This is a genomic window from Enterococcus sp. 2STP (assembly GCF_032465635.1).
Classification (GTDB): Bacteria; Bacillota; Bacilli; order Lactobacillales; family Enterococcaceae; genus Enterococcus_B; species Enterococcus_B lactis.
In genome coordinates, this window is the sequence record NZ_JAWDJH010000004.1 from 1 (window position 1) to 115,343 (window position 115,343).

The window sequence follows — 115,343 nt, forward strand, 5'->3', positions numbered from 1 at the left end:
AATTTAAACAAAGAGAATGATATCTTATATATTTAAGTCTTTTCTGTTTATTTTTGGGTTATCTTCAAAATTATTTAATCATTAGAACGAGTTCTATCAATCTTGTCCTTTCTTTATCCCTGTTGCCATCTCAAAAACAAACACTTTTATGTCCGATTTTTCAGACATTTTTTGTTGTTTTTATTAGAAAAAGTTTGTTTTTTCATTATGATAGTTAGAAAAAAATACCCTTCTCTTGCATAAATGAAATGAAGCAAAGAGAATGGTCAATTAAGAAAAAAATGATTAACTATTCTATTATTAGGCTATTTGTATTATTCTTCTGTCACTTTTCTATCAAAAAAGCCAGAAATAACTAGATATAGGTATTTCTGGCTTATAATATAATATTTACGCCACAGCCTCCCAATGATTCTTTTTGGAATCATAATCTAGGATGATTTGCAGTAACATAAATAAATATGACAATCGCTGGTAGTTTATCCAAGAGTACTCAAGAAAATACAAAATGTATTGTTCAAGCGCCTATCGTAATGATAAAATGAAACAAATAAACGATACATGGAGGAAGAGACCTTGAGTAATGGCAAAAAAATTTTTTTCATTGTAAAAATCATTCAGTTGCTGATCTATGGGATTTCGGTAGCGTGGGCATTTTTTTATAGAGGAATCACACCAAACTGGCCACTTTATCTCTTGTTAGTGGGAATATTAGTAGGAAATTTTGTCCCACTTCACTATCGTACCAACTTTTTTTCAACTGATTCTGGCCTTTTTCTTAAAAAAAAGACGCGAAAATTAGAAAACATTATTGAAATGACAATTACCTGCATAGTCATTTTCTTAGTAATATTCCTAAACGTCTTCTAATAAGAATCTCTTAAAATTAGCTTGTTACAGTTAGTTACCTAGTTTGTATTTTTCCTAATTTAAATAACACAGTAATCTTATCTTCCTCATCAACATCTTTTGCCAACTCTTTGTCTTAAATTTGAAACAAACAACAGAGCTACGAACACTAAGACTGTTTTGGCTCTGTTTTTTGCATCAAATTTACTCTCATATAGCTGATAATCTCGGCTCTTTAAAAGAAATTATTTTCGCTTCATTTTATTATGAAAAGAGCGTGGGACAAAAGTAAAGAACACTTTTGTCTCACGCTCTAAACACGTATAAACGGCGGAAGCAGAAGCAACTCCTTCGGAAATAAGCCGAATTTTCATAAAAATTTGAGAAACAATTTTCGTAAATTCCTTCTTATTTCTTGAAGCTGCCCACTTCTGTCACAACCTCTATATTTAAGTATTACCCAACAGACCCTTCCATCTCATAACTGATCAATCGGTTGAGTTCGACTGCATATTCCATTGGAAGTTCTTTGGTGAATGGTTCAACAAATCCCATGACGATCATTTCAGTTGCTTCAGATTCGGTCAGGCCTCGGCTCATCAGATAGTAGAGTTGTTCTTCTGAGATTTTTGAGACTTTGGCTTCGTGTTCTAAAGAGACTTGGCTGTTGTGGATCTCATTGAATGGGATCGTATCGGATTTCGACCATTCGTCCATGATGATTGTGTCACATTCGATATGAGAGATCGAACCCGCACTGTTTTTGGCAAAGGTTACTTGTCCTCGATAGTTTACTTCACCGCCGTCTTTTGAGATTGATTTAGAGACGATGGAACTAGAAGTGTTTGGTGCGTTGTGGATCATTTTCGCACCCGTATCTTGGATTTGGTTTGCTCCTGCAAAGGCGATGGAGAGCATGGTGCCTCGTGCGCCTTTTCCATCTAAGTAAACACTTGGGTATTTCATCGTTGTTTTTGCACCTAAGTTTCCGTCAATCCATTCAACGGTTGCGCCTTCGTATGCTTTTGCTCGTTTGGTTACTAAGTTGTACACATTGTCTGACCAGTTTTGGATCGTGGTGTAACGGCAATACGCATCTTTTCTTGTAAAGATTTCTACGATGGCGGCATGCAAACTATTACTTGAATAAGTAGGTGCCGTACAGCCTTCGACATAGTGGATGCTTGCTCCTTCGTCAACGATGATCAGCGTACGTTCGAATTGCCCCGTGTTTTCCGCATTGATCCGGAAGTACGTTTGTAATGGGACATCGACTTTGACGCCTTTTGGCACGTAAATAAAGGTCCCGCCTGACCATACGGCTGAATTCAGCGCCGCTAATTTGTTGTCGGTTGGCGGTACAAGTTTTGAAAAGTACTCTTTGAATAATTCAGGGTATTCTTTCAAAGCAGAGTCAGTGTCAGTAAAGACGATCCCTAATTTTTCGAATTCATCTTTCATATTATGGTACACGACTTCTGATTCATATTGTGCGGAAGCACCGGCTAGATAAGCTCGTTCTGCTTCTGGGATACCGATCTTCTCAAATGTATCTTTGATTTTTTCTGGTACGTCTTCCCAGTCACGAGCGGGTTTGTCACTTGGTTTTTGGTAATATTTGATGGCATCGAAATCGATGTCTGAAAGGTCGGGTCCCCATGTTTGCATTGGCATTTTATTGAATGTTTCTAGAGATTTCAGACGGAATTCAAGCATCCATTCTGGTTCGCCTTTGATTCTTGACATCTCACGGATCACTTCTTCTGTCAAGCCTTCTCCTGTACTGAAAACCGGTTCGACATCATCGTGAAACCCGAATTTATATTCTTCTAATTCTGGTACGCCCATGTTCTCACTCCTCTTCCTTGTGGTAATGATGGAAAGCTGCGGTACCATCGTTTTCCATTGCTTTTCCTAGTGCTTTCCAGGCAAGTGTCGCACATTTGATCCGAGCGGGAAATTTAGCTACACCACCAAGCATAGCAGCATCGCCTAATTGGTCGGGATCTTGGACTTCTTTTCCTTGGACAAGCTGTAGAAAGTCTACAGTTAAATGTTCTGCTTCTTCTATTGATTTTCCAATGACGGCATCTGTCATCATCGAAGCACTTGCCGTACTGATGGAGCAGCCGCTGCCGTCAAAGGCGATATTTTTGATGATTCCGTCTTTTACATCGACTTGCAATTCGATCACATCTCCACATGTGGGGTTGTTCAATTCGATCTTGCTTGTCGAGTTGGTCAAGCTTCCACGATGATGCGGATGGGAAGAATGATCCAAGATCACTTGACGGTATAAATTGTCTAATTTAGATAGTCCCATGTTGGAAAAACTCCTTTGTTGCCATGATTGCTTCAACTAAACGGTCGGCATCGTGCGTCGTGTTGTAGAAATAAAAGCTGGCGCGAGCAGTCGCTGATACTTCAAGGTACTTCAATAGCGGTTGCGCACAATGATGACCTGCTCTAACGGCTACCCCTTCCATGTCTAAAGCTGTCGCGACATCATGTGGATGTAACCCATCCAAATTGAACGCAACGACTCCTGTCCGAAAATTCGGGTCTTGCGGACCATAAACAGTCAATCCATCGATTGCTTGTAATTTTGGCAACACATAAGCGGCTAGTTCTTCTTCATATCGATGGATATTGTCCATGCCGAGTTCTTGCAAATAATCGATTGCATGGCCGAATGCGATAGCGCCAGCGATATTTGGTGTCCCTGCTTCGAATTTCCAAGGTAGTTCTTTCCATGTACTGTCGTATAATTCGACAAAATCGATCATTTCGCCACCAAATTCAACAGGTTCCATTTCTTCTAACCATTTTCGTTTACCATATAAAACACCGATACCTGTTGGTCCGCACATTTTGTGTCCGCTGAAAGCAAAGAAATCACAGTCTAGTGCTTGAACATCAATGGTCATGTGCGGGGCAGACTGTGCACCATCTACTACGATGACCCCGCCGTTTTCATGGACAAGTTCAGCTAATTCTTGAACAGGATTGATGACACCTAAGACATTGGATACATGAGCAATGGAGACGATTTTGGTTTTGTTCGTGATCTTTTTCGCTGCATCCTCCATATCCAGGAAGCCTTCTTCTGTTAGATCGATATATTTCAGGACGGCACCTGTTCGTTTTGCCAACTGCTGCCATGGGATAATATTAGAATGATGTTCCATGTAAGAGATCACTATCTCGTCTCCTGCTTTGATATAGCGGTCGCCGAAGCTTCTGGCTACCCAATTCAAGCTTGTCGTCGTACCACGAGTAAACAGCACTTCTGCTGTTTCTTCTGCATGGATGAACGCTCGTACTTTTTCTCTTGCTTGTTCATACTCATGGGTCGCGCGTTCTGCTAACGTATGGACACCGCGATGAACATTGGCGTTATCGTGTTCGTAATAGTGCGCTAATGACTGGAGCACTTGTTTTGGCTTTTGGGTCGTCGCTGCATTATCCAGATAAACGAAAGGTTCATCATTGACGTCTTGAAATAAAATAGGAAAATCATTGCGTAGCTTTTTAGCATCGATCATCCATTCAACTTCCCTTCGATTACTTCGACTAATTCTTTCCGAACTTGTTCTACAGGGATTGCTGTTAAGACAGAACCGAGGAATCCTCGAATCACTAAGCGCTCTGCTTCTTCTTTATGCAATCCTCGACTCATCAGATAGTACATTTCTTCTGGATCAACTCGTCCTACACTGGCAGCATGTCCAGCAGTTACTTCGTTTTCATCGATCAAAAGAATAGGATTCGCGTCACCGCGTGCTTTGTCAGAAAGCATCAAGACACGGCTTTCTTGTTGGGCATCTGCACCTTTTGCCCCTTTCAGGATGTGGCCGATACCGTTAAAGGTCAATGTTCCTTTTTCTCGGATCACTCCGTGTTGCAAAATATGCCCGATCGTATGAGGGGCTTTATTGGTTACTCGTGTATCGATTCCTTGGATTTGTCTGCCCGAGCTGATTGCCACGATTTTGACTTCTGCGTGTGCACCTTCTCCTGCTAAATCTGAATCAAAGTCAGCGATCACATGACCGTCATTCATGACACCAATTGCCCAGTCGACAGAAGCATCTCGTAAAATGTGCCCACGGCGATTCATATAAGAAGTAATATTCTCTCCTAATTGATCTACGGCTGAATATTTGATTTTTGAGCCAGCTTTAGCGATGACTTCCACGATGATATTACCTGATGATTTTGCTATTTGTTCTTTGGTTGTCTGGAAACGTTCCAGATAAGAAAATTCACTATGTTCATCTGCCACGATCAACACATGCTTGAAGAAGTGCTCATCAGATGCGCCATCTTGAATGAATAAGGACTCGAGTGGTTCATCGATCACGACATTTTTAGGCACATACAGGAAAATACCGCTGTTCATAAAAGCTACATGGAGTGCAGTCAATTGGTCTTCGTCCATGTTTACTGCTTTTTTCATATAATATTCTTGGACTAGTTCTGGGTATTCGATCATTGCAGTGAACAAGTCGGTAAAAATGACTCCCTTTTCTGCTAATTCCACAGGCAGTTGTTCAAAAATCGTCCATGAACCTTGTTGGACAAGTACAGGATTATCTTTCATTGCATCAAATGCCGGAATCGTGCCTGTTTCACTGATAGTTTGTGTTTCTTTCACATCGAATAACGACCAGCGATGGAATTTCACCCGATCGATATGCGGCAATGGCAGTTCATCTGCTTTCGCTAGTGCGTCTTGACGGAAGGTTCTCATCCAATCAGGTTCGCCTTTACTTAAAGAAAAATCATTTACCGCGTTAAGATAATCGAGCCAGTTTTTTTCTTTCATTCTTGCTCCCCCTTACGCTTCTTCTTCTTTATAGTCGATTCCTAATTCTTTACTGATTCCAGCGTAGCCTTCTGCTTCCAGGCGTTTAGCTAAGTCAGCATTTCCTGTCATGACTACTCGACCTTCCATCATGATGTGGACGACGTCAGGCGTGATATAGTTCAATAATCGTTGATAGTGGGTGATGATCAATGCACCGAAATTGTCTCCGCGCATTTCATTTACTCCTTTAGCAACGACTTTCAAAGCATCGATATCCAGACCCGAGTCGATTTCGTCTAAAATCGCAAATGTTGGTTCTAACATCAACAATTGTAGGATCTCATTCCGTTTCTTTTCCCCGCCAGAAAAACCTTCGTTCAGATAACGTTCAGCCATTTCTTCTGGCATATTCAATAAAGCCATTTTTTCATCTAACTTTTTCAAAAATGCCATAACAGAGATCTTGTCGTTTTCATCACGTTTCGCATTGATTGCTGCACGCATGAATTCCGCATTCGTGATACCTGGTATCTCACTTGGATATTGCATAGCTAAAAACAAGCCAAGTCGTGCACGTTCGTCTACTTCCAAGTCTAAAACATTTTTTCCGTCAAACAAGATTTCGCCTTCTGTTACTTCATAGTTTGGATTGCCCATGATAGCGGCAGATAAGGTTGATTTTCCTGTGCCGTTAGGTCCCATGATGGCGTGAATTTCTCCGGTTTTCATTGTTAGGTTTACGCCTTTAAGGATTTCTTTTTCCTCGATCGACACATGTAGATTTTTTATTTCTAAGACAGACATGCATTATACCCCCAAATTCTCTTTCGTTCTCACTCATTTTAGACTAATTGAGAATGAAGCGCAATGATCTTCCTTACTAAAATCAAATATCTTTTATTGATTATTAAACAATTTTGATTTCTAAATTAGAATAGGTATAAAAAAGATGAGGAATAAGCCGTTACAGACTTATTTCTCATCTTTTTTGTTTCATTCCTTATTTTGCATCAGCCTTTACTGGTTTAACAGAGCCGCCCCATTTGTCTGTGATCCATTCTTGGACTTCTTTACGGTGAAGCACTTCAATCAGTTTTTTGATTTTGTCACTGTCTTCATCCCCTTTGCGAGTCGCAATGATATTCACGTAAGGAGAGTTGTCTTTTTCAAGTAATACGGCATCTTCTAATGGATTCAATCCTGCGCCATAAGCGAAGTTTGCATTGATTGCGACTAGGTCACCTTCATCATTTTGGTACGTAGAAGCTAAAAGTGATGGGTCGATCGTATGGTTGAACTTCAAGTTCTTAGGGTTTTCTGCAATATCATCGAATGTTGCTGTTTCCAGATCTACTCCATCTTTGACTTTGACTAGCCCAGCATCTTGTAAAATCGTGATGATGCGTCCCCAGTCTGATTCAGAATTCGAAGTGATGATCGTTGCACCATCTTTTAGTTCAGAAACATCTTTGACTTTTTTAGAGTACAAGCCCATTGGTTCGATGTGGACAGCACCGGCATTGACAAAGTCATACCCTTTTTCTTTGATTTCTTTGTTCAAATAAGGAATATGCTGGAAGTAATTGGCATCGATATCGCCTTCTTCCAAAGATTGGTTCGGTAAAACGTAGTCATCGAATTTGACGATTTCAAGATCGATTCCTTCATCTTTCAATAATGGTTTCACATGTTCCAAAATCTCTGCGTGCGGTGTCGGTGAAGCGCCGACTTTCAATGTCGTGTCGTCTGCTTTATTTGCTGAATCTTTGCTGTCGCTGTTGTTACCGCATGCTGCTAATCCTACAGTCAGCAAAAGCGCTGCTGCAAATCCCAAAATCTTCTTTTTCATATCCTATATCCCCCTATGTCCTATTATCTTTTGTCTGTTTTCTTAGTTAAGAAATCACCGATTCCTTGAACGATAAATACGATTAGTAAAATAATTAAAGTCGCAACAAATGTCACTGTCAGATTACCACGTTGGTAGCCTTCCTGCCAAGCAAGACCTCCAAGTCCACCTGCGCCGATTGCGCCGGCCATGGCGGTAAATCCAATCATCGAGATCGTTGTAACTGTTAATCCAGAAATCAACGCGGGAATACTTTCAGGTATCAAGACCTTCCAGATGATTTCCCAGTAACTTGCCCCCATTGCATCTGCTGCTTCCAGTACGCCAGGGCTGACTTCACGAAAAGCAATCTCTACTAGACGGGCATAAAATGGTGCCGCGGATAAAACAAGAGCTGGAATGGCTGCTTGCGCACCTAGCATAGTGCCTACGATTGCTTTAGTAAATGGAATGATCAAAACCATCAGGATCATAAATGGTGTTGACCGGAAAATATTACTGATGATCGATACGATCCCGTAAATGATTCGAGCATACGGTTTGTTTTTGCGTCCAATAGAGTAAAGGATCAATCCCAAAACTAATCCGATGATCGTCACTAAGACCATTGAGATCAATGTCATATATAGTGTATCAAGGATAGCCTGATTCATCGTTTCCGGATTGATTTGTTTAAAATCTAGATATGTTTCTGAAAAGCTTTTATCCACGATGGATCACCTCAATTCCTACTCCTTGTTCTTTAATGAACACTTCTGCTTGATCTAATTCTTTGGTTTCACCTGTCATCAAGACAGTCAATGAACCAAAGGAACCTTCTTTTACTTGTTTGATTTTCCCGTATACGACGTTGACATCAATGTTATAGCGTCGAATCGCTTGGGAAATAACTGGTTCGTTGGCATTTCTTTCGCTAAAGGTCAAAGTTGCCAAACGGCCGCTTGGATTTTCTTTGATGAGTTCAGCTAATAGTTCTGTCGAATCAGCTTCTGGTTCGATGTCTTGTTGTACAAAACGTTTGGTTACTTCTTTTTTCGGTTGTCTGAAGACAGTCAACACGTCTCCTTCTTCTACGACTTTCCCCAACTCCATCACAGCGACTTTGTTGCAGATTTTGCGGATCACATTCATTTCATGTGTGATCAAGACGATGGTCAAATTCAATTTCTTATTGATTGCTAACAATAAGTCTAATACTTCTTCTGTTGTTTGCGGGTCCAATGCACTCGTAGCCTCATCACAAAGCAGGATCTCAGGATCATTTGCCAATGCTCGTGCGATACCGACACGTTGTTTCTGTCCGCCGGAAAGTTGTGAAGGATACGCTTGTCCGCGTCCTTCTAACCCGACTAAACGCAACAATTCTTCTGCTCGTTCTTTGCGTTTGCTCTTTGGTACACCAGCTAATTCCAACGGCAGCTGGATATTTTCAAGTACAGTTCTTGACCATAACAGGTTGAAATGCTGGAAGATCATACCGATTTTCTTTCGGAATGTACGTAATTCTTTGTTTTTTAATTTTGTGATATCTTGATCGTTTACGATCACTTCGCCGCTCGTGGGAAGCTCGAGTCCATTCAGGAGACGGACTAATGTACTTTTTCCTGCGCCAGAATAACCGACGATTCCATAAATATCCCCTTTTTCAACGTTTAGTGAAACGTCATTGACGGCTTGGATGTTTCCGTTTTTCCCATTGAATGTCTTTTTGACATTCGTTAGTTGGATTAATGACATGCGATTCACATCTTTCTCTTATGATTTTTCAAACAAAAAAGCCTTCGCCCTCTTGCCTTAAGCAAAAGGACGAAAGCTTGAACTTCCGTGTTACCACCTTGATTTACTGTTACTTCGCAATAACAGCCTCTTCCAGTACTTGGACTTAGCTTCTTTCCGTATACTGTCGCGCTGTAACGGGCACTCCCGTAGTAAGTTTGCTTACGCTCGCTTACTCTGCTCTAAGACCATCTTCCATCTCATTTTCGTTACCCATTTTCAGCAAACAGGGCTCTCTTCAAACGTCCGTGACATGTACTCTTCTTTTCAAAGCTTTCTCATTTCATATAGGATTGCTTATGATTATAGCAACTGGAAGAATCAGTGTCAACTTTTTTCAAGTGATTTTCCGATTTTATAATTCGTCAAATTCTTTTGGATCAACATCTTTGAAACTTAAGATCCACGCATTCATTTCATCTGAATCATTCAAGATATTGATATCTTCACCGATTTTATCATTCACAGAAGAAACTGTACCCGTTAGCGGGCTAGCAAATTCATTGACCGCTTTTTCCGCTTCGACTTCGATCAGAGGTTCATCTTTTTTTAGCGATTGTCCTGCTTTTGGCAGATTGGCAAACGTGATGTCTCCCAGTTCTTCTTGCGCTTCATTTGTCAAACCAACACAGTATTCTTTTCCATTAAATAAGATCCAAAGGTTGTCCTTTTTCTTCAAATGTTTGCCTGCCATTTTATATCAGTTCTCCTTCATAAATTTTTTCATTGAATCCAATTGCAACAAGCTGGTCCTCTTGCACGATCAGCGGACGCTTGATCAGCATGCCATCTGTCGATAAGACTTGGCTTGCTTTTGAAGCCGTAAACTCGCCTACTTGATCTTTCAGTCCAAGTTCCCGATATTTCATCCCGCTTGTGTTGAACAGGCGACGGATCGGTACTTGACTCGTTTCTAGCCAAGTCTCAATCGTTGAGGCCTTCGGCACTTCTTTGATCATATCAACAGTTTGATAACTAACGCCATGCTGGTCTAACCACGCTTTGGCTTTTTTGCATGTTGAACATTTCGGGTACCAGTAAAAGGTGTACAATTTTCTTACCTCCTTGAAGATCTTGCAGGTGCTTCATTTTGGTATCTCATCGATAATATCAACCCGATACCGATCATGTTCCCTAAAATCGAAGATCCTCCTTGGCTAATGAAAGGCAATGGGATCCCTGTTAAAGGAAGTAATCCGATGTTTGCTCCAATGTTCTCAAAGACATGGAACAGCAGCATCATGATCAAACCGCTTGCGATATAGGCGTAAAATTCATTATTCGTATCGAAACATACCCGAATCATACGATAAATCAAAATAAAATACAAGAAAATGACGAATGCACCACCGATAAAGCCGAAGTTTTCACCGATAACGGTAAAAATCATATCGGACTCACGAACAGGCACATAAATATTGCTTACATTGAATCCTTTACCAAACAAGCCACCGGTGCCGATTGCCAAAAGTCCTTGTGCCGGCTGATAACTCATCCCAGACGTATCATGGAAAGGATCCAGCCATGAATCAATACGTGCAAATTGATAAGATTTGAAACCAACTTTGTAAAGCAAGTCTCTTCCGCCTTCAGTCGTCACTAAGAAAATCGTTCCTGCACCAACGACTACTGCCAAGATCACTACAGGGGCGATGATACGCCAAGAGATCCCAGACATCAAGAATATCCCGCCGAAGATGGCAAGGAAGACGAGCATCGTTCCAAAGTCATCTTGAGCCATGATCAATGCTAATACCGGTATCGTCACGATCAAGAGCTTCCCAATCAGCCAAAAGTCCGATTTCATCGTCCGTTCTTTTACTTGCGTATTATGTTTGGTCACGATCAGCGCCATCATCAAGATATACGCGATCTTCATTAGCTCTGCTGGCTGGAAAGTGAACGCACCGAATCGGAACCAGTTTTTAGAACCTGTAGAATCGGCTAAATTCTTGTCATAGAATTCAAGTAAGAGTCCCATTACTACTAACCCCAAGCCATAAAGGTAAGGAGTCAGTTTCCAAATCCATTTGGAATTCAAATGCATGATGACGACGATTGCTGCCGCCCCAACTAAATACCAGACAACTTGCATCCCTACGCCTTTCAAGACTGCTGGATTGTTCGGATCATGGCTAAGTGCTACATATAATGAGAGCAGACCAATCAAACATAACAGAAAGACTGGTAAAATCACGCCATAATCAATACGATTATCGTTCGAAGCTTTTAATTTTTTTTCCATGTTTCATCCCTTTTCTTAAAAACCATACTGCTGATTATTATAGCGGTCCAGTTAGATAATGGAAAGTCTTTCCACAGACATTTGGGAAAAATTAACTTTCCGTTTGTGCAGCTGCTTGAGCAAACGAAGGGCAAAAGCCTACTGCTTATCTTTAGTGTATCATAGAACTTTTTTTGATACATGCAATTATCTATCAGCTGAGATTCTCCTCGCTGTGAGAAGTTTCTGTGCTTTCATTGTATCGAAGGATCTCTTCAGCAATCTCTAACAGCTGATCAGAAACCAGATTGGTTCGTTGGATGAAATAAAAATACCGATGGAAATTCAACGGAATCATTGGCACGTCTTTTGGCACAGATCGCTTAGATAAAATCGAGCGTCCGATGCCTTCCTTCAGCAACGCAACGATCACATCATTGCTTTTCACGATCATTTTCTTATCTTGGATGTTCATTTCTTCAAAATAACGTTGCGTGTAATGAAAAACGCCAGAATTTGCTTCTCTTACAAGCCACAATTTACTTTTTGGGTCCCCAGCAATGACTAGCTGGTCTTCCATCAAAGAGTACCTTTGTACGCCGGAAGTCTCTAATGGCTTTTCGATAAAACCAAAATCGGATTCATGTTTCGCTACTTGTTCTAATGATTCATGTGAATTCGCGATCTCGATTTCAAAATGCACTTTAGGAAACCTTTTGATCAGATGTTTCATCAACTGAGGTAAAAGATAGACAGCAAATGTGTGGGAAGCAACGATCCGACATACTTCTTCTTCATTTTGTTCATTGAGCAATTTTTGCTGGGTCTCTTCCCATTCTTCTAATAAAACCAGCGTCCGCTCGTATAATAAATCGGCTTGCTTGGTTGGAAGCATCTCTTTTCTGCCATTACGCTGAAAAAGATCAATATTCAACTCCCGCTCTAATTGTTTGATTTGATTCGAGACGGCTGGCTGAGATAAAAACAGTACTTCTGCTGCTCTAGAAAAATTTCTTGTTTCATATACTGCTCGAAAAGTCGTTAATAACTTAAACATGGTACCACTTCCATAACTTTTTATGATAATTACTATAAAAACTATTTGATTTAAATATACAAAAAACCATCTATAATAGAAATGTACAACAAAACAGTTGCTGATCCAACTAGTAACTCAGACAAAGGCAAACAGCTGTCTGCTTTGCTCGTAATCATACAGACCTATTCATTTTACAATGTATTCGTTCATCTTGGTACTAAAATCTATTAAATAAAAAGGAGAATATATATATGAAGAACTTTTTGAAAATTATTCCGATCCCGATCTGCGGGTTGATCCTTGGGTTAGCTTCCCTTGGAAATCTGTTTAAAGACTATCACCATGTTGCTTTAGGCAATCTAACTGGCGGTATCTCAATGATTCTTATGATATTCATTTTTGTTAAATTGTTTATCTTATTTGAGCATACGAAACAAACGTTGCATGATCCGATCATCGCCTCCGTTTCACCAACTTTTACGATGTCACTCATGGTTATTTGTACTTATTTTGTTTCATATGAAAGTATTGCACCGATTGTCAAATTCATTTGGTTGTGCGCAGTTATTTTCCAAGTGATACTGGTCTTTTATTTCAATTATCACCATGTCATCAAAGCTGATCTTTCTATTGAAGCAATTTATCCAAGCTGGTTTATCATTTATGTTGGGTTTGGGGTCATCACTGTAACTGCTGGGAACTTCTTCCCACTTATTGGAAAAATCTTCTTTTGGATTTCATTGGTCTGCTATGCGTTCTTATTGCCAATCATCATCAAACGCGTCTTTTTCGTAAGAAATATGGCTCATCCGACACGTCCGCTGATTACGATCGTTGCAGCACCTGGTTCTCTTTGCCTGACAGGTTACCTGAAAAACTTTGCAGAACCTAACTTTTATCTTGTCGTAGCGTTGTTCGTTTTATCTCAAGTATTGTATTTCGTTGTGCTGTCTATGCTGCCACGCTTGTTCAAGCTTCGTTTTTATCCAAGCTACGCAGCCTTTACGTTCCCACTTGTTATCTCTGCAACAGCTCTATTTACTACTGTTCATTACTTCAACAGTTTAGGTATTTATAGTAGCGTATTAGATTTCTTAAAAATTGCGGAATGTCTGTTTGCAAGTGTAGTTGTCTTCTACGTGCTTGCTCATTACGTACGTTTCTTAACTAAAGAACATAGCAAGCATGGAAAATTTGTTTCTAAAAAAATCGCTTCATAATTGATTCGATTGGTTGTGAAAAAGCTGTTCTGCATCAAGTCATAAGAACAGCCAAACAAAAACTGCTTCTCATGTTTTTGAATTGGTTGGGCTTAATACCGAGAAACTGGCTTTTGAACACCGTTTATTCGAAACAAGAGGTTGTGACAAGACTTTTGTCACGGCCTCTTATTCTTTTGTCAAAATACTGGTTTAGTGCTACTATGTTCGAGTATGCTTTTAGTATTTATTGACGAAAGGAACCAATCAAATGAAATCATTGTCACATCCAATAAAATCTGTAAAGGATTCAGCGGTCCGCGAGATTTTGCCCGGGTTACTGCTTTCTTTTGCCATTGCTGCCGTCAGCCGGCTTCTTGCTATTTATCTACCACAGTTAGGTGGAGCGACTATTGCTATTTTATTGGGTATTTTATTAGGAAATACTTTTTTTAAACAGCCTGTTCTAGCAATCGGCACAAAATTCGCTGAAAGCAAACTATTGGAATTCTCTGTTTTTTTACTAGGTGCAACTGTCACCGCTCAAACGATTGCTCAAATTGGTGTAAAAGGAATTGTTTTTGTGTTACTACAGATGTCAATCACTATCATCGGTGCTTACTTGATTGGTAAGAAACTGCAATTCAGCGATACTTCTTCTTTGATGATGGCTGGAGGAAACGCTGTTTGTGGTTCTTCTGCTATTGCTTCGATCGCCCCTTCCATCCATGCAAAAGAGGAAGAAAAAGGACAGATCATCACACTGGTCAATCTACTAGGTACTGTGATGATGTTGACCCTCCCTTTTCTTGGATTACAGCTATTCGGCGGAAATCTCATTGAAAAAAGCGCACTTTTGGGTGGTACACTCCAATCTGTGGGTCAAGTAGTCGCTGGTGCAAGTTTGCTTGACAGTTCTGTTGTCGAATTTGCCATGTTGTTTAAGATTCTACGTATCATGATGCTTGTTGTTGTTGTCTATTTGTTTGAAAAATTCATGCACAAGAAACAACCAGCTCTGTTTGAAACACCGACTGATACGCAGAAAAAACGAAAATTACCTCTTCCTTGGTATGTATTAGGGTTTGTGATCTTTTGTTTGGTCAACAGTTTGTTTTCTTTACCTGTAGTTATTGACCAATCGGCACATTTTATCAGTAGCTGGTTTGAGATCACTGCTTTAGCGGCAATTGGGCTACGTTTAGACTTTGCAAAATTCATGAAAGAAGGTACACGTTTCTTATCTTACGGATTGGCTGTCGGGCTTCTCCAAACAGTGATGGCTTTACTATTTATTTGGCTAATCAAACTTTAGAATGAACACGAAAAACAGTTGTGATTCTCGCATGGAACAATGTTAAAATCACAACTGTTTTTTTAATTTTGCAGATACCCTTCTAATAGCAACAATTGGCGTTTGATTTCGACTCCATCTGTTGCGTTTCCCATATATCCTGTCAGTTTTCCATTTTGCCCGATCACTCGATGACAAGGAATAACGATTGGCAATGGATTGGTTCGATTTGCCTGTCCAATCGCTCGCACAGCTTTCGGACTATCGACAGCAACGGCTACTTCTTTATACGTTCGGATTTCTCCATAAGGAATGGTCGACAAAGCTTTCCAGACATTTTGCTGAAAAGGCGTACCTCTCTTTATAGATAAAGGAACTTCAAATTCTTTTCTTTTTCCCGCAAAATATTCTTCAAACTGTTCCTGTGTGCGCGTTAAAATTTGCTGATTCGCTGATTCGCTTTCTGAAATTGGCTGAAAAGATACGGCAGTCAACCCGGATTCATCTGCATCTAACCATAAAAAGCCGATAGGTGTGTGTATTTTCATTTTGTTTGCTCCTGGTCAACAGACTGGAGCTTCCTCCTTTTTCTCTGTCCGAAACTACTTGCCAACTACTGAAAATTGTTCTTAAAAGTTTGATAAACCGAGGAAACATGGTAAACTAAATACGGTAGTTTACCAAAAGAATACCTGTTCTTTTACGTAAAATCAAATTTAAAAGGTGTTATTTAAGGTTTATTAAATTTTGAATGTAAACCATATATAAACATACGATTGAAAGGATAGAAACGATGAAAGTATCAATTGTTGTCCCATGTTTCAATGAAGAAAAAACGGTTCCTCTTTTTTTTGATGAGGTTGAAAAATTCAAAGGTGCCCATGAGTTCGAATATTTATTTATTGACGATGGATCAAAAGACGGTACGTTAGCAGCAATCAAGAAGCTAGCTGCAGCTTATCCTTATGTCCGCTTTGTCTCATTTTCCAGAAATTTCGGGAAAGAAGCGGCTCTATACGCAGGATTACAAGCTTCTACAGGAGATTTAGTGACTGTTATGGATGTTGATTTGCAAGATCCGCCTGAACTGCTTCCTGAGATGATTGAACGAATCACTACTTCTGATATCGATTGTGTCGGCACCCGGCGTTCGACTCGTGAAGGTGAGCCTGCAATCCGCAGTTTCTTTGCGAAAAAATTCTACCAGTTGATCAATAAAATCAGCGATACAGAAATGGTCGATGGCGCTCGTGATTTCCGTTTGATGACCCGACAAATGGTGGATGCTGTCCTAGAACTAACAGAATACAACCGGTTTTCAAAAGGATTATTCAGTTGGGTCGGATTCAAAACAGAATATATTTCTTATGAAAACCGCGAACGTGTAGCTGGTGAAACATCTTGGTCCTTCTGGAAATTGTTCAACTACTCGATTGATGGTATCGTGAACTTCTCCGATGCGCCATTGACGATTGCTTCATTTATCGGCGCTTTGTCTTGTGTCGGTTCTGGTATTGCGATCTTGTTCATTATTTTGCGGGCATTGCTGTTTGGTGATCCTACATCAGGATGGCCTTCCATGGTCTCGATCTTCCTATTCATCGGCGGAATCCAACTGTTATGTCTTGGAATCATCGGGAAATATATCGGAAAAATCTTCTTAGAAACGAAACAACGTCCTGTTTATATTATTAGAGAAACAGAAAAAGTGAAGCCAAATGAATTGAAGCCTCACCAATAATATACGTCAAATGAAGTAAACATTTTTTTAATGAAGAGGGACTGTGACAAAAATCTTGTCACAGTCCCTCTTTCCGAACAAACGGTGTTCAAAAGCTTGCATCTGCGGTAATAAATCCAGCCAATTCAAAAACATGATAAGCTGTTTTTGCTTGGCTATTCTTATTACTTGATGCAGGATGATGCAGAACAGCTTTTTCACAACCTCTGATATACGGTGTTCCAGAAGTAGCTTCTTCGAAAAATAAGCCGAAATGTTACAAAAATTTGAAAAGCAATTTTCGTAAATTCCTTCTTATTTCTTGAAGCTGACCACTTCTGTCACAACCGCCATCTTCTTACTTCTTCATTGCCGCTTTTAGTGCTGCTGCTAATGGGCTTTCTTCTGGTTCTTCTGCCTGTGCATATTTTTTCAGCAAGCGACGTTCTTCATGTTTGGTCATTTTCTTCTTCTGCTCTTTTTTATCAAGCATTTTTTCTGTCGTTCCGTCGTATTTACAACGGAAATAAGCACCATTTTTGCCTTCGATGATTTCCATTTTCCGGTGACATTGTGGGCAGCGATGGTTGGAGACTTTCGGATCTTTTCTTCTGCGGTAGCTGCAATCTGAATTGGTGCAGACATAAATTTTGCCGTCTCGTGTGTTTTTCTCACGCAGATTGGCCCCACATTCTGGACATTTCTTTTGGGTGATCGAGAAATCTTGATATTCTTGTTTGCTTGATTTGATTTCATTCACCAAGCGTTTTGTTTCTTTTTCGATTCCATTCAAGAAGGTTCCTGCTTGTTTCTTTCCTGCAGCAATCGCTTCAAGGTCTTTTTCCCAGCTCTCTGTCAGATCCGGTGTCACTAAAGATGGGTTGACTAATACTAATAATTGTTTACCTTTAGGGGATACTTGCAGTCCTTGAGGGGTACGTTCCATCAGCTCTGATTTGATCAGTTTCTCAATGATCTCTGCACGAGTAGCCGGGGTTCCCAGACTGTATTTTTCCATTTGTCCAAGCAAGCTTGCTTCTGTCAATGGTTTAGGCGGTGCAGATAATTCTTTTTTGATGGTGAAATCAGGATTGATCCGCATTCTTTTTTCCCATTTGACTGTTTCCGTTTCAGATTCCGTTTCGCCTTTCCACCCTGCTTGGACGACACGATTTTGTCGGAAAATGAATTGTTCTTTACCAAATTCAACCGTGACTTTTGTCTGACTGACTTTGTGTGGTTGAGCAAACAAGCCTAAGAAACGAGCGACGATCATCTGATAGATTTTTTGCTCTTCATTACTTAGTTTTTCATAACGTGCTCGGTTTTCAGTTGGCAAAAGCGCATGGTGATCGGTCACTTTATTGTCTTGGAATACTTTTGTCTGTTGGACGATGGCTCCGTTTTTCAAATACTGCTTGACCTCAGGAGCAAAGTCGCTGACTGCTTGCAGTCGTTCGTTCATCGTACTTTTCATGTCGTTTGTCAGATATTTGCTGTCTGTACGCGGATAAGTAACGATTTTATGGGTCTCATATAAACTTTGTACAAGACTTAATGTTTTCTTTGCAGAATAGCCATAGCGTTGATTGGCTTCTCTTTGGATCTCTGTTAAATCATAAGGCAGCGGCGCAGATTCCGTTTTTAATTTTTCTTGGACTTCTGTGACAGTTCCTTTGCTTGTACTGATCAATTGAACAAGTTTTTGTGCTTCTTCTTGTGTTTTTAAAGCAAATTGATTTTTTTGAACCATTTTGGCTTGTTCTTTTCCAGCGTGCAACGTGATCGTGAAATACGTTTGTGGACGGAACTGTTCGATTTTCTTTTCTTGATCTCTCACTAATGCTAGTGTCGGTGTCTGCACACGGCCTGCTGATAAATTGTCCGCATACTTCACAGTTAAGGCCCTGGTCACATTCAATCCTACCAGCCAGTCCGCTTTTGCCCGGGCAAGAGCAGATTCATACAATGCATCATATTCTTTTGCAGGTCTTAGTTGCTTGAATCCTGTTTTGATTGCTTTATCTGTTTGAGAAGAGATCCATAACCGCTTCACTGGTTTATTGAAATGCACATACTCTAAGATCCAGCGAGCAACAAGTTCTCCTTCCCTTCCGGCATCTGTCGCAATGACTGCTTCTGAGATATCTTTTCGTTGAGCCAGCTGCTTGATTGCTTTTAATTGATGTCCTGTTTTAGGAAGTGGTTTGATTCCTAGTTTTTTAGGGATCATCGGCAACGTGTCCATTTGCCAGCTCTGCCATTCCTTATTCAGATCTTCCGGCATTTTCAATCCTAATAAATGACCAAGGGCCCAAGTAACGATCACCTTGGGTCCTTCATAATAATTTTTGTGCTTTTGATTAGCACCAAGCACCTTGCTTAGGTCTTTCGCAACGCTTGGTTTTTCCGCTAGAATTAGTTGTTTCATAAAATTCCTTTCTGCTTTCTACTGTGATGGGCTGATGATTTTTCAACAACGCAAGTCCCTTGTATTGCTGTAAATCATCGTCACACTCTTCACACCAGCGCTCATCTCCGTCATTCCAAAAGGCGCTGAGAAAGTTGCTTTTTGCATTGATATATTCATAATTTTGATGGATCGCGATCCATTGTTTTTCGTACGCTTGTCGTGCTTCTTCAAAAGACTCGAATGTTTCTTCTGCTTCAATATCTTCTTCCCAGTCTTCAAAAAACCACCAAGGCTCATTGTCCCCGAACATGGTAATTACTTGATACATACTCGTGCTCCTTCTTTCAGCTTTTCTAGACTCATCTTAGTCACTTTTCAAGAAAGTTGCAAGAATTTTCTCTTATAAAAGGATCATTTAATGAACATCTTGAAAATGATACCAATGAATCTGATTGTTTAAGGCAAAGTAGCGATAAAGTCATTGATCATCCAAAAATAGCTGTCCTCTGGATCGATTGTCGGTTCTTTTGTAAAGTATCCTAAAAAACGCAAGGAAAGATAGCCGTGGATCATACTACGTAATTCTCTGCTTCGGTGGACTTTTTCTTCTTTCGTTAATTGAAAAGCCTCAAAGATCTGCAAAATGATCTGGTTCGTTTCATGGATTCCCTCTAATAAAACTGCTTCATTGGTGTGGGGTACACTGATCAGCAACTCATACACTGCTTGATTTGAAAAAGCAAAGGATCGATAAATTTCTGCATAGATCTGCAGTGCTTCCTGACCGCTTTTTCCCACAAGAGCCCGACGCAGCTGGTCATTAAGTTCCTGCAGAAGTTTTGCTGTTAACGCTGTTTTGACATCACGAATATTTTTGAAATGGTTATACAGCGAGGGAGCCTTGATATCCAAGCGTTTTGCTAAATGCTGAAAGGTTATTTGCTGAACATCCATCTCTTCTGCTAGTTCTCGAAAGCAGTCGATGATTTTCTCTTGAGACAGATTTCTTTTTTTCATTTCCATGTTTCCTCTCATAAAATAAATCCTTCACTCTTTCAGTTTACCACGAAAAAGAACGAGAAAAAAGAGACTTTCATTGATAAACTACATATTGTAGTTTATAATAAAGAGTCGTAGATGAAAATTTTCAGAAAGAAGGAGTCTAATTGGCTGCAAGAATAAAGGAAAAATTATTTAGGAAAAGAGAAACTTGGGAACAAAACTTGTTTGTCTTATGGTTTGGAACATTTATGGCTGGTATCGGATTTAGTTTAGTCATGCCTTTTATGTCACTTTACATAGATACGTTAGGTAATTATAGTACGGCACAATTGAACTTTTGGAGCGGATTGACTTTTTCATCTACTTTCTTGGTGACTACGCTGATCTCTCCTTGGTGGGGGAAATTAGCCGACCAAAAAGGAAGAAAATTGATGCTGCTGCGTGCTTCATTAGGAATGGCAATCGTCATTTCTTTGATGGGCTGCGTGACTAGTGTGTATCAATTAGTCGCATTGCGTCTGCTTCAAGGGATTTTTTCTGGTTATATCAGTAATGCCACTGCCCTTGTCGCAACTGGGACGCCAAAAGAAAAAAGTGGTCAAGTTCTTGGAACCTTAGCAACTGGTTCTGTTACAGGAACATTACTTGGACCGCTTCTTGGCGGGATCTCTGCTTCAGCGTTTGGCTATCGCCCTACCTTTTTCATTACAGGGATCATCTTATTTTTCGTCTTCTTGTTGAGTCTGTTTTTCGTCCATGAAAAATTTGTTCCAGTGAAAAAAGAAAACATGGTTTCTGCCAAACAGATTTTCAAAGACTTGAAATATCCACACGTCGTCATCGGTATGTTCGTCACAACGATGATCATTCAAGCATCCAACAATTCCATCAGTCCGATCATCAGTCTGTACATTCGTCAATTGCTGCATGGACATGGGAATGTTACGTTGATCAGCGGAATCATCGCTTCGATACCTGGAATTGCTACTTTGATAGCCGCTCCAAGATTTGGTCGCTTAGGTGACAAGATTGGGAGTGAAAGAATACTTGCGATTGGTTTGGGTTTTGCGATTTTGGTTTATATCCCAATGGCATTCGTCACGAATGTTTGGCAATTAGCTGCCTTACGTTTTTTGATTGGTATCTCTGATGCTTGTCTGCTCCCTGCTGTCCAAGCATTGATCACAAAATATTCGCCTCATCAAGCTGCTGGACGGATCTTCAGTTATAACCAATCTTTCCAAGCAACTGGTAACGTAGTAGGACCTATGATCGGCTCCAGTGTTTCCAGTGCATTTGGTTATCGTGGCGTCTTTCTTTCGACTTCTCTTCTTGTTTTAGTCAACTTCTTGCTTGTACGACACAATACACAAGAGATCCATCAGCAAGAAACTGCAGAAGAAAAAGCTTCAGGAGTCTCCATATCTTCAGAGCACTCTCCTTCTCATAGACAATAAGCGTAAATGAAAAACACTGCTTGAACAGTTGTCACAGACTGTCCTTGCAGTGTTTTTGTTTAGGCCTGTTTTTTCAAGAACTCAGATAAGAGGGATAATCCCTTTTCCAAGGTTTCTTTTTTACAACAGTAACCTAGTCGGGCATGCTTCGGCAAATCAAAGGCACTTCCTGGTACTAATAGTACTCCTGTTTCTTCTAATAAATTGATACAAAATGTCTGGTCATCTTCTTCGATGGCTAATTTGATGAAAGAAGTAGAGACGTAATTGGGAGCGACAAGTTCAACTTTCGGTTCATTTGCTACCCATTGTTTTAAAATCGCAAGGTTCTCTGTAATGATCTTTTTGTTTCGCTCCAAGATTTTTTCTTTGTTCTTCAATGCATGTACAGCAAGATCATCTGACAGGACTCCGCCGCAAATCATCGTGTAGTCTCGATATTTTCGAAAAACCTCTGCCAACTCAGGTCCAGTAGCTGTCCAGCCAATACGGATACCTGGAATGGAGTAGGTTTTGGATAGGGAATTGGTTGCTATACCTTTCTCATAGACATCTACGATCGACAAGAATTCACCTTTATCCGTTAAAGGCGCATATACTTCATCTATCAATACATATGCATCTACTGTACGAGCAATTTCTGCGATTTTTTCTAAAGTTTTCCGATCTAGCAATGTGCCTGTAGGATTGTTTGCACTATTCAAACAGATGATCTTTGTTTCAGGTTTGACTAAGTCTTCCAGCTGTTCTAAATCAAACTGCCAATCTTCTTCTTCCTTCAAATGAACAAAGTCAACAGTGGCACCTAAAGATTTGGGGATGTCATATAATTGCTGATAAGTGGGAAGCATCGAAACAACATGGTCTCCTGCTTCCACTAACGCGTATAGAGCTAAAAGATTAGCACCAGTCGCTCCGTTCGTTTGTAAGATGTTTTCTGGATCGACGGTTTGATAAAGAGAAGCGACTTCTTCTTTGAACGCATCTGATCCTTCGATCCAGCCATAGTCCAATGGTTCATTTTTGCGGTTTTCGAAAAATTCACTTACGCTAGTCCCGTCTAAGCCAACGAGTTCGTCTAATGTCAATGCTTCGATCGAACTTTGTGCAATATCATATACCGCTTTCTTCTCCCATTTATTTAGCCATTCTTCTACACCGAAATTTGCGATTTCCATGTTTCTTTCCCCCTTATATCTTGATCCAGCCTACAGCAAGCAACCCGATTGAAAGCAGTGCGGCCACACAAATCAGCCCAATCATTACTTTTTCTTTTCCCGTGATTTGATGGTTGGTTTCCCGACAAGCGATCCAGTAGAAGCAAAAACCAGGAAGATAAGCAATACTACATAAAAGGACATAAGAAAATCCTGCTAAAATGATTCCCATCAATTCAAAAACTACAGCAATCCCACCGATCACTACTTGTTTTTTGATTCCTTCTTTTAAAGAAAACTGGACTTGATAGATCCCGACAAGCAGATAACAAATCAAGATTGCCGCTGTACATAAAGAATAGGCAAATTGATAGGCATAATCAGTAACTAAGAAAGTCAATAAGAATAGATTAGTCAAGATGGCAGTAACAACTAACGAATAAGTTGGGGCATTTTTTTTATTCGTTTTTCCCCAAGCTTTCGGCAACAGACCGTCTCGAGCCATCAACATCGTTGTTTCTGCTGGGAGCATCGTCCAAGACAGCCAAGAACCGATGATCGAAATGATCAAGCCGATATTGATCAGTGCCGCTCCCCAATTTCCCACGATTCCTTTTAAAATATTTGCCATAGCAGGTTGTGAAATAGTTGCTAACTCTTCTTGAGATAGGACACCGTATGGCAAGATCGAAGCAAGGATATAGATAAACAATAAACAAAGCAGCCCAATGATTGAGGCTTGCTGGGCTTCTGAACGTTTCTTCGCGCGGTTAGCTAAAACACTTGCACCTTCGATCCCTACAAAGACCCACATCATGACCATCAAACAACCTTTGATCTGCAACCAGATCGTTCCTTGCTGTCCTGATCCATTCACTAGATTATCAGATACGTTGCCCCAAAAATCAGTAGTGAATATATTCACTTTAAATGCGATAAATACAAATATTAAAAATAGGAATAATGGCACTAATTTACAGATCGTCACGATCGTATTGATCACGCTCGCTCCTTCGATCCCATTGTTTACTAATAAAGTCAGACCCCAAATAAAAAGACTTGCAAATAAAATAGAAGGAACATTTTGTCCCCCTTTGAATATCGGAAAAAATTCTCCCATGGCACTCATTAGCATCGTCGCAAAAGCAACATTTCCTAGCCACGCAGACAACCAATAGCCCCAGCCACTAATGAAGCCACCTAACTTCCCAAATGAAGCTTCTGCATACCCAAAAATCCCGCCATCCAGATCTGGACGTTTTTCTCCTAAATGGTTCAGCGATAATACCAAAGCTAAAATACCAATCCCGACGATTATCCATGAAAGGATTGCTGGCCCAGGGGCTGCAGAACTAGCCAAATCACTCGTGATTCCAAACACACCGCTTCCGATTGACGAACTGACAACGAGAGCAACCAGTCCCCACTTACTAATACCTGTCGATTTCTTTTCCATTTCCATCACCTTCACTTATAAAATTGAACAAACCACCTGCAAAAGATATCCTTTATTTTGCAACTGCTCTTGCTTACCAAAAAGCAACTTTATTCATATTATTGGATATTATGGACTGTTTTCACTGAAATTACAAGTATAAAATGAATAAAAATTAATTTATTGCAAAAAAACAGCTATGCTGTCCAAAAGAAAAGATGTTTCTTTTGTTAGCCATAGCTGTTTTGATTCATTTCATATCGCTTAAACGTATTGTAAAACTTTTGTTTCTTGGTATGCGTGGTCGATCAAACCGCCACCTAGACATTCCATTCCGTCATAAAATACAACTGCTTGTCCAGGAGTAATGGCACGTACAGGTTCGTCGAATACGACTTCTGCACGGTTATCATCCAATAAGCGAACTGTCACAGGAACATCTTGTTGACGGTAACGGAATTTCGCTGTGCACTTGAATTCTTTTGGCATTGGTTCATTCGTCGTAAAGTGGATTTCACTTGCATCCAAGCTTGTGGCGTACAGTGCAGGATGGTGGAACCCTTGACCCACGTATAATGTGTTCGTCGCTAAATCTTTCCCTACGACAAACCAAGGTTCTTGCGAATCTCCTCCGCCACCGATTCCTAGGCCTTGACGTTGACCGATCGTATAGTACATCAAGCCAGCATGTTGCCCTTTGACTTCACCGTCAAGAGTGACCATATTGCCTTTTTTCGCTGGTAGGTAGTTGCTCAAAAATTGTTTGAAGTTCTTTTCACCAATAAAGCAGATTCCTGTTGAATCTTTTTTCTTAGCAGTCGCAAGGCCTGCGCGTTCAGCAATTGCCCGCACTTCTGATTTTTCCATACCGCCTAGAGGGAACATCGTTTTTGAAAGCTGTTCTTGTGATAATTGACTAAGGAAGTAAGTTTGATCTTTATTGTTGTCTACTCCGCGAAGCATATGGACCACACCGTTTTCATCGCGAGTGACTTGCGCATAATGTCCAGTAGCTACATAATCAGCACCAAGATCCATTGCATAGTCCAAGAATGCTTTGAATTTGATTTCTTTGTTACACATCACGTCTGGGTTAGGTGTACGTCCTGCGCGGTATTCGGCTAGGAAATATTCAAATACACGGTCCCAATATTCTTTTTCGAAATTCACAGAATAATAAGGAATCCCGATTTGAGCAGCTACTTTCGCTACATCCTTATAATCTTCCGTGGCCGTACATACGCCGTTTTCGTCCGTATCATCCCAATTTTTCATGAAGATCCCGATCACGTCGTATCCTTGTTCCTTTAATAAAAGTGCTGTTACAGATGAGTCGACACCGCCGCTCATCCCTACGACAACGCGTGTTTGGCTGTTGTCTGTCATGATATCACCATCATTTCAATTAGATTCTGAAACATCTACGAGTTGAAGGTCGCAACTTTTCAGTATTTTACATTATACGTCATATTTCTGAAAATTTCATCCCTTAATTATCAGCGTTCGAATACATAACCTATCATAGGGAAAAAACAGCGCTATCTTCATACTCCATTGATTCTCATGATCAAAAGAGGAACGGCAGTTTCGATTCATAAGAAAAACAAAAGAACAACATTGTAATAAGTAGCAAATAGATAATTCATTCCTAAAAGTAGCCACTTTATTCGATTATCCTCAAGTTTTGTAGAGAAATAGAGACCCATCAAGCCGGAAATCATCATGAAAAGCAACAAAGCGATGATTGCCCACATCCTGTCAGTATTTAAATAGAAAGCCAATAGATAATGGATCCAAATAAGTAAACTGATCGATATCAACATCGGTAGACCTAGACCGAACAAAAAAAATGCTTTTTCTTTCTGTTTATATTCTAATATTTCTACTAAACCAATATACAACACACATCCTAGCAACAAATCCAACCTAGATAAACTTAACCACCCAATGATGTAAAACAGCCCTAATCCGCAAATCAAAAGAAAATGAAGAGCAATCACTAGCCATTTTACTTTTATAGAATCCATTCTTCTTGTAAAAGCTAGACTGATACCACTTAAAATCCAACATGAATACTGAATGATCAGAAACCCTATCACTTCATGACGAATATACAAATGACTGCTGAGCAAAATCATACAGAATACTAACAGAACCACCGATACCCGCTTACTTTTTTTACTTTCTATTGATAACATCCAACTCTCTCCTTTTTAATTGATTCATACATTGCCTTCCTCATACCCAGTGATTCTCATGATCAAAAGTGAAATGGCAGTTTCGATTCATAAAAAAAACAAAAGAACAATATTGTAATAAGTAGCAAATAGATAATTCATCCCTAACAGCAGCCACTTCATTCGATTATCTTCAAGTTTTGTAGAGAAATAGAGACCCATCAAGCCGGAAATCATCATGAAAAGCAACAAAGGGATAACAAGCCAAGATTTAATAGTATTTGAATGGAAAGCCAACAAGTAATGGATCCCAATAAGCGAACTGATCGATATCAGCATCGGTAGACCTAGACCGAACAGGTAAAATGTTTTTTTCTTTTTTTGATAGTCTAATGTTACGACTGCTCCAAAATACAACACACATACTAACAACAACTCCCACCTAGGTAAACTTATCCACCCGATGATCCACCCAATGATGTAAAACAGCCCTACTCCGCAAGTCAAAAGAAAATGAAGAGTAATCACTAGCCATTTTACTTTTATGGAATCCATTCTTCTTGAAAAAGCTAGACTGATACCACTTAAAATCCAACATGAATACTGGACAATTAGAAACCCTATCACTTCATGACGAATATACAAATGACTGCTGAGCAAAATCATACAGAAGACTAACAGAACCACCGATACCCGCTTACTTTTTTTACTTTCTATTGATAGCATCCAACTCGCTCCTTTTAATTCATTCATACATCGCCTTCCTCATACCCCAGTGATTCTCATGATCAAAAGAGGAGCGGCAGTTTCGATTCATAAGAAAAACAAAAGAACAATATTGTAATAAGTAGCAAATAAGTAATTCATCCCTAATAGCAGCCACTTTATTCGATTATCTTCAAGTTTTGTAGAGAAATAGAGACCCATCAAGCCGGAAATCATCATGAAAAGCAACAAAGCGATGATTACCCACATCCTGTCAGTATTTAAATAGAAAGCCAATAGATAATGGATCCAAATAAGTAAACTGATTGATATCAACATCGGTAGACCTAGACCGAACAGATAGAATGTTTTTTTCTTTTTTTGATAATCTAATGTTGCAACTGCTCCAAAATACAACACGCATCCTAACAACCAATCCGGCCTTGATATACCTACCCATCCGATACCCAAACCACAAATAACAAGAAGATGAGAAACAATAATCACTAGTTTCCATAGATTAGACTCTATTCTTCTTGAAAAAGCTAAACTGATACCACTTAAAATCCAACATGAATACTGAATGATCAGAAACCCTATCACTTCATGACGAATATACAAATGACTGCTGAGCAAAATCATACAGAAGACTAACAGAACCACTGATACCCGCTTACTATTCTTACTTTCTATTGATAACATTCAACTCGCTCCTTTTTAATTGTTTGCTTCGTTGCTGACTTCAAAAAGTTTGAAACAAAATAAATAGAAATTGGAAAACATTAAAATATGTAGCAAATAGATAATTGATGACTAACAACAGCCATTTTAACTTCGCAGATTTGATCTTTGTCGAAAAATAAAGACCTGCTAAGCCAGGGAAAGATATGAAAATCATTAAAGCTGCACTTTGAAGACTATTTCCATAATAGAAATGAGCCATCACTAGACACCAGCCAGACAGTAACATAGATATACATAACCCGACCAAATTGATAGTTAGTTTCATTTTTTCTCCTTTTGTTTTTAATCCTCTTTTTCTTACAACAGAAACGTTCCGCCATTTTTTACCAACCAAAAATGATCCAGTTAAAGATACATATCAAATTCGATACTATAACAATCGCTTTTAAACATTTAGAATTGATTTTTGTTGAAAAAACCAGGCTTAACCCACCAAATAACCAAATACAAAACATTATTCGTATACGAGTCCCATCGTCGTTATAATTTATTGAAGGAAAAAAATAGTCAAAGCTATACAAAGCACTAGCAGACTTATTGAAATGATCGTACACGTCTTACTTTTTAGTGGTAACATCCACACATCTACTTTCTAATTGATTGATACTTGTCTATCTTCAAAAAAACTCTAAACAAAAAACCTCACAATTTGTTATTTAAAAATAAACAAATAAAAAAATATAATAACGCAGTAAAATAAATAGATATACAAATCAACACGCCTATTCAATACTCATTTCTACCAAGAAATTGTATCTTCTGTAGACTATCTAACCCCAAATAAAATATAACGTCTTTGATTTTATTCGTAAAAAACCTAAGTTAAACGCTAATTATTTCATTAAAGATAACAGTTCTCAATTATCGATATAGCTGATTTTACTCTTTGGTGTTATGTGCAATATATGCCTAGATTAAATAACTAATATATTTTATTTTTAAGCTACCACCATAATGATTCATATGTTATTATTTTAGCATAAAACAAGGAGGGATTACATTGAAATCAAAAATTAAATTGTTTCTGACTACCTGTTTACTCGCCGTCGCATTTGCCATCCCAATCACGACTGTACATGCTGATACAGATACCTAGCAGATATTGGAGGAGTATTATGAAGAATTCAAAAATGAATACGCTTCCTTTGATCAGACATTTGAAGAATTCACCTCGAATTATTACAATCAACCATTCAATTCCACGATTTCCGAAGAAGACCAATTGCGTGACTACCTAAACACCGTCAATGAGCACTACATTCGTAAAGAAGCCGAACAATTATCCAAAGCCCCGCCTCTCCGGTCATTCAATATCGGAAATGCTTTGGAGAATATCACTTTTTAAAAAGTACCGACTTATCATAAATATGATCTGATGAATATCGTTCAATCAGGAGATATCATTTTCGAACGGAAAAGGGCTGGAATCACTCCAGTATTTCTTCATCATGTGATGATCATAGAAGGCATTTATGAAGAGACACATCTCATCAATGGAAAACCAGAGACCTTCACATACATTCGAACTATCGAAGCAACTGATTATAGTCCTATACTTGAAACAAAAGCTGGAGGCGTTGTTTACGGTGTCTTGGATGATGAGCGTTTCGATTATACTCAATCAACTATCTTAAGAGTTCCAGAAGCGACAGCGACACAAAGAAATGCAGCCATCTCATTTATGCATGGACAATTGGGAAAGGGATATAAAGTAAGAGATTTATTCGTAGAACCTGATCGGACTTCAGCTAGAATAGATTGATATTGCTCTCTTCTTGTGTGGGCAGCTTATATGAACGCAACACCTGATGGTAGAATCGATGAATTAACTGATAAAAACAATCCTGATTTCCTAGGAATTAATTTAGAGGTAGAAAATTGGCTTACTGAACCAGAAATCACACCTAATGATATTTTTCGTTCTCAAAAAGTCGAGAAAATCAATCCCTTTTTTGCAAACTACAAAGACTATCTGGAGAATATTCAATGGTCAAACGCTGGGACAATCATCAACGACGAAGATTTCATTTTTAGCCGCAGTTCCAACTCATACACCTTAAGGAATGATTATCATTTCATCGCCACGGACAAAACTAACGGGAGACCTTATGCAAGTACACGTCTTACTTTCGGGCGCAATCATTCTGGAACGATCGTCGTAGAATTCGATCTGTTCACCCGTTTTCTTTTAACAGACGAAGCAAGAGCCAAATTTTCTGACAGGAATATCCCGCTTATTCCAGAGACGATTGAAGATCATGATGTTCCGAACTATGTGATGAACTGGATCAATACCTATACCCAATGTTCGTTGGAGATCGTTTATTCTAACAATATCTCTACTGACAACAATCACTTAAGATATAATCGTTCTTTTACAAAAATCACGAAGAAAAAACATCCAGTCAATCCTTATCATATCAACCAAGTCGTCCATACACCGCCTGCCTTCACTCAGCAAAGATTTGACTATACAGAGAACCTCAGTATCTATGACAAATACGAAATGACGCGACCGAATCCTTTCAATGCAGATGTTTCTTATAATCGAGCTACACCAAGTTGGTATTATTTTTATAATAACTTCTATGTACTAGTGAAATTAGAGAATGGCACATATCGCTATGCCTCTTATCTAAGGATCCATGGTTCATTCACAACTGCTGCTTCTGTCAGGAATGGTTATGGCTTCAATCATGATTTCACGATGACGGACGAAGCAAAAGCGATTTATGGGAATTATTTCTATCATATCGGTGTGAATCAGTCAGTGGATTATGCGATTGACTGGCTAAACCGATACACAAAAGAAAACACCCTGATCGTCTATTCCAATAATATAGATAATGATGTTAGGAAATTGAATGATGGTACTGCCACGGTCAGAAAAGCAGTTAATGATCAAGGGAAATTCGTGTACTGTATTTTGTAGTTCCTCCTTACAACATATGGCTGTATTACTAAAAAATAGGATAAAAAGTCGCGCCAAAAAGGGACGACTTTTTATCCTATTTTTGAAAATCAGGTACTTCAATTCTTTTATAACATGCAGCGAACTGCTTTTCCATTTTGTTCCTTGTGACACAGAATTGGGTAGCAGGCTCAAAAGCTTGCATTTGTGGGGACAAGTCCTGCCAAATCAAAAACACGAGAAGCTGTTTTTGGTTGCCTGTTCTTATCACTTGATGCAGGGCAGCTTTTTCACGACCTCTTTGCTTCATATATTTCTTTGATTTGCTGCTCGGATAACGGCGTACCGAATGGCAGTTTTTCTTTTAGAAGGTCTCTTTCTGGTGCGTCTACGCCTACATTGACGACATTTTCAATGGGTACACTATAATGATGGATATGCCCGTGAAGGTTTCGAATGGTATCGTTAGGTCCGAGTAACATTGGATAATGCGTCAAGTAATATTGCTGATGGTCGAACTTCACGATAGCACCTACGTCATAAAAATAAAATTTGGGACTGCCATCAGAAAGTCCAGGATCGTTTTTTTCTAAATAACGGAAGAACGCACGACTGTCATGATTCCCTTTGATCAAGTGAATCGTTCCTTGCAGTTGACTGACTAATTCTAAGATGTCTGCATTTGCTTTTTCATACTGCGGATGCATGGCAAGATCACCTAGATGATAGACGTGATCCGTTTCTTTTACTACTGCATTCCAGCTAGTGATCAACTGTTGGTTCATCTCATCTACATTTGCAAAGAGTCGCGGAGCAAAGTCATTTTCTCCTAGTAAACGCTCATGAAAAAAGTGCATATCACTCGTAAAATAATTCATGTTTCTCCTGCCTCCCTTTTCCTTAGAGTAAACAAAATTGCTGATCGGAGCAACTCATAACATCTAAAAAAGCTGTGAAAAAACCACTTGATTTCAAGTAGAAAGAAAATTTTTATCACCGCTCCTTTTCTATTCGTTTTCTTGTTCACGGTGTTCTTTCACCAGTTTTTTCTGTAATTCTTTATCATAATTTCGAGCAACGGGTGTCAAAAATAAAATGATCCCACATAAAAGCGTACCAATTCCCGCAATCAGAAACATCTTTTCTACACCAATCTTATCTGTCAAGGGGCCGGCAAATATTAAGCCAATCGGCCCTGGCAAAGTCATTAATGAGTTGAATACACCTAAGACTCGTCCTAAAACGTTCGGTTCATAACTCTGTTGGATGATCGCCATCAGTAAGGTATTGAAATAAGGTGTGGCAAAACCTGCCCCGGCATTCAGTAAAAGAAAATAAAAGAATCCTTGTGTTGTCCCCGGCAACAATCCACTAGCACCAATCGTGGTACCTACGACTACATAAGCCATGAAAATCGGCTTCATCCGGTCTTTCCATTTTCCAAAAAAGCCAATCACCGCCCCACCTGCAAGCATCCCTACTGAATAGACTACTTCGACAAGACCCGCCTGTCCTACATTTTGACCAAAATAGCCCATCGTCATCAACGGATACAGACTGGCAGCTGGCATAAACAATAACGTGAACACAGCACCGTTGAGCATGATATGCCAAAGACCTTTATTCTCGTACAATTTTTTCACACCAAATTTTGTATCTGTCAACAAATGAATGGTTTCTCCTTGCGAAATAACCTTAGGGATCGTCACAAAAACAAGTAATCCCACACCAAATACCGCGCCTAGCACATCAAGCAAAATCAGCCAGTTGATAGGTATCACTGTAAATAAAAACGCACCTATTGCAGGCGCAATGATAAAATTCGCTGACTGGACCATGCCTAGCTGTCCATTGATACGTGTCAGCTCTTCTTCTGGGACCATCGTAGGAAGGATCGATTGGATCGTCGGCATCTGGAAAGTTTGAGCAATTGCACGAATGAACAACGATACAAACACTAGCCACAACGGAAATGTGTCAGAAATCGTGCCGACTACTACCAAGACCATCGCAAATAATGCGACAATGATATCTGTCAAAATCAACAATCGCTTTTTGTCCCAACGATCCACCAACGGACCAGCAAACGGACTCAGCAAAACCATCGGGATCATACCTAATAACGTAGCAAAGCTCAAGATCGTTGCTGAACCTGTCTCTTTCGTCAGATACCAAATGATTGCATATTGCACGATCATACTCGTGATTCCAGATAAAAATTGACCTGTCAAAAACAAGTTGATATTTTTACGCCAATGTAAAACCGGCTCCTTTTCTTCTCCCATATCCTTCCCCCACTTTTTCTAAGACTTATCGTCCTTACGTAGCTAGAATTATACTTGATTATTTCCTTGAAACCTAGCTGTTTGTTCAAATACCATCGTTATATATTTTCAGTTTTGTTAAAAAAGTAAAATTAGCAGAAAAAAATCAGCAAGCATGCTAAACTAAGAAAAAACTAGGAGGGCATCAGTCATGAAAATCAACTTTCAGACCACTCTTACCCCTGAAGAAATCAAAATCGTACTTGAACAGGCACAGGGTACAATCTGGATCAGCCACAAGCTGCCTAAGCTTCCAGAAAATGCTTTTTATCTCTTTTATCATCAAAAGGTGTGTACAGCAATTGGGAAAACAGTCCAACCAGAAACAATCGATACCGTCATCATGATCCAGCTTCCTTGGGATATAGAAGCCGATTATATGATCTACATGCTCACCGAACAAGCAGAAAAAGCTGGTCTTACAATAGCCAAAGAATCGTTTCCTTCGATTCCTGAAACGGCTAGAAAGAAAATGGCAGAACACCAAGAGAAGATTGCTGCTATACTAAGTACATTTGGTTATCCAATCGATTCTTCCGTGCCATCTGCCGCTGAAGATACGAAGAAAAAACCAGCAAAAGCTCGTCATCGCTGGTCAAAAGAAGTCAGCGAGATTCCTTTTACCGTCGATTTCAGGGGAAGTCAAGCAACGCTTTACTGGATCAAACGAAATGAATTGCTGATCAAAGCAGGCGCGACGCTCGTCAAAGATCCTCCTTTAAATAAAGACGGCTCATTAGGTTATGCTGCAAAATATGGGCAAAAGCTACGAGATGATTATAAAGACAAGATTTCAGGCACAACCACGATCGAAGATATCATCGTAAAAAGTGTGAATGAGGCAAGCTTGCTGTTGTACTTTGCCGGAACAAATAGTTGGTTGGAAATAGTGGATGAACATGGAAAATCAATTGATGAGTGGACGAGAGTCTGATTTACAGCAGAAAAAATAAAAAAGACAACTATTTTGTGTCGTCCTTTCAAAGTTAGAGATCTAACGATTAGGCCGTTTCAAAACTAGTTGTCTTTTTATATCCACAGGTTATTCGACTTTTTCGAATAATCCTCGGCTGATCATCCCATCCATCAAAAAATAGAATTTATCTTGACTCATTTTCTGTTTCGGATCTTTGAAAATATTGACTGCTTTCAGTCCGTTTGCTGTAGTAATCGACATTTTCAATGTTTGGATATCTTTTGATACAGTGATTTTCAGTTTGAAGCCTTCTTTGCTTTGCGGCGTTGCATCTAATGGTCGGATCAATTGATAATTGCCTCCGTTTGTTTCTGTAAACCCATTATCACGCAATGTATATCTTTTTGCATCAGGATGCAAACGATAGCTGATCGGTGCGCCAAGTACAGTTGCTGTTGTTTCAAATGCCATGATTTTCACCTCGATAAAATTAGTTTCTCTTTATTATAAAAGTTTATCCTGATTTTTACTAGGTTTTTCAGTTAAGTTCCCTAAAAAATGAAGGCGTTCTCTCAGACATCTGTCCACATCAGAATGACTTTATTAGTTATTTTTTGACAGCACGAACTAATTGATCAAGGAAATAATGGATGTCTTCTTCAGTATTTCCCAATCCAAAGCTGATACGAATGGATTCTTTTAGTATCGGCGTATCTTCTCCATACATCGCTTCTAATACGTGAGAAGGTTCGATGTTCCCTGCTGTACAAGCCGAACCAGTAGAAATAGCGATTCCGTTCAGATCAAGCTTCATCAGTAGCAAATCATTTGCTTCGCCAATCAAGCGAAGATTCAACACATGAGGGAGTTTATTCGTTAAATCACCATTTACTTGATAAGGGATGTCGTTTGCTTCTAATGTATCAAGAATCAATTGTTGGAATCCTTGATATTTGTTGTTACGTGCTTCACGTTCTTCAGGTGACAGCAGTTCAACTGCTTTTGCCATTCCCCAGATTCCTGCCAAGTTTTCTGTACCTGCACGCCGCTTTTCTTCCTGCTCGCCACCTAAAAGCAAGGCAGGGATATTTACTCCGTCTCGTTTATATAAGAAACCGACGCCTTTTGGTCCATTGATTTTATGAGCAGAGATACTTAATAAATCGATTCCTAATTCTTCTGGATGGATCGTTTGGTTTCCATAAGCTTGTACCGCATCTGTATGGAAATAAGCTGGATGATCTGCTAAAAGTTCACCGATTTCTTTGATTGGCATCAAATTTCCGATTTCATTGTTCCCGTACATCACAGAGACCAAGATCGTATCTTCTCGTAACGCTTTTTTGACCTCTTCGATCGACAGATTCCCTTTTTCATCTACAGGCAGATATGTAACGTCAAACCCCTTTGTCTCTAAATATTTCATCGTATTAAGAACAGCAGGATGTTCGATAGCTGTAGTGATTAGATGTCTGCCTTCTTTTTGACGCGAGAACGCTGTTTCTAAGATAGCTGTATTATCCCCTTCTGTTCCACCACTATTAAAGATGATCTCATGAGGTTTTGCTTGCAGACTATCTGCAATGATTTGTCTTGCTGTTTCCAATTTTTCATGCGCGTGGCGGCCAAACCCATGTATGCTTGAAGGATTACCAAACGTTTCTTGCATGATCGCCGTCATCGCTTCAATTACTTGCGGATGCATGGGGGTAGTTGCCGCATGATCCAAATAAATAGTTTTCACTTCATTCATCCCTTCCAAATTATCGCTAGGCACATTCTAGCATAAAACAGCGAACATACCAAAGAAGAGATTACTTTTACCTAGAAGGCACTTAGTGTAGCGAAAAAAAGACTGCCCAAAATAAGATGCAGTCTTTCTTCTCGTTTTTCGTCTTTTTTCTTATTCGAATTCTTTTTCTTCCAGACGGAATAACGGACTCATCGGTGTATTTTCATGGATGCGTTTGACCGCTTCACCCATTAATTCTGAGCATGTAACGATCGTTAAGTTTTCCGGATGACGATTTTCTTCTGTGAAAACAGAATCAGTGATACAAATATCTTTGATTGGTGCATTGTCTAAAATGCTTTTCGCATGATCGGACAATAATCCATGTGACGCACAGGCATATACTTCTTTTGCGCCGTTTTCTTTTAATACATTTGCTGCTCGTGCAAGCGTTGCTCCGGTGTTCAAGATATCATCTACCATGATACATGTCTTTCCTTGAACATCACCAATCACATAACCACCCTCCGTTGAAGCATCATCTGCATGGTCTACGATGGCTAATGTACTGTTCAAATATTCTGAAAGACTACGTGCACGCTGAACGCCGCTGTTTTTTGGCGACACAACTACGATGTCATCTCCCGTCAGACCTAATTGACGGTAATAATGAGCAAACAATGGCATCGTAAATAAATTATCTACAGGAATATCAAAGAATCCTTGTACTTGAACCGTGTGCAGATCTAAAGTCAGTACTCGAGTTGCCCCTGCTTCTTCGATCAAGTTAGCAATCAATTTTGCAGTGATCGGTTCATGAGGTTTCGCCGTGCGGTCTTGTCTAGCATACCCATAGTAAGGCAATACGACATTGATCGTTTTCGCACTTGCTCGCTTCATTGCATCAATCATAATCAGCAGTTCCATGTAGTAGTCATTGACAGGTGCATTCGTTGATTGAACGATGTACACATGATCCCCACGGATACTTTCTTCAATATTGATGGAAATCTCCCCATCACTAAATTGCTTCACGACGCTTTTACCTAATTCTGTTCCAAACACTTTCGCGATTTTTTCAGCTAATGGACGATTCCCATTCAAACTAAAAATCTTCAACGTGTCATCCTGATACTTATTACTCATGTAGTCCTCCCCAAAACTTCTCTATTCTTCGATAGTTTAACATATTTTTCCAAGATTTTCTGTTAATTTCAGCAAATTCTTAAGGAAGTGAAACTGTTCCGTTACTCCAACTAGCAGGAATAACTTTATGATAGTCCCCCCAGTTGTCGTGTACTTTGTAATAACGTTCTCCTGTTTCAGTTTCAAAATAAGCATACGCCGTCACCCAATGATTGCCGTAAGTACTACCAAGTACTTTCAGGATTCCAATCATCACAGGCTTGCCTTCACGTATACGTTTTGTGGCTCGCTGCCATGAACCTAGAAGAGTTGCTCTTGCACGCTCGTGATTGCCATTCTTCTTTAAAAAACTAGAAATCCCTGTACTGACTTGAAAAGGAATCGTAGGAAGGCCTAGTGGTTGGATTTGGCTACGCAACGCCTTTGTCAATGCCATCGAGTTAGACGTGTTTTTCTTGCGGATCTCTAGGGGAAGCATCCACTCTTTACGATAGTCTTGATAATAGGCAAGTAAAACCGCCGCTGCATAAGTCCCGCAAAGATAACCTGAAGGAGTAGCCCATTTCTTATACCTTAAAAAACGTTCTTCTGGCAATCCCACCCAACAATTTGTGAGTTCTTTTCCTGACCTTTTTTCTTCGATCAAAACAGGCACCTCTTCTTTTCTGTTGATCCATTGAGATAACTCGATTGATGGTTCATTGAGCAGTCTCCATTTGCTACGAGAAATGCCCTCTTGATAGGTATATTCTGCTGGAGAATATTCTATCGGATGTCCTGATTGATCGATGATCACATAACTTTGATCTTCAAAAATCAGTGCTAAAAAAAGCCGTTCGCTTTTTTTCGACTGTAGTTGCTGGGTGCTGGCTAATTTTTTGATTTTTTTATCTACTTTAAAATAGAAAGGTTTATCCACTACTTGTTTCAGTTGGGATCGCCTCCTTTTTTTCATTATAAGTGAACGATTGAAAAAAACAAATCAGTTTGATTGTCCGAATTTTCAAATTTTTTTATGTTCTATTTGTTAATTCCTTCATTTTGTAAGATAATGGGCACACGAAACAAAAAAGGAGCGATCGATGAATGAACAAAGAACGATTGAAACAAGATTTCTATGAAGCAGTCAATGAAGAATGGCAAAAAACAGCAAAAATCCCTGCAGATAAACCAGCTACAGGCGGTTTCCAAGACTTAGTTGACGGAATCGACCAACTTTTGATGGGAGAAACAGACGATCTGCTTGCCCATCCAGAAAAAGTATCTTCAGAAAAAATGAAACATTTCCTTGCTTATTATCAACTGGCAAACGATTATGACCGAAGAAATGAGTTGCATGCTCAACCACTTCAGCCTGTAATCGAGAAAGTTGAATCATTGCAGTCTTTCGACGAATTGAATGAGCAATTCCCGGAATGGTTGTTGGATACACTACCATTGCCATTTAATCTAGATGTAGATGCTGATATGAAGAATGCACAGACGAATGCTTTCTTTGCTTATCCGCCTTCTTTATTTCTTCCAGATAAGACGTATTATGCACCAGAACATCCTAACGGTGCACAACTAATGGGCGTTTTCTTTGATATGGCGGTTCAATTATTGGAGCTTGCTGGCAAAGAAAAAAGTCAGGCAGAAGCAATCACAGAACAAGCAGTGCAATTTGATAAATTGATTGCTCCTCATGTAAAAAGTGCAGAAGAAAACGCAGATTACAGCAAAATGTATAATCCGCAATCTTTTGACACATTTATTCAATACACAGATAAACTTGACTTGAAAAAACTTGTCACTGGTTTGATTGGGACAACCCCAGATAAAGTGATCGTCACTGATCCAGTGTACTTTGATCATTTGAATGACATCCTGACAGAAGCTCATTTCCCCTTATTCAAAAGCTGGATGATTATTAAAACAGTACGTTCTCTTAGTGGGTATCTATCAGAAGAATTCCGCCAAGTCAGCGGAATCTATTCTCGCGTATTGTCTGGAACAGACGAAGCAATGCCTCAGAAAAAAGCAGCGTATTATCTTGCCTCTGGTCAATTTGATCAAGTCGTTGGTGATTACTACGGGAAAAAATATTTCGGCGAAGCTGCTAAAAAAGATGTAGAGCAAATGGTGAAAAAAATGATTGCCGTTTATAAAAAACGGCTAGAAGAAAATGACTGGCTTGGGGATGCAACAAAAGAAAAAGCCGTCATAAAATTAAATAACTTAGGTATCCAAGTCGGTTACCCCGATAAGATCCCAGCACTATTCGACCAATTCAAAACAGTGCCTGCAGATCAAGGTGGTACTTTGCTTTCAAACACTCTTGCTTTCAGCAAACTCACATTAAAAGATCGTTTCAGCAAATGGAACAAACCGGTAGATCGTTCAGAATGGGAAATGAGCGCTGATACAGTCAATGCTTATTATCATCCATTCCGGAATGTGATCGTCTTTCCGGCAGCCATCCTTCAAGCGCCGTTTTACAGTCTAGAACAATCAAGCTCTGCTAATTACGGGGGAATCGGAGCTGTTATCGCTCATGAGATTTCCCATGCATTTGATAATAACGGCGCTTTGTTTGATGAATATGGCAACTTGAACAATTGGTGGACAGAAGAAGATCTTGCACAATTCCAAAACAAAGCACAAGCAATGATCGAAGAATTCGATGGTCTGCCTTTTGCTGACGGAAAAGTAAACGGAAAATTAACTGTTTCAGAAAACATTGCGGATGCAGGCGGTCTAAGCTGTGCATTGGAAGCAGCAAAAACAGAATCAGATCTTTCTATCGAAGAATTCTTTGTCAATTGGGCAACGATTTGGCGTACAAAAGCAAAAAAAGAATACCAACAACTTTTACTGCAAATCGATGTTCATGCTCCTGCTAAACTACGAGCAAATGTGCAACCCAAAAACCTTGATGAATTCTATGAAACATTTGGTGTCACAGAACAAGATGCTATGTATCTAGCGCCAGAAAAAAGAGTGCGAATCTGGTAAGAGGTTGTGAAAAAGCTGTCCTGCATCAAGTAATAAGAACAGCCAAACAAAAATAGCTCCTCCTATTTTTCGTTTGGTTGGGCTTATTACCGCAGATGCAAGCTTTTGAACACCGTATATCAGAGGTTGTGAAAAAGCTGTCCTACATCAAGAAATAAGAACAGCCAAACAAAAATAGCTCCTCCTATTTTTCGTTTGGTTGGGCTTATTACCGCAGATGCAAGCTTTTGAACACCGTATATCAGAGGTTGTGAAAAAGCTGTCCTACTTCAAGAAATAAGAACAGCCAAACAAACACAGCAAGTGGGATCTCATCTATAAAAATGATAGAAGGAAGCGGGACGAATTGACGTCTCACTTCCTTCTTTTTTTACTTTCCTCAACTAATTGTTCTACCTTATCAAAAGGATACCGTGCGTTTATTTTTTTCGCTGTTTCATGACATAAGCAGCTACACCGATCAACAAAATTCCTCCAGCTACTGCTAACAACGGGCTATTAGACTCTCCTGTTTGTGGAAGTCCTTGAGCGCCATCTTTTTCCCTTTCTTTTGCTGTCCCATCTGGATCAGAAGGTTTTTCATTTGGCGATCCATTCCCTGGATTTTCCCCTTCTGGTTCATCAGTTCCCGGCGGCACACTGACAGCTTCTCGCACTGTGATCGCTTTTTGCTGGGTAACAGGTTCTGTATGAGCAACCCATTTTTCACCATCAAATATTTCCGAACGATAAGTGACTTCTAGCGTATATTCTCCTTTTGAGGGTGCTGAAAAAATAGCGGTATGATTAGAAAATTGAGCACTTGACTGTGTTTCAACGATTTGGATCTTTTCTGGGAAATAACGCATATCTTCAAAGACAGGCGTTCCTTGATTTGGTGTGAATGCTGACACAGATACTGTAAAAGGCTTCAGTTCGATGATATTTCCTTCTGCATTCTCCGTCACACCATTTGCCTCTTGGATAATGATTGGATTATTTTGTTCGTTTGGTTTTGTCTGATTTGGTTCTTGTACGATTGTATATTCTGGATACTCCGAAGACGGTGAGGTTTCTCCGTCAAAAGTAGCACCTACAGATAGTGGAAGACCATCTACTCTTCCCTTTTCTGTTTGACGATTCTCCGGTTTGATTTGCATCAATCCATGGACATGGATGCTTCCATTCGCATAGCGCGTAACAGGCTGCTGCCCTTCTTGCGAATGTGTATTTAGAGATTCGATCCAATCTTTTGATACGGTATGTCCAAGAGTATTTTCTGATTGTTTCTCTCGTTCATTCCAATAGTAGTTCAACGAGTGATAGATTTGATCTTCGTTTTGATTCAATGGGCGGATCTGCTCTCTCATCTCAAGATTTTCTGTTCGGAAAGATAAGATACCAGAAGCATGGAAGTCTGTGTTTCCTGCCGAAGAGGTATAAAGAGCCACATTATAGGAACCATTGTTGAAGCTTGTACTGCTATTGACGATAATATCTGTTCCGCTATTGGAATCGATTCCTTTCGCAAGATTTTCGAAAGACAAACTATTGATCAATTCATGAGGGCCCGATAAAGAGGAACCACCCATTTTGAATCCATTACCGTTCCCTTCTCCTTCAACTCCCGGTACCCAACCGTTTCGATAAGCAACTGAGTTTTTGATGACTACTTTCCCGATTGAACCTGTTTCATTTTTAGCAAAAAGATCCCAACCATCATCTGCATTATGATAAGCGATACAACCGTCAAATACATTCCCTTCTCCTATTGTCAGTTTGGCCGCAAATCCATCGGCATCTTCAAATCCCGGGTCAGCATTTTCAAAAGATGTACAGTTCTTGACTAAGTTATGCGCTGGCCATGCTTCGAAAGGATCATTTGAGCTACCACTGATTTGGATTCCTGTATTTCCATTCCGATAAGCATGGATCTCTTCAATCAAATTATGGTTTCCAGAAATCTGCAATCCTTTTTGCATAGCAGCACTATTTGTAACGTCAAACCCACGTAAAACCCAGTAGTGACTAAACAGTGTCATCCCATTTCCAGTTCCTTTAAAATCAAGTACAGGTCGCTTGTTTTCTGGATTTTTCTCTGCAATCAATTGAATCGGGTTTTCTCTTGTCCCGTTAACTCCTTTTGGAATCGTCAATCCTCTTTCAAAGGAATAAGTTCCAGGAGCCAGGACGATTGTCTGCCCAGCATATGCGTATCTCAATGCTTGCGTCAGAGATAACGGATTTTGTCTGCTTCCGTTTCCTGTATCTGACCCTTCCGGTGTTACATAAACTGTCGAATAGTTAGGTTTACGGTAATCAACTGTATGCAGAATCTCTTTTGTTTCATAACTAGCCATCTCTACGTATTCTTCTGGCGGATAGTTTTTATCTGGTGTAAAACTGAAAGTAAATTCGTTCGTTCCTTCCATCAATTTTGTCTGATAATCAAATTCCCGATTTGCAGTGATTGCCAAGTCTTTCGCGTTCTCAAGTACCTCTCCTGTTGCTTGATTTTTGATTGTTAATAATCCGTCAGCATTTGCTCTAAAGGACATAGTATGGTCTTGGTTTCCTGAATGATTACTAGAGGTCACAGTGTAAATCGGATCAATCAAGCGAATGGGCCTTTCTTGTCCAGGAGGATCTGTCGCAGGATCTGAGTAAGCCACTTCGATTCCTTCTACCTTGATCGTCATATTCCTTGCTGCAGCAAATCCTGCATAGATAACCGATTCATCGGAAGCATATAGCTTTTCCCAGTCATACATGATGTCAGAAGCTAGCTCTTCCCCTGTTTCAGGATCGTAATAATATGCCTCTAAACCAGTGTTCGTTTTTTTCATCTCTACATCTAGTTTAGTAATCGAATCCGTAGCCGGAAACAGATTCCCATGACCGTTTCCGAATATATTATAAGAACCTGCTTCTTTTTCTAAGAGCCCTGCTGAAGTCTCTAAAGGCGTTGTTTCCACTGAGACACTCCCAGGAGCAGGCGCGGCTTGAGGATCTTCAGATGATATTCCTGTGATTGCCCGTGTCCCCAATCCAAGTCGCATCGTATATTTGCTGCCGTTCGTGCTGACCACTTCTTGTCTATCCGAGTCCCAGACATATTCGATCCGACTGCCCAGTATGGCAAATGAATTCGAATAAAATGCTTGCCCAAACAAATGATCTTTTGGTACTGTGTCTCTCACCATCAATGCAAATCCTTCTTGAGCATTCGTATAGGTCCAAGATTCTATTTCAATCGTCGCCCGCATCCTAAAATTGGTATCTTTCGGAATGGCTTGATAATAATAGGTCATTCCATCTGATCCGCTTGACTGGAATTTCCCACCGTTATTCGTGGAAGAGAGCCGCACGCCGTCTTCTAATGGTTCAATCGCATATCTGCTGGCACTTGTGCTTTCTCCGAAAACTACCCCTTTCCACTCTTCAGGAACTTCATCAGATTGCTTTTCTGTCTTTTCATTTTCTGATTCTTTTATCATAGGATCATTTCCTTCTTCCACATCCTTCTCTTCACTAGCCGTTGATTCTTCCTCCAATATTGACGTTTCTTCGCTGTTCACGTGTGCATTTTCTTCGTTCACAGTCTGTTCGTTAGCAGCAACTTCAACGACAGAAGTCAAAATCGGAGTACTGAGCATGAGGAGATTCATCATTAGTGCACTGTATTTTATTCGTTTTTTTATCAAGTCCATCCCTCCTGAAACAAATTAGAAAGCGTTTACTTAAAGTATTACCTAATTTATTTTTGCTGTCAATAAAAAACAAAATTATAATAAGTGATATTTTATAAAAAGAAAAATATAACTTTAGTTGTTAATAATAAAGGGATTTATTACAGTGTAAATGATATGTTTGATAAAAAATAACAAACAAAAGAAGAGCACAAAACAATGTGATTCGTTTTACGCTCTTCTTTTATTATTTTTTGATTTTTATTTTAAAAAAGGTTTTGTTTTTTTATAGAATCTCTGCACCTAACGTGGATTTAAAATGTCTCAATGCCCATTCGTGTCCGACAGGATCAAAACTTGCCACGGCATCTTTGAAAATATGGAGTTTGTATCCTAGATTATACGCATCGACTGCTGTATGCAACACACAAATATCTGTACACACGCCGGTCAAATAAACATCTGTAATCTGACGTTCTCGCAAACGAATGTCTAGATCTGTTCCACTAAAAGCGGAATAATGCCGTTTGTCTATCCAATAAACATTTTCCTGCTGCTCATGCTCTTGGTACAGATTTTTTAAAGAGCCGTACAATTCCCGTCCACTCGTTCCTATCACATTATGCGGAGGAAATAAGCGGTTCTCTGGATGGAAAGAATCTTTTGGATCATGTGCATCAATGGCAAAAACGACAAAATCCTTTTGCTCCATAAACTTTTTTGTGTGGGCAGTCAGCTTTTTTTCAATTGCTTGTCCTGCTGCACCAGTCGTCAGCTTTCCATCCTCTGCAACAAAATCATAGGTATAGTCAATCGAAATCAATGCGTTCATCTTAGTCCTCCTTATACGAGATGTTTGACAAATTCGATCACCATTTCTGCTGATCGCTTGCCTGCGTCTTCGATAAATTCGTCAAAGCTTTGTGTCGCCGAGTGATCCGCTGTGTCACTCATTGCACGTACGATCAAAAATGGGATATTGAACTGACGGGCCGTTTGTCCAACAGCGGCTCCTTCCATTTCACAAGCTAAAGCTTCTGGGAAATTCGTTAAGATTTCTTTGATTTTATCTGGAGAATCGACAAATGTATCGCCTGTAACGATCAATCCTTCTTTTGCATTCAAATCCGTTGCTTTTGCTGCTTTAGCCATTTCACTGCGCAAATATGTGCTGGCTTCATAATATAGAGGCATACCTGGTAATTGACCTGGTTTGTAGCCAAATCCTGTTGCATCTGCATCAAAGTAAGCTACTTTATCTGATATAACAATGTCGCCTACTTGTAAGCCTTCACCGATCCCGCCAGCTGAACCTGTATTGATCACCATGTTCACGCCGTATTGTTGGATCAACAGACTTGTGGTAATAGATGCTAAGACTTTTCCTATACCGGAACGTACGACAATCACTTCGTGGTTACCTAATGAACCTGAAATAAATAAAGCGCCTGCGCGTTCCCATGATAATGGTTCGCTTAGGTTCTCTCTCAAAATTTTTACTTCTTCTTCCATTGCGCCGATAATACCGATTTTCATCTTTTTAATTCCTTCTTTCTATATAAATGCGATTGCTAAAAAAACCACACATAACATTAGGATAACAATAATAAGAGATTTCATCAAAAAAGAGTTCCATTTGGTCGTCTTTTCTCGTTCACTGATCCTTGTTTTCGTGATTGGTTTATTCTTTTTGCTTTCTTTACGATAAAAGCTGGCAATCTTTTTTTCTTCTTGCTGATAAGCTGTTTCTGCTTTTCGCTGTTTTTTTAATGACTCGCTTGCTTGTGCTTGTTGTCGCTTGCGAAGTTCGCTTCGCGTAATAAGCGGTCCTTTGGCCATAAGCCGATCCCTCTACTTTCCTTTGGTCAATAATTCCCAGTATTGAATCGCATAAATCGTCTTTGCATCACAAATCAACTGATCTTTCATCGCTTGTTGTGCCTCTTCAAGAGTTAGATGATACAGCTCCAGTACTTCGTCTTCATCTTGAGCTAAAGGATTCTCGACCTTCTCTACTCCTTGTGCATGATAAATATGAAGGACTTCATTTGCAAAACCTGGTGAAAGATACATCGAAGTAAGATGGCTCAGCGACTTCGCACGATAGCCGGTTTCTTCTTCTAATTCTCTGGCTGCAGTCATTTCAGGATTTTTTCCTTCTCCTGGATCGATTTTTCCAGCTGGGATCTCCAAGATCACTTTTTCTAAAGGCTTTCGAAACTGTTTGACAAGGAGCAGGCGGTCATGTTCATCAAAAGCAATGATTCCAACACCGCCAGGATGAAATACCAGTTCCCTCTTCGAAGTTCCTCCGTCTGGTAAACGAACTTCATCTACAGCAACATCGATAATTTTCCCGCTATAGATTTCTTTGCGACTGATTGTTTTTTCTTCAAATTGCTCATTGTTCAGCATATCTTCTCCTGCTTTCTTTGTAATCATAACTGCTTTTTTTTCATTTTTCAATTTTTCTCGAAAACTCCCTATTAGTTTACCATAGATAAACCTTAGATTTTCTCTAAATATAGAAAATCCTTCTTTAGTCCGATACTCTTTCTAGTAGTCAGTATGCTAAAATAAGAATGTAATCGAATAACGGAAAGAATTCAATACTCAACGATAAATGACTTGGAGGGCTTATTATGATAAAACGAAATTGGCCGTGGCTTCTAGCACTGGTCTTGCTGTTTCTCTTTGTCCGAAACAATGGTTTTTCTTTTGTTCTAGGACTTTTATTGATAGGCGTGGTTTTAGTTTTGTGGGGGCTCTTCGGTTCGCGCAGGAAAAAAGGCAAACAAGAAGAAATCCCTGCACTGACTGACGAACTTGAGACTCACTATGAAAAAAGCGGTATGACAGCGAATGAAATCTCATTTTTCCGACAAACGATGAATCAAACAAAAAATGAGATCAATCAGTTGCAAGTGAACATGCAGCAGACAGCCAAACTTAAAGCAATCGATCTCCGTCATGACCCAGTCAAAGCGGCAAAAGCTTTATTCAAAGAATTAGTGAAGGAACCAAATCGACTGCATGAAGCAAGTCAATTTCTTTATACGCATCTGCCGAATCTAGTTGATTTGACAAATAAGTATAATGAGATCAATGACCATGAGATCAAAAACAAGCAAACCTATGAAAAACTAGAAGAAAGCGCGCAGATCATTGATCAGCTATCCGCTTTGATCGCACAAGATTATCAAAAATTCGTCGCTGATGACCTAGACGACATCGACGTAGAGATATCTGTTGCGAAACAAAGCTTAAAGCGTGATAATAAACATGAACCAGAACAAAAAGAGTAACTCTTTTGTTCATAAAAAAGACTCGGAACATTCAGATGATGTCTGGCTGTTTCGAGTACTTTTTCTAAAGTAGAGACATTCATGTAAGAATCGAGAACAGATACGACAAGGAGGAATTTTTTATGGATCATAAACCGACTGAAACAAAAGATATCACACCAGTTAACGATACACTTGAAGACTTATTGAACAACCCGTTTTCAACCCCAACAGACACGCTGACCACTTCACAACAAGCGGAGATTGATCAGCTCCAAGAGCAACAGACAGCTGCTCGCTTAATTGACAAACTACCGGCGGAACGCCAAGAACAAGCAAAACAGCTGGCAGCAAAAATCGATGCCAATGATGCACAGTCTGTCATCAGCTATGGCTCAGCTGCTCAAGCGAAATTAAGTGAGTTCTCACAATCAATGTTGAATCACGTACAAGCTCAAGATATTGGCCCAGTCGGAGATTCGTTGACTGAACTGATGTACCGTCTCCAAGAAGCCAACCCTGATGAACTGCGTGCCGGAGAAGGAAATATCTTCCAACGTGTCTTCGGTAAGGTCAAACAATCGATTTATGAAGTGACAGCAAAATATCAAAAAATTGGTGCACAAATTGACAAGATCTCAGTGAAATTAGATAAAGAAAAAGACGGACTATTAAAAGATAATCTGATGTTAGAACAGCTTTACCAAAAAAACAAAGACTACTTTGATGCATTGAATATTTATATTGCTGCTGGAGAATTGAAAATGGAAGAACTTCAAACAACGATCATTCCAGAAGCAATGAAAAAAGCAGAAGAAACTGGTGATCAGATGGATGTCCAAATCGCCAACGATTATACACAATTCCTAGATCGTCTGGATAAACGTACACATGACCTTCGCTTAGCTAGACAGATCACGATTCAGCAAGCCCCACAAATCCGCTTGATTCAAAATACAAATCAGGCCTTAGCTGAAAAGATCCAAGCATCTATTGCTACAGCCATTCCACTGTGGAAAAACCAAGTCGTGATCGCATTGACCTTGCTTCGTCAAAAAGATGCAGTGACCGCTCAACGCCAAGTCTCTGAAACAACAAACGACTTATTGAAGAAAAATTCAGAAATGCTGAAAATCTCAGCCATCGAAACAGCGAAAGAAAACGAACGCGGAATCGTGGATATTGAGACCCTGCAAACTACACAAAACGATTTGATCGAAACGATCCAAGAAACTTTGCGTATCCAAAAAGAAGGAAAAGAAAAACGTCGTCATGCAGAAGTAGAACTTGGACACATGGAAGAAGATCTGAAACAAAAACTTTTGGATTTAACCCAATAGACCATTTTTTGCTTGTTACTAAAACAAACGCCCATCAACAGTTTAATAAACTGTTGATGGGCGTTTTTCTTATCTTTCTTCTAACTTCTCCATTGGAATCTATTTCTCGTTCATCTTGCTGTGTCCATAGCCATAGCCAAAATAAATGATCAGTCCAATAACCATTACGATACCGAACACGATCCAGGTCACCGTCTGCAGACGAAGCATCAAGACGATACAAGTCAAGATCGAGACGATTGGCAAGATCGGAACGAATGGCACTTTGAATTCTCCTGCTTTTGGTTTGCCAAACATTTTTCTTAACTTCAGTAAGCCTAGACTAACTAGCATCAAATAGGCGAGCGCCATGATATTCGTTAGTTCCGCTAATACATTCAATGGGAAAAATCCGGCAAAGAATACAGCTGCCACACCAGCGGCATAAGTCGCTTTTTTCGGTGTACGATGCTTTTGATCGATTTCTGTCATAAATTTAGGTAGCAAACCATCCTTGCTGACAGCAAACAACAAACGAGCGAGTGAATACATCATCGAGATCGTCACCGTCAGCAACGTCAAGATTGCCCCTACAGCAATCACTGCGCCAACTGTTCCATGTCCTACATACCTCATGGCAAAGGCCACTGGATCATTGACACCTAGTTCAGTATAAGGAACGATTCCTGTCAAGATCAACGTCACGATGATATAAAGGACCGTAGCGATCAGTATCGAACCAATGATCCCTCTTGGTACATCTTTTTGTGGGTTTTTGACTTCCTCAGCTGCCATTGCAACAGCATCAAATCCCAAGAAAGCAAAAAACACAAGAGCTGCACCATCTAGCACACCGGAAAAACCAAAAGGCATAAATGGCTGCCAATTATCAGGCTTAACGAAAAATATCCCTACAATGATAAACAACGCGATGATACCAAATTTGACATATACCATGACATTATTCAAACGTAATGCTTTCTTGGCTTCAAGCGACACGATGTAAGTGACGAATATCACTACGAGTACCGCAATCAAGTCAATGTATGTACCATTTTCCGAATTGTACCCGCCAGTTAATGCTTGTGGAAGTTCGGCTCCTAAGCTTTTCAAGAAACCTTGCATATAGCCAGACCAGCCGGAAGCCACAGAGGAAACTGCTAGCAAAAATTCCCCGATCAACAACCACCCTGTCAACCAGGCAGCAAATTCACCAAAGACAACATACAGATAGGCATATGGCCCACCGATCACTGGCACTCGCGAAGCAAACTCTGCGAAACTCAGTCCAGACAAAATGACAACGATTGCAGCTAAGACAAATGAAAGTGACAGTGCTGGACCAGCATTTTGATTGGCCGCAACCCCTGTCACCACAAATATTCCCGTACCGATGATCGCGCCAATTCCAAGCATGATCAAATCAGACGTTTTTAGTTCTTTTTTCATCTCACTCGTATGATTGAGATTGATTTCTTTCTTACGAAACAAATCCATTGAAGTTCCTCCCCATTTTAGGTTGGAAAACAGTGATTAAACTGTTTTCATGTACCCTAAAAGGATACCACCTAAAATGACTAAAAGGCAACCAACAATAACATAAATGAGCTCTTTTTTCGTTTTTCTTTCGCCAAGGATAAAAATCCCACCTAAAGTAGAGATAATGATCCCCATTTGTGAAAGTGAGAATCCAACAGCTAAACCAAGTGATTTGACTGTTAGAAGCATACAGATATTACCTAAGCCCCATAATAATCCACAGATCATGTTTTTCCATACAAATTGATCTACTTTAACTTTACGGAAAGCAAAGAAGCTTGCACCTAAGATCATTCCGATACTTTGAGGTAAGATAATTGACATCGCATCCAAATTCGCCCAGTTGACAATGATCGTATATACGCCATAACCAATCGTAGAGAAGATCAATGCTCTAAAGCCCTTACCAAAATCAAGCATTTTATTATCTGTATCTATTTTTCCTTCGTCATCTTGTCGTGCCGTCAAATACGCACCGCTTACAAGAAGAGCTAAAGCAATAATACCGTATACATAATCTTTCGTTTGTGTCCATTCTTGGAAGAAAACGGCTCCCGCAATCGTATTCAAAATTAATTGAAAACCAGTAGACAATGGTAACCCTACAGAAACACCCATGTACTTCATTCCATGGAATTGTCCATTTTGTCCAACACTCCAAGCCAAGCCAGATAAAAATCCAATCAAGAAAATCCAAGGGGTGATTACAGGACTAACAACGAAAAAGACAACTAAAGAAAACAGAAATGCACCAATCGTCATTCCTAGTGTTTGTTGATTGGCATCGCCACCAATTTTACCACTTACTAAACCAATACTACCCCATGCCAACATAGGGACTAATGCTATTAAAATTTCCATAACCAATCTCCTTTTATTTCACATGATAAAAAACTTATCAGCGAAAACGTTAACAACACAAGCGTTTTTTTTCGTTTCTAACGATTTTCTAACGTTTTTCATTATAAAAATTTAAGATTGGGAAAAATAAAGTCATTGTCGTCCCTTTTCCTTCAGTTGATTCAGCCGTCAATTGGATACCTAATTTTTCTGCCAGATTTTTTGCCAAATACAGGCCTAATCCTGTTGAATGCGTTTTGCTAAGTCGTCCATTTTTTCCAGTAAATCCCTTATCAAAGATTCGTTTCAAATCTTCCTCTGGGATACCGATTCCTGAATCTTTAACAGAAAGGCTGACTCCTTGCGCTTCCTTTTTTATGCTCACCATGATATTTCCGTGATCCGGCGTATATTTGATGGCATTGCTAAGCAGTTGGTTGAAGATAAAAGCGACCCATTTAGCATCAGTCAAAACAGTATGATCCTCACCAATGATTTCGTAGCGAAGATTTTTTTGGATAAAATAATTGGCCTGACTGCGTATCACAGGCTGGATGATTCCTTTCAATCCATACTCTTGGATGAGATAGTCCCGCGAGAAACTGTCGAGTCTTGCATAATACAAGACTTGCTCTACGTATTCGTCGATTTTTGATAATTCATTTTCGAGTAAGGTATACTTTTGATCGTCAATATCGAACTCGATCGAACGAACCAGTAACTTGGAAGCGGAAAGTGGTACTTTGATCTCATGGACCCATGAGTCAATATAATCTTTTTGGTCTTGTTGATTGCTGATTGCTGATTGCATCACTTCTTGATGTTCGCGGATCAGCTGATTGATATATTCTTCTACCAGTTTTTCTTCTTCTGTCCGCCCGCCACTCAAATAATTTTGCAAAGGAGATGTTTTTTGTATGTCAGCTAACTTCCCCCACCATCTTCTTTTGCTCAAGTAGCCACCTAGCAGATAAAAAATCAGAAAGACGCCCTCGATCAAAGCTAAATAAGCAATCGTACTCAAATCCACTTTGATATTTGGGGCTAGCCACATCACAAAGATCGTTAAGGCAATAAAAAACAGCCATCCCAAGATCAATGTCCACTGATCTTTCAAATATTTAAAGAAATTCATCTTAAAAGCTCATCCTTTCAGGGAACGATATATCCCTGTCCTACTTTTGTTTCGATATATCCTTGGATACCTGCCTGTTCGATTTTTCGGCGTAACCGATTGATGTTCACTGTCAATGTATTGTCATCTACAAACCGCTCGTCATCCCAAAGTGCTCGCAGCAATTTTTCACGGCTTAAGATCTTTCCGTTGTGTTTCATCAAAATAAATAGCAGGCGGTATTCATTTTTGCTCAAATCAATGATTTCTCCATTGATCTCCATACTTCCGTTGTCGACATTCAACGTAATACCATTATGGCTCATCATCTCACTGGATAATTCTGTGTAATTATAAGAACGGCGAAGCAACGCATTGATTTTGGCAATCAGTACATCGATTTGGAAAGGCTTTGTCACAAAATCATCTGCTCCCATGTTCATGGCCATGATCATATCCATATTCGTATTCCTGCTGGAGATAAAAATGATCGGTACTTTCGATACTTCACGTATTTTTTGACACCAATAATACCCATCCAAAACAGGAAGATTGATGTCTAGCAATACAAGCTGTGGTTCTTCTCTTTCAAAGTCTGAAAATACTTGGTTGAAGTCGGTCGTTCCAAAGGTTTCGAATTGCCATTTCTCAAGTTCTTCCATAATCAATTGTCGAATGATTTCTTCATCCTCGACTACCATGATTTTTGCCATAAAAAATCCCTCCATCTTTCTTCTTGCTTCTACAATATCAAAGAAGCCTTTGTGAAACAAGTTGGCTTACCTGTAAAATGTCCTTTTAGAAAACGTTCAAAAAAACTGGAAATAGGCGATTTAATCGCTTTTGTCTCTTCCAAGCAGCTTAAATTTATTATGTTATTCTTAATAATTGGTCTATCATCTGTTATTTTTCTTTGGTTGTTTTTGTCTTTTAAATTTTCGATAACCCCAATAACCGAAAAGAGTTAGTATTAGCAATACACCTAATAAGAGCGCAAGTAATCGATAAAGATGGTATCTTTTTGTCTTTTCCATCTTCGAAGAGGCTTCTTCTGTAAAGGGGACTCGCTTTCCTGTCACTAGTAACCTGTGGGTGTTCACAGTATAAGGTGTGCAAGTAATAAGTGTGACCAGATCCTGTTTTTCTCTGATTGCTAATGTATCTGTTTTTGTTGGAAGGACAACGATTTTCTCAACGACTTCATAAGCGAGCATCTGACCATATACTTCAAGATAGAAACGGTCATTTTTCTCCATTTTTTCAAGATCTGTAAACAATTTTTTCTCAGCAACACCGCTATGGGCAGTAATGACGGAATGTGTACTTTCTCCTCCAATTGGAAAAGAGGTACCTTGTAGAACTGTCGCTCCTCTATCTAATAAAAGATCATTTGTTTCATCGAATAAAGGCAAGCTAACATTGATTTTTGGAATATAGATTGCTCCGATCATATGTTGTTCGTAGTATTCTTTTCCTGGATTTCGGACATCTCTAACCGCTTGTTCAAAAGGATCTTTGACTTGACCCATTCCTGGGATGGCTGCCGTACGAGCAAGCGCCTGATTTTTCTTTTCTTGTACTGCTAATCGTTGCTCATGTTTTTCTTCTTTCTCTCGTGCAAGCTGTTTTTGATAATTCTCGATCCTTCTTTGGTCCAAATAATTGCTGAGAGCATCAGCTAAAAATGGATATGTAAAAACTGCAGCTCCTGTAAGAAACATCACTGCCATGAATAATTGTAATAACATACTGATTTTTGCTTGAGGTCTTTTCTCTGTTTTCTTTTTCATTTTCTTCACCTTCTTATTTAAAAAAACTGCAGCAACCTTTATAAAAACCGATTGCTGCAGCTTATTTTTGTTGCTTATACTTCAGACTTCATTTTAGATTTACGGTACCAGCTGTAGGCCCCAATCATCAAACTTAGACCGATCAGCAAGAATGCTAAGATCCCGTTCCCTCCAGTAGAAGGAAGAAATCCTTGTCTTACGTTTGGTACGCGTGCTGCTCCTGGATACTCATAGTCCACAATCACAAGTTCATCATCATAGCTACCATATTCTACATTGAACTCTGTGAAAGCTGCTTCACCTGTTGGTAAAACATATCCTTCTGGTGCTACTGTTTCTTTCATGAAGTATGTTCCGTAATCTAATCCAACAACTTCGAAGTATCCTTGGTCATTTGAGACAAATTCTGTTGCCTCTACACTATTATCACTTACCCAATCGATTGTGATTTCTTCTGCATCAGCACCTGACTCATAAACAGATAGACGTACGCCATCTTTATAGAAAACAGCATAAGCAGTTTTCTCTTCGTTCCACAATTCAAATCTTGCACCGTCTAGTAAAGCATTGCTTGAAGCATCAAACTTTTCAAATCTTCTCCCGCCAGTCGTTACTTCTTCTGGTGGCACGCGACGTTCGTTGTAGTCATACTCGTCACCTCTACCGATTTCGATCAATGCTGTATTGTTATGGAATTCATCTGCATTGATGATTGCGTTGACTTGCAAGTCATAGGTAACAGTTAATTCCCCGCCACGATGATTCCCTAATTTTTCCAGCGTTGCTGTGTTCGGTATACCTCCTGTTTCAAGAATGATCTCCACGACAAAACCGTTTCCTACTTTCGTTACTGTATAATCAGTACCTTCTACCAGTGTTGTATCTCCTGCTTGTACAAGGATATCCTGATCAAAATAACTCAAACCTTCTGTTGGCGTATCTGTGATCGTGAAATGCGTGATGACTGTTGTATTGTCCTCATTGATTTCATCAATAAAGTAAGGAATCGGTGCAGTTATTGTATAAGAAACTGTTTTTCCTTTTTCCAAGTCAACATATCGGATCGTTTCTTCTTCACCATTTTCATTGCGAATCGTCACTGTTCTAACGTCTGCTTCATCTACATTCATTTCTTTGGAAGAATCTTGGATTTCATTTTTAGGATACAAGTGTACATCGGTGTTGTACGTATCTTTCCAAGAGGTTCCATCCCATGCACCGCCAATAATATCTGGCATCATAACTGGCATCATGACAACCATTGGAGACGCGATTCTTGAAATATGAGCTGGTGAATATGTTTCTAAGAAGAGATAGACTTTATCTCTCGAAGAAGGTGCCTCTTCCGTCACTTGGACATTTCTGAAAACAGCTTCACCATTTTCGCCAGTCGTCTGCTTATCTATACTTTCGATACCATAAGATACAAACCATGCTGCTGTGTGATCTGATTGGATCAAAGCAATCGCAGCGTCAGGTTCTAACCCATCATCATCTATGTCAGTTGTTCTAGGGTCATCTTTCAGCAAATTATAATAGACATCTGTAACATCAAACATTTCAAAATCGACGCCTGGAAGATTCTCATTACCAAAATCATCTGATACCAACCCGCTATTCGGTCGTTCTTCAGGCACAGTCGTGAATGCTTTTTTGTGTAATGTGATCGTCACTTCACTTGGTTTTTCCGTGACTTCTTCAGCGTGAACTAATTTTCCATTTCCAAAACTTCCTAATCCTACAGTTGCGAGCAACAGTGCACTCATCCCCATGGTCATCATTTTTTTATTCATTTTTTTCTCCCCGTTCTTTTTTTATTAATAAAACAGCACCTAACAACAAAAGGATTCCTAATAAAGAAATCAGTGTTCTTGCTTCATTGGTTTGTGGAAATACGGACCCTTTCACAGGTTGATTTGGATTGCTTGGTCCACTTGGTTCTTTCGGTTTGTCCGTTGTTTCTTTTATGGTCTCGTTATACACGCGTGGTGTTGCTGATTCATAGGCAGAGGCTGGAACTTTTCCGGATTCCAATTCAGCCATCTTCTGCCCATTGACCATTACATATTGCGGCTGTCCTTCTGCATCCACCCAAGATTCAGGGACAATGACCTCGATTTGCTTACTTGCTTCGTCCATTTCGTACCCTTCTACACTTTTCAATTCCTCAAAATAATAGGTACCAGAGGGTAAGAATCGTTGACCTGTCGTGACTAGACCGTCTTTATCTGAAATGAATTTGCTTACATTTTTATCATTCAAAGGATCGTTGTTTGCTGGTTTGATCCATTGATTTTTCAAGTCATTCGCAGGAGCCATGTCTAAATAATATTTTTCCCCTTCTATCATCTGATACAGAGCAAAAACAGCACCTTCTAATGGGCGTCCTTTTTCAGTTGTTCCTCTTTGTCGTCCATACTTGAAAAAGTATGGATCTCTTAAATAACCGACATTTTTAGGATAGATATGGATCTCTTGCAGTTCCTCGGTTGGTTCTGTTGGATGATAGATTGGCAAAACAGCAGCAATCGGGATCGCTGTTTGATCGATATCCACATTCAACCCGATTTCCGGATCAATTGATTCTTCAAAAATCAAATAAACTGCATCTCGATCTTGGTTTTTCTTAGGTACTTGGATGCGTGCAATCCCATCTCCTAATCCACCAACCGTATCTTTTCCAGTCGTTACCGACTCCCCAATCTGGGCAAGTCTTTCTTCTGTGATCAACTGACGGATATTGTTTCTGCTCGTTTCAGCGATTTGCTGGACGAATTCTCTAGAGGTCATGTTCTCAGCAGCTTTTTTGTCATGATAATAATCGGTCATATCGTAAACGGCGAATGTCGCTCCATTTAGCGGGACCGTTTGCGAAATGATATCTGCTGTTTTTCCCGCTTCCTCAGAGATAGCCAGACCGTCATTTTCATGGAATTCAAATTGGTCGTTATAATCGATATCTCGAATCATCCGTTTATGCAATACGAATTCCACAACGTCTTCCCCTAATTCTTCTGCCGACATCGTTTGAGGAAGAAGGACTGCTACAAATGGCAGTAAAACAAGTAATTGAAGCATCAAACACAACAGCTTTTTCATTACCTTGCCCCCTCCTTTTTAGATTGTCTGACATACAAACCATAGGCTGCACCGGCAAGTGCCACGAAGAATGCAGCAAGCAGGATATAGAACAATCGTCCGGATCCCCCTGTAGCAGGCAATGGATTTTCAGGATCATTCCCGACACTAAGCTGTAGCCTGATTCGGTTCGTATCCAAAAGTTCATACTCTAACTCTTGCTGCAGATCAGGAGTCTCTGCTTCTTCGTTTGGATAATAAGAGACCTCAACTTTTAGTGTCCCGGCTTCTTTTCCTGGAACGACCCGATCATTTTCCACTTCTGGTTCTTCTCGATAACTAATTTCTAAAATAAAGTAGCCTGGAAGTTTCCTGTAGCCGTCCGGCGACTTCACTTCCTTGATCCGATAGAATCCTTCCGTCAAATCCAAAGCATTGAATAGGGAAGAATCGTTTGGATCTGGTGCCAAGCCTCCGTCGATGAGTTCATAGTCTCCCGCATTATTTTGTTTCTCAATTGAAAATTCTGCGCCTTCAAGACGTCGACTACTCATACTGTCAACTTTCAAAAGTTCCAGATCGATTGGTGCTAGTTCATCTTCTAAGGTTACTTGTAATACACCATCGATGATGTCATAACCCTCCGGTAACGGATCAGTTTCGTCTTCGATGACTGTCTCTCCAATGACAAATTTCCCTTCTTCATTCAGTGCAAACTGGAATACTTGATCAGACAATTGATACCCGTTTGGTGCAACAGATTCCGAAACTTCATATTCGCCGATAGACAAGCGTAAAGGTTGACTGTATTCTAAATCGACATATTTCTCTACACCGACTGTATAAAGATAGAAGTAACCGATTCCAGACAAACGTCTTGATTCTTCGGGTTCTAACGGGTTGCCTGTGTATGCTCGATACAGCGGGAAGGAAGAATCCCCCACTTTACTGATATCAAAACCTGCACCATCTAAAGGATTGCCTTCATGATCTAATTTTCTAACCCGGATCTCCCGGTAATCAAACGTATTGTAAGCAGTGAATACCACCCATAATCGTCCCTCTTCGTCTGTTGAATAAGTGAGATATTGCCAGTTTGCTTCACCTGTTTGTCTAAGCTGGATGGTACCTGCCTCATTATCGTACAGTCGCAAGATCCATGTGTCGTTTTCGTCAGGTTCTTTGAAACCTTCTGGGCTTTGACTTTCAACGATTTTGTATTCTGCATAGTTGGCATTTTCTTCATTGTCTATATGAATAAATGAATCTGGTTCTCCAATAGGATGAATGACTTTCTCACCCTCCACGAGCAAATATTCTCCATTTTCATTTACTGAATAGAACGTGAGCATTCCTTTCTCTTCATCTGCTTCATTCGCACCAGAGATTCCTTTAGCTACCGGCGTTCCAATTTCAAGTCCGCTTCCATCGGTTTGATAAAGTTCAAACTCTGCCCCATTGATTGGCGTAGTGCTTCCTTCAATTAATTTATTGATGTTCATGTGGACTGGCTTGAATTCATTCCGCATTTCCAATTTGACATACAGCTCATCATAATCTGTTCCGTCTATGTTGGGCACTTGTACAACAGAAAGCTTGTGATACTCTCCTTCATAATAGGAATCTTGGTCTGTTCCTTCTGGTCCGCCAAACCTCGTTCCAGTTGTATTTGCGTCCACAAGCTCATAGTGCCCTAGCATCTCATCTTCGGAGGCTGCATATTTTTTGATCTGGAATTGATATGTCTCATCTACCAACTGATAACGTGGCGGTCCAGCGATCTCTCTGATCCAGAAAATATCACTGACAGCACCTGTTTCATCCCCCAGCACAGGGATCTTCGTTTCAAAGATTGCGATTCCATCGTTGGTAGTTGTTCTCGTTTCAATCGGTTCCACATCCCCGCTATCCGGGTCCTGGTCATATAGAGCAAATTCGACTCCTGCTAAAGGTTCCCCATTTTGCCCTGTTTTGCTAACTTGGAAATTACGGTCTTTGTGTTCATAACGAATAGAGGACGTTGGGAAATACATTCGACCAGATGTGATATCGTTATCATAATCTTCCAGATTTTGGATATATGCCTGATTATTTACAGCATAGAAATTCCCGTCTTGTGCTCCTGCATCCAGTTTTACTTGATACTTGATCCTGACCATTTCCCCTTCACCTAAAGAAATCGGAGAAAATTTATAGGCTTGATTTTCTCGTCCGACATACGTTGTCGGTGTCGCCACTACTTCTGGCGGTGCTTGTCCATGACGCGTTTCATCCCATATTTCTGGCTCTTGGTACTTCATGCCATTTTCTCCTGGATCTAGATGGTAAAACTGAATATCAGCATCTCTTCCAGCCCCAAATGGCGAAACATTGAATCCTGTTTCATCATAAAGTGTGGCTTGCTGGATCGTTTTCTTGAAAGTAGAGGAGATATCCTCCAAGGCTGTAATGATGTCATTCTTGTTGTTCGCATCGTAATAACGCGGTGTTGTGCCATCATCGTTTAAATCAGCAATGTTTTTTAATACATTTCGTCCAATTGCATCGAGCCGCTGTCTGCCGGCAATACTTCCGTCGATGCCTAACCCAATGGAGAAAATACTTGGTGGGTTCTCTTGGTACTTGTTTTTCAGCCAATGATGATATGCAACAGTATTGATGGCAGATGATTTTTCTTGGGTATCCGGTTCTCCTGTAGTACCATTGCTAGCACCACCAGTACCAACCCAATGGGTTGCTTTATCATCACCGTCTTTTACCTCTCCGTAACGATAATTATAATCCCACGTATCTTCTGGACGATTAAATTCTGAAGGATAGACAACAGGATAACTAAAACCTGCTCCTGATGTATTTCCAGAATATGTTTCAAAGTTTTTAAATAAATCGCCTGTATCTCGAGCGATCATATTATTCATAACTGCCCAGTTGGTAAAATTTGGTCTGTTACTTCTTTCAATTGGAGCATAACTGAAGGTGGGTGTTCCGTCTCCTACGACGATCAGGATCTTTTCTGGATTTCTATTTTCTCCGCCGTTATCCGCATACAATGTTTCATAACCATTTTTAAGTCCTAGTGTAAGCGGCGTTCCTCCGATGGGTGTACGATTCAGTGCTGTATTCTCACTACCTGTTAGACGATTGATGTCATTTGTCAACGGAAAGATGTCCGAACTGATTTCTTCCTGGTTATTGATGACTGTACTATTATGATAAAAATTCACCATACCGATCCGAATATCCATATTTGGGTCGGATAGCAGATTTTCACTAATTTCATTTACCGCTTCTATCAGTGCCGCATTTTTACTTTGTCCTCCGCCTTCCAGTGTCCCTTCATTCATACTGGCTGATTTATCTAGAACAAAAACGATATCAATTGGACTGATTTCTTGTTTCTCACTTCCAATCACATCTAGATAAACGTTATAAAGTGTCGTTGCATCTTCAGGATGTAAGTCAGCCGTTGGATTGTTAGAGGGAACTGGTTCTACCCATTTTTTGATATATGCCCCGTTATAATCCAAGTAACTGTTTTCAAAATTCCGTTCATCTCCCCAAAGCTGAACGGTTTGAGCCGGAACATTTACATCTTCTTCACCTGCAGTTGATCCATTATCAGCCGCATAGTCGTAATTTCTCCAGTTCGCTCCCCCGATTGTGTAATCACTATCATCAATTAAGTTCTCTCCATCATATGGTGAGCCTTTTTCTCCCTGATAGCGTTCATTACTTTGTGACCAATTTCCTAATACTTTCGTATAGTCATTCGTTGTAAATCGTGGATAGCGGTGCTGATCGTTTTCAGCTATTCCGCTAGGATAGATATATTCATATGGATCTTGCGTAGCTGTTGGTCCAAGACGCTCTAAAATACCGTTGAATAACCGGCGTTGAATGCGTTGGAGTGCTTGACCGCTGGGCACGATTGGTGCGTCCAGCTCTTCCGTTTCATTTTCTTCGCTACGTTGATTTTCAGCGGAATCCTCTGTATCTGTTTCATTTTCTTGTAATTCTTGATTAGCTATTCTTTCATCGACCACCACTTGAAGAGGTAGTTCCCCTTCATTCACATCTGGAATCTTTTCTGTTTCAAAAACCAATGTGCCGGTCTCAGCTTCTTTCGAATAAAACTTTCCGACATACCATTCTTGACCATCGATTGTCTCGACTTTTAAGTCTTCTCCATCTTCATCGTAAGAGGAGAGACCTGTTCCCCGAACGTTTTTTACGGTACCAATACCGGCAGCAGCTGTATCGATTGCTAAACGTATTCTACCTTCGTTCGCACTCTCTTTCTTTTCAAAAGCCAGATGCCATTCAAACGTTTCTTCTTTTTCGATATACCTCCCTTCGATTTTTGCATAGTCCTCATCTAGAAATACCTCATCCTCCTTCACTTCTGTTGACTCAGCAGCTACATCCAATGCTGTCATATGATAGACAGACTGGAAATACGGTCCAAATAGAAGACTGACAGCTGCTAACTGCAAAAGCTTCAGTTTTACTCCTTTCACATTCTTATACTCCTTTCTAAAACACGTGCCTTCTTTCACAACAACCAACAAAAACAATATCTATCTAATTATAATCTAATTTAATTTTAACTTTAAATCAAATAATATCCATTTTAGTTAAAAAACACCAATTATACAACACTTATTATTAAAATTAGATTATAAAGTTTTATAACACTCTCATTTAACAGAACTTAAGTTATTAAGACAGGTAAATAATCTCCGACTATTTCCTTGAAAAACAAAAAAATAAAGCACGAATGCGTATTTACGCACTCATGCTTTATTCATGCAATTGATTCAGATAACGGCAGCACACAAGATACCGATAACACTTCCTAAAATAGCTCCTCCTAAAACATCAGTAGGATAATGTAAAAGTAAAAAAATTCTTGAATAAGCGATCAAACAAGCAAATAGAAAAGCTAGTATTCCTGCAATACGGCTTAACTCGAACAACGCTGCTACAGATAAAAAAGCAAGTGCCGTATGCCCTGAAGGAAAAGAAGAAGTCTTCGGTTTACTTGTGTAAAGGACAAGCCGACGATTTTTTTCATAGGGTCGTTTCCGCCTTGTCGTTTTTTTAATGAGAAGTAGTCCAACAAAAAAATAGATTAGACTGCCTACAAGAATAGCTAGACCATATTCTCTTGTATCAGGTACCAAAACTAAAATCGTAGCAAGGAGCAGCCAAATAAAACCGCCATTAGAGATATTACTGATAAATTTCAAGAAATTGATTTTCCGATTGTCCGTTTCTCGTTGCTTAGCGAACTTATTGATAATACTATCATCGATTTTAGCAATCAAACGCAGCATGTTATTCCTCCTTTTTAAGACCCTTTTCTTGCGTACGATGGATAAAAAGCAGGACTTGAAAATAAAACAAGAAGCTGAAACCTAATAAAGCAAGGTAGACTGGTCCTGCAAACCATAATGCAACCAGAAGTATCGACGTGCCTGCTAAATAGAAAAGTGCACTTTTAAAATCATTAAAAAACAAGAAAAATGCTGCAATCCAAGAGACTTCTTTTTGATTTTCCAGTTGAAGCAAGATTTTGTAACTAAAAAGAACAGCACTTAATAGAAGCAAAAACAACGTAGTATACATCAATGTATAGCCAATTCTCCCACCCAAATAATGGAAAATCCGATAATCGATGAATAAAAGAAGAAAATAACTACTTGCTAAACTATCTTGCTTTCCATAAAGAGAAAGATTCTCACGAAACTTCTTCCAGTATAATGAACTGAGCTTTTTCTCTTCATTTTTTTTGTAATAATAAATCATATAGAGAACTGTTCGACTTGCCGTTCCTAATGTGAGAACAGGCAAGACGCACAGGAACCACAGTAGCTGTAACTGGATAAGACGCGGAATCCATTCAATGATTTCTAAAAAATAATCATTGGCTCTTTTACCAATCGACCGATTCATCATCCTTTTGATCCTCCTGTCAAATCCATTCCTTCAATGAAATAACGTTGTGCAAAAAAGAACAGCAAGATCGTCGGAATCAAGACAAGTGTTGCTCCTGCCATCAGATAATTCCATTGTGTCGTCGCTTGGTTCTGAAAAACTTGCAAGCCAATCTGCAACGTGTATTTTTCTTGATCTTGGATATATAACAGAGGACCTAAGAAATCATTCCAAGCCGCGTTGAAGGAATTGATTGCAATCGTGATCAAAGCAGGTTTCGTCAATGGAAGCATCAAATGACTCCAAATATACAAATGATTCGCTCCGTCGATTTCAGCAGCTTCGATCAATTCATTATTGATCGATAAGTAAAATTGACGCATCAGAAATATATTGAACGCATTGCCGAAGAACGATGGAACGATCAGGGGCAAATAAGTACCTACCCAGCCGATCTTGGAGAATAATACATATTGAGGAATCATCGTTACAAACCCCGGGATCATCATCGTAGAAAGAACCAAAGCAAACATCAGCTTTTTCCCAGAAAAATCAAGCTTCGCAAATCCATAAGCAATAAAAGAATTCGAAAGGACATTACCGATCACTACTAGCACAGTGATGAATAACGTATTTCTTGCATAGCGCCAAAAAGGAAATGCGGCAATCGTATCCAGATAGTTTTCCCATACGATTTTTTCTGGGAAAAAGGTCGGAGGATAACGAACGATTTCTTCCATCGGTTTCAATGAAGTAAATACCATCCAAAGCAATGGAATGAGCAAAATAATTCCTATTATCGTCATAAGCACATAGCTTAGCATCTTTTTTGATTGCCGATTCACACTGGTTTTTTTAAAATAATCCATCATTTGCCGTCACCTCCAGAATAATAGACCCATTTAGGTGCAAGCTTCAAATTGACGAAGGTCAGAACCAAAACGATCAGAAATAGGATCATCGACATAGCCATCGCATATCCCATATCAAAAGCGACGAACGCCTTGTTCCACATATGCAGATTATAAAAAAGCAAGGAATTTGCAGGTCCACCTGTTCCATTTTTCGTCATGACATAAGCTTCTTGAAAAATTTGGAAAGAACCGATCGTAGAGGTGATCACATCGTAAAAAATAATAGGAGTGATTAATGGCAAAGTAATACTTTTGAACTTTCCCCAAACGCCTGCTCCATCGATTTCTGCTGATTCATATAAAGATCTAGGAACATTTTGTAATGTAGCTAAGTAAAGTAGCATTGCTCCTCCAGAGCTCCATATTTTCATCAAAATCAACGCAGGTTTCGTCCATTGTGGATCAAACAACCAAGCTGGTCCAGGGATATGGAACCAGCCCAGAAATGTGTTGATCAATCCTGCAGATGGAGAAAGCAGCTGCATCCATAAGATGTAGACTGCTACTCCTGATAAGACTGCCGGTAAATAGAAAACTGTACGGAATACACTGATTCCTTTGATTTTTTGATTGAGTACTGTGGCTAAAAACACACTGAAAATCGTCGTCAGCGGTACATTGAAGATGACGAAATAAACGGTGTTGTATAACGATTTCCAAAATAAATCATCATGAACGAACATTCTTTTGAAATTTGCTAGACCAATGAAATTCATCTTGGATGTCAAATTATAATCGGTGAAACTACCAATAACTGAAAAAAGCATAGGCCCTAGCATAAAGATTAAAAAACCGATAATAAAAGGCGAGATAAATAAATAGGCCCATCTTGCTTCTTTTTTCTTTCGGATAGATAAACGCTTCAAATTTTCTTGCCTCCTCTGTACCTAGACAGTCAAAAACGGATTATTGATTTTGCTTGACTAAGTTCTCTACTGCTTTTTGTGCATCTGCCAATCCTTCTTTTGCTGATTTTGTTCCTGAAAGAATCTGGTCGATCTGTTCATTCACTAATGTCGTATAATCCGGTGCATCTAAAGGAACTGGTGTGATCACTGTATTTTTAAAGTTTTCGTCCGTCATTTGATAGATCATTTTCCCTTTGTCCGTTAGGTTGTCATTATTCACTAAATTCTCGTTGGCTGTTTTACTTGCCATGATATCAAAACTTTTTTCGCCGAATTTTTCTTGTACTTCTGGAGAAGAAAGATATTTGATGAATTCATAAGAGGCTTCAGGATCTTTTGCTCCGTATGGTACTTCCAAGACGAATCCGCCACCCCATGACCAATGACCTGAACCTTCCTCTTTTTCTGGAAGCTGCATCACGCCAAAATCAAAATCATCCGGTGCGTTTTCCATCAAGCTAGAGTAATAATTGATGTTTTGGGCGCGCATAGCTACTAATCCAGAAATAAATGGATCAGACACACCAGAACCAAATTCTGCTTCTAATTTGTTGATTGTATTTTTTCCATAATAATCTTGCCAGTCTTGAATCCATTCTAAGGCTTCCACTTTGTTTTTAGTATCAATCTTGACCTTTTCGTCCTTATCAAACCAACTAGTCCCGTTGTCTGCGTTTAATGCCCATACATCAGCACCTAAATTCCATAATGGATAAAAACCGATACGCGTAAACTCTTTTCCTTCTTTTTTATCTAGTTTACGTGCTGTTTCTTCTAATTCATCCCAAGTTGTCGGTAGATCTTGTTCGCTGATCCCAGCTTCTTTAAATAACTTTTTATTATAAAAAATGACTTGTGTATCTGTATTGAATGGGATGGCATAAGGATCACCCTTATATTCTACTGTGTCCCAAAGCTGGGGATAAAAATCCTTAGAAGTATCTTTATCTACATACTCGGAGAGATTGGTTGCTTGCTGTGCTTCTGCTCTTTGCGCAACGGAATTTATGTCCTGTACAATAACATCAGGTGCATTTCCAGCCGTTATTGCAGATAAAGATTTGGTCCAAATATCCCCCCATGGCTGATACTTATAATTTACATGGATCTCGTCTTGTGATTGGTTGAAATCCTCAATGATTTCTTCGATGGCTTCTTTTCGTGCGCCCGACCCCCAAAAGGACCAGAAATCAATATTTTTTCTTCCATCACTTGTTTTTTCAGAAGAATTTGCTGCACTTGAGCTGGCATCGCTTGTATTACTTGATCCGCATCCTCCTAATAAAAACAATGCTGAACTTGCCAACAATCCTGTAAACAATAATTTTTTCATATTTTACCTCCAAATTTTAATGTAACCGATGTCGGTTTTAATATAACGATATCATTTTGTTCTGAAAATAACAATTTATAAGGTGTGATTATCGAAAAATTATTAATGATACCAACACTTTATATAATTCGCGAGCGTTTTCTTTGAATTTTTTAATCTTTCGTAGCAGAATGAGAATGTATTAAAAAAAGATTAGGAGGAATTTTGATGTTTAGACACCAGAAAGAATTGCAGTTTGAGGCAAAACCAGATCGTCCGAATCCATTAATCGCGAAATATCTGCAGGAGCTGATCGGCGGCCAATATGGCGAGATGAGTGTAGCTATGCAGTACCTGTTCCAAGGTTGGAGCTGCCGAGGAGAAGAAAAATATAAAGATATGCTGATGGACATTGCAACAGAAGAAATCGGCCACGTAGAAATGTTGGCGACAATGGTTGCTCGTTTATTAGAGGGTGCGCCTGTTGAAGATCAAGAAGCAGCGATGCAAAAAGATCCAACAATCGGTGCCATTATCTCTGGAATGAATCCACAGCACGCGATCGTAGCTGGCTTAGGACCTCGTCCTGCTGACAGCGTGGGCAATCCATGGAGCGGTGCCTATATCATTGCGAGTGGCAACTTGTTAGCAGATTTTAGAGCTAATTTAAATGCCGAATCACAAGGAAGACTTCAAGTAGCACGTATTTACGAAATGATCGATGATCGTGGCGTAAAAGATATGCTGTCTGTTCTCCTTGCAAGAGATAGCTATCATCAAAACCTATGGGAATGTGCAGTGAAAGAATTAGAAGAAAAAGAAGGTTCAATCTTAGTCCCAAGTACTTTCCCACGTGACAAAGAACGAAAAGACATTGCTTATGACTTCTATAACTTCTCAGAGGGAGACCAAAGTAGTGAAGGTTCTTGGGCTAGCGGCAAAGCATTGGACGGCGAAGGCGAATATCAATGGTTGAAAGAACCTAAGATCGAAGGCGCTGCACCAAAATTAGAACCAGTAACACCAAAAATGTATGGGACACCTCCATTCAAGAAATAAAAAACATACGTAGGAAAAAGGTTGTGACAAGATTTTTGTCACAACCTTTTTATTGTATTAGAAACGACTTTCCTATTGGCTCGATTCAAATTTTTGGAAAAATAAATTCCCTTCAGCAGTTAAGCGAACACCTCTGTTTTCTGGATTCAATGTGATATATTCTTTCTCTTTACACCATCGGAAAAGCGCGTTCCCGAGATTTCCTCCTAAATGAAATGTTCGTTCTGTCCAATCTAAGCAAGGCTTCACAAGTACTCCAGATTGTTTTTTCAGTGCGTCAATATCTATTCCTAAGTCTTTGAAATAACAAACGCCTTCTTCTGTAAGTTCCACATGATGGTTTTCCATCACAAGATAGTTGTTGTGAAGGAGAAAGTTGAAAAAAACTACACCTATCACACCGGCTAAATGCCGATAACAAGATCTTCCTGCTTTTAATTCACTATATTCTTTGTTTTCATTAAATGATTTGATCGGTTTAACCGGACTAACTACCATAAGATTTTCTAACAAATCAGCGATTTCCAGAGATGATAATCGATAATAGACATTTCTTCCCTGTTTATAAGACATCACCCAATCAAGAGAATGAAGTTTTTTTATATGATAAGATGCTGTATGATCTTTTATTTTTGCTTTCTTTGCTAGTTCATGCACGGTATGGAACCTTCCATCCATCAATAAAGTAAGGATCTCAAGTCGCGAATGATCTGCTAAGAGTTTAGTCGTTTGCTGAAGATCAGGAAATCCAGCCATTTTTTTCTCTCCTTTCACACATCGATGAGCATCGAGGAATAAGCTTAGTATACTATATTCAGAGGTGAGGATTATGTTTAAAAAAATGGAAAAAGAAAGTTTCTATTACGGATTTCCCGTCGTGCTGATGACGACTAAGGATGAAATGACTGGTAATGACAACCTCACGCCAATCAGCTCCACTTGGACACTTGGCAAAACGATTGTCATTGGAATCAGTATGCACAGTAAAGGGTATACAAATTTAAAAGTGGGACATGCCGCTACCTTCAATCTTGCAGATCAAACACTTTGGGAAAAAATCGAGAAAATCGCAAAGACGACAGGCCATCCTATCATGCCCGATTATAAACAAAAAGCTGGCTATTCCTTTTGCTCTGACAAATTTCAATTGGGAAAGTTCACGAAACTAGCAGGTGAAGAAGTTGCAACTGTTCGGATCAAAGAATGCCCGATTCAAATAGAAACGTTGGTTCAACGAATTTCAACTAGAGAAGACTTTGCTATTGTAGAGTGTGAGATCGTAGCTATTTTTGTAGAAGAAGGGATTTTACATGATCCAACTCATATCAATGTGGTTAAATGGCAACCTCTTATCTATAAATTCAGAGAATATACAACTGCCAACCAGTCGTTAAGTTTAAATTTTAGATTCCAAGAATTCAAAGAGTCGTAATGATAAACATCGTTAGGTATAAACAAAAAAAGACTCGCAGCACGAGTAAAAAACAAATAGAAGCTATACCTTAGAAAGGTCGACTGTGACTCTATAGATACAGTATATGCAGCTTATGAGCATTTCTTCTCTTCTCTTTGTTTTTGGGATCTGTGCTGAAGTCTTTTTTGTTTTTTGCCGATCTTTCTTTAAAAAATCGAATCTGTTATACCTTCTCCATTACTAATTCAGGCATCTGCTGAGTAATGATTTTTCGCGCAAAAGAAATATCTGTTACCCAAGGTTCGATTTGTTCTTCAGTCAAGACAAGCGGCATTCGGTCATGGATTGGTGCGACTGTGCGATTAGGTTCAGTAGTCATTATGATTGATTCTGCCGTTTTTTCATCGTGATGGCTACGATAAAAGCCGCCAATATACACTATTTTTTCCTTATTTGAAAACATAAATTTGTCTTTTTCTTCATTCCACTCATAAAAGCCGCTCATTGGAAAAACACAACGATTTTGCAAAAATGGTTGATGAAAGGTCTTTTTTTCTTCTACTGTCTCTGCCCGGGCATTGATCATCAATTGTCCTTTTTTAAATCCGGTAAATCCCCACTTCATGATTTCCGGAGTGAGATTGTTTTCTTCCTTTTTTCTTAATGTCACAACAAGATTTGACGGAAAAATTTCTCCAGCTGCTAATTTTGCTGCCTGTTCCGGTTGTTTCTTCTGGGCTTCTCGATAATAGTTCTGAAGGAGCTCCGACTCTAGATCAAAAAAATAACGACCACACATCCTAATATCTCCCCCTCTTTTTATCTATCATACACTGCAACAAGAAGTTCATACCAACAAAACGCTTTCAATGAATAGAGAATTAAAAAAGTTGTGACAAACTCTCCAGTAAACGTTTTTCTCATGCCAACTCCTCGGTCACAAGTCACAATATTCAACAAACATGAGAAGCTGTTTTTTGAAATTGCTCCTTGTGACTCAGAGTGAAACGGCAGGTTCACGACCTCTGGGTAAACGGTGTTCAAAAGCCAGTTTCTCGGTATTAAGCCAAATTTATGCAAAAATGTAGAAAGCCATTTTCACAAAATTTTTCTTCATACTCGAAACTAAGCGACTTTTTCACGACCTCTTCCTTAAACGGTGTTCAAAAGCTTGCATCTGCGGTAATAAGTCCAACCAATTTAAAAACATAAGGAGCTGTTTTTACTTGGCTGTTCTTATTACTTGATGCAGGGCAGCTTTTTCACAACCTCTTCACTAAACGGTGTTCAATCAGCTGACCCTCGGTATTAGCTCAACAAACGGCAAAATATGAGGAACTATTTTGCCGTTTGTTTCTCTAATACTCAGGTCAAAGCGCTGATTTCACAACCTCTGATTCACGGTGTTCCAGAAGTAGCTTCTTCGAAAAATAAGCCGAAATTTCACAAAAATTTGAGAAGCAATTTTCGTAAATTCCTTCTTATTTCTTGAAGCTGACCACTTCTGTCACAACCTCTAATTATTAAAGAACCTTTTGCGAAGTTAACAATCTTTCTTTGATCAATTGGAAATTCTGTCTAAGTAGTGATAAATCTTGTGTGACTTTCAACAATAAGATACTTCCCTGGATTTCAGCAATCAACGCTTTGGCTTGACGGTCTGCCTCTGCATCGGACAGTTTTTCTTCAGAAAGTGCCAAGATATTTTGTTTCGTATACTTGACCCATTGATTGACTAATTCTAGTAGCAATAGACGGAATTCTTCATCCACTGTACTCAACTCAATAATCAAATTCCCCACAGGACAGCCATGATAAGTGATTTGTGTCTCATGATCAGCGAAAATCCAATCCAACATTTCTTCTAATGCTTCTTCTGGCTGTTTTCCAGCATTTAAGATGTCTTCAAACAATTCTGTCTGCCACACGTCCATATGCGCATGGATCACCGCTAGACAAACTTCTTTTTTTGAAGAAAAGTAATAATAAAATTGCCCTTTCCCCGTATCAGAAGCTGCTAGAATATCCCGGATCGACGTTTCATGATAGCCTTTTTTATAAATAAGATCTTTGGTCGCTTCCAAGATCTTTTCCTTTGTTTTCAATGATATTCTCCTTTTTTATCTCTCATAGTCCTATATTATACAATAAATTCATCATTTTATCTTCCTAATCGTTTAAAAAAAAGACTGTGCCAAATTATCTGACACAGCCCTCACTATAAAACTGTTCTCTTGTAACTAGATGTTCATTGATTCAAGAACTGCGAGGACAAAAGCAGTTCCTATCTTATGATAGTTGCTCTAATACTTCCTCTGTTGTCATCACTTGATCTGCAATAAAACCAAAGTTCGTCAACGCTGCATCCATTGCTTCTTGGCCAGGAGCACCAATTGCATCTGTCGCTACCACAACATTGAATCCACTCTCTACCAATTCACGCATATGGGAATCGCTACACAAGTTTCCGTTCATTCCTCCGAGAATTACTGTGTCGATTCCATTTTTTCTCAATTGAAGCGCTAAGTCGTTGCTTTCTGGTCCAAAGATTTTATGAGGAGAGCTGATGATCGTATTTTCATCCAAATATGGTTTCAATTCTTCGATAAAATCGGCTCCTGAACCTTCTTCCACTGGTTCATATTGACTTTTTCTAGCAAACATCTGCTGCTCAAGCATCATATGTTCTCCTGCACCGCCAAATTGCCATTTATGGTCATGTGGATAAAAATAATGAGGAGAAATAAAGAGTTTGTATCCTTTTTCTTTTGCTTGTTTCACCATTTCGATCATATTTTCGATCGTATTGTATTTTTCTAAGATATCTTTTGTCAAACCAAAGCCACCACCTGCTGGTTTCAAGAACTCGACTTGCGGGTCAGTTAGAACTACTGCTGTATTTTTGTTGTTGAACATGATAAATTCTCCATTCGTTATTTATTTTAATACATCATTTAGAGCTTCACTCATTGTTGGATGAGAATAGATTTGATCTCTCAATAACGTATAAGGAAGTTTTCCATTCATAGCTAGCGAAATCAAGTTGATGACTTCATGAGAATCTTCCGCATAGATACTTGCGCCTAGAATCAAGTCAGTTTCAGGATCAACTAAAACTTTGAATACCCCTTTAGGATCTTCTAATACTTGTGCTTTAGGAACACCGCTTGTCATATACTTGAATAATTTGTAATTGACGCCTTGTGCTTTGGCTTGTTTTTCTGTTAATCCTACATTAGATAAAGTTGGAGTGATAAATACACTGTAAGGCACAGCTTTCCGGTTATTCGTTGTTCGTGTATTTTCGCCTTTCAACTGATCCATGATAATTCGATAATCATCTAAAGAGATATAAGTGAACTGCAGTCCGCCTTTGACGTCTCCAATCGCCCAAATGTTTTCCGCATCTGTACGAAGGTATTCATCTACAGCGATTGCTCCGCGATCGGTCAGTTTAACATCTGTATTTTCTAATCCAAGAGAAGCTGTATTAGCTTTTCGGCCAGTTGCTGCTAAAACTTTAGATGCTTCAATCGTTACTTTTTGACCATCTTCTGTAAAGGTAACGGCAGCTGTTGATTCTTGGTCTGCTACTTCATCGACAGTCACACCTAAGTGGAACTCGATTCCTGCATTCGTCAAATCTTCTAAAATCATTTGTGCAATGTCTTCATCTTCACGTGGAAGAAATTCAGGATGGGCATCAAGAACGACAACTTTAGATCCGTATTCATTGAACATTGATGCAAATTCCAGACCAATATATCCAGCCCCAATGATCACTAATTTTTCCGGTAATTGTTCTTGATCCATTGCTTGCGTAGAATCAATCAAGTAGCGACTTGTATTCAATCCTTTGATTGGTAAAATGATTGGTTCAGAACCAGTATTGATGAAAATCCGTTCGCCTTCAACAATCACTTTTTCACCATTATTCGTCACTTCGATTTGATGGTTAGAAAGAAAACGTGCTGTACCGTCCATCACTGTCCCAGTCGCCTCATCGCTGATCATATGATAATTTTTGGCACGAAGCATGCCCGTCAATTTTTCTTTCCGAGCAACAGCCTCTGTAAAGTCGATTCCTCTTTCTCCATTGAAAATCAATGATTTAGAAGGAATACAGCCGATGTTGATACATGTTCCGCCATACATACGTGTTGACTTTTCAACGACTAAAACCGATTCGCCTTTTGAGGCTAACGCCTTCGCTAAAGTCTTACCGCCCTTTCCAAAACCGATCACAATATTTTGATATTTTTCCATCCTTTTTCCCTCGCTTCTTTTTTACCTACCGATTGGTACAAAAATATGATAACCGATAATCGTCTATTTTCCAAATCATCTGCTTTGTTTGTCAAAAAAACCAGACAAAAAGCGGTCCTTTCACGTTTTTAGTCTGGTTCGATTTCCTTTATTCTTCTAAACAATCGTTACTTCTACATCGATATTTCCTCTAGTTGCTTTGGAGTAAGGGCAGAATTCATGCGCATCATCTGCAATTTTTTTGGCTTCTTCTTCGCTGATACCATCGATATGCACTTCTAATACTACACCGATCTGATAGCCGCCATCATCTAAATTATAAAGAGAGACACGTGCTTTTACTGTGGACTCTGCTGTCATTCCTGCTTCTTTGATCATATGTTGTACCGCCCCATTGAAACAAGAAGCATACCCTGCTGCAAATAATTGTTCTGGATTTGTTCCTTCTGCATGGATTCCCGGAGGAGTGATTTTCATATGCATCGAGCCATTGGGTGCCTCGACCTCTCCATTGCGCCCGCCATGGTTGATCATTGCTGTTTCGTATGCTTTTTTCATTGTACTGCTCCTTTCGATTGACCATTTGCTACTTGCTATAGTTATAGTGTATGACAAGTAAGGCGCTTTCTACAAAAATTCTGCTTATTCAAATACCAGAATACCGTCTTCTACTATTTTTCCAAAAAACAAAAAGATGCCACTCGTGAACAACAGGGTCATATTCGTTCCAAAATAAATAGCAATCTTTTCTAAATAATCTTTTATATGATTGATTTTGAGATACATATATACCAGAAAGTTGACCCCATAGACCAATACTGTTAAAAAAATAACCATATTCGTTACCATTTTTTTCCTCCTTTTGCTGGCCACCCTACCAGCACTCGGTTTAACCTTACCACTTTTTTTGTTGTCCAAGCAACTACCTTTCAAGAAGATTGGTTTATTCTGCTGATAATGATTCAAGATCAGAAAAATGTCCGAATAAGTTTGCTAGTTTTTCTAACACTAGCTGGTTCTTTCCGCTCTCGTCATTTTCTATCTGCAATACTAACAACGGCTCATGTAAGCTTAAGCGAATCAAAAACCAACCGCTTCCATAAGGTTCTTGCAGATTATACCGAATACCTTCTTCATTTGCCGGGTCGAAGTTCATCCCTTTTTCTTCTTCCAACAGTCGCTTCATTTCTTCTAATATCTTGTTTCCTTGTTCGCGTGGTTCATCACTGAACAATTTTAGTCGGATTTCTTGTACTTCTACAGGCTGTTTCAACTCTTTGATTTGTTCATCCAATGTGATACCTTTTCTTTTTAATTCTGGCAAAAGCATCAGGATCTTCGCGATGACGTATGCACCATCATCCAGAAAATAATTTTCCTTGAATGCAGCGTGACCGCTTGTTTCGATGGCTAGCTGTGTATCTTTCCCAAGACGATTAAGTTCTAATGCTTTATTGATTACATTTCGATAGCCGGAAATATAACGAATTTGGGTACCTCCTTTTTCTTCAATGAATTTTTGTAGATGAGAAGAAGTAGGCGAATTCGTTACGATCCTTGTCCCTGGATGCTCTTTTAATACGATCGTACTTAATACTGCGATCAAATTATTTCGATTGATGACTGTTCCAGAAGCACTGACCACAGCTGAACGATCCACATCTGTGTCAAAAATGATTCCAAGATCTGCTTCATTTGCTAAAACAGCCTGCTTGATACTTTCCATCGCTTCTTTGTTATCAGGGTTGGGGATGTGATTAGGAAATCGACCATCTGGTTCCAAAAATTGAGATCCTGTTGTATCAGCGCCTAAGCTATTCAATACTTTTTCAGCAAAAAATCCTCCAGCACCATTTCCAGCATCCACGATGATTTTCCAACCTTTTAGTGGTTTGTCATCTTGTGTTCCCATCCCTTTTTTGATTTTTGTGACTAAATCTTGCGCATAAGGTGTCAAAAGGTCTGCTTTTTCCACACTTCCTGCTTGTTCACTGTTTATTTTTTGCTGCTGTGACAGGATATAAGCAATATCTTCTTTTTCTGCCCCTCCTTCTGAGGTGAAAAATTTTATTCCGTTGTAATAATAGGGAAGATGGCTAGCAGTCAGCATGACCGCAGCGTCGCATGAGAATTGTTCAAATTGAGTGGACATAAACATAGCTGGCGTAGTAGCTAATTCGAAATCAATGACATGTATCCCTTGTTCTTTCAGACTTTGGATCAACGCCTCTTTTAGTGCTGGTCCGCTGATCCTACTGTCATGACCAATCCCAATCGTCCATTTTCTAGTTGGATTAGTTGATTTCTTCTTTTTCTTTAGCCAGTTTGCTAGTCCCCAGCCGATCTTTTCTACCCTGTCTGTCGTCAAATTGACTTCATGACCTTCAACTGGTAATGCAATCCCTCGAATATCCGATCCATTTTGTAGCGCTTTCATATCTTCCATATAAAAGTCCTCCTCATCTATTCCCTCATTTTTTCTAATTTTTCCGCAAATCGCTGTGCTTCTTCTTCTGAGCGGCAAATAATAATGAATGTATCTACACCTGCCATCGTTCCAACAACTTCGGGATAAGCAACTTCGTCTAACCAATTCGTTACCACATCAGCGCCATTTCGTTCAGTCAATACGATAACCATGAATTGAACAGACTGTATACGTAAAACCTCACGCCTAATTGCCGTACGCAAACGTTCTTCATTTAAAGAAACAGATGGTTGGTTAAATAATGTATAGCGTACTATTTTATTTTCATCTTGGCTTTTTACTAACTTCATTTCTCTGATGTCTCGAGAAATCGTAGCTTGAGTCACATCGGCACCTGCTTCATGCAACCGTGTAAGCAGCTCTTCCTGTGTCCCAATCGGTTGTTCTGTAATCATTTGGCGGATCAATGCTTGTCGCTGTTTCTTTTTCATATTAGACACCTCTCAATATTGATTATAGCAAAAGACAAGTAATATTTCTTCTTATTTTGGTATTTTTTACTTTTATTTTTCGGTTTTATTCAGGTTGCTATCTTTTTTCTATTTTGACACGCAAAATCGTCTTCATTTTTTCAGGTGCAGATTTTCGTGGATCGCTGATATAGATTTCTTTGTGTTCTTTAGAAGTTCTTTGATAGCCTTCTTCTGCAATGAATGCTTCTAATTTCTCAAAGGATTCTGGTTCTTCATCATAGGAACCGATGTGTAAGATTTGGGCACAAAGACCTTCTTCCATCTTTCCGAATGCTACTTGTTCTCTCAAGTCTTCCGGAAGTTTGCTCAGAGAACGCTGAATGGCTTCTTGTGCTATCGCTTCTGTAACAAAGTCAGGCTGTCGGATCATCAATTGATAAGAAAAATGTTCTTTTTTCATCACTGGTTCATGCAAATACTTTTCTTGCAGTCCCCATTGTCCTTCCAATGGATAGACAGTATACATCTGATAATCAGGAATCAGCCAATTTTTTTTAGGCGACATGTGTATTGCATAGCTGACTGCATACAGACAGGCCACTCTTTGTTTAAAGTCTTCCTGATTCGGGTCGCCGATCCCTCTGATGCTAAAGAATGTTTTTTTAGGAACCTCTAGTATTTGCGGGCTTTTTTTCATACTATAGCTCTTGTCTTTACGCCATTCGATTTTTTCCATTTTTCTTCCTCCGCGAAATTCCATTTAGTTATTTATTATCATACCTCTTTTTAAGTGACTTGGCTAATCGTGTTGACACTATTTTTCAGTTTGTGCTAGAATAAGTTAAGTAAATAAATCGTACAGATAACACGTTTCGGCGTGTCGAGAGAGAGGCGGTTTCTATTTTTATAATAGAAATCACTCTCTTTTTTTACGAAATTTTTTAGAGGTGATGTAAATGACAAAACAAAAACAGCTGCTTTTAGTACCTGCAGTAATTGCAACAGGGATGATGTCTTTTGCGGGCGTATTGATCGAGACGGCCATGAATGTAACTTTCCCAACTCTTATCAGACAGTTTGATTTAACGACCGCACAAGTCCAATGGGTAACAACGATTTATCTTTTGATGATTTCGATCATTGTTCCGCTGTCTACTTATTTGAATCGCAATTTTAGTCTCAAAAAACTCTTTTTAGCTTCAAATCTGCTTTTCTTGGCAGGTATAATGATCGATTTCTTCTCTCCTACCTTCATGGTTCTATTGTTTGGTCGATTGCTCCAAGGGGCAGCAACAGGTATCGCTCTTCCGTTGATGTTCCATATTATCTTGACATTTGCCCCCCTCAATCGACGAGGCGCGATGATGGGTGTCGGTACTTTGACAACGGCCATTGCTCCAGCGATTGGACCCACTTACGGAGGCATTATGACTTCACATTTTACATGGAATCATATTTTCCTGTTTCTTGTGCCCATTTTGCTCCTTTCTTTGATTATCGGCTGGTTTGCTATTCCCGAGATGGCAGTACAAAAAAGTGGTTATTTGGATTGGTGGAGCGTTTTAGGAATCTTTCTTTTGTTTAGTGGAAGTCTGACATTTTTGAGTACGTTGGGAACACTTTCTAGTTGGATTGCTTTGATCATCGGCGGGATCGGCTGGTTCCTATTTTACTATCGAAGTAAAAAAGTGGAACATCCGCTGATTCGGCTGTCCATTCTTTCAAATAAAACATTCCGTTTGTTTTTGATTGGCTTCTTGGTTTATCAGTTTTTATTACTTGGTGTGTCTTTTGTCTTACCGAATTTCCTTCAGATCGTTCAAGGAAGCAGTCCTTTTGTCGCTGGATTAGCCATGCTTCCCGGTGCAGCGGTTGGTGCTTTGCTTTCTCCTTTTTCTGGTAAAATGCTGGATCAATATGGACCGAAGAAGCCAATTTTTGCTGGACTGATCCTTTCTTTGATTGGTTGGTTAGCATTATTCCTGCTTATCGGACACGCTTCATTGGGTGTATTGATTGCCTGTCATGTTTTTTATATGGTCGGTATCGGTTTGTCTTACAGTAATATGATGACGACTGGAATGAATGCGCTGAATGAAGAACTGCAAGGAGACGGGAATGCAATGTTCAATACCTTGCAACAGTTTTCTGGTGCTGTGGCTACTTCATTAGTAGCGGTTATCATCAATTATGTTCAGCATCATACTTCCCATAATTACGAAGTGTCTACTACATTAGGATCAAAAGCGGCGTTGGGCGTCTTATTGCTGTTGCTTCTTATCAGCTTTGCTCGATTCGTCTATTCTCTGTTTTTTGCTAAAAAAGCATAGTTTCCATATACGGCAGGTGTTGCATCTGCCGTTTTTTTGTGTGAAAATGGTTGTTTGTAAAAGGAGGCTTTTTTATGGAAAAAATTGCCATTATCGGTGGCGGGATCATTGGTATGACTCTAGCCAATTACTTGGATACATCAACATTTGATGTTGCTTTGTTTGATGAAGGGACAGGACAGGCAACGAAAGCAAGCGCTGGGATCATCTCCCCTTGGTTGTCAAAACGCAGAAACAAACAATGGTATCGTCTGGCTAAAGACGGCGCTGCTTTTTTCCCTAAACTCATAAAAGATTTCCAACTTGATCAAACGATTTATGCACAATCAGGGACACTTTTGCTTCGACCTGAACAAGATTTAGCTGAATTAGCTATTCTTGCGGAGAAACGAAAAGAAGAAGCGCCAGAAATTGGAAATATCGAATGGCTTTCACCTGAACAGACGTCCCAAGCTCTTCCGTTATTGAAGCCAGCAGTTTCACTACGCATCAGTGGTGGTGGTCGTCTGGATGGAAAAGCATATTTAGAACATCTTGGTCAGCGTTTAGTACAAAAACAAATTGAGCAGATCCAGGCAAAAGTCACCTTGCATAAGAAGAACGATTCTTGGCTCGTCAAGGGACCGTTTGGAGAATACACAGCTGACCGCGTAATCTTGACACCTGGTCCTGCACTTAAGCCTCTATTGAAAAAATTAGGCTATTCTGCAGATATACGTCCGCAAAAAGGGCAGCTCTTAGCATTTCAGACATCTTATAAGATGAGTCAAGACTGGCCTGTTGCTATGCTTGACGGAGAAGCTGATTTCATTCCTTTCATGGATGGAAAGATCCTTTTAGGTGCTACCCATGAGAACGATCAAGGATGGGATTTGGCTCCTACTAGCGAAGCTTATGAGGGATTGACTAAGAGTGCAGAACAGTTCTTGGCTGATCCAGATCAGATAAAAAATTGGTCCTACGAGTTCCGTGTAGGCACCCGTGCTTATACGTCAGATTTTTCCCCATTCTTCGGCGTATTGCCAGATGACCCAAGTCTACTGGCTGCTAGCGGTCTAGGCTCTTCTGGTTTGACGACAGGCCCTTATATCGGCTATCTATTAGCCAACTTCTTAAATACTGGTCATTGGCCTACGGAAGATTATCAAAAGGACATCTCCACCTATATTACGAAAAATCCATCATAGAAAAACAGCTTTTTCAAGTAAGGATCCCGAGCGATATTGCGCATGGATTACTTCTTGAAAAAGCTGTTATTTTAGTTCAATTTCTGAATCAAATTCTCCAAACTTTCTTTTGCTTCATCTGGCAAGAGATCTTTTCCTATCTGAGCTTCAATGAATCGTAAACGACTATCAAGTCGTTGTTTCACCAGATTTTTATAGGACGTATCCTCAAAAGAAACAGGAAAATCTGGTATAGGTAAATAGTGGATGTCTTCAAACGGACCAAACGACTTGAATTCTGCCGTTTGTTGCACGATTCTTTCAACGATTGACAATGTCGTTTCAGGTTTGATTTTTTTATCATCGAAATATCCAGTATTCAAGACATAGCAGGCTGTTTGCTGTTTCACAAACAACTCTCGAAAAGCTTGATAGTCTTCCCTAAGAGGATAGACACGGAAAGGATTAGCAAATGGTTCAATGACTAGCTCATCTAGCTGTCTTTTTGTAGTGATATTTTCCGCGTCTGATCGTTTTGTTGCTAATGTTGCACCAAAAGACGCTGCTAAAACCGGGTCATTGATCTTGATAATTGGCGGAAGTGAATCATCTTTCATGATCCAAAAAACAGCATCGATCTTTTCGCTAAGATGATCGACTCGGTCTGGTGTCGCATAACGTGATTTGACTGTCCGCCCATTTCCGTTTCGTATATCTCCTGTCACTAGGACTTTTTCTCCCTTACTCGTACATGTCACGCCTACATTCTGACAAGTAAGGAAAGAAGAAATGGCCGGATCATCAGACGGATAGTCTTGTGTTTTATCAAAGTAAGAAGGTTCCAAGGCAGTAGCAAAACCATTTTTTCTAGAAATAACAAAAGCATCGTCATGTAGGATCGTAACAGAATGCCCTTCCGAATGTTTTGCTAAGGTGATCGTTGATTTTCCAGAACCGGACAACCCAAATACAGCCATCGTATAAGTTTGATCATTACTGGTATATTGTTTCATCCCGCCATGGCAGGCAATAAAACCATTGCGATTCCCCAATGCCCAAGCAAGCGTCAAAGTCGCTTTTTTTAATTCCCCAAAGTAACGTAATCCTAGCACAGCAGCTGTATTATGGAGAGAATCAAATAAAACGAGTCCATTGGGAAAGGCTTCATGCGTCCATTCGGGATCACAAAAGATATAAAGATCTCCCTCATCAAAGGACGCAGATTTTTGATAAGTAGCCAGGGTCTTCGCATTCGCTGGCTGAAAATTCAGTATATAAGAATACAGATTGTTCTCAAATCCTTCTGGAATCAACAAATGACTTTGTACAGAAAATTCTTCAGATAGACCAACGATTACTTTTGTATGATAAAATTGTCGCTTTCGACTTTGATACACGGCTTCTCTCAAGATCTTCTCGTATTTACTTTGCTCCTTGCCCAAGTCCTCAAAGATACGCCGAGCACTTGCTGTTCTTCCTACAATACTCCCATCATTGAATACTAGTGTCCTAGCATCAGCTGGTAAATCTAGTTCTTCAGCATGTGAGACCGTTAAATCTGTGATGATCGTTCCTGGACTCCCTTTTGCTAGTTGATAAGCTGTCTTCCTGTCAAAAACTTCTTGAACATTATTACCGTAGAATGCTGTTTCAATAATGGATCGAATACTGGATAACAGTGGATTTTCACTTGTGATTTCCTCTAATTCGAGACTCTCTTTTGTACTCATGGCTCCTCCTCCTCCCCTAAACAAAAAAAAGCGTTTTCTTTATTATACATTATCCGAGTTTTTATTTGTACTGCTGTGCAGAGGGAAACAAATCATTTATTTTTCATAAAAAAAACCGAGAACTTGAATAAACAAGACTCTCGGTTTCATCATTTTTTCTTTTATCGGCTTAGTACCAACCGTTTGCTAACCAGAATGTTTTAGCAGCATCCCATGAACCATAACGAGATGTTACGTATTGTTCTACTACACGTTCTTGATTGGCAGCTGAATAGTCGCCGTTTAAGTATGAAGCATCTAATTGGTAACGGCCAATGTAACGTCCGTTAGTAGCTGTGTATGAACCGCCTGATTCTTTTTGTGCGATCCATTCTTTTGCAGAGCTTGAAGTTGGCGCCGTTGCAGCAGCTGGGGCAGCAGGAGCTACTTCAACTGTTTCAACAGGTGCAACGTATGTATGTTCTTGCGTTGCTGTTTCAGTTGTAGATGCTGTATTTTCTGTTGTGTTGCTTTCTGTTGTTGATGAAGAATCATTTGAAGTTGGGATTGTTAATTGTTCACCAACATAAATGCGGTTGATGTCTGCAATTGAATTCTTTTCAGCAATTGCATCGATCATTGAGTTGTCTCCTGCAAATTTTTGTGAAATCTTAGATAATGAATCACCTGATTTTACTGTGTAAACTTCATCAGCGTGAGCATTTGTAGTTCCTACAAACATTGCAGTAGCACCAGCAGCAAAAGTTGTACCTAAAACAATTTTCTTAAATGAATTCATATTAAACTCCTTTTTTCTCCGTTTTTTATTCTTTCGACGCTATTAACTTTATCATTTAGAAATATTTCATAGGTAAAAGAATCATGACATTTAATGACAAAATGACGAATTATTTAATATTTGTAACATTTGAACAAAAACTTTTTTGATGTAAAACCATCAAATCGTTGTTATATAAGCAAAGTAATCGTTTTTCTATGTTTTTTTATTTTTGAATGAAAAACATCTTTTCTGTAATATTTACTGCAATAATCCATAAAAAAAAGCAAAAAAATGTTTGATTTTTATCAAATCCTCTTAAAAAAACGTAAAAAATACAAAAAAACCAGTAATTGTTACAACAATTACTGGACAAAAACAATGAATAATGCTTACTATTTTTTTATTTTAACTTTCTCCGCAATAATTTTTGTGCATGTTCTAGTTCATTTATGACGACTTCTTCCGATTCTTTAGCTAATGTTTCATCTAATACATCAAGCCATTTTTCTGGCTCTTTTGTTCCTAGACGTCCAATAGCCCAAGCTGCTGTTCCTCTGATGACAGGGCGGACATCCGTTAAACATTCTGAAATCTCAGGCAATGCCGTTCGATCTCCTAGATTAGCTAAAGCGATCAATGCGTTTCTCTGCAAAGGTTTTTTTCCACGCCACGAACCAGCTAAATGCCCAAATTGCTGCTTGAAGTCTTTATTCGACATCGACAGCATCGGCTTTAATTTTGGATATACTTCATCTATTTTTGGTTCCATCTCTTCATGAAAATGAAAATCTTTTCCTTGATTGTAAGGGCAGACTAACTGGCAGATATCGCATCCATAAATGACATTTCGCATTTTTTTCCGATATTCTTCGGGCATCATCCCTTTTGTCTGCGTTTGATAAGATAAACATCGCTGTGCATTCATTCTGCCATCACCAATCAATGCTTTCGTCGGACAAGCAGTCACACAGCGCATACAGTCACCGCAACCAAACTCTCCTGGTTTATCCGGCTCAAATACGATATTAGTGACGATCTCACCAAGATAGACAAATGAACCGAACTCTTCGGTGATCAACAATCCGTTTCGGCCGATAAATCCTAATCCAGCTCGCTGTGCTACAGCGACATCGATCAGTTCCCCAGTGTCTACTTGCGGAGCTAGACGCCATTCCTCTTCTTTTTGCCATTTTTCTGCTCTTGTTTGGATGAATTCGATCAATCGATTTAATCGGTCTCTCAGTATATCATGATAGTCGATCCCCCATGAGGCACGAGCAAATTGCCCTCGTTTTTCATCCCTAGGTACTTCTTCATGGATCCTAGTAGGATACGCAAGAGCAATGGAAATGATTGATTTTGGCTGATCAAATGTCATTTCTGGATAAAGACGCTCATCGATATTTGGGTGTTCGAAACCAGAAGTGTGGCCGGCTGCTTTTTGCTCTTCCAACGATTCTTTTAATGAATCAAAAGGCTCCGCCGTCGTAAACCCGATCTTGTCAATTCCTAATCGTTTGCTTTCTTGTATGATTTCTTCTTTTAATGTCATGGTCTTCCTCGCTTGCTGTTAACGGCTGTATAATCCATAATATAGTTTTTCTTTTTTCAGTTGGACAAACTGGATCTGCTGATCAGCAATCTTCTTTTCTTCCATCCATTTTTTTCTTGCAGCAAATACTTCCCAATAATTTGTCGAAATCAATTTTCTTTTGTTATCCAATGCGTTGAAAAAATTCAAAGAAACTGGTTTTGTACTTAACAATTCATGGAGTCTTACCTCTTCCCAAGGTGAAAACTCAGACAGATCACGGGAATACAGTACTTCTTCATAGAGATTTTTTTGCTGCGTATACGTGAATGTTTGCGGGATCTTCCCGGGTCTGGCAATTTCTACTAGACGGTTATAAAACATATTCATTAATTTGCTGTTGGCAATAAATTGACTTTTATAATAGGCCGACTGGATCTTTTTGATTACTCCTTCTGCTTTGATTACTGAAAACAAAGCAGGCCATGCTTTGACGGTTATTTCGTCGTTTTGTTTAACTAATACGCCAGGTGTGAAGCCGACTGGAGAAAGGAACACAAAATAACCGATACCGGTATTTTCATCTAAAGGCTGAAATTCATCAAACAACCATTTGCCTATGTACAGCTCTTCATCTGGTTCTGTTGTCTCGTTTTGATTTGCTATGAATAATTTAGCTAATTCTGCTTCAAGAAATTGAAGGTCTTGATCCTTGTCGGTATTTTCTTGCTGGCTAATCAATCGAAATACTTCTTCTTTAATCGTATATTTATCTTTACGTGTAAAATTCATAGCCACACCTTCCTTCCTTACTCTAACTATAACGGAATTTTCTCAAAAAGGGTATCTGTACGCCGAAAAACATCATAATTTTTTTCCGGTTTCTTGTAAAAAAACGCAAGGTCCGCTCCTTAAGCCAGACCTTGCGTTTTTCAGCTCTCTTTTGTTTGGGATAAACCTTCATGGATTGTTTCGATGTTCCATTTCATCATCTGATAGTAAGAATCTCCTTGTTCTCCTTCTTTGGCTATAGAATCAGTGAACAATTTATCATAAATTTCCAAACCCGTTTCTTTTGCTACTCGCTCCATACTTCTTGGATCTACACTGGTTTCCACGAATAAAACTGGCACTTCTTTTTCTCTTACCTGATCAATAATTGCTTTCATTTGGTCAGGCGTGCCTTGGCTTTCTGTATTGATTTCCCATATATATGCTGCTGGCAAATCATAAGCCCTTGAAAAGTATTTGAATGCTCCTTCACTTGTTACTAATAATTTTTTGTTCTCTTCGATAGAAGCAAAACTTTCCTTCGCTTGTGTATCTAATTCTTTTAGTTTTTCCACATATGTTTCTGCATTTCGCTTATAATGTGTCGCATTTTCTGCATCTTTTTCAGAGAATATACGTGCGATTTCCTGCACATATTTTATTCCGTTAGATAGGTCTAGCCAAGCATGAGGATCCGCTTTTGTATGTTCTTCACCGCTAGTTAAATAAAGAGGTTCTACATTTTTGCTAACTGCAAAATAATCTTTTCCTTCTTCTTTCTTAGCTGTTTCCATCAAGTTATCGAACCAGCTGTTACCTGTTTCAAGATTCAATCCGTTGTATAAAATGACATCTGCGTCGCTTGCCTTTTTGATGTCTTCTGGTAGTACTTCATATTCATGCGGATCTGTTCCGACTGGTACGATACTGTGGATATCTATTTTATCTGTTCCGACCTCTTTTGCCATATCTGCCAAGATCGAATTGGTTGCCACGACTGACAGCTTTTCTTTACTTACTTCGTCTGCTTGATCTGAAGTTTGCTTTCCGCAGCCAACTAACGCTAATAAACTAATTGCCAGGATCAAAAAGAGTGATTTCTTTGTTTTCATCTATCTGCTTCCTTTCTGAAATAAAATTCCTTTTGTTGGTGAGAATAAAAAAGCAAGGATAAAAAATGCGGTACATGCTAAAACAATCGTGGCTCCTGATGGCCAATTGTAACTATAACTGAAAAATACGCCGACAACGGCACTGAACATACCGATCCCTGCAGCCGTGATAATCATTTTCAATAAATGGTTCGTCAACAAGTAAGCTGTGGCAGCTGGTGTGATCAACATGGCAATCACCAAGATCGTTCCTACCGTCTGCAAACTAACTACAGCGACTAATGTCAAAAAGAACATCAAAAGATAATGGATCAGCGACGTATTCAGCCCATAAGCTTTTGCCATTGTTGGATCGAATGATGTGATCTTCAATTCTTTATAAAAGAAAAAAACAAATATCAAGACGATTCCGCTGACTAGTGCTGTCAGCAGCAGATCGCTCTCCCTAACAGCTAAGACATTCCCAAATAAAATATGATACAGGTCTGTCGCACTTTGAGCATATGAAATCAAGATGATCCCCAATGCAAAAAACGAACTAAAGACAATCCCGATCGCTGTATCATTTTTCAATCGGCTCCGCTGTGTCACGAAACCAATCACCGCTGCTGTCAACATCCCAAAAGCAGTGGCTCCAAAAATGTAACTAAAACCAAACATATAAGAAATGGCTACACCTGGAAGAACTGCGTGAGAGATAGCATCTCCCATCAAAGACATCCCACGTAAAATAATAAAGGAACCGATGACTCCAGAAGCCAGTCCTACAAGCATGGAAGTGACCAAAGCATATTGTAGAAATTGATAATTCATCAATCCATCAATAAAAGATTGGATCATTTTTTCTCTCCTCCTTTTACTAAATGTCCGATGATCTCACCATAGGCCAGTTGAAGATTCTTTGATGTAAAGACTTCTTGTACTGGACCAGAAGCGATCAGCTGTTTATTTAAAAGAACAACTTCATCGAAATATTCTTCTACTTTATGAAGATCATGGTGGACGATCAGAATCGTTTTTCCTGAATTCTTCAACTCTTGCAAGATGTCAAAGATTTTTCGTTCACTCAATGCATCGATTCCTACGAATGGTTCATCTAAAAAGATCCACTCTGCACCTTGAGCTAGAGCTCGTGCAATAAAAACTCTCTGAAGCTGACCACCCGATAGTTCGCTGATTTGTCTTTTGGCATAGTCTTCCATCCCTACTTTTTTTAATGCTTGTCTTGCTCGTTCTTTTTCTTTTTTCCCGGGCCGCTGTCCGATTCGTAAAGATGGATATGTCCCTAAAAGTACAACGCCTAACACATCGATTGGAAAGGAAAGATCCAATTCGCTTCGCTGCTCCACATAGGCTATTTTTTTACGGACTGATTTTACTGGCTGTCCTGAAAAAGTGACTTTACCAGTAGAAGCTGGTATCAACTCTAGCAATGCTTTCATGAATGTTGATTTTCCTGCGCCATTTGGTCCGATGATACCAGTGATTTTTTGTGACTTTATTGTTAAATTGATGGTTTTCAAAACAGTTTTCCCTTGATAAGCGGCTGAAAGGTCTTGAATTGCAATGGCCGTTCGTTCCAAATCCTACACTCCTTTTTAGGTTTCCCTAACTTTTTATTTAAATATAGTTTAACTAAAAAGGAAAGCATTTACAAGTAGAAAGATGAAAAAATTTTTTTCGAATTTTCCTCGCATTTTATGAAAATTTTCTGTAGAATCACATCAAGAGTTCAATAAGGCTAACCTAAAAATAATACAACTATCTATTGAACGTTTAATTATTTTTCCTGTTGACTCAACAACGAAAGGAGTTTTTGTATGGAAGAAGAAAAGTTAACTCGAAGTCTTAGTGCCCGTCATATCCAAATGATCGCACTAGGTGGAACGATCGGTGTCGGTCTGTTTATGGGTGCCTCCTCAACCATACGCTGGACAGGGCCCTCAGTGATGGGAGCTTATGCGATTGCAGGATTCTTTTTGTATTTGATTATGCGTGCTTTAGGCGAAATGCTTTACGTCGATCCTTCGACTGGTTCTTTTGCAAATTACGCGAGCGAGTACATCCATCCTGTGGCTGGCTACTTGACCGCTTGGAGTAATATTTTTCAATATATTGTCGTAGGGATAAGTGAAGTAATCGCTGTAGGATCTTATATGAATTATTGGTGGCCCAATCTGCCAGCAATTATTCCCGGCATCATTGTCGTCTTATTTCTTATGCTGGCAAATCTTATTTCTGTCAAAGCGTTTGGCGAATTAGAATTTTGGTTTTCGATCATCAAAGTCATAACAATCATTTTGATGATCATTGCAGGTCTTGGGGTGATTTTATTTGGATTTGGTAATCATGGCCAGGCGGTAGGGATCTCAAATCTTTGGAAAAACGGTGGATTCTTCACTGGCGGTGTCAAAGGCTTTTTCTTTGCGTTATCGATCGTCGTTGCTTCCTATCAAGGGATCGAACTGATCGGAATGACTGCTGGCGAAGCAGAGAATCCTAAAAAGACGATCATTGAAGCTGTTCAATCCACTATCGGTCGAATCTTGATTTTTTATATTGGTGCCATTTTTATCATCGTGAGTATTTATCCGTGGAATCAATTGAGTGAGATTGGCTCGCCTTTTGTCCAAACTTTTTCTAAAATCGGCATTACATTTGCTGCAGGGTTGATCAATTTTGTCGTGATTACAGCGGCATTATCAGGTTGTAATTCAGGCATTTTCAGTGCAAGCCGTATGGTCTATACACTTGCGATGAATGGAAAGATGTCTAAAAAGTTTCTGAAATTATCTCGTCATGGTGCGCCTTTTTACCCTGTCGTAGCCATCTCAGGCGGAATCTTGATTGGTTTGATCTTAAACTATCTTCTGCCAATGTTCATCAACCAGTCCGAAAATATCTTTGTCTTCGTATACAGTTCAAGTATTTTACCTGGTATGGTTCCTTGGGTGGTGATTTTGATCAGTGAGATTCGCTTCAAAAAGACTCACGCAGATAAAATGCATGATCATCCTTTTAAAATGCCGCTGTCTCCTTACACGAATTATGCGACACTTGCTTTTTTAGCTATCGTGTTGATTTTCATGTTTATCAATCCTGAAACTAGAATTTCTTTGATCATTGGTCTCGTTTTCTTGCTTTACATGACGATCCATTACTTTATACGTGAAAAAAGAACCGCCAAATAAAAAGAACGAAGCTTCCATCAAGGGAGTCTTCGTTCTTTTTATTGCTTTTATCAATTCAATTTTAGTGTCTCACCGGGAGTCAGGAAATAGTCATCCATACTCATCCCATTCAGTGACAAAATCGTTTCTACTGGTACGCCAGTTCGTTCGGCTATTTGATTTGGGCCTTCTCCTTCCAAAACAACAGTTGTCGCAGCCTGTGACGTCGTACTGCTAGTAGTCGTTTCAGTGTTTTCTGTTGTGTCTTGCGTTGTTCGAGCTTGCATTCCAGAAGCTTCTGTTGATTCTATCGTCTCAGACTCAGAAGATGCTGTTTCTTGTGTGCTTGTTGACTCTGCTTGAAGAGAAGCGCTCGTCTGCAAATATATGTCGGAAATCTTAGCGACATGATTCGTATAGTTAGCCGATAGCTGATTGATCAAGGTATCTAAGGCTACACCGTCTTTATTATCTGCTGACTGATACGCTGCACGTAACTTTCCGATCCCTTCGTCGGAGATAGCTTGGAGCTCACGTGCTTTTTGGTTAGCAACTGCGGATAAACCAGCTATGCCCTCCTGATTTCCCTGGATTTCTGTTTGGTATTCTTCAATCAACACAGGCGTCTTTTCTTCCATCTTTTTCGAATAATCATTGACGATTGCTTGGAGTTGCTCTGACAAATCATCTGCTGTTTTTTCTTCAGAAGTTTGTGTTTCTTTTGTTTCAGTCGATGCCTCACTTGTTTGTTTCGCATCTGTTTTCTTTGTCGTTGTTTCCGTTACGGTCGTGCTTTTTGCATCTGACGAATTTTTCCCGTGAAAATACAGCCCCGCTATTCCTCCTACTATGATCAAAAAAACGGCAACTGCTGCCCCAATCATGATCATCCGCTTACGTGCTGCCTGTTTTTGCTGTCTTCTTCGGGTCATCCGAACATTTTCTCCCCACTCATTTTCATCATACATTTTTTTCACCACCAATTTTTATGTATAACAGCGTTATCAAACGCTTCATATTCTTATTGTAGCAAATAATTGTCATTGTGCACATTTTTATCCTTGTTATTTATAAGAAAATTTCACCAGTTGAGATGATTCCAAGATCGTCCGTCGATTTCTCCTTGCAACTGTGTTGTTCGTTCATCTATCTCAGCCATCAGTTTCTTTATCTCATATAAGAGTGCACGGTCTTGATATTCTGATTTTTCACTTAATTCATCTAATTGTTGGATCAACCATTCATTTGTCATAATGAAGTTCCTTTCATTTCTTGCAGGGTAAAGGTCAAGTCTTCGATTTGCTCTTTTGCGTCAGTCAGTGCTTCTATGATATATGTTTGTTTTTCCGAATCTTCTTCCTGCATTTTCTGATTTCCCTGTACTCTTTGAATAAACCAGTCAATCCGTTGAGTAAGCGATGGCTTCCCTTCCAATGAGAGATACTGCTGATAAGCAATTAGCTTCTCCCAACGTTTTTCTTGGGATAAATACATAAATTGTGCTAAAACGAATGGCGGAAGATAGGTCATATGGAATTTGTTTGCGATTCGCTGATATGGTCTCAAAAATTCGGAGATCGTATATTCTTCTTTCCCTCCAGCTTGGTATTCCTTTTCCGCCACACCTGTTGTCAATACGATTCCTAATTCTTTTCCTTCTAATACATGTGCTGCTTGTTCCAAAACATTATCTTGCCAAATTTTTAAATGAGCAGGGGAACTATACCAGTAAAATGGAAACTGGAAAATGATTCGATCATGCTGTGCCAGAAGCTGTAGCTCAGCCTTTACATCTATCTTTCCATCTGGATAACTTGATTCTAAATGATGCCAAGTAACGGATAAACCGGAAGAAGCTTCTTTGAAAAATTGCTGATTCAGAGATTCCCCCATCGTTGGATGGCTGATGATGATAAGTGTACGCATCCCTTCTCCTCCTTTTTTAGTCTTCGTCTTACAGTGTAGCATAACCGCCACAAGTTTCTTTTGCCGATGCTTGTCCTTTTGTCCAAGCAAATTAGGTCGTCCAAGAGACTGCAGTTTGCTTTTCCAACTGTTTTTTCAAAGTATCCAAAGCAATATTCTTGAAATTTTCGTTTTTCATCCGTTTACGATAGTTCGTAGCCGTTTCTCCGGTACTCTTTTTGAACATTCGGCTAAATACGACTAGACTATTGAACCCTACTTGATAGGCAATGCTTTCCACGGATTCATCCGTCAGGGAAAGAAGAAACGCCCCTCGATTAATCCGTACCCCGATCAAATATTCCTTGATACTGGTACCCATATGATTTTTGAATACTCGTGACAAGTGACTCCGGTTGACAGCTAAATGCTGGGCAATTTCCTCAACAGATAAATTTTCCGCATAATGTGCCTCGATGTATTTGACTGTCTCAACAGCTAAGGAGGAATGAACTTTTTGTACGCCACCGCTGATCTTTCCGCCGTCTTTTAAAAGGACTGATAAAAAACGGTAGGTTAGTGCTGTTAACTGTAATTCATTTTCCAAGGTTTCTTCCGTATCTTTCATGCATTCTAAAATAATGTCGATATATTTTTGTATATCGGAAGAGACCATCGTGTACTGGTCTTCTCTGAAAAGCGACTGCCGGATGATTTCTTCTGCCGCATGTCCACCGAAAGAAAGCCAGCAATACATCCATGGATCTTCTCCATCTGATAAGTAAAATGTCGAGTCTCCTGGACGAATCAAGAATAGATCTCCTTTTTTCAATTGAAACTGTTGATTTTTCACATGATAAGATCCTTTGCCTTCCATCACGACGTGTAAGATGTAATCATTGCGAATAGCAGGACCAAAAGAATGAAACGGCATCGTTTTAGAGAAGCCGCAAAAATCAAAATACAATTCTTTTTCTACTTGTTGATGTTCCTTTTTTAAAAAAATCGATTGCTCCATTTCTTACCCTCCTTACTTCTTTAGTATAATGCAACAAAAAGTTAAATAAAAGTCACAGAAATATATTAAAAAGGAAGCGATTTCTTGTTAAGTTTAAGTCATTAAAAGATCTTTGTTATTCGTTGTAACCGGTTTACTTAGTATTATATATTGAACAGGAGAGGAATACAGATTATGAAAAGCAAAATGATCCAACGTATGTCCTACGCTTTAGGCGCTTTTGGACACGACACATTCTATGTTACATTAAGCACTTATTTTATGGTATTCGTGACAAGCCAGATGTTTGCAGGAACAGATAAGGCAACGAATGCAAAAATGATTGCTACAGTTACAAGCTTAGTTGTAGGTATTCGCTTAGTTGAAATTATTTTTGATCCTTTAATTGGTGGCGTTATTGATAATACCCGTACAAAATATGGCAAATTCAAACCATGGTTAGTTATCGGTGGTATTGTTAGTTCTGTACTCTTGGTAGCAATCTTTACCAATTTCTTTGGCTTAGCTACTCATAATACGACTTTATTTATCATATTATTTGCAATCGTTTTCATCTTGTTGGATAGTTTTTATTCATTCAAGGATATCGCTTTTTGGTCAATGATTCCTGCTTTGAGCACGGAAACAAAGGAACGTGAAAAATTTGCTACGTTTGCTCGTTTCGGCTCTTCTCTAGGTGCAAATGGTACTACACTAGTCGTTGTCCCTATCGTTACTTTCTTTACCTATCTTGTTACTCATAAACATATTGAAGGCGCTTCAGGTTGGTTCTGGTTCGGTGTGATTGCCGCTGTTATTTCAGGCGGTACTGCGATTATCACTGCCTTGGGAACAAAAGAAGTCGATACTGCGATCCGTCAACAAAATGAAAAAGCCGGAATCAAAGATGTGTTCAAAGCAGTTGCTCAAAACGATCAATTGATGTGGCTTGCCCTTGCTTATATCGCTTATGCGATTGCTAATGTAGCAACGACTGCCGTATTGTTCTACTTCTTCAAATATGTACTTGGCCAACCAACTGAATTTTGGATCGTTGGTCTAGTTGCTGCCTTACTTGGTTTAATAGCTGTCCCATTATTCCCAATGCTTACACGCGTCATCTCTCGTCGCTATGTTTACCTTGGCGGGATTGCAATGATGATTTCTTCCTACTTTTTCTTTACGATCGCAGGTTCAAGTTTGCCAATCGTTATCATCGGGTTAGTATTGTTCTACTTCCCTCAACAATTGATTTTCTTATCCGCTTTGATGACAATCACAGACTCTGTTGAATATGGCCAATGGAAAAATGGTATCCGTAATGAAGCTGTTACTCTCTCTATTCGTCCTTTACTAGATAAAATCGCTGGTGCTTTGTCTAACGGGATCGTAGGGTTTGTCGCTATCGCTTCTGGGATGACTGGTAATGCTACTGCTGCTGATATCACTGCTCATGGCGTAACGACTTTCAAAGCTTATGCATTCTATGCTCCTGCTGCTTTGATGATTTTCTCCGCTATTATTTTTGCTTGGAAGATTACATTGACAGAGAAAAAACATGCACAAATCGTTGAGGAATTAGAAAACAAATTGGCTCCAGCTGATACAATGGAAGATGAACTTCACGATGCAGTAGTTCCTTCACATTAAGAAAGGATCTTGAAAATGAAGATTACAGAAAAAGATTTCGGCCAAGGTTATCATTTGATAACCTTGGAGAATAAAAACAAGCTAGTACTTTCTGTCTCTGATTTAGGTGCTAGGATCGTTCGTTTAAAAACAAATGATCAAGAATTAGTTTTGGGATTTGACACCGCTGAAGAATATATCGAAAAAGACCCGTATATCGGCGCGTCTATCGGTCGCACCGCAGGGAGGATCGAAAATGGCCGCTTTTCTCTCAATGGAAAAACTTACCAATTAGCTATAGATCCAAAAACTGGGCATAATCTGCATGGTGGTTCTCCTGGATTTGAATTAAAAAAATGGTCTTATGTCATTTTGAATGGCGAAAATGAAGCTTCTGTCATTTTTACTACTACAAGTCCCGACGGAGAACATGGTTTTCCAGGTACATTGGATGTGGAAGTCCGTTATACTTTGACACAAGATAATATCTGGCGGGTGACCACTCGCGGCATCAGCGATCAAGATACTTTATTCAATCCGACAAATCATGTCTACTTCAACTTGACGGGAGATGCTTCTCAAGCGATCGATCAACATGAGCTTTGGCTCAATAGTGAAGCTTACGCTCCTTTACGAGCAGACAGTATTCCTATAGGAGTAAAAGAAAATACTGCAGGAAATGCTTTCGATTTTCAAACGCCTAAAAAACTAGCGTCCGTTTTTGCTAGTGATTTGGATCAAAAAGAACTCGTTGACGGAATCGATCATCCATTTTTCTTAAAAGAATCTGGCTTGGATAAAGAAGCCGCTCGCTTGACTAGTCCGGATAAAAAAATCCAAGTAGATATCGCTACAGATGCTTCTAGTATGGTTATTTTCACTGCAAATTTCGGTCCAGAAACACCAGAAATGCGTGGTCGAAAACTGGCACATCACGGCGGCATCACATTTGAGACTCAAACAGCTCCAGGGGCAGAGCGCTTCTCAGCATTTGGTTCGATTCATTTAAAAGCCGGATCAACATTTGAAACAGTGACAGAATTCAAAATCAAAACAAGAGAGGAATAACTCATCATGGAAATCAAAAGAAGCTTAAACACAAAATTTGCCGAAACATTCGGCCCTAAAAAAACGACACAATACTTCTCGCCAGGTCGCATCAATTTGATTGGTGAGCACACAGATTACAATGGCGGTCATGTCTTCCCTGCTTCTATCACCTATGGAACGCAAGGTGTCGCCGCACCTAGAGACGATAATAAAATATTAGTTTATTCCACAAACTTTGATGATATCGGTGTCATCAGTTTTACTTTAGACGAGCTAGAATATGATAAAAAAGCAAATTGGGCAAATTACGTAAAAGGAATGGTCCTTAAATTAAAAGAAGCTGGACACCCAATTGATCATGGATTTGAGTTGTTGGTGGAAGGAACAATCCCTAACGGTGCAGGACTTTCCAGTAGCGCTTCATTAGAATTATTGGTAGGTGTTGTATTAGAAGATCTGTTTGATTTAAAAACAGATCGTTTGGAACTAGTCCAAACGGGTAAAAAAGTAGAAAATGAATTCATCGGTGTCAATTCAGGTATCATGGATCAGTTTGCCATCGGCTTCGGTGAGCTAGATCATGCGATTTTGTTAGATACAAATACGCTGAAATATGAAATGGTCCCAGTGAAACTAGATGGTTATGCAATCGTCATCATGAATACGAATAAACGTCGGGAATTGGCAGATTCAAAATACAATGAACGCCGCAGCGAATGCGAAGAAGCCTTGGCACGTCTGCAAAAAACTTTACCTATCTCTTCTTTAGGAGACTTAGATGAAGAAGAATTTGAATCAACTATTGACCAAATCGGTGATGATACATTGATACGCAGAGCTCGTCATGCTGTTTATGAAAATCAACGTACTTTGAAAGCAAAAGCTGAATTAGAAGCTGGAAACTTGGAAGCATTTGGACAACTGCTAAATGATTCTCACCACTCTCTTCGCTATGATTATGAAGTGACTGGGATCGAGTTAGATACACTAGTGGACGCTGCTCAAAAACAAGAAGGTGTCTTAGGTGCACGAATGACAGGAGCTGGATTTGGCGGCTGTGCGATTGCTCTTGTCAAAGAAGAAAATATACCTGCCTTCAAAAACAATGTCTATGATGAATATATGAAAGTTGTCGGCTATGCTCCAGAATTTTATGTTGCACACATTGGAAATGGGACAACAAAGATTGATCCAGAAGCCGTTCATGTATGATAGAAAAATCAATGAACACAGCTAAATAAATAGGGACAAATAACCTCTCAGCAATTTTCAAATGTGAGCCTTTTGCTCATGTTTGAAAATTGCTGTTTTTTATTGACACAAAAAGGGAACGTATGTTCTAATTATGTAGAAGAGGTGATTGTTATGTGGGCGAATCAAAATCCAGTATTTGTTTATGAAAAAGAACCTTCACGAGATATTTTATGTATTGACTGCAAATCTTTTTACGCCTCCGTAGAGTGCGTGGAAAAGGATCTTGATCCCCTTACAACTAAATTAGTAGTAATGTCCTATCCGTCTGATTCGACAGAAACACGGGGTAGCGGATTAATCTTGGCTTCCAGTCCTGCAGCAAAAAAAGCGTACGGCATCACCAATATCAGTCGTGCCAGAGATTTACCCTTCCCCTATCCAAGTGATTTATATATTGTTGCTCCAAGGATGGCCTATTATATGAAAAAAAACAGAGAAATCAATACTATCTATAAAAAATATGCAGATGAAGCGAACCATCATGTCTATTCCGTTGATGAAAGCTTCCTTGATGTAACAAATAGCATGGCACTCTTTGGTAAAACGAATGCGTACGACATGGCTAAACTGATCCATAAAGATGTATTTGAACAGACCGGAATCTACACGACTATAGGAATCGGCGATAACCCACTACTTGCTAAACTAGCCTTAGATAATGGCTCAAAAGACGGAAAACAAATGATTGCTGAATGGCGTTATGAAGATGTCCCAGAAAAGTTATGGACAATCTCAGATATCACTGACTTTTGGGGAATCGGCAAACGAACAGCAAAACGACTGAAACAAATGGGTATACATTCGGTTTATGATTTAGCTCACGCGGATTATTATCACTTGAAAAGCACGTTAGGGATCATCGGTACTCAGCTTTATGCCCATGCTTGGGGAATCGATCGAAGTTTTTTAGGGCAAGAATATATACCGAAATCAAAAAGTATCGGAAATAGTCAAATTCTAGATAGAGATTATACGAGGCAAGAAGAAATCGAGATTGTTATCAAAGAAATGGCCGATCAAGTCGGCACCCGCTTGAGACGATCTGCAGCAAAAGCACAAGTAGTCAGCTTATGGGTAGGATACTCCTTAGGTTATCTTGATCCAAATGGTAAGACCGGTTTCCACCAGCAAATAAAAATCGAAGCGACAAATGCTAGCAGAGATCTAGCAGAGGCTTTATTGACCATTTTCCACCAGCATTACCGCTGTCAGGATATTCGACGTATAGGCGTGAACTGTTCCAACCTCGTATACGCGACAGGTTTACAGCTTAACCTTTTTGAAGATCCTGAGAAGCAGATAAATGAAGCGAAAGTTGATTTTGTAGTCGATACGATCAGAAAAAAATACGGCTTTAAATCAATCATCCATGCGCATAGTCTCTTGCAAGGAGGACGCGCCATTGCACGTAGCTCTCTCGTTGGTGGGCATGCAGGTGGTATGAGTGGATTAGAAGGTGGAAAAGATGAGACGGACAGCAAAAAAATTCATTGACTATAACGAGTATCGAGATCGTCCATTTGGATTAAAATGGGGGACCGCTTTTGCGATGGAAGAACTAGTCAACGGTATCAAAAAAAATGAAGAAGCAGCACGCAAACAACCTCTCCCTAAACAACAAATGACATTACAAGAAATCGATAGTATACTGACAGAAGCTTTTTTATCTCGTAAAGCAGTAATCATCCAGCTCAATTTAACAGATGAATTTGGAAGACTCTTAGATGAGGTTGAAGGTCATTTCATTGGTGAAGCCTATGAAGATTATTTTATGATCGACCATCAGCCGATAGTTTGGGAAGACGTACGGCATATTGAGTTAAAAGAAACAAAAAAATGGTTTGTGACATGAGAGGCTGTTCAATCAGCGTTTTGATCTTATTATTAGCTGATTGAACATCGTTTAGTGGAGGTTGCGAAAAAGTCGCTTAGTTTTGAGTATCAAGTCAAAGAGCTGATTTCACAACCTCTCTCTATCCATCTATCCGGTAAGATTCATGCATCACGTCTTCTTTGTTTAGTACGTAGAACCCTTTTTCTTCTGACCATTCGACATAAATCAGCTGTTTTACGTCTGCATAGCCTTCTTTCTTCAAATTCTCCAGAAGCCACGATTCATCTAGTTGATTGGATTGAAGTACTTTATGCTGGATTTGTCCTTCATCCACTAGCAGGATCGACAAAGCTTTGTCATCATCTGATTTTTTCAATACACTCATTTGACCGGCATTCTCTAGGATAACATGTTTGGCATTTTCAAGAGAAAAGCATTCCTGCTGTCTTAAGATTGCTCGCAACTGCTCCATCTCGATATGGTTATTTGCCAACTCTGTCATGTTGATGACGCCGTCTTTGATTAAAACAGAGGGCTCGCCTTTAACCCAGCGATTGACTTTTTCATTTTTTTGGACGATACGTTCGATACCATAAATCATTACTGCCCAAAGCGCAATGGCAAATAGGACATGACCTACATGGACATTGTCATCATAGGTTGATTCTTCTAAGATCCCCCCTAAAACAAGCGTATAGACTAAATCAAATGGTGTGATTTCCGACATGGATTTCTTCCCAAGCAAACGCACCACTAATAACAAGCCGATCAATCCGAATACCAGTTTCATTGTGATTGAAAAAACCATTCTTTCTCCCCCTAACTATCTGTTAATTAAATTATATATGCTTTCTCTCAAACACGCATGGAATATACAAGGAAGAAATGTATCCTTTCACTAAAAAAAGGACTGTGACACGAGTCGTGTCACAGTTCCTTATTCCGAACAAAGGGTGTTCAATCAGCTGACCCTCGATATTAGCTCAAAAAACGGCAAAATATGAGGAACTATTTTGCCGTTTGTTTCTCTAATACTCAGTTCAAAACACTGATTTCACAACCTCTTCCTTAAACGGTGTTCAAAAGCTTGCATCTACGGCACTAAACCCAATCAGATGAAAAATATGGAGTGCTATTTTTATCTGATTGTTCTTACTGCTTGATGCAGAGCAGCTTTTTCACAACCTCCTACACGGTGTTCCAGAAGTAGCTTCTACGGAAATAAGCCGAAATTTCACAAAAATTTGAGAAGCAATTTTCGTAAATTCCTTCTTATTTCTTGAAGCTGACCACTTCTGTCACAACCTCTTTTCAAATATTTCGTTTCCTTATTCTACAAATGGTTCTTCTCCTAGTGCTTGTTGAGCGGCTAGATTCAACATGCTCCATTGTCGGTCAAAACCTGGTTGGAAGAAGAAGTCAGCTTCTGCCAGTTCTTCTAAAGTCAGTTTATTTTGGATCGCTAGTGCCAACACATTTCCTTGACCTGTAACATCATAGGTAGATAATACTGCTCCTCCTAGCAATTGATGGGTCATTGGATCTGAGAATAATTGGATGGACACTTTTGGATTTCCTTGTTCTTCTGGTACATATTTTGGTCGTAACGTATCTTCATAATAAGACACTCGTACATCTACTCCTGCTTTTGCTGCAGTGAAGCTATTCAATCCGCTTGCTGCAAAATGGTAGTCGAAGACACTTAATGCGGAGGAACCTACGACTCCGCCGAACGGTTTGTTTGGTACTTCTTCAAAAAGATGTTTTACTACATAACGTGCTTCTCTACGTGCAACAGTCGCTAAAGCGATCGGCATTTTTTTGCGTGCTGGGATAGAATAAGCAAGTGTAGCATCTCCTACTGCATACACATCTGGAAGATTCGTTTGCAAGTATTCATTCGTTTGGATCCAGCCACGTTCATCTAAGTCGACGATCCCTTTTAACCATTCTGTATTTGCCTTCACACCAGCAGCTTGGATGACTAGATCTGCTGGGATTTCTTTTTCACTTGTTTTGATTGCTTCCACTTTTCCGTTTCCGGTAAAGGCTTCGATTTTGGCGTTTGTCAAAACTTCAATACCGTTTTCATTTAGGTGTTGTTCTAAAATGTCTGTCATTTCAGCATCTAAATAAGTGCCTAAGGGTCTGTCGATCACATCAAGCAAGACGACTTCTTTTCCAGCTTTTCGGCTTGCTTCTGCTGCTTCGATCCCAATGTAACCAGCACCTACGACAGCGATTTTTTTAATAGCCGGATCATTTAATTTTTCTTTGATTTTGGTTGCCCAATTGTATCCACGCATCAAATAGACATTTTCTAAATCTGCCCCTGGTACTGGCAAATTGTTTGGTTTGACACCAGAACTCAAGATCAATTTATCATAAGGATATTCTTTTGTTTCGTTATCTGATGCACTAGTAACCGTTACTGTTTTTTTATCTGCATCGATCGTTTTTACTTCGTGATTATTTAAAATATGAACATTGGATTGCGGAAAGTTTTCTGGTCTGAAATTACGTACATCATTTACATCTGTTACCTTGTCTTCTAGATACAGCTCCATACCGCATGACATGAAGGAAACATAGTCTCCTGCTTCAAATAGCGTGATATCTACATTTTCACCGTATCGTGTCAATAGTTCCAAGATCGATTGATGCCCTCCATGAGATGCACCTACAATGACAACTTTGATTTTTTCCATTGATGAAACCTCCTTGAATATTCTTTTAAAATCATTCTAAACAATTTAAACTTAACATTACATCAGTTATGAATCAAAAGAAACGCGTTCATTTGAACCAAATTTAAAAAACAATCGGCAGCTTGCAGAATATACCGCAAAGATGCCGATTGTTTTTTGAGAAAATTCATGAATCACTGTTCTGTTAAAAAGTCTTTGATCCGTTTGCACGCTTCATGTAAGTTTTCCATACTGCTAGCATAAGAAATCCGTATATAGCCTTCTCCTTCTGGGCCAAATGCAATGCCAGGGATACACGCAACTTTTGCCTGTTCCGCTAAGTCTACACAAAACTGCCAAGAGTCGGTTTGAATGACAGCTGGGAGTTTGCAAAATAAATAAAATGCACCGTTTGGCTGAGTCACTTCAAATCCTAAAGGCGCCAATTGCTGGACCAGATAGTCTCTTCGTGTTTGATATTGCTCTTTCATGTTCTCGCTATCTTTTACTCCATTTATTAGCGCTTCAGCCGCAGCTTTTTGCGACATCGTTGTAGCCGCAGTCACCAGATATTGATGGACTTTAATTAGTTCGTCAATAAGGGCTTTTTGAGCAAAAATAAATCCCACTCGCCAACCAGTCATCGCATGTGACTTGGATAGCCCGCTTATCACGATTGTTTGTTCCGGAAGATAAGAAGCTATGGACATATGCGTTCCAGTGTAAGTCAATTCAGCATATACTTCATCACTTATAACAAATACCGGATATTTTTTTAAAACTTCAGCGATTGCTTCCAACTGGCTTGCAGACAATGTCGTCCCAGTGGGATTGTTAGGATAATTTAAAATGACTGCTTTGATAGCTGATCCATATTGTTCAAATGCTCGTTCAAATTGTTCCGGCTGACAGACAAACCCTGTGTCAGAAGTATCTATCGGGATCAATTCAGCACCAGCTAGTTCCACTAATGGCTGATATCCTGAATAAGCAGGCGCTGGAATAAGAACCTTGTCTCCTTCTTCTAAAACAGATAACAATGCAGAAGCAATCGCTTCCGTTGCACCAACCGTCGTCAAAACTTCCGTTTGCGGATCATAAGTTAATCCATAACGCTGCTGCTGAAACATACAAGCAGCTTCCCGCAGTTCCTCCAGTCCTCTCATTCCGGTATAGTGAGAAAAGTCTTCTTCAATCGCTGTTATTCCGGCTTGTTTGACATGTTCGGGAGTCGGAAAATCCGGTTCTCCCAAGGTGAGCTTGATCACATCTGGTATCGACGATATTTGCTGATCGAATTGCCGTATTTTAGATACTTCTATTCTAGAAAGCCTAGGATTAAATTGATTGGATAAATTCATCATTATTTACTCGCTCCTCTTTTGAACTGCTGTCGATTTCTTCAAGAAGATTTTCTGTAAAAAGAATCGTTTTGTACCATTCTACACCATTTTCTAAAACATCCATATCAAAATCGAACGTCGGATCATGTAAAGCAGGGGTATCACCGACACCTAAAAAGAAAAATACACATGGATATTGTTGCGTATATATGCCAAAATCTTCGGCTTGAAGAACTGGATCCTCTAATTCATGTAGTTTGTTTGAATCCGACAATGCTGCGTATAAGCCGCTATGATTGATTACAGCTGGATAGCCGTCATTATAGCGGAAAGAAATAGTAGCTGCAGAGTGAAACTGTTCTGCTAAATGAGCTAATCCCCTCTTCAAATAATTTTGCATATCTGAACTGTAAGAACGGATACTTCCGGATACAATAACTTCTCCAGCTAAAACATTCCGGATCGTTCCACCTTGGATTTGACCAAATTTCATTAGATGATTCCACTCTGTCGGTAATTGCCGATCAAAATCATAAACATTCTTCAAAAATCGTACAGCTGCCTCCAGACTATCGATTCCTTTTTCACTAGAAGCAATATGCGCGGACTGGCCCTTGATGATGATGTCTGTTTCACTGCTTTGTGCCATCAAAGGTCCTGGTCGAGAAAAAACTTCTCCTTTCGCTAGTCCAGGCCATAGATGAAAGCCAAATATTGCTTGTACTTCATATTTATCTAACAATCCTGACTGAATAACACTTTGTGCGCCGCCGGAAATTTCTTCTGATGGCTGATAGATCAGTACTACATTATAAATAAGCTCCTCGATGTGTTCAGTTATAAAGTCGGTCAACCCTAAAAGCATCGCCATATGTCCGTCATGACCACATGCATGCATGTACCCTTCATGCTTAGAAGCAAAAGAGAGATTTGTTTCTTCTTTGACTGGCAGTGCATCGATATCTGTTCGAAAAGCAATCGTTTCTTCTTGTTGATTATCAAAATAAAGAAGCAGTCCTGTTTCGCCGATTTCATGGATAACGGCTCCACTATTTTTTACTTGTTCATATAAATATTTTTTTGTTTTGAATTCATGAAATCCGATTTCAGGAATTTGATGGAGTGCCATTCGATATTCTTTCAGCATCCGTATTCACCATCCCTTCATAGATACCCTTCACTACGGTTTCATACTGATCATTCGGTACACCGATGATTAGATTCAACTCCTGTGCTCCTTGTGATAAGATCGATGTGCGAATTTCTAATTTATTCAATATCGATAACACTTTTCCAGATAAACCGATCAATTCTTTATGCGGTCCGCCAACGACAGAGATCAAAGCTAAGTCTTCGATCACGACGATTTCTTCCACGCCAAGTGTTTCTTTTAATTCTTTTGTGATGAGAAATAATTTATCGGCAATCGCTTCTGCTGAGACGATCACTCCGATATTGTCGATCCCTGAAGGAATATGTTCGATTGATATCTCATGTTTAGCAAAAATGCTCATTGCTTTCCAGATAAACCCGATTTCATCGGACATATGACGTTTGAATAAAGTGATCGAAAGAAAATCCTTGCGTCCAGCTATTCCTGTCAGTCCATTTTCCTTTTCCACTTCGTGATTCGATATTTTTGTTCCTTGAGCGAAAGGATCATTGGTATTTTTTATTTGGATGGGGATATCCGCCTCTTGAACTGGGAAAACAGCTGCTTCATGAAGAACATTAGCCCCCATATAAGCCATCTCTCTCAGTTCTCTAAAAGAGATTTCCTCGATGATTTTAGGATGATCGATGATTCTCGGATCAGCCATCATGATTCCTGAAACATCTGTCCAATTCTCATAACTCGCCGCTTGTAGCATCTTCGCCAGTAACGCGCCAGTAATGTCGCTTCCTCCACGTCCCAATAATTTTTCTTTGCCTGCAGGGTTTGCCCCGTAAAATCCTGGAACAACCATTTTCGGATATCTTTTAAATGCTTTTGTGATTTCCTGTGCTGTTTTTTCCTCATCGATTTTTCCATCATAGTCAAAGAACAGCAGGTCCTTTGCATCAATGAACTGGTAACCAAGATACTCAGCCATCAGTCGAGCAGTCAGATATTCACCTCTGCTTACTAAATAATCTTCAGTTATCTTTTCATCTTCCAGTTGTTTTTGTATGCGTGCCAGTTCCTCTTCCATAGGTAACTGCAGGTCAAGAAGGTCTCTTACTTGAATGAAACGTTCACAGATCCTTTCCCAAAGGGGTGTCCAATCAACATGATGCTGAAGGTAGGCATAAATCAAATAAAGTAAGTCTGTTACTTTGTCATCATCTGATGTACGTTTGCCTAAAGCAGAAACAACGATCACTTGACGATTGGGATCTGAAAGAACAATTGTACGGACTTTTTTGAATTGTTCTTCATGAGACATCGATGTTCCGCCGAATTTTGCTATTTTCAGCGTATTACTCATCTTGCCACCTCCGCTATTTTCTGCATTAAAGCTGCAGCAATCTGCACGGCATTCGCAGCGGCTCCTTTGCGTATGTTATCGGCAGTTGTATAGAACAACAGTCCGTTCTCTAAAGAGGTGTCTTTTCTGATCCTCCCAGCATAAACCGTATCTGTTCCTCTAGCAAGAATGCTCGTTGGATATTTATGTGCTGCTAGATCATCTTCTAATTGGATTCCTGGAAACTGACTGAGACACTCTTTAACTTCTTCAATCGTAAACTCTTTTTGCAACTGAACGGCCACCGAGACTCCGTGTCCATTCTCGATTGGTACACGTACACAGGTTGCTGATACTGGCAAATCAGGCTGATGCAGAATCTTACGGGTCTCATTTATCATTTTCTGTTCTTCTTTGGTATAGCCGTTTTCCAAAGGCTGATCGATTTCTGGAATCACCGTTTGACTAATATTATAAGGATACAAAGCTGGTTCCTCGTCATTTTGCGTGCGGTAAAGATCTTGGATACCTTTCTGTCCAGAACCAGAAACTGCTTGATAGGTCGAATAATTGACTCGTTGGATTCCAAAGGTTTCTTGTAAAGCTTTAAGCGGTAGTACCGCTTGAATGGTTGAACAATTTGGATTCGCAATCAGCCGATTCAATGTATAGTCTTCAAGATTGACCTCTGGAACGATCAATGGAATATCCGAATCTTCTCGCCATGCCGAGGAATTATCTATAACAAATAATCCTTGACTTCTTGCGATTGGCGCAAACTCTTTGGATACAGAAGCACCTGCAGAAAATAGCGCTAAATCATATCCTTCAAATGAAGTTTCTGTCAATTCCTGTACAGTGTGTTTCTTCCCCTTGAATACACAAACTTTGCCAGCTGAACGTTTTGACGCTAATAATTTCAATCGTCCTACTGGAAAATCATATTCTTCTAACACTTTGAGCATCGTTTGTCCGACTAATCCGGTTGCCCCCACAATACAGGTATCTATTTCGCGCATTTTTCTCCATCTCCTCTATAATTCGCGTAACGCAGCAATCAATGCTGTATTTTCTTTTGTCTGATCATCACTTATTTTCAAGACACGTGCAGGTATTCCACCGACAACAGTGCCTGCTGCCACATCTTCTAAAACCACTGCTCCTGCTGCCACGACTGCATCTTTTCCGATATGGACACCTTCAACAATCACTGCATTCGCACCTACCAGCACGCCATCTTCTACGATAACCGGTTTAGCCGATGCGGGTTCGATTACACCTGCTAAGACAGCTCCTGCACCAATATGGCAGTTTTTGCCCACTGTCGCTCGTCCACCTAAGACAGCACCCATATCAATCATCGTGTTTTCACCGATTACTGCACCGATATTGATAATCGCTCCCATCATGATCACGGCATTGTTGCCGATGGACACTTGATCTCTGATAATAGCACCTGGTTCGATACGGGCATTGATTTTTTTGATATCCAGCAAAGGAACTGCACTGTATCTTGCAGCAGTTTCGATTTCGATTTCAATGATTTTTTCCGCTTCAGCTTCTAAAACCGGAGCAATCGACTCGTAGTCACCAAAAACAACGAAGCTGTTTCCTTCACCAAAAACTTTGCTGTCTTTAAATTTGATTGGCTCGGTTACATTCAGATAGACTTTCACAGGCGTCTTTTTAGATGCCGTTTGAATGTAGCGGATGATTTCTTGAGCTTCCACGTTTCTTACACCCCTTTATCCATTAATAAATCTTCTAATTTGTAATAACCTGGTGGCTGATTTTTCAACCAGTCCGCTGCTTCTACTGCACCTGCAGCAAAGATTCGATTAGAAAAAGATTCATGTTTGACCGTAAATACTTCATCGGGAGCTGCAAACATTACCTCATGTTCACCAGGTAAAGAACCTGCACGAATACTGTGTACACCAATTTGATTTTCTTCTCTTTTTTGTCCTTGCCAGTTGTATACAGGCTGAAGCTTTTGTACTTCTTGGATTGTTTGAAGAAGCATATTCGCGGTACCAGATGGTGCATCTTTTTTACGACTATGATGTTTTTCAATCAGTTCGATCTGCCAGCCTTGCAACATTGCAGCTGCTTGCTTGATCAGTTGGTTCATCACCATGATGCCTAACGAAAAATTAGCACTATACATCACAGGTACCTGCTTGGCATGTTCTTCCATTTCTTGGAACTGTGATTGTGTATAACCTGTCGTGCCAATGACTAACGGAAGTTGATAAGACAAGCTATACGAAAGGATCATCTCTAAATTATCTGGATGAGAAAAATCAATAAGCAGTTCTGGCAGTTCCGTAAAAGCAAGTGTAGTTGCTTCTTTAGGTGCCGTCCGTAAAAGAAGGACCGTGTCTCCTCTTTCTTGTGCAACTTCTTCGACTCTATTCCCCATCTGTCCACTGCCAATCAGTCCGATTTTCATTTTTCAACCGTCCTTTCCCTTAGCAAAAGCTGAGCTAATTGTTTCTTTTTCTCTTCCGAAAGGGACACTAAAGGCAGGCGTAGAGGTCCTGAAGGTAAATTTAATAATGACATAGCTGCTTTGACAGGAATAGGATTGGTCTCACTGAACAAGGCATGGATCAGCTCAAGTGCATTTAATTGTTTTTCTTTTGCTTGCTGCCATCTTCCGTCCATCGTATCTTTTACTAACTCATGGACTATTTTAGGCTGGATATTTGCCCATACACTGATTACACCGCTCCCTCCTACACTCATTACTGGCAGGATCAAATCATCATTTCCGCTGTAAAGGCTGAATTTTTCGCTAATCAATCGAGTGGCATCCATCACATAAGCCATATCTCCTGAGGCTTCTTTCAAACCAATGATATTAGGATGTTCTGCTAAATCTACTAGTACATGGATTGGAATCGACATGCCTGTTCTAGAAGGGACATTATATAAAATAAGCGGGATTGGTGAAGCTTCTGCAATTGCTGTGAAATGAGCAGCTAATCCTGCATCACTTGTTTTGTTGTAGTAAGGAGTGATGACCAAAAGTGCATCTGCGCCCAAAGAAGCAAAATGCTTCGCTTTTTCAATCGTTTCTTTCGTATTATTCGTTCCAGCTCCTGCAATCACCGGCACACGGCCAGCCACTTTCTTTACTGTCAGTTGAAGGATCTTCTCCTCCTCAGATTGTGTGAGTGTAGAAGATTCTCCTGTTGTACCCAAAACTAATAATCCGTCTGTTTGTTCATCTAAATGGAATTGGATCAATTTTTCCAAACCAGCATAATCTACTGATCCCTCTTCATTCATCGGCGTGATCAGCGCCACGATCGAACCTTTTATCATCTTCATTCCTCCAATATTCTTGTCCATTCATGAACTGCTGGACCAGCCATTTGTATCGTATCCTCACCAGAGATCATCAAGTCTCCTTGTTCCAAGTGAACGACTACCTGATCTGCTGAAATCTTCCCAGTTTCCTTCGCAACCGCATAAGAGGCACAGCAACCTGTACCGCAAGCAAGTGTCCAACCTACTCCTCTTTCATAGGTACGGACGGTCAATTCTTGTTCATTGACTACTTCTACAAAGTTGACATTGGTTTTTTCTTTGAATAAAGGATGATGACAGATCAGTTCGCCTCTTTTTTTCCAAACTTCCTCACGCGCATTTTCAACAAAAACAACGGTATGGATCGTCCCTAAAAATAAACTAGTGATCGTTACTTTTTCGCCACCAATTTCTATTTCCTGGTTTTTTATTGGATAAGATTGTGCAGCTTTGATTTTTTCTGGAGAATCATCTGGCACTCCCATATCTACGCTGCAATAAAAAGGTGAGGGATCCAACACCGTAATTTTTCTTGTGCCTGCTAACGTCTCTACGTTGAATTCCTGTTCATCCATCCTATTTTGATCATTCACATATCGAGCAAAACAGCGAATACCATTTCCGCACATAGGGGCACGGCTACCATCTTTGTTGTAATAGATCATTTCCAACGGATCGGTTTTTACGGCGATCAATCCGTCTGTGTCATATTTTTCTTTTGCGCATAAAGAAGCGGCTAATTGACTATAATCCGTATCCTCTGTGTAATCTAATAAGATAAAATCATTTCCACAGCCATTATATTTATGAAGGATCATAAGAAACTTCCCCCCTTAGTAGATCAGAAAATGCTTGTCTGCGAACAACCAGTCTTGATTGACCATTATTGACAAAAACAACTGCTGGTCGTGTCGCTCGATTGTAGTTGCTGCTCATTGAGTATCCGTAAGCCCCCGTGGAATAAACAGCTAAAAGATCACCTGATTTTGCTTTCGGCAAATAAGTTTCTTTGATTACCACATCTCCTGATTCACACATTTTTCCTGCAATCGTCACTTTTTCTGTTTTTTCTTCCGACAATTTTTCTGCTAAATCACAATCGTATGCTGCCTGATACAGAGCTGGGCGGATATTATCTGTCATCCCGCCATCTACAAAGTAATATTTTTTATGTGGTGTCTTTTTGATGAAGCCAATCGTGTATAGTGTTGTACCAGCTTCCCCAACAATACTTCTTCCTGGTTCGATCAGTAGTTGACGAATCGTCAGTTTTCGTTTGTCCAAAGCTTCTTCCGTATATTCAATCAGCTTTTTTAGTGCCTCTTCGATTGGGATTGGCTGATCATTTTGTGTATAACGAATCCCGAATCCTCCCCCGAGATTCAAGGAAAGTGGTTGCTCAAAATCGGTTAAGTAACTCGTCAATTTGTCGATTTCAGCTAGCCAAGCAGTAACATCAAAAATTTGTGACCCAATATGGGCATGAAAACCTTCTAACTCTAGATAACTGCTTTCTTTTATCAATTGGAGAGCTTGCTGACACTCTTTACTTTCATAGCTCATGCCGAATTTTGAATCAATATGTGCAGTGACGATATATTCATGAGTATGGGCTTCTACACCGACATTCAACCGAAGCATGACATCGACTTTTTTAGAATAGCGTTGGCTTAATTCTTCTAATAACTCGACTTCCATCAAGTTATCGGCAACAACATGCAACAACTCATTTTCAAGTGCATAGATCAGTTCTTCTGGGGTCTTGTTATTACCATGGAAATAAATAGCATCTCTAGGAAAATCAGCTTGCAAAGCGGTATAGATTTCCCCACCGCTGACAACATCCAGCCCAAATCCATATTCATGGACTAAACGTAGCATCTCAATCGTTTGGAATGCTTTAGAGGCGTAAAGCACTTTTGTATCAAAATGCTTCGATACAAAGCCTCGCTTGAATGACAGCATCGTTTGTCTCATCTTTTCTTCGTCATACACATACAGAGGTGTCTGATACTTTTCTGCTAATGTGCTTGCTGTGACTCCGCCAATTATCAATTCTGTCATTTTTTCATTCCTCTTTTCACATTTTTTCCGTTTTTATTGGAATTTCATTTGATAAAGATTTGAATTTTATTGGAATAATATTATACAAAATTTTCTGAATTGTCTAGTATATTTCGAAACATTTTTTTAAAACAAAAATAAAAAAGGGTACAAAAAATAAAATATCCGAACTATCAGAAGAATATTTCTGCATATAAGCAGAGGTTTATCGATGTTTAGCGATGATAAACCCTTTTTACTTCCATATCGTTCGGATATCTTAAATTTATGAGTTATTTCAACTATTTTCACGGTTCCATGATATTGAAATAGTTGTTTGTATCTGCTTTAAAAAGCATGGACCAGTTTCGTGGTTCACCCGAGGAATCAAGCATTTGCTGGAGGAATGTTAATCTTTTTCCTTCATAAATGAGCGTGACCTCCTCTTTGTCTGAAGAAATAGGATAATAAGTCAAAATTCCTTGCCAGTAATCGATGAAATAAGTCGTTGTCAATGAATGGATTTGACCATTTGAAAGTTGCCAATCATCTGTGAACTTTACCATGCCCGTCTGTTGTTTTTTGGTCGAAATAGTATGGATGCTTAAATAATCCAGCAACATTTCTCCATTCATCTGTGCCGATAACTCTGACGAATCAGCCGATTCAATTGAAAACAAGTCCACATCTTCCTTTAATTCCAGTGCTCCAGTCAAGTACTCATTTCGCCAAGCCCCAGATTCCGATTGATACCCCAATTGTGTCAACGATCGTCGGCAAAGCGCTCTTGCTTCTTTATTTTCAGGATCTGCGTAAATGACCAAATTCGTAACTTTTGCCGCCCATTGATAATTTCCTTTTTCATAATCTTCATGTGCTTTTTCTAAGATGGCCTCTGCTCCACCCATGTACTTTACCATTTGTTTCGCTTCCTGTTCAGGAGGAAGCGGATTTAAATTCACCGGATTTGAATCATACCAACCGATATACTTTTGATAAACCGCCTTGCTATTATGAGCAATCGTTCCGTAATATGGTCTTAGATACCACTGGTTTATCAGCTCTTCTGGCAAAGCGACTTGTTCTGCTAATTCGTTTATGGTATACCCGGCATTGACAGCTTTAAGTGATTCATCATGAATTCCTTTATATAACCGTGCTTGGTCTAGTAAATACCTGTTAATAGCATCTGGTTCCTCCTCAGTGGCGTACCGCGGCCAAGTATGCGCATGGAACAATACTTTTGCTTTTGGTCCATAGCGCCGTTGTGCCTCGATAAGGTATCTTGACCAGCTTTTTCCATCTCGTATCTGTGCCCCTCGCAGAGTATAAAGATTATGCATCGTACAAGTGCAGTTTTCTGCCATCCAAAGCGCTTGATATGCTGGAATATACGTATTCATTTCGGCAGGGGCTTCTGTGCCAGGGGTCAATTGGAAATCCAGATCTAAGCCATCGATAGTGATTATTTTATTTTCAGTGATCTCACAAGTAGGAAGCTCAAAACTGATCGTGCCGGTAGATTGTCCTTGTCCAATCCCAACAGATAAGGAACCAAATGGGCTTTTTTCTAAGGAAGAGCCATATTGAAAGACTGCTCTTCTTCCCATGGCCTTCCCTACCATAAGGTTCTCAGAAATAGCAGCTTCCGTAAATCCTTCAGGTACATAAATCGGAACAGAAGGATCTACGTTGAAGTCTTTAAACAAACCGCGTATGCCACCAAAATGATCGACATGGGAATGACTGATAATGATTCCTGCAAGATTCCCCTCCACTTCTGGATACCCGTTTTCATTAAACCAGCGATCCGCAAACTCAATCGCTGCTCTTGAACATTCGATACTCATCAATGTATCAAAGACAATCCATTTATTGTTTGGAGTAAGAACCAGTGTGAGGTTGGCCATATCAAATCCCCGTAACTGAAAGATTTGCTCAGTGACACGAAAGAGACCCGTTTGATGGTTACATCGCGCATTTTCCCAAAGACTTGGATTCGCACAGTTTGGACATTCCTCTTCTAAAAATGCATAAGCTTTCTGGCTCCATATAACTTTTCCGTCTTGAATAATCTCTAAATGGTTAAAGGGAGCGACACAATTCTGGCTAGCTAACATAAATTCATGATTATCCGCAAAGTTCAATTGTTTTTTTACGTTGCTATTTTCTTTCTGTGTCTCTTTCGTCGTATGCTTCTCCATTATTCAGCCTCCGTTTTCTCTTTTTAAACTAATTTAATTATAATATTATTTTAATATAAAGAGAAAGAAAACGCTGTCTTGGTTATACAAGCAGTAGGAAAATAAAAGGAAACATGGCAATTTGAAACTATTTCAAATATTTATAGGCTTCGATAATCTCTTCGTACTTTTCTTTCGCATTTTCTTCTACGGATTTATCTGGATGATACTTCATGACTTTTTGTCGATAGGCATGTTTGATCTCTTCTTTTGTTGCCTGTTCATCTACACCTAAGATCAGCCTAAAATAAGCTTCCAGTTCAAAAGGCTCGTTGATTACTAAAGAAGTTTTTTCGTTGTTCCTATTTTGATCAGATGATTGTTGCGTATGCTCAGAAGTATCTTTCTTTTCATTTTTTTCTTTGAGTAAAAAAGTGAATAAATACGTACACTTACGAAAATACTTATTCAAAGAATGATAAACAACTAAACGGATACCAATTGCTACGAGAGAGATCGGAACTGTCAGCAAAATATTCCAAATCAAAGCTAATTGAAAAATAACATTTAATAAATAAAAAACAGTAACTATCGTCATACATGATCCTATGATCTGCAATGGATAAATACCATAAAATTGTAATAGACTAGACAACAGCAGGTAACTCAGTGGAATGCTTAAAAGAATAAATAATTTTACAGATAGATGCGCTTCTGTAAATCGTTGAAAATAATGGATGATAGGCTGAAAAAATTCCAATAATTCAATATATCGCCCACCTATTTCATTCGGAAGGAACATCGAAAACAAAACAACAATTATGTACAAAGCCACTTCTGGAAATGCAAGCGTTACAATTATTGCCCACAACAAAAAAATCAAAAGATAAAAAAACAGTAATAGGATGAATCCCATAAAGATTCCTCTCTTTCAAAATATTCGACAGATCACATCTTTCAATTAAATTGTATTTCAAAGTGTAAATAAAACAAATACTTTTTTATTTTTCAATCGGCTGATTCTACAAAAAACCTCTTGAAAGGCAGATCGGATGATCCACTTTTCAAGAGGTCAAGCTATGTTATTCAACTTCTTATCAATTCGTCAGCTCATTATTTTGACGCACGTTTTACATAAGAACCTTCTGCTGTATTGATTTCCAATAATTCATCTGTTTCGATGAAGTCAGGAACATTGACCACTAAGCCAGTTTCCATTGTCGCTGGTTTACCTGAACCAGTAACTGTTGCACCTTTGATTGAAGGTTGTGTTTCCACGACACGCAACACGACAGTTGTTGGTAATTGAACACCGATAACTTCGCTACCGAAGAATTGGATTTTTACTTCCATGTTTTCTAGGATATATTTCATTTCTTCTTCTACTGTTTCTACAGGAATTTCATATTGTTCATATGTTTCCAAATCCATGAAGAAAGCTGTATCGTCCATCGTGTACAAATATTGCACAGGTTTTGTGTCGATATGTGCTTTTTCAAATTTTTCTTCTGGTCTGAATGTTGTGTCGTATGTTGCGCCTGAACGGACATCTTTCAGTTTCATACGCATAACTGTATTTCCTTTACCAGGTTTATGGTGGCTTGCATCCAGAACTTTAATCAATTTACCGTCTTGAACGAATGTCATACCGGCTCTTAAATCACTTGCTGAGATCATTATTTTTGCTCCTTCTTTTCTTTATCATAATCAACTTTATTGTATCAGACAACCGGTCAGAAAACTAGAGTATTCTCTATCTTTTAAGGTTTCATGACTATTTGTCAAAAAAAAATAAACACGGGTAAACGATACTATCGAAAATTTTTTCCTTTCAAGCCTTTGACTTTTATTTTTTTTCATGCTATCGTTAATAAAAATTTTACTTGGAGGGATACACATGACAGTCAGCAACCAAAAACAATTGAATCGTTGCTGTTGTATGGTGCGTAAAAGCAGCATACTATTTGTCATGTCTATTAATTGCCCTTCATAGAATGAGTACCAGATAACTTACCTTTTTGGCTACTCAATTTTTCTCTATGTCTTTCAAGGAGCTGATTTAATAGTCAGCTCCTTTTTTTATTATCTTTTTTAGGAGGTCTATATGATTATCTCGACAATTACAGAAGCTATTGGTTCTACACCGCTTTATCGCTTTGACAATCAGCACTATTCTATGCCTAAAGGTTCTGCTATTTATGCAAAACTGGAATATTTAAATCCAGGAGGAAGTATCAAAGATCGATTGGGCAGTTATTTGATCAAAGAAGGACTTGCCCAAGGAAAAATCAATGAAAAAACGACGATCATCGAACCGACTGCCGGAAACACAGGGATTGGGATTGCTCTGGCCGCACTCACACATCGGTTAAGAACGATTTTTGTTGTTCCAGAGAAGTTCAGCTTAGAAAAACAACAATTGATGAAAGCATTGGGAGCAAAGATCATCCATTCTCCTAGTGAGAAAGGAATCGTCGGTGCCATCAGCAAAAGTAAAAAACTTGCAGAAGAGATATCGAACAGCTATCTGCCTCTTCAATTTGAAAATAAAGATAACCCCGCTGCTTACTATCATACGTTAGGACCGGAAATCTTTCATGAAATCAAAGAAGATATCCATAGTTTTGTGGCGGGGATCGGTAGCGGTGGAACCTTTGCTGGAACGTCTACCTTTTTGAAAGAAAAATATCCCGACATTCGAATAATCGGTGTAGAACCAGAGGGCTCTGTGTTAAATGGCGGAGATCCAGCCCCTCATGAAATTGAGGGTATCGGTGTAGAATTCATTCCGCCGTTTCTTTCTCCCCTTTCAATCGATCAGATCGAGACAATCTCTGATATAGAAGGGTTTAACTATACTAGGCAATTAGCACGAGAACAAGGGCTATTAGTTGGAAGTTCGAGTGGTGCGGCTTTTGCAGCAGCATTAAGAGAAATTCGTCGTTTACCACCTGGTCATCGTGTCGTTACGATTTTTCCAGACGCAGCAGACCGCTATTTATCAAAAAACATTTACTTATAGGAGGAAAGAAACATGCACATTCAAACAAAATTGATCCACGGAGGCATCAGTGAAGATTCCACAACAGGAGCTGTCAGTGTACCTATTTATCAAACATCCACTTATCGGCAAGATGGAGTCGGTCATCCTAAACAATATGAATATTCAAGATCTGGTAATCCTACTCGTTTTGCATTGGAAGAACTAATTGCTGATTTGGAAGGGGGTGTTCGAGGATTCGCTTTTTCTTCTGGTCTTTCTGGGATTCATGCCGTTTTTTCTCTTTTTGAAGCTGGCGATCATATCTTATTAGGAGATGATGTCTATGGAGGAACATTCCGTCTATTTGACAAGGTTCTTACTAAAAATGGTCTCGAGTACACGATCATAGATACGAGCAATCTTGATAAAATAGAACAATCCATCCAACCCAATACAAAAGCACTTTATCTTGAAACACCTAGCAATCCACTTCTAAAGATTACTGATTTAGAAAAAAGTGCCACTCTGGCTCATCGACATGGATTGATAGTTATTGCTGACAACACATTTGCTACTCCTTATTTTCAAAGACCATTAGATCTTGGTTCTGATATCGTTGTCCACAGCGGCACCAAATATCTAGGCGGACACAGCGATGTAGTAGCTGGTCTAGTGACTACTAGACATAAAGAGCTGGCTGAGCAGATCGGATTTTATCAAAATGCTATCGGTGCCGTTCTTGGTCCTCAAGATAGCTGGTTACTTCAGCGTGGAATCAAGACTCTAAGTGTTCGTATGGAGGAACATCAAAAAAATGCTTTTGCAGTAGCTGATTTTCTTTTCTCTCATCCAGCAGTAGAAAAGGTCTACTATCCAGGATTACCCGATCATGAACTTTATGGAATTGCTAAGCAACAAATGAGTGGCTTTAGCGGAATGGTTTCTTTTACTTTAAAAAATGAAGCAACTGCTATTCCTTTTGTTGAATCTCTCCAACTATTTACTTTAGCAGAAAGTTTAGGTGGCGTAGAAAGTTTAGTAGAAATTCCCTCTGTCATGACTCATGCGTCTATTCCAAAAGAAAAACGTGAAGAGGCTGGCATAAAGGACGGCTTGATCCGTCTTTCTGTAGGAATTGAGTATGGTCAGGATCTCATAAACGATTTAGCTCAGGCATTTGACACAATCAAGAACTAGAAAGTCCGCATAAACGGTTTAGCAGAAAAATCTAAAAAATATTTCAGATTGCTACACCTTGGAAACGATAAGTGTTAGAATCAAGTAGAAAGACGTTTTTGTAAATTTCACTAAATAATTCTTTAGTGGAAAACATCAAAACAAATGAACAAATAGATAGGAGTCTTATAAATGAGAATGAATGTCGAAAGTTTTAATCTTGACCATACAAAAGTCAAAGCACCTTATGTACGTGTAGCCGATCGAAAAACAGGTGCACATGGCGATGTCATCATTAAATACGACGTCCGCTTTAAACAACCAAATAAAGAACACATGGATATGCCAAGTCTGCATTCATTGGAACACTTGACTGCTGAACTAATCCGTAATCATGCAGATTATATCGTAGACTGGTCACCAATGGGATGCCAAACAGGATTTTACTTGACTGTATTGAATCATGAAAGTTACGAAGATATTTTAGATGTTCTGGAAGCAACAATGAAAGATGTCCTTGAAGCTACTGAAGTACCAGCAAGCAATGAAACACAATGCGGCTGGGCTGCTAGCCATACATTAGAAGGTGCACAAGCCTTAGCTCGTGAATTTTTAGCAAAACGCGATGAATGGTCTGAAGTAGAAGCATAGTTTCTAAAAGAACGTAAAGGTGAGAAGCAATAAAGCTATCTTATCTTCGTAGTCGTTTTA

The 115,343-nt window shown here is 39.4% G+C and carries 107 protein-coding genes and 1 other annotated feature; of the genes, 25 read left to right on the forward strand and 82 right to left on the reverse strand.

Features of this window, described 5'->3' with window-relative positions; genetic code table 11:
* Positions 1-576: 576 nt before the first annotated feature.
* Entirely contained in the window at positions 577-870 is a 294-nt protein-coding gene (locus RWU19_RS00700) for a hypothetical protein (RefSeq protein ID WP_104764364.1), read from the forward strand.
* A gap of 435 nt (positions 871-1,305) precedes the next feature.
* Here the strand turns inward: RWU19_RS00700 and sufB are convergent, their stop codons facing one another.
* The 12 genes from sufB to RWU19_RS00760 form a co-directional block, all read right to left on the reverse strand.
* Entirely contained in the window at positions 1,306-2,697 is a 1,392-nt protein-coding gene (gene sufB / locus RWU19_RS00705; protein ID WP_002287686.1) for a Fe-S cluster assembly protein SufB, read from the reverse strand.
* Positions 2,698-2,701: 4 nt separating this feature from the next.
* The gene (sufU, locus tag RWU19_RS00710) at positions 2,702-3,172 is read right to left on the reverse strand and encodes a Fe-S cluster assembly sulfur transfer protein SufU (RefSeq protein WP_123838005.1); all 471 of its coding nucleotides are present in this window, start codon (positions 3,170-3,172) and stop codon (positions 2,702-2,704) included.
* Positions 3,159-4,394 (reverse strand): cysteine desulfurase, encoded by a 1,236-nt coding sequence (locus RWU19_RS00715; protein ID WP_123838006.1) that lies wholly within the window; start codon positions 4,392-4,394, stop codon positions 3,159-3,161. Before RWU19_RS00715 ends, sufU begins: the two co-directional genes overlap by 14 nt.
* Positions 4,391-5,677 (reverse strand): Fe-S cluster assembly protein SufD, encoded by a 1,287-nt coding sequence (gene sufD, locus RWU19_RS00720; protein ID WP_002340963.1) that lies wholly within the window; start codon positions 5,675-5,677, stop codon positions 4,391-4,393. Before sufD ends, RWU19_RS00715 begins: the two co-directional genes overlap by 4 nt.
* Positions 5,678-5,689: 12 nt before the next feature.
* On the reverse strand, positions 5,690-6,463 hold the full coding sequence (sufC, locus tag RWU19_RS00725) for a Fe-S cluster assembly ATPase SufC (RefSeq protein WP_002287679.1): 774 nt from the start codon (positions 6,461-6,463) through the stop codon (positions 5,690-5,692).
* 196 nt (positions 6,464-6,659) lie between these two features.
* Complete coding sequence (locus tag RWU19_RS00730; protein WP_002344546.1) at positions 6,660-7,508, reverse strand: MetQ/NlpA family ABC transporter substrate-binding protein; 849 nt, start codon at positions 7,506-7,508, stop codon at positions 6,660-6,662.
* Between the two features lie 23 nt (positions 7,509-7,531).
* Positions 7,532-8,218: a methionine ABC transporter permease gene (locus tag RWU19_RS00735; RefSeq protein ID WP_002287674.1), complete on the reverse strand. Its 687-nt coding sequence runs from the start codon at positions 8,216-8,218 to the stop codon at positions 7,532-7,534.
* The gene (locus RWU19_RS00740; RefSeq protein ID WP_002304234.1) at positions 8,211-9,245 is read right to left on the reverse strand and encodes a methionine ABC transporter ATP-binding protein; all 1,035 of its coding nucleotides are present in this window, start codon (positions 9,243-9,245) and stop codon (positions 8,211-8,213) included. The genes RWU19_RS00735 and RWU19_RS00740 overlap by 8 nt, the downstream gene beginning before the upstream one ends.
* Before the next feature lie 62 nt (positions 9,246-9,307).
* Positions 9,308-9,564: a binding site (T-box leader), on the reverse strand.
* Positions 9,565-9,639: 75 nt separating this feature from the next.
* Positions 9,640-9,978 (reverse strand): glycine cleavage system protein H, encoded by a 339-nt coding sequence (locus tag RWU19_RS00745; protein WP_002291179.1) that lies wholly within the window; start codon positions 9,976-9,978, stop codon positions 9,640-9,642.
* A 1-nt stretch (position 9,979) separates the two neighbouring features.
* On the reverse strand, positions 9,980-10,336 hold the full coding sequence (locus RWU19_RS00750; protein ID WP_002308244.1) for an arsenate reductase family protein: 357 nt from the start codon (positions 10,334-10,336) through the stop codon (positions 9,980-9,982).
* A 5-nt stretch (positions 10,337-10,341) separates the two neighbouring features.
* Positions 10,342-11,529, reverse strand: a complete 1,188-nt coding sequence (locus tag RWU19_RS00755) for an FtsW/RodA/SpoVE family cell cycle protein (RefSeq protein ID WP_002312069.1) — start codon at positions 11,527-11,529, stop codon at positions 10,342-10,344.
* A 193-nt stretch (positions 11,530-11,722) separates the two neighbouring features.
* A complete protein-coding gene (locus RWU19_RS00760) occupies positions 11,723-12,565 on the reverse strand; it encodes a LysR family transcriptional regulator (protein ID WP_002314564.1) in 843 nt (280 codons plus the stop codon).
* A gap of 233 nt (positions 12,566-12,798) precedes the next feature.
* On the opposite strand from RWU19_RS00760, the gene RWU19_RS00765 reads away from it, so the two are divergent.
* A complete protein-coding gene (locus tag RWU19_RS00765) occupies positions 12,799-13,767 on the forward strand; it encodes a TDT family transporter (protein WP_002375011.1) in 969 nt (322 codons plus the stop codon).
* A gap of 250 nt (positions 13,768-14,017) precedes the next feature.
* On the forward strand, positions 14,018-15,061 hold the full coding sequence (locus RWU19_RS00770) for a YeiH family protein (RefSeq protein WP_086327929.1): 1,044 nt from the start codon (positions 14,018-14,020) through the stop codon (positions 15,059-15,061).
* Between the two features lie 62 nt (positions 15,062-15,123).
* On the opposite strand, the gene RWU19_RS00775 is transcribed toward RWU19_RS00770, so the two are convergent.
* Positions 15,124-15,588 carry a methylated-DNA--[protein]-cysteine S-methyltransferase gene (locus RWU19_RS00775; protein WP_002314561.1) on the reverse strand — a complete coding sequence of 155 codons (465 nt, stop codon included), beginning with the start codon at positions 15,586-15,588 and terminating at the stop codon, positions 15,124-15,126.
* A gap of 245 nt (positions 15,589-15,833) precedes the next feature.
* Between RWU19_RS00775 and RWU19_RS00780 the strand changes: the two genes are divergently transcribed.
* Positions 15,834-16,781 (forward strand): glycosyltransferase family 2 protein, encoded by a 948-nt coding sequence (locus RWU19_RS00780; protein ID WP_002340968.1) that lies wholly within the window; start codon positions 15,834-15,836, stop codon positions 16,779-16,781.
* Positions 16,782-17,118: 337 nt separating this feature from the next.
* On the opposite strand, the gene RWU19_RS00785 is transcribed toward RWU19_RS00780, so the two are convergent.
* From RWU19_RS00785 to RWU19_RS00795, 3 genes are all read right to left on the reverse strand, one after another.
* Complete coding sequence (locus RWU19_RS00785; protein WP_123838007.1) at positions 17,119-19,191, reverse strand: DNA topoisomerase III; 2,073 nt, start codon at positions 19,189-19,191, stop codon at positions 17,119-17,121.
* Positions 19,124-19,501, reverse strand: coding sequence for a DUF1033 family protein (locus RWU19_RS00790; RefSeq protein WP_002312065.1), 378 nt, complete (start codon positions 19,499-19,501; stop codon positions 19,124-19,126). Before RWU19_RS00790 ends, RWU19_RS00785 begins: the two co-directional genes overlap by 68 nt.
* Positions 19,502-19,629: 128 nt before the next feature.
* Entirely contained in the window at positions 19,630-20,190 is a 561-nt protein-coding gene (locus RWU19_RS00795; protein ID WP_123838008.1) for a TetR/AcrR family transcriptional regulator, read from the reverse strand.
* A 149-nt stretch (positions 20,191-20,339) separates the two neighbouring features.
* Between RWU19_RS00795 and RWU19_RS00800 the strand changes: the two genes are divergently transcribed.
* Positions 20,340-21,632 carry a multidrug efflux MFS transporter gene (locus tag RWU19_RS00800; protein WP_002329559.1) on the forward strand — a complete coding sequence of 431 codons (1,293 nt, stop codon included), beginning with the start codon at positions 20,340-20,342 and terminating at the stop codon, positions 21,630-21,632.
* Positions 21,633-21,691: 59 nt separating this feature from the next.
* On the opposite strand, the gene RWU19_RS00805 is transcribed toward RWU19_RS00800, so the two are convergent.
* The 7 genes from RWU19_RS00805 to RWU19_RS00835 all read right to left on the reverse strand — a co-directional run bounded on the left by RWU19_RS00805 (position 21,692) and on the right by RWU19_RS00835 (position 28,115).
* A complete protein-coding gene (locus RWU19_RS00805) occupies positions 21,692-22,810 on the reverse strand; it encodes an aminotransferase (protein WP_123838009.1) in 1,119 nt (372 codons plus the stop codon).
* Positions 22,811-22,823: 13 nt separating this feature from the next.
* Positions 22,824-24,245 (reverse strand): arginine-ornithine antiporter, encoded by a 1,422-nt coding sequence (gene arcD, locus RWU19_RS00810; protein WP_086285770.1) that lies wholly within the window; start codon positions 24,243-24,245, stop codon positions 22,824-22,826.
* A gap of 243 nt (positions 24,246-24,488) precedes the next feature.
* Complete coding sequence (gene mnmA / locus RWU19_RS00815) at positions 24,489-25,610, reverse strand: tRNA 2-thiouridine(34) synthase MnmA (protein WP_002313365.1); 1,122 nt, start codon at positions 25,608-25,610, stop codon at positions 24,489-24,491.
* Between the two features lie 206 nt (positions 25,611-25,816).
* Entirely contained in the window at positions 25,817-26,422 is a 606-nt protein-coding gene (locus tag RWU19_RS00820) for a hypothetical protein (RefSeq protein WP_123838010.1), read from the reverse strand.
* A gap of 87 nt (positions 26,423-26,509) precedes the next feature.
* Positions 26,510-27,154: a hypothetical protein gene (locus tag RWU19_RS00825; protein WP_260241483.1), complete on the reverse strand. Its 645-nt coding sequence runs from the start codon at positions 27,152-27,154 to the stop codon at positions 26,510-26,512.
* A 60-nt stretch (positions 27,155-27,214) separates the two neighbouring features.
* Complete coding sequence (locus RWU19_RS00830) at positions 27,215-27,808, reverse strand: hypothetical protein (RefSeq protein WP_123838011.1); 594 nt, start codon at positions 27,806-27,808, stop codon at positions 27,215-27,217.
* A gap of 40 nt (positions 27,809-27,848) precedes the next feature.
* On the reverse strand, positions 27,849-28,115 hold the full coding sequence (locus RWU19_RS00835; RefSeq protein WP_025477198.1) for a hypothetical protein: 267 nt from the start codon (positions 28,113-28,115) through the stop codon (positions 27,849-27,851).
* 837 nt (positions 28,116-28,952) lie between these two features.
* Between RWU19_RS00835 and RWU19_RS00840 the strand changes: the two genes are divergently transcribed.
* Genes RWU19_RS00840 through RWU19_RS00850 form a run of 3 tightly spaced genes read left to right on the forward strand, consistent with a single transcriptional unit; the run spans position 28,953 to position 30,782 of the window.
* The gene (locus RWU19_RS00840) at positions 28,953-29,195 is read left to right on the forward strand and encodes a hypothetical protein (protein ID WP_260241486.1); all 243 of its coding nucleotides are present in this window, start codon (positions 28,953-28,955) and stop codon (positions 29,193-29,195) included.
* Positions 29,196-29,225: 30 nt separating this feature from the next.
* Entirely contained in the window at positions 29,226-29,612 is a 387-nt protein-coding gene (locus RWU19_RS00845; RefSeq protein WP_260241488.1) for a hypothetical protein, read from the forward strand.
* A 30-nt stretch (positions 29,613-29,642) separates the two neighbouring features.
* Entirely contained in the window at positions 29,643-30,782 is a 1,140-nt protein-coding gene (locus RWU19_RS00850; RefSeq protein WP_316002439.1) for a hypothetical protein, read from the forward strand.
* A gap of 269 nt (positions 30,783-31,051) precedes the next feature.
* Here the strand turns inward: RWU19_RS00850 and RWU19_RS00855 are convergent, their stop codons facing one another.
* A complete protein-coding gene (locus tag RWU19_RS00855) occupies positions 31,052-31,639 on the reverse strand; it encodes a metallophosphoesterase family protein (protein ID WP_002312057.1) in 588 nt (195 codons plus the stop codon).
* A gap of 129 nt (positions 31,640-31,768) precedes the next feature.
* The gene (locus RWU19_RS00860) at positions 31,769-33,046 is read right to left on the reverse strand and encodes an MFS transporter (protein WP_123838013.1); all 1,278 of its coding nucleotides are present in this window, start codon (positions 33,044-33,046) and stop codon (positions 31,769-31,771) included.
* A gap of 190 nt (positions 33,047-33,236) precedes the next feature.
* Here RWU19_RS00860 and RWU19_RS00865 point away from each other — a divergent pair, with 190 nt between their 5' ends.
* Positions 33,237-34,019 carry a hypothetical protein gene (locus tag RWU19_RS00865; protein WP_123838014.1) on the forward strand — a complete coding sequence of 261 codons (783 nt, stop codon included), beginning with the start codon at positions 33,237-33,239 and terminating at the stop codon, positions 34,017-34,019.
* Positions 34,020-34,127: 108 nt separating this feature from the next.
* On the opposite strand, the gene RWU19_RS00870 is transcribed toward RWU19_RS00865, so the two are convergent.
* The 4 genes from RWU19_RS00870 to RWU19_RS00885 form a co-directional block, all read right to left on the reverse strand.
* Positions 34,128-34,472: a DUF1831 domain-containing protein gene (locus tag RWU19_RS00870; protein WP_002286736.1), complete on the reverse strand. Its 345-nt coding sequence runs from the start codon at positions 34,470-34,472 to the stop codon at positions 34,128-34,130.
* A gap of 136 nt (positions 34,473-34,608) precedes the next feature.
* Complete coding sequence (locus RWU19_RS00875) at positions 34,609-35,754, reverse strand: cysteine desulfurase family protein (protein ID WP_002344559.1); 1,146 nt, start codon at positions 35,752-35,754, stop codon at positions 34,609-34,611.
* 150 nt (positions 35,755-35,904) lie between these two features.
* Entirely contained in the window at positions 35,905-36,879 is a 975-nt protein-coding gene (locus RWU19_RS00880) for a ribose-phosphate diphosphokinase (protein ID WP_002286741.1), read from the reverse strand.
* Positions 36,880-36,958: 79 nt separating this feature from the next.
* Positions 36,959-37,834, reverse strand: coding sequence for a dihydrolipoamide dehydrogenase (locus RWU19_RS00885; protein ID WP_123838015.1), 876 nt, complete (start codon positions 37,832-37,834; stop codon positions 36,959-36,961).
* 131 nt (positions 37,835-37,965) lie between these two features.
* Between RWU19_RS00885 and RWU19_RS00890 the strand changes: the two genes are divergently transcribed.
* Positions 37,966-39,873: a M13 family metallopeptidase gene (locus RWU19_RS00890; protein WP_038398445.1), complete on the forward strand. Its 1,908-nt coding sequence runs from the start codon at positions 37,966-37,968 to the stop codon at positions 39,871-39,873.
* Positions 39,874-40,292: 419 nt separating this feature from the next.
* On the opposite strand, the gene RWU19_RS00895 is transcribed toward RWU19_RS00890, so the two are convergent.
* The 5 genes from RWU19_RS00895 to RWU19_RS00915 form a co-directional block, all read right to left on the reverse strand.
* Positions 40,293-43,556, reverse strand: coding sequence for a right-handed parallel beta-helix repeat-containing protein (locus RWU19_RS00895; RefSeq protein WP_410053476.1), 3,264 nt, complete (start codon positions 43,554-43,556; stop codon positions 40,293-40,295).
* 271 nt (positions 43,557-43,827) lie between these two features.
* Positions 43,828-44,373, reverse strand: a complete 546-nt coding sequence (locus RWU19_RS00900; protein WP_002314540.1) for a cysteine hydrolase family protein — start codon at positions 44,371-44,373, stop codon at positions 43,828-43,830.
* An 11-nt stretch (positions 44,374-44,384) separates the two neighbouring features.
* Positions 44,385-45,077 carry a 5'-methylthioadenosine/adenosylhomocysteine nucleosidase gene (locus tag RWU19_RS00905; RefSeq protein WP_002308200.1) on the reverse strand — a complete coding sequence of 231 codons (693 nt, stop codon included), beginning with the start codon at positions 45,075-45,077 and terminating at the stop codon, positions 44,385-44,387.
* Positions 45,078-45,095: 18 nt separating this feature from the next.
* Positions 45,096-45,380: a cell wall synthase accessory phosphoprotein MacP gene (macP, locus tag RWU19_RS00910; RefSeq protein WP_002286760.1), complete on the reverse strand. Its 285-nt coding sequence runs from the start codon at positions 45,378-45,380 to the stop codon at positions 45,096-45,098.
* 12 nt (positions 45,381-45,392) lie between these two features.
* On the reverse strand, positions 45,393-45,956 hold the full coding sequence (locus RWU19_RS00915) for an NUDIX hydrolase (RefSeq protein WP_002329574.1): 564 nt from the start codon (positions 45,954-45,956) through the stop codon (positions 45,393-45,395).
* A 227-nt stretch (positions 45,957-46,183) separates the two neighbouring features.
* On the opposite strand from RWU19_RS00915, the gene RWU19_RS00920 reads away from it, so the two are divergent.
* The gene (locus RWU19_RS00920) at positions 46,184-46,846 is read left to right on the forward strand and encodes a 5-bromo-4-chloroindolyl phosphate hydrolysis family protein (protein ID WP_002329575.1); all 663 of its coding nucleotides are present in this window, start codon (positions 46,184-46,186) and stop codon (positions 46,844-46,846) included.
* 122 nt (positions 46,847-46,968) lie between these two features.
* The gene (locus RWU19_RS00925; RefSeq protein WP_002291224.1) at positions 46,969-48,165 is read left to right on the forward strand and encodes a toxic anion resistance protein; all 1,197 of its coding nucleotides are present in this window, start codon (positions 46,969-46,971) and stop codon (positions 48,163-48,165) included.
* A gap of 99 nt (positions 48,166-48,264) precedes the next feature.
* Here the strand turns inward: RWU19_RS00925 and RWU19_RS00930 are convergent, their stop codons facing one another.
* From RWU19_RS00930 to RWU19_RS00990, 13 genes are all read right to left on the reverse strand, one after another.
* Complete coding sequence (locus RWU19_RS00930) at positions 48,265-49,641, reverse strand: amino acid permease (RefSeq protein ID WP_104764641.1); 1,377 nt, start codon at positions 49,639-49,641, stop codon at positions 48,265-48,267.
* A gap of 36 nt (positions 49,642-49,677) precedes the next feature.
* Positions 49,678-50,544, reverse strand: a complete 867-nt coding sequence (locus tag RWU19_RS00935) for a GRP family sugar transporter (protein WP_002291228.1) — start codon at positions 50,542-50,544, stop codon at positions 49,678-49,680.
* An 88-nt stretch (positions 50,545-50,632) separates the two neighbouring features.
* The gene (gene sapS / locus RWU19_RS00940) at positions 50,633-51,658 is read right to left on the reverse strand and encodes a two-component system sensor histidine kinase SapS (protein ID WP_123838017.1); all 1,026 of its coding nucleotides are present in this window, start codon (positions 51,656-51,658) and stop codon (positions 50,633-50,635) included.
* Between the two features lie 17 nt (positions 51,659-51,675).
* Positions 51,676-52,350, reverse strand: coding sequence for a two-component system response regulator SapR (gene sapR, locus RWU19_RS00945; RefSeq protein WP_002291233.1), 675 nt, complete (start codon positions 52,348-52,350; stop codon positions 51,676-51,678).
* Positions 52,351-52,533: 183 nt separating this feature from the next.
* Positions 52,534-53,427, reverse strand: a complete 894-nt coding sequence (locus RWU19_RS00950) for a class C sortase (protein ID WP_104764642.1) — start codon at positions 53,425-53,427, stop codon at positions 52,534-52,536.
* Between the two features lie 74 nt (positions 53,428-53,501).
* Positions 53,502-55,220, reverse strand: a complete 1,719-nt coding sequence (locus RWU19_RS00955; protein ID WP_123838018.1) for a SpaH/EbpB family LPXTG-anchored major pilin — start codon at positions 55,218-55,220, stop codon at positions 53,502-53,504.
* Complete coding sequence (locus tag RWU19_RS00960) at positions 55,213-56,526, reverse strand: pilin N-terminal domain-containing protein (protein ID WP_123838019.1); 1,314 nt, start codon at positions 56,524-56,526, stop codon at positions 55,213-55,215. The genes RWU19_RS00955 and RWU19_RS00960 overlap by 8 nt, the downstream gene beginning before the upstream one ends.
* The gene (locus tag RWU19_RS00965; protein ID WP_123838020.1) at positions 56,526-61,022 is read right to left on the reverse strand and encodes a SpaA isopeptide-forming pilin-related protein; all 4,497 of its coding nucleotides are present in this window, start codon (positions 61,020-61,022) and stop codon (positions 56,526-56,528) included. The genes RWU19_RS00960 and RWU19_RS00965 overlap by 1 nt, the downstream gene beginning before the upstream one ends.
* Positions 61,023-61,322: 300 nt before the next feature.
* Complete coding sequence (locus RWU19_RS00970) at positions 61,323-61,841, reverse strand: phosphatase PAP2 family protein (protein ID WP_070770473.1); 519 nt, start codon at positions 61,839-61,841, stop codon at positions 61,323-61,325.
* A 1-nt stretch (position 61,842) separates the two neighbouring features.
* Positions 61,843-62,463, reverse strand: coding sequence for a YesL family protein (locus tag RWU19_RS00975; protein WP_123838021.1), 621 nt, complete (start codon positions 62,461-62,463; stop codon positions 61,843-61,845).
* Positions 62,460-63,314 (reverse strand): carbohydrate ABC transporter permease, encoded by an 855-nt coding sequence (locus tag RWU19_RS00980; RefSeq protein WP_123838022.1) that lies wholly within the window; start codon positions 63,312-63,314, stop codon positions 62,460-62,462. The genes RWU19_RS00975 and RWU19_RS00980 overlap by 4 nt, the downstream gene beginning before the upstream one ends.
* Positions 63,311-64,222: a carbohydrate ABC transporter permease gene (locus tag RWU19_RS00985; RefSeq protein ID WP_002291248.1), complete on the reverse strand. Its 912-nt coding sequence runs from the start codon at positions 64,220-64,222 to the stop codon at positions 63,311-63,313. The genes RWU19_RS00980 and RWU19_RS00985 overlap by 4 nt, the downstream gene beginning before the upstream one ends.
* Before the next feature lie 40 nt (positions 64,223-64,262).
* The gene (locus RWU19_RS00990) at positions 64,263-65,597 is read right to left on the reverse strand and encodes an ABC transporter substrate-binding protein (protein WP_316002438.1); all 1,335 of its coding nucleotides are present in this window, start codon (positions 65,595-65,597) and stop codon (positions 64,263-64,265) included.
* 207 nt (positions 65,598-65,804) lie between these two features.
* On the opposite strand from RWU19_RS00990, the gene RWU19_RS00995 reads away from it, so the two are divergent.
* The gene (locus RWU19_RS00995) at positions 65,805-66,635 is read left to right on the forward strand and encodes a manganese catalase family protein (protein ID WP_002286789.1); all 831 of its coding nucleotides are present in this window, start codon (positions 65,805-65,807) and stop codon (positions 66,633-66,635) included.
* Between the two features lie 72 nt (positions 66,636-66,707).
* Here the strand turns inward: RWU19_RS00995 and RWU19_RS01000 are convergent, their stop codons facing one another.
* On the reverse strand, positions 66,708-67,391 hold the full coding sequence (locus RWU19_RS01000) for an ArsR/SmtB family transcription factor (protein ID WP_123838023.1): 684 nt from the start codon (positions 67,389-67,391) through the stop codon (positions 66,708-66,710).
* A 145-nt stretch (positions 67,392-67,536) separates the two neighbouring features.
* Here RWU19_RS01000 and RWU19_RS01005 point away from each other — a divergent pair, with 145 nt between their 5' ends.
* Positions 67,537-68,067 carry a flavin reductase gene (locus RWU19_RS01005; protein ID WP_260241506.1) on the forward strand — a complete coding sequence of 177 codons (531 nt, stop codon included), beginning with the start codon at positions 67,537-67,539 and terminating at the stop codon, positions 68,065-68,067.
* Between the two features lie 205 nt (positions 68,068-68,272).
* On the opposite strand, the gene RWU19_RS01010 is transcribed toward RWU19_RS01005, so the two are convergent.
* The 9 genes from RWU19_RS01010 to RWU19_RS01050 all read right to left on the reverse strand — a co-directional run bounded on the left by RWU19_RS01010 (position 68,273) and on the right by RWU19_RS01050 (position 75,952).
* Complete coding sequence (locus RWU19_RS01010) at positions 68,273-68,848, reverse strand: SOS response-associated peptidase (protein ID WP_002314527.1); 576 nt, start codon at positions 68,846-68,848, stop codon at positions 68,273-68,275.
* A gap of 724 nt (positions 68,849-69,572) precedes the next feature.
* On the reverse strand, positions 69,573-70,154 hold the full coding sequence (locus tag RWU19_RS01015; RefSeq protein WP_038398440.1) for a TetR/AcrR family transcriptional regulator: 582 nt from the start codon (positions 70,152-70,154) through the stop codon (positions 69,573-69,575).
* Between the two features lie 184 nt (positions 70,155-70,338).
* Positions 70,339-70,965, reverse strand: coding sequence for a cysteine hydrolase (locus RWU19_RS01020; protein WP_002300333.1), 627 nt, complete (start codon positions 70,963-70,965; stop codon positions 70,339-70,341).
* Between the two features lie 21 nt (positions 70,966-70,986).
* Complete coding sequence (locus RWU19_RS01025; protein ID WP_002308157.1) at positions 70,987-72,315, reverse strand: FAD-containing oxidoreductase; 1,329 nt, start codon at positions 72,313-72,315, stop codon at positions 70,987-70,989.
* Positions 72,316-72,471: 156 nt separating this feature from the next.
* Positions 72,472-72,873 carry an organic hydroperoxide resistance protein gene (locus RWU19_RS01030; RefSeq protein ID WP_123838025.1) on the reverse strand — a complete coding sequence of 134 codons (402 nt, stop codon included), beginning with the start codon at positions 72,871-72,873 and terminating at the stop codon, positions 72,472-72,474.
* 84 nt (positions 72,874-72,957) lie between these two features.
* The gene (locus RWU19_RS01035; RefSeq protein WP_002308156.1) at positions 72,958-73,164 is read right to left on the reverse strand and encodes a hypothetical protein; all 207 of its coding nucleotides are present in this window, start codon (positions 73,162-73,164) and stop codon (positions 72,958-72,960) included.
* A 94-nt stretch (positions 73,165-73,258) separates the two neighbouring features.
* Entirely contained in the window at positions 73,259-74,761 is a 1,503-nt protein-coding gene (locus RWU19_RS01040) for a phosphomannomutase/phosphoglucomutase (RefSeq protein ID WP_086285754.1), read from the reverse strand.
* Between the two features lie 17 nt (positions 74,762-74,778).
* Positions 74,779-75,234: an arginine repressor gene (locus RWU19_RS01045; RefSeq protein WP_002314521.1), complete on the reverse strand. Its 456-nt coding sequence runs from the start codon at positions 75,232-75,234 to the stop codon at positions 74,779-74,781.
* A gap of 97 nt (positions 75,235-75,331) precedes the next feature.
* The gene (locus tag RWU19_RS01050; protein ID WP_123838026.1) at positions 75,332-75,952 is read right to left on the reverse strand and encodes a GyrI-like domain-containing protein; all 621 of its coding nucleotides are present in this window, start codon (positions 75,950-75,952) and stop codon (positions 75,332-75,334) included.
* Between the two features lie 220 nt (positions 75,953-76,172).
* On the opposite strand from RWU19_RS01050, the gene RWU19_RS01055 reads away from it, so the two are divergent.
* Positions 76,173-77,546 carry an MFS transporter gene (locus RWU19_RS01055; protein ID WP_002314519.1) on the forward strand — a complete coding sequence of 458 codons (1,374 nt, stop codon included), beginning with the start codon at positions 76,173-76,175 and terminating at the stop codon, positions 77,544-77,546.
* A 74-nt stretch (positions 77,547-77,620) separates the two neighbouring features.
* A complete protein-coding gene (locus RWU19_RS01060) occupies positions 77,621-78,733 on the forward strand; it encodes an NAD(P)/FAD-dependent oxidoreductase (RefSeq protein WP_002314518.1) in 1,113 nt (370 codons plus the stop codon).
* A 71-nt stretch (positions 78,734-78,804) separates the two neighbouring features.
* Here the strand turns inward: RWU19_RS01060 and RWU19_RS01065 are convergent, their stop codons facing one another.
* The 7 genes from RWU19_RS01065 to RWU19_RS01095 all read right to left on the reverse strand — a co-directional run bounded on the left by RWU19_RS01065 (position 78,805) and on the right by RWU19_RS01095 (position 86,199).
* Positions 78,805-80,442: a phosphoenolpyruvate carboxykinase (ATP) gene (locus tag RWU19_RS01065; RefSeq protein ID WP_123838027.1), complete on the reverse strand. Its 1,638-nt coding sequence runs from the start codon at positions 80,440-80,442 to the stop codon at positions 78,805-78,807.
* A gap of 169 nt (positions 80,443-80,611) precedes the next feature.
* On the reverse strand, positions 80,612-81,220 hold the full coding sequence (locus RWU19_RS01070) for a LysM peptidoglycan-binding domain-containing protein (RefSeq protein WP_316002437.1): 609 nt from the start codon (positions 81,218-81,220) through the stop codon (positions 80,612-80,614).
* A 382-nt stretch (positions 81,221-81,602) separates the two neighbouring features.
* Positions 81,603-82,754 (reverse strand): tRNA epoxyqueuosine(34) reductase QueG, encoded by a 1,152-nt coding sequence (gene queG, locus RWU19_RS01075; protein WP_123838029.1) that lies wholly within the window; start codon positions 82,752-82,754, stop codon positions 81,603-81,605.
* An 18-nt stretch (positions 82,755-82,772) separates the two neighbouring features.
* Entirely contained in the window at positions 82,773-83,525 is a 753-nt protein-coding gene (locus tag RWU19_RS01080; RefSeq protein WP_002286840.1) for a hypothetical protein, read from the reverse strand.
* Positions 83,526-83,665: 140 nt separating this feature from the next.
* Positions 83,666-84,616, reverse strand: coding sequence for a metal ABC transporter substrate-binding protein (locus RWU19_RS01085; RefSeq protein WP_002342906.1), 951 nt, complete (start codon positions 84,614-84,616; stop codon positions 83,666-83,668).
* Positions 84,617-85,456 (reverse strand): metal ABC transporter permease, encoded by an 840-nt coding sequence (locus RWU19_RS01090; protein ID WP_002308137.1) that lies wholly within the window; start codon positions 85,454-85,456, stop codon positions 84,617-84,619.
* Complete coding sequence (locus RWU19_RS01095; protein WP_002336048.1) at positions 85,453-86,199, reverse strand: metal ABC transporter ATP-binding protein; 747 nt, start codon at positions 86,197-86,199, stop codon at positions 85,453-85,455. The genes RWU19_RS01090 and RWU19_RS01095 overlap by 4 nt, the downstream gene beginning before the upstream one ends.
* A gap of 237 nt (positions 86,200-86,436) precedes the next feature.
* Between RWU19_RS01095 and RWU19_RS01100 the strand changes: the two genes are divergently transcribed.
* Positions 86,437-87,807 carry an amino acid permease gene (locus tag RWU19_RS01100; protein ID WP_002314512.1) on the forward strand — a complete coding sequence of 457 codons (1,371 nt, stop codon included), beginning with the start codon at positions 86,437-86,439 and terminating at the stop codon, positions 87,805-87,807.
* Between the two features lie 50 nt (positions 87,808-87,857).
* Here RWU19_RS01100 and RWU19_RS01105 read toward each other — a convergent pair whose 3' ends face one another.
* The 4 genes from RWU19_RS01105 to RWU19_RS01120 all read right to left on the reverse strand — a co-directional run bounded on the left by RWU19_RS01105 (position 87,858) and on the right by RWU19_RS01120 (position 90,709).
* Positions 87,858-88,754, reverse strand: coding sequence for a LysM peptidoglycan-binding domain-containing protein (locus tag RWU19_RS01105; RefSeq protein ID WP_086285750.1), 897 nt, complete (start codon positions 88,752-88,754; stop codon positions 87,858-87,860).
* 113 nt (positions 88,755-88,867) lie between these two features.
* Positions 88,868-89,038, reverse strand: a complete 171-nt coding sequence (locus RWU19_RS01110; RefSeq protein WP_002291423.1) for a hypothetical protein — start codon at positions 89,036-89,038, stop codon at positions 88,868-88,870.
* Entirely contained in the window at positions 89,035-89,712 is a 678-nt protein-coding gene (locus RWU19_RS01115) for an NAD(P)H-dependent oxidoreductase (RefSeq protein WP_123838030.1), read from the reverse strand. Before RWU19_RS01115 ends, RWU19_RS01110 begins: the two co-directional genes overlap by 4 nt.
* Before the next feature lie 91 nt (positions 89,713-89,803).
* Positions 89,804-90,709 carry an AraC family transcriptional regulator gene (locus tag RWU19_RS01120; protein WP_002312019.1) on the reverse strand — a complete coding sequence of 302 codons (906 nt, stop codon included), beginning with the start codon at positions 90,707-90,709 and terminating at the stop codon, positions 89,804-89,806.
* 174 nt (positions 90,710-90,883) lie between these two features.
* Here RWU19_RS01120 and RWU19_RS01125 point away from each other — a divergent pair, with 174 nt between their 5' ends.
* The 5 genes from RWU19_RS01125 to RWU19_RS01145 all read left to right on the forward strand — a co-directional run bounded on the left by RWU19_RS01125 (position 90,884) and on the right by RWU19_RS01145 (position 96,473).
* A complete protein-coding gene (locus tag RWU19_RS01125) occupies positions 90,884-92,338 on the forward strand; it encodes a glycoside-pentoside-hexuronide (GPH):cation symporter (RefSeq protein WP_002336053.1) in 1,455 nt (484 codons plus the stop codon).
* Positions 92,339-92,353: 15 nt separating this feature from the next.
* The gene (locus RWU19_RS01130) at positions 92,354-93,385 is read left to right on the forward strand and encodes an aldose epimerase family protein (protein WP_123838031.1); all 1,032 of its coding nucleotides are present in this window, start codon (positions 92,354-92,356) and stop codon (positions 93,383-93,385) included.
* Positions 93,386-93,391: 6 nt separating this feature from the next.
* Entirely contained in the window at positions 93,392-94,579 is a 1,188-nt protein-coding gene (locus RWU19_RS01135) for a galactokinase (protein ID WP_002314506.1), read from the forward strand.
* A 153-nt stretch (positions 94,580-94,732) separates the two neighbouring features.
* Positions 94,733-96,115, forward strand: coding sequence for a Y-family DNA polymerase (locus RWU19_RS01140; RefSeq protein ID WP_123838032.1), 1,383 nt, complete (start codon positions 94,733-94,735; stop codon positions 96,113-96,115).
* A complete protein-coding gene (locus RWU19_RS01145; RefSeq protein WP_086285748.1) occupies positions 96,087-96,473 on the forward strand; it encodes a hypothetical protein in 387 nt (128 codons plus the stop codon). Before RWU19_RS01140 ends, RWU19_RS01145 begins: the two co-directional genes overlap by 29 nt.
* 121 nt (positions 96,474-96,594) lie before the next feature.
* Here the strand turns inward: RWU19_RS01145 and RWU19_RS01150 are convergent, their stop codons facing one another.
* From RWU19_RS01150 to efp, 14 genes are all read right to left on the reverse strand, one after another.
* Complete coding sequence (locus RWU19_RS01150) at positions 96,595-97,263, reverse strand: DUF421 domain-containing protein (protein ID WP_002308119.1); 669 nt, start codon at positions 97,261-97,263, stop codon at positions 96,595-96,597.
* A 520-nt stretch (positions 97,264-97,783) separates the two neighbouring features.
* The gene (locus RWU19_RS01155) at positions 97,784-99,163 is read right to left on the reverse strand and encodes an FAD-dependent oxidoreductase (protein ID WP_002291406.1); all 1,380 of its coding nucleotides are present in this window, start codon (positions 99,161-99,163) and stop codon (positions 97,784-97,786) included.
* A 173-nt stretch (positions 99,164-99,336) separates the two neighbouring features.
* A complete protein-coding gene (locus RWU19_RS01160; RefSeq protein WP_104764659.1) occupies positions 99,337-100,506 on the reverse strand; it encodes a pyridoxal phosphate-dependent aminotransferase in 1,170 nt (389 codons plus the stop codon).
* Positions 100,481-101,632 (reverse strand): M20 family metallopeptidase, encoded by a 1,152-nt coding sequence (locus tag RWU19_RS01165; RefSeq protein ID WP_002340998.1) that lies wholly within the window; start codon positions 101,630-101,632, stop codon positions 100,481-100,483. Before RWU19_RS01165 ends, RWU19_RS01160 begins: the two co-directional genes overlap by 26 nt.
* Entirely contained in the window at positions 101,592-102,941 is a 1,350-nt protein-coding gene (locus tag RWU19_RS01170) for an aspartate kinase (RefSeq protein ID WP_002314502.1), read from the reverse strand. The genes RWU19_RS01165 and RWU19_RS01170 overlap by 41 nt, the downstream gene beginning before the upstream one ends.
* Positions 102,942-102,949: 8 nt before the next feature.
* A complete protein-coding gene (locus RWU19_RS01175; protein WP_123838033.1) occupies positions 102,950-103,951 on the reverse strand; it encodes an aspartate-semialdehyde dehydrogenase in 1,002 nt (333 codons plus the stop codon).
* A gap of 15 nt (positions 103,952-103,966) precedes the next feature.
* Positions 103,967-104,662, reverse strand: coding sequence for a 2,3,4,5-tetrahydropyridine-2,6-dicarboxylate N-acetyltransferase (gene dapD, locus RWU19_RS01180; protein WP_002314500.1), 696 nt, complete (start codon positions 104,660-104,662; stop codon positions 103,967-103,969).
* A 5-nt stretch (positions 104,663-104,667) separates the two neighbouring features.
* The gene (gene dapB, locus RWU19_RS01185) at positions 104,668-105,384 is read right to left on the reverse strand and encodes a 4-hydroxy-tetrahydrodipicolinate reductase (RefSeq protein ID WP_024635453.1); all 717 of its coding nucleotides are present in this window, start codon (positions 105,382-105,384) and stop codon (positions 104,668-104,670) included.
* Positions 105,381-106,262 carry a 4-hydroxy-tetrahydrodipicolinate synthase gene (dapA, locus tag RWU19_RS01190; protein ID WP_123838034.1) on the reverse strand — a complete coding sequence of 294 codons (882 nt, stop codon included), beginning with the start codon at positions 106,260-106,262 and terminating at the stop codon, positions 105,381-105,383. The genes dapB and dapA overlap by 4 nt, the downstream gene beginning before the upstream one ends.
* Before the next feature lie 2 nt (positions 106,263-106,264).
* Complete coding sequence (gene dapF / locus RWU19_RS01195) at positions 106,265-107,065, reverse strand: diaminopimelate epimerase (protein WP_086285741.1); 801 nt, start codon at positions 107,063-107,065, stop codon at positions 106,265-106,267.
* Positions 107,052-108,311 (reverse strand): diaminopimelate decarboxylase, encoded by a 1,260-nt coding sequence (lysA, locus tag RWU19_RS01200; RefSeq protein ID WP_002291394.1) that lies wholly within the window; start codon positions 108,309-108,311, stop codon positions 107,052-107,054. The genes dapF and lysA overlap by 14 nt, the downstream gene beginning before the upstream one ends.
* A 287-nt stretch (positions 108,312-108,598) precedes the next feature.
* Positions 108,599-110,494, reverse strand: coding sequence for an alkyl/aryl-sulfatase (locus RWU19_RS01205; RefSeq protein ID WP_123838035.1), 1,896 nt, complete (start codon positions 110,492-110,494; stop codon positions 108,599-108,601).
* A 127-nt stretch (positions 110,495-110,621) separates the two neighbouring features.
* Positions 110,622-111,389 (reverse strand): J domain-containing protein, encoded by a 768-nt coding sequence (locus RWU19_RS01210; protein ID WP_104764665.1) that lies wholly within the window; start codon positions 111,387-111,389, stop codon positions 110,622-110,624.
* Between the two features lie 197 nt (positions 111,390-111,586).
* Positions 111,587-112,150 carry an elongation factor P gene (gene efp, locus RWU19_RS01215; protein WP_002289434.1) on the reverse strand — a complete coding sequence of 188 codons (564 nt, stop codon included), beginning with the start codon at positions 112,148-112,150 and terminating at the stop codon, positions 111,587-111,589.
* Positions 112,151-112,577: 427 nt separating this feature from the next.
* Between efp and RWU19_RS01220 the strand changes: the two genes are divergently transcribed.
* The 3 genes from RWU19_RS01220 (at position 112,578) to RWU19_RS01230 (ending at position 115,283) form a co-directional block, all read left to right on the forward strand.
* Positions 112,578-113,495: a PLP-dependent cysteine synthase family protein gene (locus tag RWU19_RS01220; RefSeq protein ID WP_002292689.1), complete on the forward strand. Its 918-nt coding sequence runs from the start codon at positions 112,578-112,580 to the stop codon at positions 113,493-113,495.
* Positions 113,496-113,507: 12 nt separating this feature from the next.
* Positions 113,508-114,653 carry a cystathionine gamma-synthase gene (locus RWU19_RS01225; RefSeq protein ID WP_002292688.1) on the forward strand — a complete coding sequence of 382 codons (1,146 nt, stop codon included), beginning with the start codon at positions 113,508-113,510 and terminating at the stop codon, positions 114,651-114,653.
* 171 nt (positions 114,654-114,824) lie between these two features.
* On the forward strand, positions 114,825-115,283 hold the full coding sequence (locus RWU19_RS01230; RefSeq protein WP_002289439.1) for an S-ribosylhomocysteine lyase: 459 nt from the start codon (positions 114,825-114,827) through the stop codon (positions 115,281-115,283).
* The last annotated feature ends 60 nt before the right edge of the window (positions 115,284-115,343 follow it).

Bases quoted from the DNA above. Each gene is read 5' to 3' on its own strand.
- sufB (WP_002287686.1), bottom strand. From the start codon at position 2,697: ATGGGCGTACCAGAATTAGAAGAATATAAATTCGGGTTTCACGATGAT.
- sufU (WP_123838005.1), bottom strand. From the start codon at position 3,172: ATGGGACTATCTAAATTAGACAATTTATACCGTCAAGTGATCTTGGAT.
- RWU19_RS00715 (WP_123838006.1), bottom strand. From the start codon at position 4,394: ATGATCGATGCTAAAAAGCTACGCAATGATTTTCCTATTTTATTTCAA.
- sufD (WP_002340963.1), bottom strand. From the start codon at position 5,677: ATGAAAGAAAAAAACTGGCTCGATTATCTTAACGCGGTAAATGATTTT.
- sufC (WP_002287679.1), bottom strand. From the start codon at position 6,463: ATGTCTGTCTTAGAAATAAAAAATCTACATGTGTCGATCGAGGAAAAA.
- RWU19_RS00730 (WP_002344546.1), bottom strand. From the start codon at position 7,508: ATGAAAAAGAAGATTTTGGGATTTGCAGCAGCGCTTTTGCTGACTGTA.
- RWU19_RS00740 (WP_002304234.1), bottom strand. From the start codon at position 9,245: ATGTCATTAATCCAACTAACGAATGTCAAAAAGACATTCAATGGGAAA.
- RWU19_RS00745 (WP_002291179.1), bottom strand. From the start codon at position 9,978: ATGGCAGGCAAACATTTGAAGAAAAAGGACAACCTTTGGATCTTATTT.
- RWU19_RS00755 (WP_002312069.1), bottom strand. From the start codon at position 11,529: ATGGAAAAAAAATTAAAAGCTTCGAACGATAATCGTATTGATTATGGC.
- RWU19_RS00760 (WP_002314564.1), bottom strand. From the start codon at position 12,565: ATGTTTAAGTTATTAACGACTTTTCGAGCAGTATATGAAACAAGAAAT.
- RWU19_RS00765 (WP_002375011.1), top strand. From the start codon at position 12,799: ATGAAGAACTTTTTGAAAATTATTCCGATCCCGATCTGCGGGTTGATC.
- RWU19_RS00770 (WP_086327929.1), top strand. From the start codon at position 14,018: ATGAAATCATTGTCACATCCAATAAAATCTGTAAAGGATTCAGCGGTC.
- RWU19_RS00775 (WP_002314561.1), bottom strand. From the start codon at position 15,588: ATGAAAATACACACACCTATCGGCTTTTTATGGTTAGATGCAGATGAA.
- RWU19_RS00780 (WP_002340968.1), top strand. From the start codon at position 15,834: ATGAAAGTATCAATTGTTGTCCCATGTTTCAATGAAGAAAAAACGGTT.
- RWU19_RS00785 (WP_123838007.1), bottom strand. From the start codon at position 19,191: ATGAAACAACTAATTCTAGCGGAAAAACCAAGCGTTGCGAAAGACCTA.
- RWU19_RS00790 (WP_002312065.1), bottom strand. From the start codon at position 19,501: ATGTATCAAGTAATTACCATGTTCGGGGACAATGAGCCTTGGTGGTTT.
- RWU19_RS00795 (WP_123838008.1), bottom strand. From the start codon at position 20,190: ATGAAAAAAAGAAATCTGTCTCAAGAGAAAATCATCGACTGCTTTCGA.
- RWU19_RS00805 (WP_123838009.1), bottom strand. From the start codon at position 22,810: ATGGAAATCGCAAATTTCGGTGTAGAAGAATGGCTAAATAAATGGGAG.
- arcD (WP_086285770.1), bottom strand. From the start codon at position 24,245: ATGGAAAAGAAATCGACAGGTATTAGTAAGTGGGGACTGGTTGCTCTC.
- mnmA (WP_002313365.1), bottom strand. From the start codon at position 25,610: ATGACAGACAACAGCCAAACACGCGTTGTCGTAGGGATGAGCGGCGGT.
- RWU19_RS00820 (WP_123838010.1), bottom strand. From the start codon at position 26,422: ATGTTATCAATAGAAAGTAAAAAAAGTAAGCGGGTATCGGTGGTTCTG.
- RWU19_RS00825 (WP_260241483.1), bottom strand. From the start codon at position 27,154: ATGAATGAATTAAAAGGAGCGAGTTGGATGCTATCAATAGAAAGTAAA.
- RWU19_RS00830 (WP_123838011.1), bottom strand. From the start codon at position 27,808: ATGTTATCAATAGAAAGTAAGAATAGTAAGCGGGTATCAGTGGTTCTG.
- RWU19_RS00835 (WP_025477198.1), bottom strand. From the start codon at position 28,115: ATGAAACTAACTATCAATTTGGTCGGGTTATGTATATCTATGTTACTG.
- RWU19_RS00845 (WP_260241488.1), top strand. From the start codon at position 29,226: ATGAATATCGTTCAATCAGGAGATATCATTTTCGAACGGAAAAGGGCT.
- RWU19_RS00850 (WP_316002439.1), top strand. From the start codon at position 29,643: ATGAACGCAACACCTGATGGTAGAATCGATGAATTAACTGATAAAAAC.
- RWU19_RS00855 (WP_002312057.1), bottom strand. From the start codon at position 31,639: ATGAATTATTTTACGAGTGATATGCACTTTTTTCATGAGCGTTTACTA.
- RWU19_RS00860 (WP_123838013.1), bottom strand. From the start codon at position 33,046: ATGGGAGAAGAAAAGGAGCCGGTTTTACATTGGCGTAAAAATATCAAC.
- RWU19_RS00865 (WP_123838014.1), top strand. From the start codon at position 33,237: ATGAAAATCAACTTTCAGACCACTCTTACCCCTGAAGAAATCAAAATC.
- RWU19_RS00870 (WP_002286736.1), bottom strand. From the start codon at position 34,472: ATGGCATTTGAAACAACAGCAACTGTACTTGGCGCACCGATCAGCTAT.
- RWU19_RS00875 (WP_002344559.1), bottom strand. From the start codon at position 35,754: ATGAATGAAGTGAAAACTATTTATTTGGATCATGCGGCAACTACCCCC.
- RWU19_RS00880 (WP_002286741.1), bottom strand. From the start codon at position 36,879: ATGAGTAATAAGTATCAGGATGACACGTTGAAGATTTTTAGTTTGAAT.
- RWU19_RS00885 (WP_123838015.1), bottom strand. From the start codon at position 37,834: ATGAAAAAAAGGAGGCGATCCCAACTGAAACAAGTAGTGGATAAACCT.
- RWU19_RS00890 (WP_038398445.1), top strand. From the start codon at position 37,966: ATGAACAAAGAACGATTGAAACAAGATTTCTATGAAGCAGTCAATGAA.
- RWU19_RS00900 (WP_002314540.1), bottom strand. From the start codon at position 44,373: ATGAACGCATTGATTTCGATTGACTATACCTATGATTTTGTTGCAGAG.
- RWU19_RS00905 (WP_002308200.1), bottom strand. From the start codon at position 45,077: ATGAAAATCGGTATTATCGGCGCAATGGAAGAAGAAGTAAAAATTTTG.
- macP (WP_002286760.1), bottom strand. From the start codon at position 45,380: ATGGCCAAAGGACCGCTTATTACGCGAAGCGAACTTCGCAAGCGACAA.
- RWU19_RS00915 (WP_002329574.1), bottom strand. From the start codon at position 45,956: ATGCTGAACAATGAGCAATTTGAAGAAAAAACAATCAGTCGCAAAGAA.
- RWU19_RS00920 (WP_002329575.1), top strand. From the start codon at position 46,184: ATGATAAAACGAAATTGGCCGTGGCTTCTAGCACTGGTCTTGCTGTTT.
- RWU19_RS00925 (WP_002291224.1), top strand. From the start codon at position 46,969: ATGGATCATAAACCGACTGAAACAAAAGATATCACACCAGTTAACGAT.
- RWU19_RS00930 (WP_104764641.1), bottom strand. From the start codon at position 49,641: ATGGATTTGTTTCGTAAGAAAGAAATCAATCTCAATCATACGAGTGAG.
- RWU19_RS00935 (WP_002291228.1), bottom strand. From the start codon at position 50,544: ATGGAAATTTTAATAGCATTAGTCCCTATGTTGGCATGGGGTAGTATT.
- sapS (WP_123838017.1), bottom strand. From the start codon at position 51,658: ATGAATTTCTTTAAATATTTGAAAGATCAGTGGACATTGATCTTGGGA.
- sapR (WP_002291233.1), bottom strand. From the start codon at position 52,350: ATGGCAAAAATCATGGTAGTCGAGGATGAAGAAATCATTCGACAATTG.
- RWU19_RS00950 (WP_104764642.1), bottom strand. From the start codon at position 53,427: ATGAAAAAGAAAACAGAGAAAAGACCTCAAGCAAAAATCAGTATGTTA.
- RWU19_RS00955 (WP_123838018.1), bottom strand. From the start codon at position 55,220: ATGAATAAAAAAATGATGACCATGGGGATGAGTGCACTGTTGCTCGCA.
- RWU19_RS00960 (WP_123838019.1), bottom strand. From the start codon at position 56,526: ATGAAAAAGCTGTTGTGTTTGATGCTTCAATTACTTGTTTTACTGCCA.
- RWU19_RS00970 (WP_070770473.1), bottom strand. From the start codon at position 61,841: ATGCTGCGTTTGATTGCTAAAATCGATGATAGTATTATCAATAAGTTC.
- RWU19_RS00975 (WP_123838021.1), bottom strand. From the start codon at position 62,463: ATGATGAATCGGTCGATTGGTAAAAGAGCCAATGATTATTTTTTAGAA.
- RWU19_RS00980 (WP_123838022.1), bottom strand. From the start codon at position 63,314: ATGATGGATTATTTTAAAAAAACCAGTGTGAATCGGCAATCAAAAAAG.
- RWU19_RS00990 (WP_316002438.1), bottom strand. From the start codon at position 65,597: ATGAAAAAATTATTGTTTACAGGATTGTTGGCAAGTTCAGCATTGTTT.
- RWU19_RS00995 (WP_002286789.1), top strand. From the start codon at position 65,805: ATGTTTAGACACCAGAAAGAATTGCAGTTTGAGGCAAAACCAGATCGT.
- RWU19_RS01000 (WP_123838023.1), bottom strand. From the start codon at position 67,391: ATGGCTGGATTTCCTGATCTTCAGCAAACGACTAAACTCTTAGCAGAT.
- RWU19_RS01005 (WP_260241506.1), top strand. From the start codon at position 67,537: ATGACTGGTAATGACAACCTCACGCCAATCAGCTCCACTTGGACACTT.
- RWU19_RS01010 (WP_002314527.1), bottom strand. From the start codon at position 68,848: ATGTGTGGTCGTTATTTTTTTGATCTAGAGTCGGAGCTCCTTCAGAAC.
- RWU19_RS01020 (WP_002300333.1), bottom strand. From the start codon at position 70,965: ATGTTCAACAACAAAAATACAGCAGTAGTTCTAACTGACCCGCAAGTC.
- RWU19_RS01025 (WP_002308157.1), bottom strand. From the start codon at position 72,315: ATGGAAAAATATCAAAATATTGTGATCGGTTTTGGAAAGGGCGGTAAG.
- RWU19_RS01030 (WP_123838025.1), bottom strand. From the start codon at position 72,873: ATGAAAAAAGCATACGAAACAGCAATGATCAACCATGGCGGGCGCAAT.
- RWU19_RS01035 (WP_002308156.1), bottom strand. From the start codon at position 73,164: ATGGTAACGAATATGGTTATTTTTTTAACAGTATTGGTCTATGGGGTC.
- RWU19_RS01040 (WP_086285754.1), bottom strand. From the start codon at position 74,761: ATGGAAGATATGAAAGCGCTACAAAATGGATCGGATATTCGAGGGATT.
- RWU19_RS01045 (WP_002314521.1), bottom strand. From the start codon at position 75,234: ATGAAAAAGAAACAGCGACAAGCATTGATCCGCCAAATGATTACAGAA.
- RWU19_RS01050 (WP_123838026.1), bottom strand. From the start codon at position 75,952: ATGGAAAAAATCGAATGGCGTAAAGACAAGAGCTATAGTATGAAAAAA.
- RWU19_RS01055 (WP_002314519.1), top strand. From the start codon at position 76,173: ATGACAAAACAAAAACAGCTGCTTTTAGTACCTGCAGTAATTGCAACA.
- RWU19_RS01060 (WP_002314518.1), top strand. From the start codon at position 77,621: ATGGAAAAAATTGCCATTATCGGTGGCGGGATCATTGGTATGACTCTA.
- RWU19_RS01065 (WP_123838027.1), bottom strand. From the start codon at position 80,442: ATGAGTACAAAAGAGAGTCTCGAATTAGAGGAAATCACAAGTGAAAAT.
- RWU19_RS01070 (WP_316002437.1), bottom strand. From the start codon at position 81,220: ATGAATTCATTTAAGAAAATTGTTTTAGGTACAACTTTTGCTGCTGGT.
- queG (WP_123838029.1), bottom strand. From the start codon at position 82,754: ATGACATTAAAAGAAGAAATCATACAAGAAAGCAAACGATTAGGAATT.
- RWU19_RS01080 (WP_002286840.1), bottom strand. From the start codon at position 83,525: ATGAATTTTACACGTAAAGATAAATATACGATTAAAGAAGAAGTATTT.
- RWU19_RS01085 (WP_002342906.1), bottom strand. From the start codon at position 84,616: ATGAAAACAAAGAAATCACTCTTTTTGATCCTGGCAATTAGTTTATTA.
- RWU19_RS01090 (WP_002308137.1), bottom strand. From the start codon at position 85,456: ATGATCCAATCTTTTATTGATGGATTGATGAATTATCAATTTCTACAA.
- RWU19_RS01100 (WP_002314512.1), top strand. From the start codon at position 86,437: ATGGAAGAAGAAAAGTTAACTCGAAGTCTTAGTGCCCGTCATATCCAA.
- RWU19_RS01105 (WP_086285750.1), bottom strand. From the start codon at position 88,754: ATGTATGATGAAAATGAGTGGGGAGAAAATGTTCGGATGACCCGAAGA.
- RWU19_RS01110 (WP_002291423.1), bottom strand. From the start codon at position 89,038: ATGACAAATGAATGGTTGATCCAACAATTAGATGAATTAAGTGAAAAA.
- RWU19_RS01115 (WP_123838030.1), bottom strand. From the start codon at position 89,712: ATGCGTACACTTATCATCATCAGCCATCCAACGATGGGGGAATCTCTG.
- RWU19_RS01120 (WP_002312019.1), bottom strand. From the start codon at position 90,709: ATGGAGCAATCGATTTTTTTAAAAAAGGAACATCAACAAGTAGAAAAA.
- RWU19_RS01125 (WP_002336053.1), top strand. From the start codon at position 90,884: ATGAAAAGCAAAATGATCCAACGTATGTCCTACGCTTTAGGCGCTTTT.
- RWU19_RS01130 (WP_123838031.1), top strand. From the start codon at position 92,354: ATGAAGATTACAGAAAAAGATTTCGGCCAAGGTTATCATTTGATAACC.
- RWU19_RS01135 (WP_002314506.1), top strand. From the start codon at position 93,392: ATGGAAATCAAAAGAAGCTTAAACACAAAATTTGCCGAAACATTCGGC.
- RWU19_RS01140 (WP_123838032.1), top strand. From the start codon at position 94,733: ATGTGGGCGAATCAAAATCCAGTATTTGTTTATGAAAAAGAACCTTCA.
- RWU19_RS01145 (WP_086285748.1), top strand. From the start codon at position 96,087: ATGAGACGGACAGCAAAAAAATTCATTGACTATAACGAGTATCGAGAT.
- RWU19_RS01150 (WP_002308119.1), bottom strand. From the start codon at position 97,263: ATGGTTTTTTCAATCACAATGAAACTGGTATTCGGATTGATCGGCTTG.
- RWU19_RS01155 (WP_002291406.1), bottom strand. From the start codon at position 99,163: ATGGAAAAAATCAAAGTTGTCATTGTAGGTGCATCTCATGGAGGGCAT.
- RWU19_RS01160 (WP_104764659.1), bottom strand. From the start codon at position 100,506: ATGATGAATTTATCCAATCAATTTAATCCTAGGCTTTCTAGAATAGAA.
- RWU19_RS01165 (WP_002340998.1), bottom strand. From the start codon at position 101,632: ATGCTGAAAGAATATCGAATGGCACTCCATCAAATTCCTGAAATCGGA.
- RWU19_RS01175 (WP_123838033.1), bottom strand. From the start codon at position 103,951: ATGCGCGAAATAGATACCTGTATTGTGGGGGCAACCGGATTAGTCGGA.
- dapB (WP_024635453.1), bottom strand. From the start codon at position 105,384: ATGAAAATCGGACTGATTGGCAGTGGACAGATGGGGAATAGAGTCGAA.
- dapA (WP_123838034.1), bottom strand. From the start codon at position 106,262: ATGATAAAAGGTTCGATCGTGGCGCTGATCACGCCGATGAATGAAGAG.
- dapF (WP_086285741.1), bottom strand. From the start codon at position 107,065: ATGATCCTTCATAAATATAATGGCTGTGGAAATGATTTTATCTTATTA.
- lysA (WP_002291394.1), bottom strand. From the start codon at position 108,311: ATGACAGAATTGATAATTGGCGGAGTCACAGCAAGCACATTAGCAGAA.
- RWU19_RS01205 (WP_123838035.1), bottom strand. From the start codon at position 110,494: ATGGAGAAGCATACGACGAAAGAGACACAGAAAGAAAATAGCAACGTA.
- RWU19_RS01210 (WP_104764665.1), bottom strand. From the start codon at position 111,389: ATGGGATTCATCCTATTACTGTTTTTTTATCTTTTGATTTTTTTGTTG.
- efp (WP_002289434.1), bottom strand. From the start codon at position 112,150: ATGATCTCAGCAAGTGATTTAAGAGCCGGTATGACATTCGTTCAAGAC.
- RWU19_RS01220 (WP_002292689.1), top strand. From the start codon at position 112,578: ATGATTATCTCGACAATTACAGAAGCTATTGGTTCTACACCGCTTTAT.
- RWU19_RS01225 (WP_002292688.1), top strand. From the start codon at position 113,508: ATGCACATTCAAACAAAATTGATCCACGGAGGCATCAGTGAAGATTCC.
- RWU19_RS01230 (WP_002289439.1), top strand. From the start codon at position 114,825: ATGAGAATGAATGTCGAAAGTTTTAATCTTGACCATACAAAAGTCAAA.